The sequence below is a fragment of the Chryseobacterium sp. IT-36CA2 genome, assembly GCF_949767875.1.
Lineage (GTDB): Bacteria > Bacteroidota > Bacteroidia > Flavobacteriales > Weeksellaceae > Chryseobacterium.
The window spans coordinates 749,727-865,069 of sequence record NZ_CATKPG010000020.1 but is presented as its reverse complement, the minus strand read 5'-3'; the positions used below and the strand labels follow the sequence as shown (position 1 = coordinate 865,069).

Genomic DNA, 115,343 nt, shown 5'->3' with positions numbered 1-115,343 from the left:
TGACGGATCAAGATTTACCGCAGATATGGCCATTCACAACGTAATTGGTGACAGTTTCCGTGGAGCTACATGGGTTTCTATCCACAATGGTGGTGGAGTAGGCTGGGGAGAAGTAATCAATGGAGGTTTCGGAATGCTTCTTGACGGTAGCGATGATGCCGACAGAAGACTAAAATCCATGCTTTTCTGGGATGTGAACAACGGAATCTCAAGAAGAAGCTGGGCAAGAAACGAAGGTGCCGTTTTCGCTATTAAAAGAGCGATGGAAGCAGAACCGAATTTGAAAGTGACTCTTCCAAATCTTGTAGACGAAAATTTATTATAATCCATAAAATTCAGCATTGGCAGCCATCAACAAAAAACTGTTTTCACACCTGAACGTAGAGGATAGTGATCCTGTATGGGAGAAGTTTGCTGAGGTCGAATTTTCAAAGAAAAACATATTTACAGACAACAAAGCCTATCTTGTAGAAGATGGGCTTGTCCGTAAATACTACATCAACAGCACATCGGATATTGATACCGAAATCTGTGCAGAATTCTATTTTCCCGGTGATATTTTTACTGTGGAAGAAAAAAGCTCTGATACCGTTTACGAATCCATCAACAGAGGGCTGGCATGGGAAATCACCTTGGATGAAGTGAAAAACTTATTCGCTGTAAATCCACACTGCCGTTTTGTGCAGAACTACTATCTGAGCAGAAAGCTTAATGCTGCGATGAAAAGAGAAATGCTCCTGCTAAAAAATACTCCACAAGACCTCTATGAATATCTCTTGAAGAACAAACCTCATTATATTCAGAATATTCCTTTGAAATATCTCGCTTCTTATATTGGTATTACGCCAATCTCTTTAAGCAGAATCAGAAAAAGGATTTTGTAAATAAGCTAGAAATTTGAAGATAATAAAAGAACTTACTAAGACTATATTATCTTGCAGAGTTTTTTTAACGCAAAGTTTCAATTTTAAATCCACATTATAACTGAGCAAAGGATGAATCGATTTTCAATCGATTTGATGAAGCGTGCTCTTATCATTAGCTTAGACAACGGCTTTGCCCCTTAGAATCTGCAGTTAATAAATAAAAACTTTACGTTTATAAAGTCCTTATTGTTAATTCAAAGAAAAGACAATAGAAACTGTAGAGAAATAATCAAGTTCCATCTTCCATCCCCCAGCTCCCAACCTCGAAACATCCTCATTTATTATCTTTTGTTTATTGTCTTGCCTTCCGTAAGTCTCTTCCTTTGCTGAAAAAAGAATATGGAAATACAAAAATTAAACTGGGCAGGCATCCGCATTACTTCTCACAACAAAACGATCTTAATAGATGCTGTAGAAGATTTCTCTTACTATAAACCTGTATTGGGCGATGCTGTAGAGAATCTTATAGAATTTTTAGAGCATGTGCAGGCAGATTATATCCTCTTTACGCATATGCATCTCGATCATTTTGATAAAGGAGTTATCCGGAAATGCTTAAAGAAAGAAGGAAAATTAATCGTCTACAAAGGATTGGAATCTATTGTGAAAAAAATACTAGATGACGTAGAAATCATTGTGTTGGATCTTGATGAAACCTTCACAGAAAACAACATCACCTTCAAACCTGTATTTGCTATGGATGGAGTAGGAGAAATACAGTCTTCCTGGATCGTAGATGATGAAACGACCAAAATATTTCATGGTGGAGATACCATCTGGCACAATCAATTCTGGAAGCTTGGAAAAGAAAACCCAAACATAGATTATGCCTTCTTACCCGTAAACGGAGTAGTGGTTAACTTTGAGATCATCGGCTTACAATACAGCCCCGTTCCCGCTTCCCTTAATCTGAAAGAAGCCTTTGCAACAGCTCATCTTCTACATGCCAAAAAGCTGGTGCCCATCCATTACGGGTTGTTTGCGCATGAGAAATGCTACATCCCTCAGGTTTTTGATGAGCAGGATTTGAAAAACATTTCTGAGGAAGTAGGACAGGAGTTTATGGTTTTGAAAGATGGAGCAGTGTTGGTAGAATCTTAATTGATATTAGTAAGGGAAATTGTCATTCTGAATGAAATGTAATGGAGTGAAGAATCTCAATATTAATAGAAACGGGCTTTAGCCCGTTTTTTTGTGCGTAGTATGATTGGCTTTAGCCGAAATTTAAAATTAAGTTTTGGCTAAAGCCTTTTGTATTTATCTTTTTATATCGGGCTAAAGCCCGATGCTATTGATGAGCTCGCTGGATTTTAATACTAATTCTTTAATATTTGGTGTACTTTTGTTTCTATAATATGTGCTAATGAAGTATGTGATTTATTTAGATATATTCGCCAAAAATTTCTGACATCTTTGTTTTCCAATTAGAAGGTAAATTATCCCAATTATTATCCCATTCCAATGTTTGCTTATACGCTTTGTATGGCTTTTCGGAATTAGCTTCATAACCTAATTCTTCTTCAACACTATTTTCCATTACAACAATTCTTCCATTTCCACCTAAAGCATCTGTAATTGGTTGATTGTATTTTGCAGCATTTGGTTCACCTAAATCTAAATCATGAACTACTATTGGTTTTATTCCCATTGAAGTTAAATATTTTATTAGGCCAATTATAGCAGCTTTTCCACGAGCTTTAACAATCTCAAAGTCAGATAAAATTTTAAAATATTTAGCTTTATCCAAAAGTTTTAAAGTTTCGCGTATTAAGATATCTTCTGTATCTCCTTCTACAATTATTACATTCTTTGTAAAAAATATTCTTGATACATAGTTGTCAATTTTCATTATCATTTTTACATAGGTTTTATCAACGCTTTGGAGTTCTTTAAATTTTTCGGTAACACTAAAGGTATTACATTCTACATGATTACCGCAATTATAAAGTCTATTTAATATTTGTTTTGGTTTACGAGATAAATCAATAATATATGGTGAATGTGTTGAAGCAATTATTTGGGATGTATTAGAACTTAATTCATAAATTGCTTCTCTCATTTGATTTGCTGCGCTTGGATGTAAATATGTTTCAGGTTCTTCAAAACAGACTATTAATGAACGAGCATGATCATCTTCTTTTTTTGATAGCCATAATTGTCTGTATCTCAACATTCCAAAAACAGCAGCTCTAATCATACCAGTACCTTGATTATCAATAGACGTCTTTATATTACTTGACATTTCAACAGTAAATGCTGGTTTAAGACTAGAAGGATCACTTAAACTTGTAGATGCATATAATTTAGAATCTGGAAAAACAGTTGATAAAACTGTGTTTAGCTCATTCATCATTTTTCCGAACTCAGATTCATCATCTTGTGGGTCCAATTCCTTTGCGAGGTTATTTAGGTGAACTTGGGCATTTTTAAAATGTTCAGAATTTTCTCTAACAGTTTGAAATAGTTCTCCAAGGGTTGTACTAAGAACTCCGTTACCAGACCCTTGAATTTCATGTAATCCAACATCAACAGGAATTAATAAGAACCTCGGTAACATCTTAAGTACATTTCCAGGAATTCCACCAGGATTTTGAAACCAAGTTTCCTCTTCAGAAATCTCCCAAATCTCATCAATTAAGTCTAATTTTTCTAATACAGCTTTACCTTTTCCTATATTAGATTGCAACTCAGGAAAATACTCTTCAATAGTTTCTTGAGACAGACCATTGTCAATGTAATCTTGAGGCTTTTTACAATCAGAGTAAATATCTTTTATGTTTCTAACTTTAGATTTAAATTCAATAATTACATCTTTACCTAATTCATATGTTTTTCTATAAATTACGGATAATCCAGTTTCTTCAGAATCATCAGGTATATCATAACTAAAAATTCTACCTTTAAAACCTCTCCATGTTTTAGCTTCAGCAGGAAGATTTCTAAATTCAGCTTCAAGAGTAATTGTATTAGTGTCAACTTTTACTTCATGCGTTTCATCATCTATTATTGAATGAAAGTCAACTGTTGACAACTGCTTTTTTGCAGAAAGCAAAATATCTATGGCTTTAATTATTGAGCTTTTCCCACAATTATTTTGTCCGATTAGAAATGTTGCATCTCCAAAAATGAGATTTACTTCTTTAAGTCTCTTATAACCTGATATTTTTAATGAATAGAGTTTCATGTATGTGTTAGTTTATTTATATTATGTTATTTTCAAATATAAAAATCTAACTTCATACATAATTACGGTTTTCCGTTTTTTATACACATTCCAACCTTTTCTCTTATCAATGCATCTTTATAAGAAAAGAACCCTATGAAAATAACCATACCAAAACCTTGTCATGAAAACTGGAACGCCATGACACCTGATGAGAAAGGAAGATTTTGTGCTGTTTGTTCCCAAACAGTGAGAGACTTCAGGAAAGATTCGGATGATGATATTATAGATTTTTTCGCAAATGCCCCACAAGAGATCTGCGGAAACTTTAATCCATCCCAGCTCAACAGAGACTTGAATTATTCTTATATGAATACACTGTTGGTAAAATTTGCTGTTGGTTTTATGCTGACAACAGGAGGAATTGTTACGGTGAATGCACAGCAAAAGTTTGCTAATGACACCTTAAAAACAAACGAAATGCAAGCCATATTCTTATCTGAATTCAATAACCGGCAACATCAGAAATTGTTTGGGGCGGTTTCAGTAATACCTGCTAATACTTTATTAGACAACAAAGAAAAGGAAAGAAAAGAAATTGTATCAAAATTATCAGGAGTAGTTGGCCAGCCTCCTAAAGAAAATAATAGTATACGTATTGGCAGGGCTCCATCAAGCGGAGTAGCATACCAGCCTATGTATGTTTTAAATGGAAAAATAAGCACTTATGAAAATATAAAAGATCTGAATCCCGATCAAATAAAAACAATGAATGTTCTGAAAGGAGCTTCTGCATCTGCAAAGTACGGTGAAAAAGCTAAAGATGGAGTAATAGTAATTACGACTAAAAGAAAAAAATATAAAATAAATTAAGGTTCTTTATTCTCCCGCAGATTTCACTGATCTCACAGATCTTTTCACATTCATTTGCTTCATTTGGCGCAATGTGGAAGAGAATATTAAAGTGTAGATTCCTTGCTTTGCTCGGAATGGCAAACGGAGTGTTGAAATTTTATCGGAGATAAAATCCTCGCGCCTTAAAAAAAGTATATTTTAAATACCATTTTGCGCCTTTGCATTTTCCAACACCAATAAAAAACTCAGCTGCACGCTGAGTTTTATTATTATTTTGAACCATTAAGAATATTGAAGTTATGAAGGTAAGTTAAGAGAAACATCAGGATGTTTTTAAAAGTTGTGCTTCATCTTATAATGAAATTATTTTTTGGAAAACGCAAAGGCGCAAGGCTTTTCTAAGCCATGCCTTATTGTAAGGCGCAAGAAAATCAAAGATTTTCAGCAAGTGGAATGTTATGAATTTTATCGGAGATAAAATCTTTGCGCCTTAAAAAAGTATATTTTAAATACCATTTTGCGCCTTTGCGTTTTCCAACATCAATAAAAAACTCAGCTGCATGCTGAGTTTTGTTATTTTGAACCATTAAGAATATTGAAGTTGTGAAGATAAGTTAAGAGAAACATCAGGATGTTTTTAAGCGTTGTGCTTCATCTTATAATGAAATTATTTTTTTGGAAACACGCAAAGGCGCAAGGCTTTTCTAAGCCATGCCTTATTTTAAGGCGCAAGAAAATCAAAGATTTTCAGCAGGTGGAATGTTGTGAATTTTATCGGAGATAAAATCTTTGCACCTTAAAAAGAGTATATTTTAAATACCATTTTGCGCCTTTGCGTTTTCCAACATCAATAAAAAACTCAGCTGCACGCTGAGTTTTATTATTATTTTGAACATTAAGAATATTGAAGTTGTGAAGGTAAGTTAAGAGAAACATCAAGATGTTCTTAAAAAGCTATGCGCTTATCTTAATAATCTTATATTTTTAAATGTTCTTAATGGTTTTAATGTGATTCACTATTTCACAGCCGCAATAGCTGCTTCATAATTTGGTTCTTGAGAAATATCAGGCACCTGTTCTTCATAGATGATCTTTCCTGAAGGATCTATCACTACAACGGCCCTGCTAAGAAGGCCTTTCATGGCAGAATCTACCAGTTCCACACCATAATTCCATCCGAAATCTGAACGGAAATCTGAAAGCATTACAACGTTTTTGATTCCTTCAGCACCACAAAATCTTTTCTGTGCAAAAGGTAAATCTTTAGAAATACAAAGTACTACTGTATTGGGTAGATTCCCCGCTTCTTCATTGAAATGATGTACAGATGCAGAGCAAACACCAGTATCTACACTAGGAAAGATATTCAGGATGACATACCTTCCTTTATATGAGTCTAGTGACTGATCATTCATATTCACATCGGTAAGGGTGAATTTGGGAGCCGGTTTATTAAGAGCCGGTAATTTGGCATAAGTATGAACTTCCTTTCCACCCATTAAAACAGTATTTGTAGCTTTAGATTTTTGAGCAAAGCCCATCGCAGAGAAGAATAGCAGTGTGCCGCAAACTAATTTTGAAAACATGAAATTTATTTTTAAGCTAAATTATTCTTTTTTTAGGAGCTAAGATTAATTTTAATTCAAATAGATCAAATCTATTGTCAGATTGTTTCTTTCAAAATATTTTACCTCTACCTTTATGTTATCAAACCTTCTTACAAAGAAGGATCTTATCACATAAAAAAATAGAAAGATTTATGAGTTCAGAAAATACGGCATCATTCCATCACATTTTTAAAGGAGAAAACGAAATTCCGGAAGAGTATAAAGTTCCGGTTATTCATCAGAGAACTTATCTTCTGAATGGAGAATTGGTAGAGTGGAAGGGAGACGTTACCGAAATTTATTCTCCGGTGTGCATCCCTACAGAAAACGGATTGGAAAGAAAGCTTTTGGGAAGCATCCCTAATATTGGCCCCAACGAAGCAATGGAAGTTCTTGAAGCCTGCGTAAAAGCTTATGATACCGGGCTGGGCGAATGGCCTACCATGTCTGTAGAAGGACGTATTAAGTGCATGCAGAAATTCGTGTACCTGATGATCCAGCAAAGAGATCTGATCATTAAACTGCTGATGTGGGAAATTGGAAAAACACTGGCAGATTCTACCAAAGAATTCGACCGTACTGTAGATTATATCAACCAAACCATTGATGCCCTGAAAGATCTGGATCGGGAATCTTCCCGTTTCCAACAGGCTGAGGGAACAATTGCCCAAATCAGGAGAGCACCGCTTGGAGTTGTCCTGAGTATGGGACCTTTTAATTATCCCCTGAATGAAATCTTTACCACGTTGATCCCTGCTTTGATCATGGGAAATACCATCCTGTTTAAGCTTCCAAAGCATGGCGTATTAGCTCATTATCCTTTATTAAATGCCTTTAAAGAAGCCTTCCCGAAAGGAACAGTAAATACATTATATGGGAAAGGATCAGAGATTATCACCCCGATTATGGAAAGCGGAAAAGTGAATGTACTGGCTTTCATCGGATCAAGTAAAGTAGCGAATGGATTGAAAAAACTCCATCCAAAAGTAAATCGTCTAAGAGCTATTCTGAGTCTTGATGCTAAAAATGCAGCTATTGTTACTAAAAATGCCAATCTGGATGTAGCGGTAAGCGAATGTATTTTAGGAGCACTTTCTTTCAACGGACAACGATGTACAGCACTGAAGTTGATATTTGTTCAGAAAGAAGTGGCTTTAGAGTTTACAGAAAAACTAAGTGCTGCCGTTTCTGCTTTGAAGGCTGGTCTGCCATGGGAAAAAGATGTAAAAGTAACCCCACTTCCGGAGGTGAACAAACCTGCATATCTAAAAGAATGTATTGAAGATGCTTTACAGAAAGGGGCTGCAGTTTTGAATAAAGACGGAGGTTATACGGATGAATCTTTTGTTTTCCCGGCGGTAGTGTATCCTGTAAACAGCGATATGAAACTGTATCATGAAGAGCAGTTTGGGCCGGTGATTCCTGTTGTTCCGTTTGAAGACATAGAGGAGCCAATAGAGTATCAGGTGAATGCTTCACATGGGATGCAGGTAAGTATTTTCAGTGAAGATGCACAGGAAGTAGCCCAACTTATTGATCCGTTTGTGAATCTTGTAAGCCGCGTGAATATCAATTGCCAGGCACAGCGTGGCCCCGATGTTTTTCCTTTTACAGGAAGAAAAGACAGTGCAGAAGGAACACTTTCTGTCTTTGATGCGCTCCGTTCATTCTCTATCCGGTCTCTGGTAGCTGCAAAACTGACAGAATCCAACAAAGAATTACTCAATACCATTGTCAGAGAACATGATTCCAATTTTTTAAGCACTGATTATATTTTCTGATTCTGACTGGTCTCGTATTTAACATAAATAAAAATCCTCAATAAACTGCTTTGTTTTTTGAGGATTTTTTTAACTTAATAGCGGAAATTAGAATTTTGTGTTATAATAAGATGATATTTTATTAATATTATCTAAGGATCAGTGTGTAAATCATGTCTTCACCGCAAAAAGAATTTTTAGAGAAAATTGAAAAGCACAAAGGTGTTGTTTTCAAGATCTCTAAAATGTATATGGAAAATAAGGACGATCAGAATGACCTCTATCAGGAGATCATTTACCAGGCCTGGAAATCATACGGTGATTTTCAAAAGAGAAGCGATTTCTCCACATGGCTGTACAGAACTGCGCTGAACACAGCAATTGTTTTCCTGAGAAGTGAAAAAAAACGTAGTTTTATACAGAATCAGAATGTAGATGTGCTAAGCGCCAGGCAGGAACCTTATAATGATACGGATGATATGAATATGAAGCGGATGTATGAAGCCATCCATCAGTTGAGCCCCATAGATAAAGCCCTTATATTTTTCTTTTTAGAGGGTTTTTCGGGTAAAGAAATAGCTGTTCAGCTCGGAATTACGGAAGTGAATACACGGGTAAAGCTGAAAAGGGCAAAAGAAAAGCTGAAAGAGATCATTACCAGACAGGAGACAGGTTCGAATTAAATAGATAAAACTATGGAGTTAGAAAACTTTAAAGAAATTTGGAATAAAGATACAGGACAGGAATCCCCTGAAATTTCTCTGGAAAAACAGAAGGAAATACATTCACCTTTGCAGATGCTGAAAGTGAATATGAAGACAGAGTTCTGGCTGATGATTGTGACATTACCATTGCTTTTAACCAGTTTTCCTTTTGCTTCTAAAGATTCTAATATTAAAACCATATCATTATTCGTTACGATCCTGACGGTTGCGATTATTGTCTATTTTTACTCCCGTTTTCTGAAATTGTATAAGCTTCTTCAAAAGAACAGCATCAATACCAATTATGATCTGTTTAATCTTAAAACGCAGCTTCTGATCTCGAAAGAAATTTACATCGCCTATTATATTTCTTATATTCCGCTTGGACTTCTATTGTCTTTGATCCAGATTAATTTCCATTTTGATCAGGAATATAATCTTGCCATCTTTGGAATCAGTCTTATGATCACTCTGCTGCTGATTGCTTTTATAATCAGATATTGGATCTACTATATGTATGGAAGATATATTGATGATGTAGTGCGCCTTGTGGATGAGCTTAACGGCATTGAAGTGAGCCCAAGACCGAAAAAAAGAAAAACATGGTTTGAGCGCTCACAAAAGTTTTTCATGAATACTATGGGACTTAAAGGAAATATCCTGAATACCGTTATCTGGTTTGTATCCATGTATATTTTCATCATTGTATTTTTGACACTCGTCCTTCTGATCATTATAGTAGTAGGGGCAAAACTGAATTTTATCGATATAGGATTACTACAAAGGGCCTTAAGTGAAATGAATTAGTATCTTAATTAAAAACATGATAAGAACTATTAAGTTTTTTATTATGAGTTGTAACATTTTTGATATTATTCTACTAACTGTGAGAAAATATCAAAAAATATGAAAAAAACTACTACTATTAGGGCCATATCTTTGGCTTTAGCTATTTCGATTTTATTATCTCCTGTGGCAAAAGCCCAAAAAAGGGATAATATCGAAATTTCAGTTAAAAATTTACCTGTAATTTCAGTTTCATCGGAAATGGGAATTTTTAATGCAGATTTTAGCAAGTTGAATGTCTCACCAGATTTTTTGGTTGGGCATCTTGGGGAATGGTTAGGTACAAATGGAGACCATTCCTATAAACTCATTAAAGAGAGTAAAGATGAGCTTGGAATCAGACATTCCTTTTATGAACATTACTATAAAAATATTAAAGTAATGGATGACATGGTTCTTATCCATGATAAAGGGGGAAAAATTACCTATGTAAATGGAGAAATTATTACTGACATTGATTTGTTAACAGTTGAAAAACAACCGGATATACAAAAAATCAAATCGGTAATCATCGCTGACCTCCATCCAGAAGGTAAAATAAAGGTTTCCGATATTGAAAACGTTATTACGAAAGTAAGTGAAGGAAGAAAAGCAGTTGTATATTATACATCCAAAGTAGAAGCTCTTTCTTTTAAACCCTTAAAAGCATTTACTTATTATATTAATAATGCTACAGGTCTTGTTGTAAAGAAAAACTCAAGAGTTCACGATACAGATACACCCTCTTTAAGTGCAACGTATTATAAAGGAAATCAATCTATAACTGTTGATTCCTATAATGGGGAATTCCGTTTGAAAGATAATGTCAGAAATATTCATACAATGAATGGAACTAATCTGGATGTAGATACAATCAATGGAGGAATTATTAATGTTGAAGAATATATAAATCCTATTGCAAACTATACAGCAGATGATACAAAACCTGCAGTAGAAGTACATTGGGGAATGAAAAATGCATATGATTATTATATTACAAGGCATAACAGAAATAGTTATGATGGAAACGGTGCTAAAATAGATAATTATTATAATATTGATTTTGGTGGTTTTACAGGAGGGGCAAATGCCGCTGCTTTGGATACCCCTTTATATGGAGGAATAGTTTGTATGCTTTATGGTAATGGGAAAATTTTTGGAGGTTTACTTACATTAATGAATCCTGTCGTAGGATTAGATGTTGCTGGTCATGAATATTCTCACTTAATCATCGGAAGAAATGGATTGGGAGGATTAAACTATGTAGCAGAATCTGGCGCTATCAACGAATCCATTGCAGACATGCTAGGAACAGCTATTGAATTTTATTCAGGAGCTTCTCCTAACTGGACAATAGGTGAGGGAATTCCTACCCCCAATTTTCTGAATCCTTCTCCAAGTCCTTACATGAGAAATATGTCTGATCCGAATAATGTAAATCCCAATCCTCAGCCCGATACTTATATGGGGACAAACTGGGTGAATACAGCAGATATAAGTGAGGCGAATGATCATGGAGGAGTTCATACAAACAGTGGGGTTGGAAATTATTGGTTCTATCTTCTTTCACAAGGAGGTTCCGGAACGAATGATATAGGAAATGCATACAATGTTTCTGGTATCACAATTGAAAAAGCTGAAAAGATTATCTATAGAGCTTTGATGAATTATATGACTCCCAATACTACATATTTAGATGCTTATAATGCAACAAAGCAGGCTATAACAGATTTGTATGGAGCAGGCAGTAATGAACAGCAGCAGAATGTAAATGCATGGTATGCTGTAGGAATAGGTACAGGTACATTATCAACATTAGAAACTGCAGGTTCAGATAATGAGCAATTGAAAATCTATCCTAACCCCATAAAAAATGGAGTATTTACAATCGAAAATAATAAAAATGATGCCACTATTGAAATCTTTGATGCTTCCGGAAGATTAATTAAATCTTTACAGAAACTAAATAAAGGGGTAAATAAAATTTATATCACTGAAGCTAAAAAAGGTATTTATATTTTGAAAATTACTTCAAATGGGGTGATGGTTGCTTCCAAGAAAATGATTGTTGAGTAAAATCAAAAATATAATACAACATAAATTAATACTATTATGAGAAAATAGTAACAATTAAAAAACACATAATGAGGCCTGGCAGTATATTTCTGTCGGGTTTTTTTATTTCTTTTGTAAAAATACTGTAACAATTTTTTTAAACGAAAACTAACTCTATAGAGTAACAGCCCATGACCTCATTAGAACAAGAGTTTATAAGCCAAATTGAGCAGCATAAAGGAATCCTATTTAAGATTTCTAAAATGTATATGACCGAAAAGGATGATCGTGATGATCTTTTTCAGGAGATCACGTATCAGCTCTGGAAAGCATTTCCCGGTTTCAGAGGGGAAAGCGAATTTTCGACATGGCTATACAGAATAGCGTTGAATACGGCCATTATTTTCCTGAAATCTGAGAAAAGAAGAAGCTTTATTGCCAATGAAGATTTCTCTAACCAAATCATTGTTCAGGAAGACTACGATTACCGTAAAGAAGAGCGTCTCACTGAAATGTATAAGGCCATTCACATGCTCAATCCCATTGATAAAGCCTTTATTTTCTATTATCTTGAAGATTTTTCAGGAAAAGAAATTGCAGAACAGATGGGAATTTCAGAAGTGAATGCCAGAGTAAAAATGAACCGGGCAAAAAATAAACTTAAAGATATCTTAAGCCAAATAAAAATCAACAACCTTTAAAAATCAGTAATCCGATGAATATAGATGAATTCAAAAATACCTGGAATGAAGATATTGTGGAGGAAACTCCTGAAATAAGCCTTGAACAAAGAAATAAACTGAATCTTCCCCTTGAAAAAATACGAAAAAATATGCGTGTGGAATTCTGGTGGATGATAGCAATCTTTGTTTTCGCCTTTCTGGTGTGCTCTGTTTGCAGACCGTTCAAACTTCAGTTGTATATAACGGTTTTGATTGCTTCCATGCTTATTGTTACCGTTTTCTTTTTCAGTAAGTTCTTTAAATTGTATAATGACATCAGTAATCCTGCTCCTAAAACCTATGATTCCCTGAAAGATCTGGTCATGCAGCTGAATCTTAATAAACAATATTATCTTTCATACTATATCAGTTTTGCACCGTTTCTGGTATGCGAGATTCTTATTGTCCTCGAATTTATCCCATGGCCGAAACCTTTGAGTGAGCTTAAAATTGCAGTCGTTTTAATTGGTACAGTGACCATAGGGTTATTTTTGCTTTATGTAGTTGGAAAGTTCTGGTATCAACGTTATTATGGAAGATATATACAACATATTGAAGATCTTTTGAGAGAATTAAAAAGATGAAAAAGAGTTCGGCGGGCTGAAAGCCCGCCGAACCTATATTCATTAATGTCCTTTATTTTCCTTTTCTTTGGCGATTTCGTTTTTTATCCAGTCCAGCTGTGGATCTTTTTTATCAATAATATCCTGCAGGCTTTCGGTAACAGTCACATCAGGAACAACGCCTTTCCGTGAATCCGAAAAATTGATATTGGGCTGTACCAGAAGTAATCCGATAGGAAATCTGATTTCAGAATTAGGAAGTTTCTGGTACGAATAGAAACCTGCAACTGTTCCGTCGTTGGCTCCACCAGTCTCTTCACCCACAAGAGTTGCTCTTTTATCATTCTTAAGCTTAGCCGTAATAATAGAAGATGCAGAGAAACTTCCACCGTTGATCAGTACAAAAACTTTTCCATGAAAGGCTGCTTTATTAGGTTTTGTTGGTTTGTCAGCTTTCATTTTATAGAAAACTTTTCCATCTTTTTTATAGGTACTGAAAGTCTGTGCGAAAAAGTAACTCGGGTAGGCAATACTTTTAAGAGCATATTCTAAAGGATTACTTTTTCTGAAATAATTTGTGCGTAGAGGAACATTCCTTGACGTCAACTGGGAAGGTTTAATCAGAGTAAATGGTGCTTCGGACAAATAGGAATACAGGTTGTTGATCTCATAAAGAGAGCCACCATAGTTGTTTCGTACATCTATGATGAGGTAAAGAGACTTTGCGTCATTGATCTTGGCAAATGTCTTCTTATAAAATTCATCCGAATATTCCCTTGAGAAACTTTTTACTTTAATATAAGCAATGGTACTGTCTTTATCCAGAAACTTAAAACTTCTGTTGTAAGAGTTGCTTGCAGCTACATAATCGTTCAGCTTTTTTTCCTCAGTCTTCTTCTTCATTTCCTTATCCTTTTCCAGATCAGAATCAGACTTGATTTCTCTGGTTAAAGTGTAGGTCTTTTTTTCACCCTGATAAAGAGTTTCAAGAGTAGCTTTGCTGCCAAAACCATTTTCTGCAGTATAAAAGCTGAAGAACAGATCCTTCAGGAAATAAGGATGAAAAGTAGTGTTGTCACCATCACTGCTGATCAGGCTTCTGTATTTTTTTATATAATCTGAAACTGGAACATTGTTAATGGATAAAATTTCAGTTCCGGGCTTTATATGTTGAATAGAATCTCTGTTTTGAACAATATACATCTGATCGCCTGAAATATAATATTCAAAACGGCTGAACATTCCTTTTTGATGTTCCAGTCTTTTAATTTCCCTTTTTGTAAATTTTTTTCTGGGAATCCTCAATGAAAGATGGCCTTCACGGATTCCTGCAATGACCGGCTGAAGTTTAAAATAAAATTGAAGAGGAGTGAGTGGCTCGGTGATTGTTTGTTTAAGACTGTCAAATTTACGTTCCAATTCCTTCTTGGGAATATACCAGTATAATTGAGGGTGCATTTGCTGTAATTTTGAATACGCAAAGTCTACATCCTCTTTAAGTTGCTCCGGTGGTATACATGAGGCCCGTTGTTCGTTGTGCTTTTTTATAGAGACACAGGACGAAAGAATAACGAGAAGAAATATGACCGAATAATTTTTCAATTGATCTGAGTTTTTTTAACGTGCTAAAATAGAAAGTTTAAAATTAATCCTGACTTAAATGAATAATAAATTTTTAAAAATACATGATAAATTTAGTTAAAAAATGCAGTAGAATGGAATATTTTTCAATTTCAATACAAAAGTCAATACCTTTGATAATTATTTTTTGCAGATGATTTATTGGATTATTACGAGTGTAGTTGTTTTGACGGTTACTTTTTTTATAGTGATGAACATGAAAGCGTTTGGTGCTATTCCAAAAGGAGAAAGGTTGAAACGTATTAAACAGTCAAAGCTTTATAAGAAAAAACAGTTTCAGAATATCAGTCATACGCCATCTATTACGGAAGGCTATAAAATGTCGAAAGTAACGTATGATTTCTTTTTGGGTAAAAAAGATCCGCTTTTGAAGCCTTTAAAAGAAATTCCTTCCATTCATACCGATTTAAAAAATATAGATAAAAATCAGGACGTATTTATCTGGTTAGGGCACTCATCTTACTATCTGCAGACAGACGGTGTTTCCTTCCTGATTGATCCTGTGTTGAGTAAATATGGTTCGCCTTTTAAATACTTTAATAAAGCATTTAAAGGGTCAGATATTTTTAAGCCTGAAGATATTCCCAATATTGATTATCTCGTGATAACCCACGATCATTTTGATCATCTGGATTACCCTACTGTACAATCTATCAGAGACAGAACAGGAATGGCTATTATACCTTTGGGAGTGGGAGCACATCTGGAAAGATGGGGATATGCTGAGAATGCACTTATTGAAGAAGAATGGGGAGCGGAAATTAATCTGAAAAATGATATAAAAATTATTTTTACCCCTGCCAGACACTTTTCCGGAAGGAGAATCAGGCAGAATGATACGCTTTGGAGCTCCTACGTTCTGATAACCCCTACAAAGAAAATTTTCTTAGGAGGAGACAGCGGCTATGATTCTCATTTTAAAACAATCGGTGAGCAATATGGTCCTTTCGATTATGCTGTTCTTGAGAATGGACAGTATGGAGAAGCATGGAGATACATTCATACATTACCGGAAGATGTTATTCAGGCTGCTGTTGATCTTAAAGCAGAGCGTATATTACCAGTTCATGCGGCTAAATTTGCATTGGCACTTCATCCATGGAATGAACCCCTACAAAAGATAACAGCCCTTGGAAAAGAAAAAAAAATGAACATTCTCACTCCGATGATCGGTGAGGTTGTAGAACTGAATCAGTCAGGACAGCAATTTACAGCCTGGTGGGAAAGCTGATCAGGCATGCCAGATTTCTTTATATCTTGCGGGGTGATTTTCAAATTGCTGTCTCACAAAATCACATTCCGGATCTACAAGCAAATCTTTTTCCTCTGCATAACGCACAAGCTCATCCAGCAATAGTTTAGCATAACCTTTTCCTTCACGCTCCTCATCCAATTTCGTATAAAATACGATAAGCAGTCTTCCGTCAACCTCTATGGACATATAACCTGCCTTTTTTCCATCTATAAGCAGCTGCAATTCATCTTGATATTGAGATACCTGAAACTTTATATTTTCCATGATAATGTAAGATTTGGTTGATTAAAAATGATTGGAGAAAATTTCCTGAAAAACATTCTCTCCATTAAAATTACAAAATTAAATCATATGAAATAATAATTTTGGAGAATCTTAACGAATTTTATAACATAAATGGAGTAGTGAAAGATAAAAGATAAAAGATAAAAGATGTTGTTGATAAAATTCAATAGGGGTGGGTTTCAACCCACCTAACAATAAAATATTGATGCATTGGCTTTAGCCAAAACTTATAAATCCATCAATTTTAAAACTATTAAATTTTAATTTATTGATTATGAATATTTTGTATGGTTGCTTTTTATTGAAATTATAGGACTCTGATTATAATTTTAAAATAATTAACATTCAATGATTTTATAAAAATGAAGAAAATATTTCAAACATAATCAGTTGTTTATGGTTTTTCTTAACAAATATTAGTATTTGTGATTAAGAATTGGCACTTTAATTGACTAGGTCTTGATGTTTAATTTAAAGAGGAATGAAATGAAAAAGTTAATATTAACAGTATTTTTGATTGGAACATTCGGTTTAAGCTATGCCCAGTCAGATTATTACAATGATTATAGAAGGAGTATTTCTGATGTCAACTGGCAAAGGGTAGTTGCTGATCTGTTGTTGTCTACAACACAGGCCAACCAGATTTATGTTTTGAATGACAGATACCGTGATTATGATACCTGGAACAGGGTGTATGTGGTAGAGCCGGGAAGGTGGAGAGGTGACCGTTATTCGGAGCTTGAAAGAATCATGGGTAGAGAGAAGTATATTATCTTTAAAAAGAAATATTACAGAGGACAAAATCCGGTAATTGTATATGGCAGAAACAAAAACGATTATAAAAAATATCGTAAACAACAGGAAAAATACTATAAAAACCAGGAGAAATATTATAAAAAACAAAATAAACATCATGGTCATGATGATGATTGGGATTAGATTATTATCAACTCAATATTCACTTTTAAATGGCTGGCATCTTTGTCAGCCATTTTATTTTTTTAGTGATGATCATTATTTAATTTGTTTGAATTTTATAACTTTGATTCATGGAATCACACGAATCACTCAAAGGTTTTTATGAAAGAAATGCTCCCAATCTGGCATCACAATGTATTGGTGTGAATAAAATGGGGCACTTCAATGTATTTTCAAGAGAATATTGCTCCCCGCTTACGCCTTACAGCAGGAGAGATTATTATAAGATTTCACTCATTATAGGAAAAGGAAAGCTTCATTATGCAGATAAATGGATCAAAGTAGATCGTCCTGCATTATTGTTTTCCAATCCCATTATTCCTTATTCCTGGGAAGCGGATGATGAAGATCAGAAAGGCTGGTTCTGTCTGTTTACAGATCAGTTTCTGCATAATGGAAGCCGTATGGGAAACCTTCAGGATTCTCCGCTTTTTAAGATTGGAGGAACTCCGGTTTTCTTTGTAGATGAAGAACAGCAGAATATTCTTTCTGAGATTTATACCAAAATGATGACTGAAATTCAGTCAGAATATATTCATAAGTATGATATGCTGAGAGCTTACCTTCATCTGATGATTCATGAAACGATGAGAATGCAGCCCGCAGAAAGTTTTGAGCCTTATCAGAATGCCTCACAAAGAGTTGCTTCCTTATTTATGGAACTATTGGAAAGACAGTTTCCGATCGACAGTCCTGAAGCATTTTTGAAATTAAAAACCCCCAATGATTATGCTCAGAGTCTTTCCATTCATGTGAATTCTTTAAACCGCTCCGTAAAAGAGATTACAGGCAAAACAACCAGCCAGCAGATCACGGGAAGAATTATTCAGGAAGCCAATGCCTTACTGAAACATACAGATTGGAATGTTGCCGAAATCGCTTATGGATTGGGATTTGAAGAACCTGCCTATTTTACCAATTACTTTAAAAAACAGACCGGAGTTACTCCTAATGCCCTAAGAATGGATATTGTTTGATTTTTATAATTCTTAGTTTGAATTCTATATAGTGGCTGGTGCCCGGATGTTCTAATTTTGTCATATAAAATTAAATCATACCTATCATGAAATTTAAAAAATTAGGAAACACAGACGAACAGTTATCAGCAATCGGTTTAGGATGTATGGGAATGAGTTTTGCTTATGGTCCTACAGATGAGCAGGAAAGTATCAATACCCTGCACAGAGCATTAGATTTAGGAGTTAACTTTTGGGATACAGCAGATATGTATGCCAACGGAGAAAATGAAAAATTAATCTCAAAAGTTTTAGTACCAAACAGAGATAAGATTTTTATTGCGACTAAATTCGGATTCAGGTTTAAAGATGGTAAAGCAAGCCATAGCGGAGCTCCCGGAACTTATTTTGACGGTTCTCCGGAATGGATCAGAAAAGCAGTAGATTTAAGCCTTCAAAGATTAAAAATAGATACTATTGACTTATACTATGCACACAGAGTAGATCCGAATGTGCCTGTAGAAGAAACAGTAGGAGCTATGGCAGAGCTTGTGAAAGCTGGAAAGGTGAAATATATCGGATTATCTGAAGCTTCTGCAGAGTCTATCAGAAAAGCCAACAAAATTCATCCTATAACAGCGTTACAGTCAGAATATTCTATTCTTACGAAAGATGTTGAAAAAGAAATTTTACCAACCATCAGAGAACTGGGAATTTCTTTAGTCCCTTACTCACCATTGGCAAGAGGGCTTTTCACCAATATTTACGATGTGCAGAATCTGGGTGATGACGATTTCAGAAAATCACTGCCGCGTTATCAACAGGAGTACCTTGAAAATAACACCAAACTGGCTAACGAAATTAATGAACTGGCTGCTTCCAAAGGTGTAAAAGGAACCCAGCTGGCATTAGCATGGGTACTGAACCAGGGAGACGATATTATCCCGATTCCTGGAACAAAAAGGATTAAATATCTTGAAGAAAATATTGCAGCCGTCAATATTGAACTTTCCCAATCCGATCTGGATACCATTGATGCCATTCTGAAAAAATACCCGAATGTAGGAGAAAGATACACAGAAGGATCAATGAAGCTGGTCAACAACTAAAGACTATTCATATAAAAACTGAGTTCCTGATAATGAAAGGAACTCAGTTTTTTGTTTTTATATTTAAAATAAAAATAACTAAGCTATGAACAGAAGAGAATTATTAAAAAATGGATTATTGGCAGGAACATTAAGCATGATTCCTTTTTCTGGTGTATTGGCAGGTGTTCCCAAATTTCCTGAAAAAACAGGAGAAGATCTTTCCGGGTTTAAAAAAATAAAATTGGGAGAACTGGAACTTTTTGTGCTGACAGACGGCTATATTCATGAAGAAAATCTGAACTCATTTGCTCCCAGAGGAACCGTTTCAGAGCTGAAAGCAATCCTTAAAAATAATTTCAGGTCAGACCATTATATTGATATGGCAATGAATATTCTATTGGTTAAAACAAAGAATAAACTCATCTTATTCGATACCGGAATGGGTATTTTTGCCGATCAAAGAACCGGATTTTTATTAAAAAGTCTCCAAAAAGCAGGATTTTCTGCCAAAGATATTACAGGCGTTTTCATCTCTCATGCCCATCCGGATCACATCGGAGGAGTTGTAGATAAACAGAATCAACTTATTTTCCCCAATGCAGATATTTTTATCTCCAAAATAGAACATGATTTCTGGATGAAAGCCACCATCAAAGATTTCAGTAACAGTGCTTTGAAAACACAACCTGATTTTCTTAATCAGATTATCCCCTCAATTCAGAATATTCTTAAAACTATTCAGCCTAAACTGAAGTTTTATGACCTTAATAATCCATTGTATGATTATTTTAGTTTCCAGTTAGCTCCCGGTCATACCCCTGGTTTAACGGTTACAACCATTTCTTCAGGAAATGAAAAGTTGATCTACATTGCAGATTTGATTCATTCTGATGTTATTCTTTTCCCGCATCCTGAATGGGGCTATTTTGGTGACACCGATCTGGATATTGCAACAGTTTCAAGAAAAGAACTTCTGAAACAACTGGCAGATACTAAGACCAGAGCATTTGCCTATCACTTACCATGGCCAGGTCTTGGTTTTACGAAAACAAAAGCCGGAGCATTTGAATGGTTCCCTGAAAGTTTTATGAATTAGGGAGTAGGTGGCAGGTAGCAGGTGAGAGGTAGCAGAGATTAGGGATTAGGGATGCGCTGGCCTTGATAAGTAAATATGTGCTCAGTATTCCCCTCCTCCGGAGGGGTGGCAAAAATTCAAAGAATTTTTGACGGGGTGGTTAAAAGGAATAATCAATCATACTCATAACTCAATCAATAGAAGCCGGCTTTAGTCCGCTTTCATAAAGAACTTAGCTCAAAGATATAAAGAAACAGCTTCTCCCATTGCCTGGGAGAAGCTGTTTCAACATAAGAAAAGATTAGAGTTTTATAGTCATCAGGCCTTTCCAAAAACCAGCTCAGGAGAATAAAGCTTTCTGAACATCAGATATGTCACCATAAGCACAGAAAAAGCAATTATAGCATCTACTGTAGCCGGAAAACCAAGTACCGCAATTTTTGAGAAGAAGGCAAAAAGAATATCAAAAAACATTCCTGCAAATACCCATTCTTTCAGTCTCAATAGCTTATTGGGAAGCAGAAGAACCAGAACTCCCGAAATTTTAAAAACACCCAATATATAAATGAAATGAGGCGGATAGCCAAGCTGTTGGGTAATGTCCCAAACAACAGGATTTTTTGTCAGTTCAAAGAAACCGCTGGCCGCAAACCATAATGACATAAAAATAGCTCCAGCCCAATAGATGATTTTCGTTGTTTTTGTTTTCATTGTCGTAATTTTTAATGATTGATTGTATTAAATTTTATTTAAAAGCTGTTTTTGAAGACCCTGAGATCGTTCCTGTTTTTGTATTTTGAACAAAAGCTATAACTTCCCAGTTGTCAGGAGAAAAACCTTCCGGAAGTTTGAATGTTGTAATCCCTTCCTGTTGTTTATTCAAAGAAATTGGATTTTGTTGATGAACAATCTGCCAGTGATGCAGATGGCGTCCTTCGTTTTCACCTTTTCCCACCTGAGTAGAAGAATGTTTTTCAACCAGATTAACGAGAAGCGTATTCTTAGGATCTGAAGATGTTTTGTAATGAACATCAATTGTATTCTGAGAAACATTCGCTGATAATTCTATATTGTTTTTTTTAGAAATAAATAAGGCTTCCTGAACGGCATTTCTGATATTATTCTCATCAGAACCTACAAATTCTGTTTTTCCATTCACGACCAGCTGTGGAGTATAGACCTGTGAGTTCAAAATACGACTGTACTGCTGTTGTCGTTGAGAGTTTTCAGAACTGCTGAATCTGTCTTTCCATCCAAGGCGATTCCAGTAATCCACATGATAGGAGAGAAGATAAACGGGCTGATCTTTATATTCTTTTTCAATTTTTCCCATAAGCTCATCCGCGGGAGGACAGCTTGAACAACCTTCTGAAGTAAAAAGCTCCAACACTGCGAAACCATTGTTTTCATCAGTTGAATGCTGTATAATCTTTTGATCTTTATTTTGATAAATAAATGCTGAGGTAGCAAATAATAATGCGGTAAAAGCGCTTACTGTGATTAAGTTTTTTAGTATCATGTCTTTTAATTTGATTCAAAAGTAGATACTCTGCCAAGGCAAAAAAATGTAAAAAAGGTTCAACCGGACAAATTACAAGGTGAACCCGGAAATTGTGAGGGGAAGAATTTTTAAGGCTGGAAGCTGGAGGATAGAAGCTGGAAGTTTTTGGAGTGTGAAAAGGAATAGCGTTTTATTTTTTTAGATATAAGCAGGAAGAAGTTTAAGAAATTAATACAATCAAATAAGGAATAAAAAAGAAAACCCTGATCATATCAATCAGGGTTATAATGTATTTCAAAAGAGCTCTATATCTTAGAATGACTGAAAGTACTTCCTGCTTCGAGCATCCCACTTCCAGCCTTCTTACTCTTTATCTATCTTCCAGCCATGTAAAGAAACTATGCGTTTTTTCTTTATTAATCAAAAGCTTCTCAGGAGTTTCAATAGTGAGCTTCACCAGTATTTTGCGCTGGAAATAATGTTCCATCTCCTTAATCGCTTTAAAATTAACAAGATATTGCCGGTTAACTCTGAAGAATTGCTTGTCAGAAACCTGTTCCGCCACCTGGCCCAAAGGTTGGGTAAGAGGAAACTGCTCTTTGGCAAAGGTAACAAGATGGGTAATCTCATTATGGATATAAAAATAGGCAATATCTTCTGTAGGAATCGTTGTATATTTTTGATTTTTAAAAACTAAAAAACTGCTTTTACCCGCAGGCTGATTCATTTTTTGGATAATGGATTCCAAGTCCGGCAGATCATTTTTCTGAAAGAATTTTTTCAATTCATCAACCTTTCGTAAAGCTTCAGCAATATCTTCTTTTGAGAATGGTTTTAAAACATAATCAACACCTTTACTCTTAAAAGCATCCAGCATATACTGATCAAACGCAGTACAGAAAACCACAGGGCAGGTAATCTCCACCGATTTAAAAATTTCAAAGGAAAGCCCGTCCGAAAGATGGATATCCATAAAAATAAGATCGGGTTTGATTTCCTGTAAACCTTCAATACTTGTTTCAATACTGTCATAAACCCCCAGTATCCTGGAGTCTGGTTTTAAATCTGAAATTAAATTCTGAAGGGATTTTGCAGCCCTGAATTCGTCTTCAATAATGATGATATTCATGGATTAATGGTAGTTTTATCTGAAATGTTTTTTCGGATGAATTAATAATAATGTCTTTTTCCAACAAGTGTTTATAACGCATTTTAATGTTATCCAACCCAACTCCTAAAGAATCTTCTGGATTTACTTTTCGCTGAATAGGATTTTCAATCACAATATAATCGTCTGCAGTATAAATTGTAATATGTAAAGGTTTGCTTTGCGAAACGATATTGTGCTTGATGCAATTTTCCACCAGAAGCTGAAGTGTAAAAGGGGGAATAAGCGTAGAACCAATTTCTTTTCCAAGCTGATTGGTAAACATGATGCCGTCACCAAAACGGGCTTTTTGAAGAAAAAGATAAGCATCTACAATTTTCATTTCTTCCTGAATGCTGATCAGATCTAATTTTCTGCTTTCAAGAGTAAATCTGTAAAAATCGGAAAGTTTTACAACGAAATCTACTGTTTCATCATCACGCGTTTCTGCCATCATTTTTAAAGTATTCAGGCTGTTGAAAAGAAAGTGAGGATTAATCTGCTGCTTTAGCAATTCGTATTGAGCTCCAAGGTTATCACTTTTTACCTTTTCCAGTTCAAGCTGTACCTGCTGTCCTGTATAATTATTCTGAAGAAGGTTCAGGAACATGTAACACACCAGATTGATCAGAATTCCTCTTACCTCAATCATCAGCATAATCGGTCCGAAATTAATATGAGAAAGAATCAGCTGCTGGATCCAGGCCAGCCCAAACATAATCACCATCCCAAAAGCCAATACCACCATCAGTCTTGAATAGGAGATATGCTGTCTTCGCTTTTTCGTGCGATTCAGCATATAAATATTGATGTACCACATGATGACCGAAAATGCTGCTGTAATCCCCGAATTTACCAAGGCTTCTTTCCAGTCGAATTGATGGGAGGCAAGCTGAGGCACTGATGACAAAACGCCCAGGAAAATGGAGCTTATCCAGATAATGGCTTGTGAGATTTTTATTTTTTGCTGTTGCATGAAATCTGCTGATTTGAAAAGGTTAAATTAATGCTTTTTATTTAAAATATTATGATAAATAGTGAAGCGATAGTTTTTTATTAAGGCCTGCTTACAGGGCGGTAACTCATAAAATAGTGTACTCTTTCTTCTTTATCAGATGAGGCAGTCTGTGGCTGAGCATTTTTAATAGTATAAGAAATATTTCCAATATTGTCAGTCTGAACAGTTTCAATACTTACCAATTCTCCAGTGATGGTTCCGCCAATGTATTGAGGATTATCATGGTATTTCCAGGTAAGCAGTTTCATCACGGCTCCAGCTTCTGGTGTCTGATTTTGTTTGGATAAAGATTCCAGTGCTTTTTCATTTCCATATAAAGCGGACATTGTTTTTTTCTTAGGGTTTAAAGAATTGGAGATGAATGTAAGATTTCCCGGGTCAAAAACAACCCTTGAAAGTCCATTATCATTGTTTTCTTTGCTGCAAGCGGTAAGAGAAACAAGGCTTACTAATAAGATGAGGATTGTATTTTTCATTTTTTCTGTAAATTTTCGATTAATCTTTGGGTATTTACTTTCATTGGAACATCAAAAAGATATCCTGTTTTTTCTGCAAGCTGTCTGTGGCAGGCAATGCATGATTCTTTTGCAAAAGATGCTGTTTTTCCTGTAGGATGGAGATCATCTCCGGAGAATTTCGCAAATCCCCAGCCTTCAGTATCTTTATATTGTTTGGAATCCTTTACCATAAACTGCGCATTGATAAATTTTCCAGGTCTGATTTCGCCATTGGGCAGCTCTTGCTGCTTCCATACGGATTTTACTACAATGCTTCCGTCCGGCCAGGGATGAAAGTTTTCAGTTTCAACCGCTTTTACAGCTATGTCATTTCCGTAAATCACACGGATGGAATTGTCAAACAGCGTACTCATACTGATGACTTTCCAGTTTTTAAAATCAGGAGTGTATTGAACGCCATTGGGAGAAACCGGAAGTTTTGCTGATATCTGAATTGATGCAGCGGATGAGATTGGAGATGTTTCCAACTTTTTTTGAGTTGATGGGTTTACTGAAGATAATGAAAGCGTATATTTTCTAATGATTTCAATATCTTTTTGACTAATTTTCGCTGAAGGATGCAGAAGCGTATATTCATGAAGAGGCATTTTTCCACTTTGCATCATATTAAGAATGGCATACATTTTTCCCTGATGCTCAGCCGGAGAGTATGTTTCCCATTCTGAAAAATTCAGAACTTCTCTGGCTCTTTTAATGTCTTTATTCACAACCCAGGAAACAGGAGCAATTTGATCATACCAGCTTAGATTCTGCTGATTGGAATGACAGTTGAAACATGAGTTTTCAAGAATACTGATCACTTCCTTTGGGGCTTCAATTTTTCCTGTAACCTTTTTTCCTTCCAATGGTTGACTGAATAGCTGCAATCCTCCGAAAATTCCTAGTATAACCAGAAATATGAAGGCTATGGGATTTCTTTTTTTCTTTGTGGTGTCCATATGAGTATTGTTTTTTCTGATTCAAAAGTAGGAGAGTAGGTTACACTGTGAAACTGAAAAGAGGCTGACCCGGACAAATCAAAAGGTGAATCCGGAATTTTTTAGGCTAAAAAATACACATAAAAAATCCCGGTAATTGCGCTATCGGGATTTATTGGAATTGATTATTTATAACGTAATACCACCGTCTATCACAATTTCGGTTCCGGTGACATAACCTGAAGATTCATTATCTGATAAATAAGTAACCAGTTTTGCAACTTCTTCAGCGGTTCCCATTTTCTTCATGGGAATCTGATCTATAAGATAGCTGGAAAGATTCTTCAACGTTTCTTCATCCAGTCCGGCTTTGTTCATAATTTCGGTTTTTATGGGGCCAGGGCTTATCATATTCACTCTGATTTTCCTTGGAGCTAATTCTGCGGCTGCCGTTTTGGCAATTGAATTCAATGCAGCTTTGCTTGCCTGATATGCCGAACTATTAGGTTTATAGGTAGAAGCAACAATGGAAGATAAAAAGATAACAGAGGCTCCCTCATTCAATAAAGGAATGAACTTGCTTAAGGTAAAATAAGCTCCTCTGAAATTAATATCCATCACCTGATCAAAATTTTCCACATCCATATTTTCAATAGGTGTCAGAGTTCCTGTAATACCTGCATTGACGAACAGTATGTCTACTTTTCCAAACTGTTTCTCTACTTCCTTCTTCAATAAATCAATATCATCAAGATGAGCCTGATCTGCAATGAAAGGAATAGCTCCAAGTTCCTGAGCCGCTTTTTCTACAGCTTCTTTTCGTCTTCCGGTGATGATCACGGTTACTCCTTCTGAAATAAGTTCTTTTGCCGCAGCGAATCCGATTCCGCTGTTTCCTCCTGTCACAATAGCCAGTTTATTACTTAATTTTTTCATTGTAAATTTTTTTTGACAAAGTTATTTCAAATTGGTATACTTTTGTTATCAGTATTACAGAGTATACCAGTATAACGAATGATATCAATTAACTTTGCAACTATGGAAAGAGATCAGACAGAAGAACTTAGAGCCCTGCAGGATACCCTTTATTTCATTGGTGGGAAATGGCGAATTCCTGTTATCAACTCACTTTGTAACGGAAACAGGCGCTTCAGGGAAATTGAGCGAAGTATTCCCGGAATTACCACCAGAATGCTATCCAAAGAACTGAAAGATATGGAACTGAACAAACTGGTAAAACGCACCGTTTACCCGGAAACTCCTGTTTTAATAGAATATGAGCCCACAGAATATTGCCGCACTTTTGGAAATATCATCCAGGAAATGATCAATTGGGGTAGGGAGCATAGGAGAGTGATTGTGGAGGATAGGTGAGAGGTAGCAGATTTTAGGTTGCAGGGATTAGGAATTAGGGATTAGGGACGCACGTCGACCTATATGAGTAATTATGTGCTAAATTCCCCTCCTTTGGAGGGGTGGCAAAAATTCAAAGAATTTTTGACGGGGTGGTCTTAAATAGTATAGTATTAAAAAGACGGGGTAGTTTAGCAAAGTATTACCCACAAAAAAAGCCCCTTAGAAAAGGAGCTTTTATTTATATCAAAACGAACAATTAAATTCCGTCAATAATTTCATTTAAAACAGTGCTAGGTCTCATTGCTGCATACGTTTTGTATGTGTCAGTTTTGTAATACCCTTCAATGTTTTGAGGTTTACCCTGAGCACCAATTAATTCTGCATTGATTACCTCTTCATTTTCCTGCATTGCCTGAGCAATAGGAGCAAACTTAGCGGCCAATTCAGCATCAGCAGTCTGGTTAGCTAACGCTTCAGCCCAGTACATTGCTAAATAGAAGTGAGAACCTCTGTTGTCAATCTGACCTACTTTTCTTGCAGGAGATTTATCTGTAGCTAAGAATTTAGCATTCGCTTCATCCAATGCATCAGCTAAAACCTGAGATTTTGTATTCCCCTGAGTCTGTGCCAAGTGCTCTAAAGAAGCCTGAAGTGCCAAGAATTCACCTAGAGAATCCCATCTTAAATAACCTTCTTCTAAGAATTGCTCAACATGTTTTGGAGCAGAACCTCCGGCACCTGTTTCAAATAAACCACCACCGTTCATCAACGGAACGATAGAAAGCATTTTTGCAGAAGTACCAAGCTCAAGGATTGGGAAAAGGTCTGTTAAGTAATCTCTCAATACGTTTCCGGAAACAGAGATTGTATCTTTACCTTCTCTTGCTCTTTTCAGAGTTTCAGTCATAGCATCTTTTACATCAAGAATTCTGATGTCAAGACCTGTTGTATCATGATCTGCAAGATATTTTTCTACTTTTTTGATGATTTCTCTGTCGTGAGCTCTTCCTTTGTCTAACCAGAAGATAGCAGGAGTATCAGATAATCTTGATCTGTTTACTGCTAATTTTACCCAGTCCTGGATAGGAGCATCTTTAGTCTGGCACATTCTGAAGATATCATCTTTTTCTACTTTCTGAGAAAGAAGAATGTTTCCGGCTTCATCCTGAACTTCTACAGTTCCGTCAGCAGCTAATTGGAAAGTTTTATCGTGAGAACCATATTCTTCAGCTTTTTGAGCCATTAGACCAACGTTTGGAACAGATCCCATTGTAGTAGGGTCTAATTTTCCGTGCGCTTTCATATCGTCAATGACAGACTGATAGAAACCTGCATAAGAACGGTCTGGGATGATACAAACTGTATCTTCTTCGTTTCCGTCTTTGTTCCACATTTTACCTCCTCCTCTTACAAGAGCTGCCATAGATGCATCAACGATGATGTCAGAAGGTACGTGGAAGTTAGTAATTCCTTTGTCAGAATTTACCATTGCCACTCTAGGTCCGTTTGCCAAAGCAGTTTCAATATCAGCTTTGATATCAGCTTCCTGAGCATTTCCTTTGATTTTATCAAAAAGATCAGCAAGACCGTTATTTGGATTAATGTCTAAAGACTTGAAAGTCTCAGCATATTTTGTAAATACTTCTTTGAAGAAAGTCTCAACGATAGCCCCGAAAATGATTGGGTCAGAGATTTTCATCATGGTAGCTTTAAGGTGGGCAGAAAGAAGTACATTTCTTTTCTTAGCTTCCTCAATAGCTTCCTGAACGAATGCTTTTAATGCATTTAAATTCATTACAGAAGAATCAATAACCTCACCAGCCTGAAGACCTGCGAAATCTTTTAATACAGACTCAGAAACGTCATTTCCTTTGAAAACGATTCTGTATTTTGCAGCATTTTCTAATGTTGTAGAATTTTCTGTACCGTAGAAATCACCATTGTTCATGTGAGCTACGTCAGTTTTGCTGTCAGATGCCCAGTCACCCATTCTGTGAGGGTTTGCTTTTGCATAGTTTTTAACAGCTTTTGGAGCACGTCTGTCAGAGTTTCCTTCTCTTAATACAGGGTTTACAGCACTTCCTAATACTTTTGCATATTTAGCTTTGATTGCTTTTTCTTCGTCATTTTTAGGCTCTGCAGGATAGTTTGGAACTGCGAAACCTTTACCTTGTAGTTCAGCAATTGCAGCATCCAATTGAGGTACAGAAGCAGAAATGTTAGGTAACTTAATGATGTTAGCATCAGGTTGTGTAGCCAATTCTCCTAGTTCTGCCAAAGCATCACCAATTTTCTGGTCGTCTTTTAAAAACTCAGGGAAGTTAGCTAAAATTCTTCCTGCCAAAGAAATATCCGGAACAGCAATTTCGATATCTGCTGATTTTGTGAAAGCTTTTACAATTGGTAAAAACGAGTGAGTAGCCAGCATTGGAGCTTCATCAGTAAGAGTGTAATAGATTTTTGATTTTTCTGACATTATACTGTTATTTTTTATTTGAAATTTTAAGTCCCACAAATTTAGTAAATATCATTGTTTTATTTAAGATATTTCCAAAAAAAACAGAGGCTTTTGAATCTTTAATGGTGTATCTGTATAATTTATGCCCCGGTTCTGTTTACATTTATTTGAAAACAATTTTATAATTTTCATAGATTGAGCTTTTCTGTATAGAGATCTTCGTTTTTTCAGGGAATTAATCTGGAAAAATTTTTGTTCGGAAAACTGAATATCAGATGAATGATTTTTATTTTCACTTTAAGATTAATTTAACCATAATAAAACTGGGAAAATTTTCTTTTTTGATTAAATTTGAAAAACTTAAAAATAAATATTATGTCGACGACAATCACTTTAAAAGGAAACGAAGTACACACAATAGGAACATTGCCATCTGTAGGAACTACTGTAAAAGACTTTGCATTGGTAGACTCAGGTTTAGCAGTAAAGACTCTTGAAACTTTCGCAGGAAAGAAAAAAGTATTCAATATTTTCCCAAGCATCGATACTCCTACTTGTGCTGCTTCTTCCAGAAAATTCAATGAAGAGGCTTCAAAACTTGATAATACAGTAGTGATCAACGTTTCTAAAGACCTTCCATTCGCATTAGGAAGATTCTGTGCAGCTGAAGGATTGAATAATGTAGAAACACTTTCAGACTTCAGAAGCAGCTTTGGAGATGATTATGAAGTGACTATTACAGATTCTCCTTTGAAAGGGCTATTGAGCCGTGCAGTGATCGTTACGGACGAAAACAATCAGGTAATTTATACTGAGCAGGTTCCGGAAATTGCTAATGAGCCTAATTATGATGCTGCTCTTGCCGCATTAAAATAATAAAATAATTTTTGTAAAGAAGCCTTGTGAATCATTTTGCAAGGCTTTTTTTGAAAATAAAACCTAATCAAATCACACCAAATGACGTCAAATAATTATAAGCAATATGGAGAGCTGTTTCAGGTAGACTCAGAGCATTTTGAGGAATTCTATGCATTGCTTCACGATACAAAACTCTTAAAATCTGATTTTTTTCTGAAACAAGGAGAAAAATGCAAATATCTGGGATTCATAAAAAAAGGAACCATCAGGTCTTTTTATATCAATGATCAGGGACGAGAGATTAATTTCGGATTCTATTTTGAAAATGAATTTTTTACTGATTATGAAAGTATTCTTTGTGATACCGTATCCAATATGAATATTGAGGCTCTGGAAAATTGTGAAATTTTACTGCTGAGTAAAGATCATCTTCAGAATTTATATAAAAAAGAAGCATACTGGCAGCAATTCGGGAGAGTAATGAGTGAAAAAATTTATCTGGATGCCAAAAAACGAATTGATGATCTTCTGTGCTTTTCCCCTGAAAATAGATACCTCAATCTTGTTAAAAAACAACCTGCACTCTTTCAGAAAATAGCCCAGAAACATATCGCCAGTTACCTCGGTGTAACAGAACAGTCACTCAGCCGGATAAGAAGTCGTATTGTTAATTAACTTAAGTTAACGTCCACTGCTATTTTAAACTGTAGCTTTACCATCATCAAATTTTAACACAATCATTATGGAACAAAAAGATTTAACCATTATTTTGGTACACGGAGCATGGGGAGACGGTTCACACTGGCAGTATGTTATCCCTTCATTGACAAAAGCGGGATATAAAGTAAGAAGTGTTCAGAATCCATTAACTTCACTGCAGGACGATATTAATAAGACAAAAGATCTTATTGACGCCCAGGACGGGAAAGTGCTTTTAGTAGGGCATTCTTATGGAGGTGCAGTTATTTCAGGAGCCGGTCATCATGACAAAGTTGTAGGACTTGTTTATATTGCGGCTTTTGCACCGGATGCAGGAGACAGTCTGGGATCTCTGTTAGGAAGAAGAGAATCACCAGGTGGAGCAAGTATTTATCCTGATAACAAAGGTTTTTTATGGATTAAATATGATGAATTCAAATCTGCTTTCTGCCAGGATTTAGATGATGAAAAAGCACTGGTAATGTCATTATCACAAAAACCAATTCATGGTCAGTGTTTTGGAGATGTAGCAGGTGAACCAGCCTGGAAAACCCGCCCAAGTTGGTATCAGATCTCATTGCAGGACCGTATGATTCCTGCCGAAACAGAAAAAGAAATGGCAGAACGTCTTGAACCGAAGAAAATCATTTCTTTAGATGCAGGACACGCTTCACTGGCATCGCATCCTGAAGAAGTTACGCAACTGATTTTAGAAGCAGCCGCTTCCGTTTAATACCAGATACAGGACAATAATTTATTAAGCCTTGTGAAATTTTACGTAATTTCACAAGGCTTTTTTAATGAAAAATAGTACAAAATGGTAAAAAGAATTGTAGCCAATATTAAAACCGATGATCTTTCCAGAGCCAATCAGTTTTATCAGGATATTTTAGAACTGGATGTTTTGATGGATCATGGCTGGATAAAGACACTGGGTAACGCTGAAGAAGCAAAAATTCAGATCAGCTTTGCCGAACAGGGAGGAAATGATACCGAAGTTCCGGATCTTTCCATTGAAGTGGATAATGTAGATGAGGTCTACCACAAAATGAAAAATGCAGGTTTTGAAATCACTTACGAGCTCACTAATGAAGACTGGGGAGTCCGCCGATTTTTCGTTAAAGATCCGTTTAAGAAGTTGATCAATATATTGTCTCACCAATAAATACAAATACAATGAAAGCAGATAGAATTATTCCCGTATTAAGAATCTTCGATTATCAGAAAACAAAAGAATTTTATGTTGACTGGTTGGGGTTTGAAATCGTTTGGGAACATTATTTTGATGAAAACACTCCCGTTTACATGGAAGTGAAAAGAGAAAATATTATTTTCCATTTAAGCGAACACCACGGAGACGGAACACCCGGAACAAGGGTTGCGGTTTGGGGTGAAGGTGTTCCTGAATATCACAAAGAACTCATCGACAAAAAATACAAATACAACCGTCCCGGACTTGAAAAAACATTTTATGGAGCCGTATCTTTTACCGTAATTGATCCTTTTGGAAATAAAATTACTTTTGAAGAAGAATATAATGAAGAAAAACATAAAGATCTGCAGTTGTATTCCCACGATTGATTCTGATTAAACAACATAACAGATAGACATCACAGCACTATGTTTTCCAATATACATCAGGAATTTGAAGTTCCGGAAGAATTAAAAGATACCATCAAATGCTTTTGGTATAACAAAAGAAATTATGGAGAAGAACCGTCTGAATTTACAGTGCTTCCGGATGGTTATACAGAAATTATTTTTCATTTCGGCAGTGGATGCAGTATTTCTCATCACGGAACTTCACAGACTTTGCCTTCTCCGTTTATTATGGGACTACTCAATCAACCAGCTCTTTTTCATGCCCAAAATCAATTGGAAATTATTGGAATCAGATGTTTTCCCTGGGCTGTTTTTGATTTGCTGGGGCTTTCGTCAGAAAAAACAGAAAATGGTGTCCATACATTTGAACATCCTGTAGCAAACCTTCAAACTGTATTGAATGATCTGATTATCCAAGGAAAAATAGAGGAAGCGATTTCTAAGGTAGAGCACTATTTTATGAAATTACATGGAAGTATCAAATCAGACAGCCTTCTTTCCAAAGCCGGAGCTGCTATGAGAAAAAATAAAGGAGCCATCCCTGTCAATCAGGTGGCAGATTCAGCGCATACAACTGTCAGAACATTAGAAAGAAAATTTAAGCAGTCTTCCGGTCACACTGTAAAAGACGTCTCCGGAATTATGCGATTTGAACAGATAAGAAACCGTCTATGGAATACTCCTGAAGCTTCCATTGCTGAACTTGCACAGGAATTTGGATATACAGATCAATCCCATTTAAGCAGAGAATTTAAACGGTACAGTGGTACAACACCTGCCGTTTTTGCGCGAGAAGCCAAAAAAAGGAAGCAGACCTTAAGCAATGATTTTGTCGCATTTGTACAAGCATAAAAGAAACGCATTCCGAAATTTTGTACCATACTAAATACATTAAAAATTATGGTACTAAATCATAAAAAAGTCGCCATCATTGGCGCTGGCCCCGTTGGTTTAACAATGGCCGTTCTATTACAGCAAAAAGGTGTTGAAGTGAATGTTTATGAAAGAGATTTGAATGCCCAAACAAGAGTCTGGGGCGGTACACTGGATCTTCATAAAGAATCAGGGCAGAAAGCTATGAAAAAAGCAGGGTTACTAGATCAGTATTACGCTAGGGCTTTACCTATGGGAATCAAAATTGCTGATGAACAAGGAAATATTCTGTTTACAAAAGAAATCACACCCGAAAATCAATATGACAATCCTGAAATCAACAGAAATCATCTGAGAGAAATGCTGCTTGGCAGTTTGGCCGATGATACCGTAATCTGGGACATGAATTATATCGGAATGGAAGAGAATGATGGCCAATGGCTGCTTCACTTTAAAGATAAACCTGATGTGACAGCTGATCTTGTTATCGGTGCTAATGGAGGAATGTCCAAAGTAAGAAAATATGTAACAGATGCGGAAATAGAAGAAACCGGAACCTTTATCATTCAGGGAGATATTCCTCAGCCTGAAAAATCGTGCCCCGAATTTTTCAATTGGTGTGATGGGAAAAGACCAATGGTAGCTTTTGAAGGCAATTTGCTGGTTGTCAATCCGTATAACAATGGTGTCATGACTTACGGTGTCATATTCAAAAAGCCTGAGGAATGGGAAAATGGTTGTACTTTGGATTTTAGAAATACAGAACAGGTCCGCCAGTTTCTTTTCGAAAGATTTTCTTCATGGAGTGAGCTTTATCAACAGCTATTTAACTCAACTTCATTTTTTGTAGGGTTACCAACAAGAAAAATTCCATTAGACAAACCGTGGAAAAATAACCGTCCTTTGCCCGTAACATTGATTGGTGATGCAGCACATTTGATGCCTCCTTTTGCCGGACAGGGTGTAAATACCGGATTGCTGGATGCTTTGATTTTATCAGAAAACCTGACAGAAAGAAAATACGAAACCCTATCCGAAACCATTGAAGCTTACGAAAAAGAGATGTTTATTTATGCCAAAGAAGCTCAGCTTGAATCCTGCAAAAATGAGCTGGAAATGCGTGATGTCAACTTCTCTTTTACAAGCCTTATTCAATAATGATTGATTGAATGACAGAATTAATGATCCGGATCATTAAATAGTAAGATGAATAAACTTACCTTTACATTTTAATAATAGAATGAAACGTTCAGGAACAGCAGATTTACCCCTTCACTATGGCAAAGTACCGCCATGGCTGTATGAACGTATGTCTGTTCTGGGACTTTCCATTATTGAAGTCATTCTGATGGATTATGGTAAAGATGAAGTACTTCGCCGACTGGCAGATCCGTTCTGGTTTCAAAGCTTTGGAGCGGTGATGGGAATGGACTGGCATTCTTCAGGAATTACCACTTCCGTTATGGGTGCTTTGAAACGTTCTATTAATCCTAATTCTCAATCGCTGGGACTTTATATTTGTGGTGGAAAAGGAAAATTTTCCCGGGAAACTCCATCAGAGTTAATCAGAATTGCAGATAAAACTGGACTGAACGGAAACGATCTGGTACGAGCAAGCAAACTTTCCGCAAAAGTAGATAACACAGCGATTCAGGATGGATATCAGCTGTATTTGCACAATTTCATTCTTTCAGACAATGGAAACTGGAGCGTTATCCAGCAGGGAATGCATGAGTCTGATGGAACGGCAAGACGCTATCACTGGCATTCCGAAAATATCACCTCTTTTGTAGAAAAACCTCACACAGGAATCAATGGGATTTCAAGAGGAAAGATTCTTAACCTTACTGATACCGAAGCTTCGGAAAACAGAAGAGGAATTCTGGATATTTCCCATACCGATTCGGCAGAAGTGATGAAGGATTTTGCCAGGCTGATTCTTCCTGCTCATCATGACGTTCAGGCTTCTGACGTGGATCTGAAACGTCTGGGAGCACTTTTGTATGTTACCAGAGAACAGCAGCCTCAGAATTTCGAAGATTTACTGATGCTGGAAGGAGTAGGACCAAGAACTATGCAGTCATTAGCTTTGGTAAGCGAAGTGATTCACGGGGCGCCGTCAAGATTTGCAGATCCCGCAAGGTTTTCCTTTGCTCATGGAGGTAAAGACGGACACCCTTTCCCTGTCCCGATCAATACGTATGACGAAAGCATCAGCATTCTCAGAAAAGGAATTGAGAAGTCTAAACTGGGAAATTCTGATAAGCTGAATTCTTTGAACAAGCTTCACCAGATTGTTACTGATGCGGAGAAAGATTTTACTCCGGATTTTGATATTCAGCAGGTTATTGAAGAAGAAAGACAAAACTCATGGCGTTTTGGCGGGAAAACCGTATTTGGAGATGCCCAGAAACCTGATAAACCTCCCAAACCAATACAGCTTTCCTTATTTTAAAACAAAAATTACACAATTCTATTGCCATTAAATAAACGTTTTACCATTCCCATCCTTTGGAGGGGTGGCGAAAATTCAAAGAATTTTTGACGGGGTGGTTTTAAAAAATTATTTAGATGTGTTTGGTTTTAAAACACTTATTATTTTACTATGATATATGGTCTTTCTTAAAGATTAAATGACTTTGTTTAATGTTTTTAACATTAATTCAATTAAAAATTTTATTTTTAAAAACTTAAAAAAAATTGACCAAATGACGAACAAAGCCCTTGAAATATGTTACGATTTTCCCTTCTTTTTCCCTGAAGAGCTTGCTGAAATATTTCAGGCTCACGAAAAAAGATCCTTCCAGAAAGGAGACCTCATTCTTGAAGAAGGAAAAACTGCCAATGAATATTATATTCTTGAAAGCGGATTAGCACGTTCCTACGTTAATGATTTCAACGGTAATGAAGTAACCACCCATTTCTTCACAGAAAATGAAGTGATTATTGAAGTTTTATCGATGTTTCAGAGGGTTCCTTCTCAAGAAAATATTGTTTGTATTACAGATTGTGAATGCTGGAGGCTGGATTATGATACTTTTCAGGAGCTGTTCCATAAAATCCCCAATCTTAGAGAATGGGGCAGATCATGGATGTCTCAGGAACTTTTTGCCTACAAACAAAGATCTGTAGAAATGTTTACCCTTTCGGCAACCAAAAGATATCTCAATCTATTGGAACAGAAATCTAAAGTCATACAATTTGCTCCTCTCAAACAGATTGCTTCCTATCTGGGAGTTACAGACACTTCTTTGAGCCGTATTCGTAAGGAAATTGTTTCCCATCCTAAGAAAAATTAAATCTTGCCCTATGACAAGATGATTTTCATTACACCTTGGTAATTTTGGATAAGAAATTAACACTAAAATTACAAAAAATGAAAGTCAATCAAATTTATGTGAACCTTCCGGTAAAAGATGTACAGAAAACAAAAGACTTCTGGACAAAGTTAGGTTTTTCGATCAATGAGCAATTCTCAGATGACAGAGCTGCCTGTGTCGTTTTGAATGATACAAGTTATGTCATGTTTCTGCAGGAAGATTATTTTATGACCTTTACCAGTAAACCTGTGGCCAAAGAAAATACCAGTCAGGTAATTGTTGCAGTAGGAATGAATAGTCGTGAAGAAGTGGATAATGTAGTAAACACTGCTGTAGAAAACGGAGCGTGGCAGCATGAAGAGCCTGAAGATTACGGATGGATGTATCAGAACTCTTTCTGGGATCTGGATGGGCATGGCTGGAATATCACTTTTGCCGACATGTCTCAAATGCCGACAGAATAACGATTATCACATCAACACATCACTTATGGAAGCACAATCAAACGATATAGAAATTATAAAAAATCAGGTAGCAAGTACCTATTATGTGATTACTTCGAATATTGATGGCATAACCCATGAAGAATCTATGATTTTTCCCAATGGTGAAGCCAATTGTATGAACTGGATTCTTGGACATTTAATCTACATCAGAAATCCTTTACTGAATATTCTTGGTGAAGAATCCGTTTGGGATGGTGAGAAATTTTCATTCTACAACAGAGGAGAAATTGCTTTGGATCACAAAGATAAATTGATCAGCTTCGAGGATTTACAATCTTATCTGAAACAATCTCAGGATAAACTGGAAGCAAAACTCAATACGCTTGAAAGTTTCAAACCAGAAATGGTTAAAGATATATCCACTCTCAGTCTTCATGAAATCTATCACAGCGGGCAGTTGGGATATCTCCGCAGAATTTTAGGAAAACCGGGTGCTATAAAATAGATTCCTTGCTTTGCTCGGAATGACAAATGAACAATTGAAGTTTTCCATACTATTTTTAGAAGAGTACAATTTTATCGAAGATAAAATCCTCGCGCCTTAAAAACGTATAGTTTGTAAAATTCTTAGCGCCTTAGCGTTTCTCCAACCACTAATTTCTAACTTCTAATCTCTAATTAAAAATGGACACACCAAAATCAAAAAAAATGGAACTCGTTATTCCGGCTTACAGAATGCATTCCCAAAGTTTTATAAATGTTCTGGACGGTATTTCAGAAGAAGATGCTTTGAAAAGAATTGAAAATAAAACCAATCACATCGTATGGATGGCAGGAAACTTTGTCAACATGCGCTATGGCTTAGGCTGGGTACTTGGACTTCGGGAAGAAGATCCTTACAGCGATTTGTTTTTCCAGGGAAAAGCACTGGATGAAAGCTTTAAATATCCAACGTTGGCTGAATTGAAAGAAAACTTTCACGCAATTTCCGCCAAAGTATATGCAAAACTTTATGAAGTAACCGATGAAGAACTGGATGAAATATTTGAAATAGGAATGAACATCCCTTTCATCAAAGAAACAAAACTCAATTTTGTCGGAATGTGTATCGGCCGTGAAGACTATTTATGTGGTCAAATAGGCTTAATGCGCAGAATTCTGGACTATCCGGGAATGAAATATGATGTGGACGAAAATCTTAAATATTAATAATGAATCCAGTAGAAACAGGCTATAAAAAAGTCAATGGGATCCAATTGTATTACGAGATCTACGGATCAGGAAAGCCTTTGGTTCTGATTCATGGCGGTGGTTCTTCGATTCTATATGATTTTAAAGAGGTTATTACAAGGCTTGAGGATAAATTCCAACTTATAGGAGTTGACCTCCAAAATCACGGACGTAGCGAACATCGCGATATTCCGGAAACATTTGAACAGGACGCTGATGATGTTGCCGCTCTTTTAGCAGAGCTTAATATCAGGAAAGCTTCGTTCTGGGGATTCAGTAACGGTGGAAGTACCGTAATGCAGATTGGCCACCGTCACCCCGGAATTGTTGAAAAATTAGTGGTAGCCTCAGCATTTTATAAAAAAAATGGAATGATAGACGGCTTTTTCGAAGGAATGCAGGAAGCTACTTTTGATTCTATGCCGGAACCTTTCAAAATCAATTTTTTAAATCTTAACCCGGATTTTTCAAAACTGGAAAACCTCTTTGAGAAAGACTGCACAAGGATGCAGACGTTTGAAGATTGGGATGATGAGGTATTGTCTTCCATCAAATCTCCCACATTATTCATCTCCGGAGATCAGGATGTGATGAAACCGGAGCATACTGCAGCAATGTGGCGACTGGTAAAAGATTCACGATTAATGATACTTCCCGCTACTCATGGTACTTATATGATGCCTGATTTTGATGGAAGCATGGATGTTAACTTAATAGACTTTGCCGTCAGAGAAGTAGAAAAATTCTTAAACCATTAAGCATTTTTATTCATAGTAAATTAATTAATCCTTAATGGATCAGTAGTAGAAACTATATCTTATAATAATAACTTTAAAATTAAAAATCATGGCTAAATTAAATCCGTACCTAAATTTCGACGGAACAGCTGAAGAAGCGTTCAATTTTTACAAAACTGTTTTTGGTGGTGAATTCGTTGGAGGAATTCATAAAATGGGTAATGCTCCCGGTACTGAAAACCTTTCGGAAGAAGAAAAAAACAGAGTAATGCATATTGCTTTGCCTATTGGAGGGGATCTTTTAATGGCATCGGATATTGTACCTGGATTTGGGCAGACTCTTACCGTTGGAAACAACAATTATGTGTCTATTTTCCCTGATTCCAGAAACGAAGCAGACAGAATTTTTAAAGAACTTTCTGATGGAGGAAATGTAGAAATGCCGATTGAAGACCAATTCTGGGGAGACTATTTTGGCTGTTTTCAGGATAAATACGGTGTTCATTGGATGGTGAACTATAATGAAGAATATGCAAAATAATCTTATATTTAACTAATGATAAAAAAGAGGTGCCCATTTTTTTGGGCAGCTCTTTATTCAAACTTAAAAAAATAGAACTATGGATCCAATTAAAATAGACATTACAATTTTAGCTCCGGTTGAAAAGGTTTGGAATTATTTCAATGAGCCTAAACACATTACGAAATGGAATTTCGCCCACGAAAGCTGGCAATGTCCTAGTTCTGAAAATAACCTGAAGGTAGGAGGCAAATTCAAAAACAGAATGGAAGCCAGAGACAAAAGTTTCGGATTCGATTTTGAAGGCGTATATGATGAAATTATCCCTCATGAGATCATCAAATATCATATGGAGGACGGACGGAAAGTAGAAGTTGTTTTCGACAAAATAGATGAAAATACAACGAAAGTTATTGAAATTTTCGATCCGGAAAAACAAAATTCTGTGGAAATGCAGCGAGATGGCTGGTATGCTATCCTGAATAATTTCCACAAATATGTTGAGAATCATTAACTATATTTTTTGTAGCCATGATCAATCTAGTTATCATGTCAAAGAGTTTAAATTCTATGTATGCTTTTAATTATGACTCTGCAGAAGCATTCCTCCATGGAGTTATTGCAATGCGTGCAAGAAGAGCTTTAGAAAAAGAAAAAATAAATTCTTTGGAAAAACTTTCAGATTATTCCGAAAAAGAAATCATGCAGCTCCATGGTTTCGGTAAAAATACAATGATGAAACTGAAAAATTACATGGAAGAAAATCAGATGTGCTTTAAAGAAGCATAAAATAAATCTACAACTGGAAATTTTACAGTGTCACTGCAATAAAAGAGCAGTGTAATTTAAATGCATAGGCTTAGTATCTCTTTTGTTATTAAACCAAAAGAATCTGTGAAATTAACTTAATCTGAAACAGAAAAAATAAAATAAATCAATCCCCTGTTAAAATTTAAAATTATGAATAACGATATTTTCCCATGTCTCTGGTATGATGGAGATGCCAAACAATCTGCAGAATTTTACTGTAAAGTTTTTGGAGGTGAAATTACAGCAGATACCCCTGTTGTAATGAATGTTGACTTGTTTGGGCAAAGGCTTATGCTTCTGAATGGAGGTCCGCAGTTCAAGAAAAATGCGTCCATCTCTTTCATGGTAATCTGTGAAACTGAAGAAGAAGTGCAAAAATATTGGGACCAGTTATTGGAAGGCGGTATGGCCTTAATGGAACTGGGATCTTACTCATGGAGTCCGAAATACGGCTGGGTTCAGGATAAATATGGCGTAACGTGGCAGTTGTTCTTGGGAGAAAAAGCAAGCGAACAGAAAATAATTCCTACGTTGATGTTTATCCATCAGAATAATGGGAAAGCAAAAGAAGCAATGGAGCTTTACACAAAGACTTTCCCTAACTCAAGCATAGGAAATATACTGAACTATGGAGCAGGAAGCGAAGGTCATAACAGCCCGGAACCTGCAGAAAATGTACAGCATGCTCATTTTACGATTGACAATTACAGTCTGTTCTGCATGGATAATTCTTATGATCATCAGTTTGATTTTAATGAAGGAATTTCATTAGTTGTTATGACCGACGATCAGCAGCAGACCGATCACTACTGGAATACCTTTACAGCAGACGGGGGAAGAGAAAGTATGTGCGGCTGGCTGAAAGATAAATATGGAATGAGCTGGCAGATTGTTCCTAAAAGACTTATCCAGTTAATGAACGATGCTGATCGTGAAAAAGCTTACAAAGTAGTACAGGCAATGATGAAAATGCAGAAAATTATTATACAGGATCTGGAAGATGCTTATCATTCTTAAATATTTTCGGCGTATTGTTTGATGTTATTTAGAGAAAAGATTTGCTTATGAAAACACAGAACAAATCACAATCTAAATCAAAAGTCCCTAAAGAAGGGCTGTTTCCGGAAATTATCCGGAATGATTATCGCGGAAGCCGAAAGCTGCAGGGTAAAAAAGCGGTTATTTCTGGCGGAGACAGTGGCATAGGACAGGCCGTAGCCGTTCATTTTGCCAGAGAAGGAGCAGATGTTGCCATCATTTATAAAGAAAGCGATGATGATGCCAGAGAAACCAAAAAACTGGTTGAAAAAGAAGGGCAGAATTGCCTTCTGATCAGGGGAGATCTTACAAAAAAAGCTTTCAGAACAAAATGTGCAGATAAGATTAAAACAACTTGGAAAAAGCTTGATATTCTTGTCAATAATGCAGGAATCCATACTTCTAAAAGCAGTCTGGAAAAAATCTCTGATGAACAGATTCAGGAAACATTTGATACCAATATCATTTCTATGATTTCTTTCACCAGAAATTTTCTTCCAATGATGGGAAAAGGTGGCCGGATTATCTGCACAACCTCTGTCACAGCATATCGCGGAAGTGATCATTTAATTGATTATGCGGCAACCAAAGGAGCTGTTTTGTCCTTTATCCGCTCATTGGCTGATAATCTTGCAGAAAAAGAAATTCTGGTCAACGGAATTGCGCCGGGACCTATATGGACTCCACTTGTAAAAGAAGCTTTTGATGATCTTTCCAAGTTTGGAAAAGATACACCGCTGAAGCGTGCGGGCCAGCCATCAGAAGTAGCTCCAGCTTACGTTTTTCTTGCTTCCAAAGACGCAAGTTATATCACAGGAGAAATTATTCACATTAACGGAGGTGACTTTGTCGGAGGATAAGAAGCTGGAAGTTAGAAACTAGAAATTAGAATTTTCTCACCCTAAATCCTCAAAACACCAAGCCAGTCACCTGCAATCTATTATCTATAACCAAATACCTAAAATAAAAATGGAAAAATTATCATACGAAATAGAAATCAATGCTGAGCCAGAAAAAGTATGGAGCGTTCTTTGGGGAGATATTACCTACAGACAATGGACAACAGCATTTACAGAGGGTTCTTTTTATGAAGGAACTCTTGAAGTGAATAATATCGTCAAATTTCTTGATCCCAAAAATAATGGGATGTACAGCAGAGTGGAAAAAGTGATTCCTAATGAAGAAATAAAATTTCTACATCTCGGAGAGATTTATGATGGTATTGAAGTTCCTCAGGATTGGGGAGAAGCTACAGAAGCTTATTTTCTTGAGGAAAACGAAGAAGGAACTTTATTGAAAGCAGAGGTTCAAACTCCGGCAGAGTTCAAAGAATTCTTTGAAGAGAAATTTCCAAAAGCAATGACAATTGTGAAGCACCTTTCAGAAAATCAGCTGTAAATTATTCCACTCTAAAAAATAAAAAAATGGAAACCTTATCATACGAAACAGTAATTGATGCTCCCATGCAGAAAGTGTGGGACATCCTCTGGAATCCTGAAACATATAGTGAATGGACAAAATATTTCGGTGCAGGATCTGTCATGAAATCCGATTGGAAAGTAGGAGGGAAGACCTATTTTCTCAATGCTCATGGTGAAGGAATGGTTTCAACCATAGACAGTCTGGACGAGCCTAATCAGATCGTGTTCAAACATCTGGGAATGGTAGATAAAGAAGGTCATGAGGATACCCAGAGCAAAGAAGTTATGGAATGGAGTGGCAGCTTTGAAAAATATTTCCTGATAGATTTCGATGGGAAAACAAAGCTCCATACAGAAGTTCAGGTGGAAAAAGAATGGCAAGATCATCTCAATACAGGCTTTACGAAAGGATTAATGGTCGTAAAAAGTCTTGCAGAAGGAATAAGCCTTGGTTCAGTATAAAGAATTCAAAATTCAAAGTTTAGAACTGCTACCTGCCACCTAAAACCTAATCCCTAAAAAATGAAATTACTCGTTATACTTTTCGCAACATTTATTCTGGCTTTGCTGGGAACTTTTCTGTTTCAGGGAAAACCGGATTTTCTATTTTCAGGAAACCTGGGAATGGCTGTTTTTATCCTATTTACAGGCTTTTCTCATTTTAAGTTTCAAAAAGGAATGGCCATGATGATCCCGGATTTTATGCCTGGAAAAATGTTTTGGGTATACTTTACGGGAGTTCTGGAAATTGCAGCAGGAATTGGGCTTATGATTCCGGCTATTCGGGAACTGACAGCCATTTTCCTCATTATTTTTTATATTTTGGTTTTTATAGCCAATATCAATTCTTCCAGAAAAAAGATTAATATTTTTAAAGCCGATTACACGGGTCCGGGAATGAAATACCTTTACAATCAAAGGATTCCCATGCAGATTATCTTAATCGCCTGGACATGGTATTTTGGGATTTATTTGCATTAGATATAAAGACAGTCAATAAGACTGTCTTTTTTTATAAAATCATAAATTTTTCATTAATTGATAGAAATACTGTAACGTTTTAGGGGTATGGTATGTCTTATTATATAAATGCATTTGTTTTTTATTGTATAAAAATTAAATGCCTATATAACTTTAACCTTAAAAACAGAAGTTATGAACCTAAATCACAACATTTTTGGTACAGCTCTTATTGTACTATCTACCATTATGACCAACGCACAGAGCTCTACTGCCAAACTGCCGGGAGATCCTACTTTACCATCTTCCAAAGCCAATCTTGAGAAACTTATTTCTTATGATAAAGGGAACTTCAAATACAAAGTAGAAGATTACTTTGCAAGACCAAAAGCTTCAGCATTTAAAATTTCTCCTGACGGGAAATACCTTTCCTATAAAGAAAAAGATCAGGATAAAAAGAATCACGTATATGTAAAAGACCTTAGCACAGGGAAAATTACCAAAGCCATCGTAGAAAAAGATGACCTTGTGAGAGGCTATGGCTGGCTGAACAAAAAACGTCTTTTTTATACGCAGGATAGAGGCGGGAATGAGAATATTCATTTATACGCTACGGATATTGATGGAGGAAATCAGAAGGATCTGACCCCATTTGATGGAGTAAAAGTACAGTCAATCATTCCTATAAAAGATACAGATTTTGTTGTCGTTACCCTCAATAAAAATAATAAGCAGATTTTCGAACCTTTTAAGATCAATTATATTACGGGGGAAATGACCCAGTTATATGAAAATAAAGATGTTAATAGCCCTATTGACGACTATCTTTTTGATAAGGATGGAAATTTGAGAGGGTATAGTGTTCTCGAAAACGGATTAACTACAAAAACCTATTATAAAGACCTGCAGACAGGAAAATTCAATCTGATTAAATCTGCAGACTGGTCCGATACCTTCAGTATTATAGAATTTAATGAAAATTCTAAAAATAAGGATGAAGCTTATGTAGCAACTAATCTTGATAGTGATAAAGCAAGAATTGTACTCTATGATCTGAAGAAAAATGCAGTGATTAAAGAAGTGTATTCCAATCCTGTATATGATGTAAGTTCAATAAGCACTGCCGGTAAAAACAGAAATTATGAACTTGATTTCATCAGCTATGAAGGAGTAAAAGGAGAAACGGTTCCGGTAAGTGAATTTTATAAAGAAATTCATGACAAATTAAAATCTCAGTTTGGAGACAAAGAGTTCGGTATTGCTTCTTCTGATGATAATAATGATAAACTGTTGGTTGTTGTAGGAAGTGATAAACTCTACGGAACGTATTACGAATATGATACAAAAACCAAGCAGACCAAGCTTCTTTATAACCTGATGCCTCAGCTGAAAGAAGAAGATATGGCTGAAATGAGACCTATCGAATTTAAAAGTAGAGACGGCTTGACCATTCATGGATATATTACCTTGCCTAAAGCTGCACTGGAAGGTAAAAAAGTTCCTTTGATTGTAAATCCTCACGGAGGCCCTCAGGGAATCAGAGACCGATGGGGATTCAATCCGGAAACACAATTGTTTGCAAGTAGAGGGTATGCTACGCTTCAGGTTAACTTCAGAATTTCAGGAGGATATGGAAAATCATTCCAGAAAGCCGGCTACAAACAAATCGGAAGAAAAGCCATGGATGATGTGGAAGATGGTGTAAAATATGCCATTGAACAAGGATGGGTAGATAAAGATAAAGTTGCTATCTATGGAGGAAGCCACGGTGGATATGCAACATTGATGGGATTAATCAAAACTCCGGATCTGTATACCTGTGGAGTAGATTATGTAGGAGTTTCCAATATTTTCACCTTCTTTGCTTCCTTCCCGGAATACTGGAAGCCATACAAAGAAATGGTAAAACAGATCTGGTATGACCTGGACAATCCAGAAGAAGCTAAGATTGCTAAAGAAGTTTCTCCTGTGTTCCAGATTGACAAAATTAAGAAACCACTATTTGTGGTACAGGGAGCGAATGATCCAAGGGTAAATATCAATGAATCTGATCAGATCGTAAAAGCAATGCGTGCCAAAGGTTTTGAAGTTCCTTATCTTGTAAAATATGATGAAGGACACGGCTTTGGAAAAGAACCGAACAGAATAGAACTTTACAAGTCGATGTTAGGATTCTTTGCAGAAAATTTTAATAAGTAATTCTATCATAGAAAGCGGAAGACAAAGTCTTCCGCTTTTTTATTGGTGATAACATTGTTTAACACTGTGTAACACTATGATAACCTTTATTGAGTCTTTTATTCCAGATCTTTACCTGATGAAAAGTAAAGTTATGATCCATTTATTTTTTTCGATCCTTTTGAAAATTCTTATATTCATATTGTCATATATTGAAAACATGAGCAGTAATTTTTAAAATCTGAAATTTTGACGGAAAGCCGTCCTTCAATTCAGTAAAAACTATGTTATTATCAAACGATATCCTATGGCTCTAATATTGATGATGCTGATTCTAGGGTCATCAGCCAGCTGCTTCCGTAATTTTGATATGAAAACATCCAGACTTCTTCCGTTAAAAAAATTATCATCTCCCCAAAGATCGATAAGAGTTTCTTTTCTGGGTAGGATACCATTTTTATACGTGGCAAAACGATAAAGAATTTCTCCAGATCTGGGTGATAATTTATAAGATTGATCTTCCAGGGTTAATTCATAAGTATTAGGATTGTATAGGTAATTGCCTATAGCTACAGTATGTATAACCGGGCTGATAAGAGAAGCATCCTTTAACAATTTTTTCATTCTTACAATGAGCTCCTCCACACTGAATGGTTTTCTCATATAATCATCTGCTCCGATAGCAAACCCTTTTAAAACATCTTCTGTCAGAACGCGGGCAGAAAGTAAAATTAAAGGAATCGTATTTCCGTTCTCTCTTAAAGTCTGCAGAAAAGTATAACCGTCTAACTGAGGCATCATAATATCTGTGATCACAATATCAAAGGTTTGGCTGTTTATTGCTTCCAGACCTTCATGACCATTATTTACCCATTCCACTAAAAAACCTTCGCGAGTAAGAATATCCGTCGTGATTTCACCAAGGTCCGGATCATCCTCTAAATAGAGTACTTTAAGCTTATGATTCATATAATGGGAGATTGAGTTCTACAACAGTGCCTTCAGATTCCGGCTTTACAAAATGTATGTTTCCGTTTTGTTTTTTCAAAGAATTTTTGACGAAGCTCAGACCAAGCCCAAAACCTTTTACATCATGCAGATCTCCATTGGGAATTCTGAAATAAGCTTTGAAAACTTCCTGAAAATGCTTCTCAGGAATTCCAATTCCGTTATCTTCTATTCTTATCCTTAAACGGTTGTTAAGCTGTTTAATTGATATGATAATCACGGGCGGTTTTTCTGAATATTTTAATGAATTGTCCAGAAGATTCAGAAATACCTGTTTCATCTGGTCATAATTTCCTTTAATATGAATGCGGTTATCAACATTTTTTACGATTATTTTCGCCTCTTTTTTCAGAATAATCCCTGAAAGTATTTCTTGTACCTCTTCCAGTAAAGTTAATAAATTAACCTCCGTCAGGTCTACTTTTTCACTGCTGTTGTCAGCTCTTGCATTTTGGAGAATTGTTTCTACAAGGAAAGAAAGTTGAGTACTCGCTTTTTGAATACTTTTCGCATATTTTCTGGCTCCTTCCGGTTCATTGACAATGTTGTATTTTTCAAGCCCTTCTGCTGCAATCAGGAGTGTTGAGATGGGAATTTTCAGTTCATGGGTCATATTTCTTGTGAAAATTTCTTTGTTTATCAGCAATTTCTGATTTAAAGCCAGATTTCGGAAAAGGATAAGCATTGTTCCTAAAAAAAGAATAATATAAAATACTGAAAATATGATAAACCAAAGCATTTTGTGGACAATGATGATGCGGGATAAATGCTCAATATGTATACTGTAAGTACTTTTGTTATCTAATAATGCTACCGGTTCAGTTGTATCATTCTTTAGAACTGCACGGCCGATAGGATAAGTTCTTATAAGCTTTTTATTTTCATGAAAATAAACTGTTATATTCTCATTGGCAAGCTCAGGAATAGCAGATTTTATCTCTGTGTATAGGATATAATCCATTTTGTTTTTATAAGTAGCATCTACTTCTTTTTTATGAAATATAAGGCTGTCATTCTTTGTATTTGTTTTAGTTTTTGCCTTTACAGTTTGGGTTGTAGTAGTAAATATTCGGGTATTATTGATAGACCGGATTTCTTCATAATATCTTTTTTCTGATCCAAATATCGAATCTTTTTTCTTTGAAGAAAGAGGAAGGCTTTGAACAAGCCGGTTGACCAGTATCTGTGTCATTTCAAACTTTGTCTGATCCAGATATTCTTTCTTTTTATTCTTAAAATTATTCCATAGCCAGTATCCCTGAAATGTAACAACTACAATACTGGTCATTATAAATAATGCTTTCCCATATTGGGCAAATAATTTTTTCATAGGATTATTTAACAGATCGAAATTAAGATATTATGGAACATGAAAACATGATGATAACATTATTTAACACTATGTAACAGTCTGATAACCCATATCTGAATTTTTTAGGAAGAAATTTGCACTAATAAATTGAGTAATAAAGAATTGTTTAATAATAAAAATACAAATGATGATTATAAAATCTAAAATACTGACAGCTTTTCAGATCATATTCTGTGTAATAGCTATCAAAGCGCAAAACCAGGCAAAATTACCCGGAGATAACACTCTTCCGTCTTCCAGAGAGGAACTTGAAAAACTTATTTCTTTTGATAAAGGAAATTTTAAGTACAAAGTGGAAGATTACTTTGCAAGACCGAAAGCATCGGCATTTCAGCTTTCTCCAGACGGTCAGTATCTTTCTTATATGGAAAAGGATCAAACCAGTAAAAACCATGTCTATGTAAAAGATTTGAAAACAGGAAAAATTACAAAAGCAATTGTGGAAAAAGATGAACTTATTTTAGTTTATGGCTGGCTTAATAAAAACCGCCTTTTCTACGTTCAGGATAAGGCTGGTAATGAAAATCTTCACTTGTACGCTGTGGATACAGATGGAAATAATCTAAAAGATCTTACACCATTCGAGGGAGTTAAGATTGGTGGATCTGTCACAATAATAAAAGATACGGATTTTGTTATTGTTACCATGAATAAGAATAATAAACAAATTTATGAACCTTTTAGAATCAATTGCAAAACGGGAGAAATGACTCAACTATTTGAGAATAAAGATCCTAAAAATCCTATCAATGATTATATTTTTGATAAAAATGGTAACTTGAGAGGATATACTGTTCTTGAAAACGGGCTGACGACAAAAATCTATTATAAAAACCTGCAAACAGGTAAATTCAATCTTCTTAAATCAACAGATTGGAAAGATACTTTTGATATTATAAAGTTTAATAGTCATTCTAAAAATAAGGATGAAGCTTATGTAGCTATGGATTTAGATAGTGATAAATCAAGAATTGTTTTATTTGATCTGAAGAAAAATGCAGTAATCAAAGAAATTTATTCAAACCCTACCTTTGATGTAAGCTCAATACGTGTCGCTAGAAAAAACAGGAATTACGAATTAGATTATATCAGTTACAATGGAATTAAAGATGAAACAATTCCGGTAAGTGAATTTTATAAAGAAGTTTATGTTAGATTAAAATCTGAGTTTGGAGATAAGCAGTTCTCTGTGGTATCTTCCGATGATAATGAAGATAAGCTTCTTATTGAAGTTAGCAGCGATAGGTTATTTGGTAAGTATTATGAATATGACACTAAAACAAAAAAGATAAAGCTTCTTTATGATCTTATGCCTCAACTGAGAGAAGAAGATATGGCAGAGATGCGGCCAATCGAGTTCAAAAGCAGAGATGGTTTGACCATTTATGGTTATATTACTTTGCCAAAAGTCGGCTTGGAAGGCAAAAAAGTTCCTTTGATTGCTAATCCTCACGGTGGCCCTCAGGGAATCAGAGATAGCTGGGGATTCAGTCCCGAAGACCAGCTTTTTGCAAGTAGGGGATATGCCACACTTCATGTGAATTTCAGGATTTCCGGAGGATATGGAAAAGAATTTCAGAAATCAGGATATAAGCAAATCGGCAGACAGGTAATGGATGATATGGAAGACGGAGTAAAATATGCTATTGAACAAGGGTGGGTAGATAAAGATAAAGTCGCCATTTATGGAGCCAGTCATGGTGGTTATGCAACACTGATGGGACTTATCAAAACTCCAGATCTTTATGCCTGCGGTGTAGATTACGTAGGAGTATCCAATATTTTCACCTTCTTCAATTCATTTCCAGAATACTGGAAACCTTACAAAGAACAGGTGAAGCAAATCTGGTACGATCTGGATAATCCCGAAGAAGCTAAAATTGCAAAAGAAGTTTCTCCTGTTTTCCAGATTGATAAAATAAAGAAGCCATTGTTTGTAGTACAAGGAGCCAATGATCCGAGAGTCAATATTAATGAATCCGACCAAATAGTAAAGGCAATGCGTGCCAAAGGATTTGAAACACCTTATATGGTAAAATATGATGAAGGGCATGGATTTAGAAAAGAACAAAACAATATAGAACTGTATAAATATATGTTAGGATTCTTTGCTGAAAATTTTAATAAATAAACTATTAATCTTATAACGATGGAAACGGAGGGCAGAAGCCTTCCGTTTTTTTATTTGAGCCAATCCCGACAACACTATTTAATACTATTGTATATTGAAATGTCTCTTAGGTCAATACTTTCACCGTTTATCACTCATCACTCATCATTTATCAATTATCATTCATGACATAAAAAAACATTGATGGATAAAAGAAAAATTGAATTATGGGAAAAATATTTTAAATTTATTAAAGTAAAACTAAAAGATCAGCCGTCATAGCAATATGGAGGTTGTCGAAAAAATAACAATGCCACAGAAAGAGAAAGAAAGTATCATCTCGCAGACCGTTTCCAACTACGGAGGGAAGCTGATGTCTTATATCCGTCCGAAAGTGAAAAATACGGAGGATGCGGAAGATATTCTTCAGGAAGTGTGGTATCAGTTCAGTAGCCTTACGAATATTTCGGAGATCGTAAATGTTGGTGGGTGGCTATACCGAGTAACGGCGAATAAAATTACAGACCGTTACCGTAAAAAGAAAACAGAAAATCTTGAAGATTTTGTGTATGAAGATGAAGACGGCAGTTTTTCTATCAAGGATATTCTTTTGCTGGATGAGAGTGCAGGCCCTGAAGTGAAGATGTTTCAGGATGAGATCTGGAAAAAACTGTTTGAAGCATTGGATGAACTTCCCGAAAAACAAAGGCTGGTCTACGTAGAAAATGAACTGAACGACAAAACACTCCAGGAGATTGCTGATGAACAGGGAGAAAACATCAAAACGATCATCAGTAGAAAAAACTATGCTGTGAAGCACTTGAGAAACAGGCTGAGAAAGTTATACGAAGATTTAAAAAGTTAGAAAAAGAAATTATGAATCATAAACACAAAAAAGGTTGGATTTTTTTATTGTTATGTCCGCCATTAATTTTAGCCGCAGTTACATGGATTGTAATGCTGCTTTGGAATTGCCTTCTTCCGGAGATTTTAGGAGTGAAAACGATTAGTTTCTGGCAGGCAATGGGAATACTGATCCTAAGCAAAATTCTTTTTGGAGGTTTCCATTTTGGAAAAGGAATGAAAGACTTCAAAGAAAGAAAAATGAGAGAGAAAATGGAAAGCTGGTCACCGGAGGAAAGAGAAAAATTCAAAGAAGTATGGAGAAATAAATGCTCAGGGGGATTCTTCAACAGAAACAACGAATAATTTGAAATTTTTAAAGAAGTAGTAAAGTAAAATTAGAATTCATTCGTCTCTATAAAAAACAAGAAGTAGTAAAATTTAAAATTTTGAAAAAATGAAAAATTCAGCATTAAAAGGAGCTCTTGGAGCACTAGCCGTAGTAGGTGTAGCCTTAATCGCTAAAAAAGCAATACAAAGAAAAAGATTTATCAAAGGTATTTTTGATGAATATGGAATCAAAGAAAAGTCACCTTTCGGACTGGCAGATAAGATCAGAGACATGAATGATGAGGATTATCAGGAACTGAAAGGAAAATTCAAAAAAGAATTCCATTCAAGATGCTGCAAAAAGGATAATACCTGCGAAGCATAAGAAAAGTAAAAACTAAATTGAAATTGTTACATTCCGGCTCGGGAAGCTTTGCTTCCCGAGCCGGAATTTTTATTTAAAAATAAATGTCATCTGAAAAGACATTTATTTTTTTTCTTGTAGGCTGAGATTCCTTGCTTTGCCTGGAATGACAAGTATATATTGAGATTGCTTCATATTTGATTCGCTATGACTTTCACACCTGTTTTCCAGCTAAATTTTTGTAATAAATATCAGACACAAAGAAAAATAAATCCTTATTTTTGTAATGCTCAATGAAAGATTACTACTATTTTCTCGGTATTTCCCAGGATGCTTCTGAAGAAGACGTCAAAAAAGCGTATCGAAAACTGTCTTTAAAATATCACCCTGATAAAAATGACAATGACGATTTTTTTGCAGACCGTTTCCGTGAGATTCAGGAAGCTTATGAAACATTGAGTGATTCTGTCAGAAGACGTGCTTATGATCAAAATCTGGAAAATCATCAGCGAAGTTTCAGGTATAATATTCCACCTGCAATCAAAACTTTTACAGCGAATAAAATTCATGCGAAAAAAGGAGAGGAGATTATCATCAACTGGCAGACGAGTAATGCCGATGTGGTGAAAATATTGCCTTTCGGATTAGAAAAGCCTTATGGGGAGAGGATCTTTAAGATCACAGAATTTAAAGAAGGAAAATTCCAGCTTCTGCTTCATGTAACCAATTCACTTTTGCACAAAACCGTAGTTCAGGGAATTACTATTACAGAAGTTTTTGAAAATGATTCTGAAAAATTCAAAAATGCGGTGGAGGAAATGTTTAAACCACAACCGACAACAAGAATCAATAAAACAGGTCAGCCTAAAATAATGATGCTGATCTGGGGAATTATCATTATAGCAATTGCTATTTATATGCTGATCAGAAATTTCAGCTGATTATGCCATTTTCTTTCTTCCAGGGCACTTTTTACATCTTTTTCCTTTCTTGAACTTTTTGCAGCAAGACTTCTTTTCACAGAACATCTCTTCGTTATTGAATGAGTAAGGCGCCAAAGGCGGAACTTTAAATGGGACAATCATATTCATGCTGCAAATATATTAATTTAGAATAAATATAATTAATAATTTTTCATAAAAAATTGCAGGTCTGAAAATTAGACCTGCAATTGGGACATTATTTAAATGAAAATGAAGTTGAAAATTGCAACCTGAAGGCATTAGCTTTTATATCTCCAAAATTTTCAGTCATTGCATAATTTCCTTCCATACCCATTCTCAGATTTTTATAAGGCTTATAAATAAGATTGATTGCCGCATTCTGAAAACGTTTCGTCATGCTATTGGTAACCATCGAATTGGAACCTACCTGCGAATAACTATAATAAACGACTGAACTCCATTTAGGAGACCACCAATGTTCATAAATTCCTACTATATTGAAAAGGCTTAACGTTTCTGCTGTATTGCTCTGTGGATCTAAAACAGCATCATAACCTTCTCCGCTCAAAACAAGATTGTTCCTTGCAAATCCTTTTCCGTATGAAGTCTGAAATCTGAAATTATCAAAACTATTTACATATTTTCTAAGTGAAATAATTCCTCCAAATCCTATTTTCGTATACCCTTTTTCCTGATTCTCATAATTAACAGGAGATAGTGTACCTCCTAACTTTACATAATCTTTGGTATTTCCATAACGATACATACTCGTTACAATTGGGATCATGCTTTTTTTCTTCCATTCAGGATGATTACCTGGTATTGTCATACTTACTTTTCCCGGATCTTCCAATGAGAAAGATAAAGTCTCTTTATCAGAAAGTTTTTCAGTGTAACGAACTTGCATGGAACGGTTAAGTATTGCTCCGTTGGCTCCGTTGAAATCAAATATGTTGGGGAAAATCTCTGCATCACTGAAATTACTCCATGTTTGGCCTATTAACCATTTTTTCCATTGAACATATGCATGTCTTAATCTTGGAGAAGTAGTTCCGTTAGATCCGTATAAATCAACTTCTACATAAGCAGAAATCGGTGACCCTCCATCTTTATCTGTCTGTTTAAAACCTAGCCCCACTTGTGATTGTCTTATACTAAAATAGCTGGACATTGAATTGTGCTGGGGAATTACAATAGAAGGAGCAACTATACCGTCTTTAGCTCCCACTTGCTGAAAATCCAGCATAGCATCTGCCTGTACAAATCCTTTTAGATAAACTGACCATTTTCTTCCCGAAGAATCTGGTTCTGTATTTACTATAGCTATTTGGGCATTTGCCTTTGCCTGAAATAAAATCAAAACAATAGTGATCATTGCGGGCATGGTATGCCTGCTCATTTTTTTTTTCATCATCTGCGTAATCTATTGGTATGGTATATAAATTATGTTCTCATGTGAAATTGAATTTTTCAGTGATTAATTTTTAAATTTTCATAGTTTAAAACAATTTTTTCTCACCTTGCTGTGATTGTTTGAGCGAATGTACAAATGCTGCTGGAAATGGCTTAAGCGAAAATTTTAATGTTTTTAAGGGGTATTTAGAAGATAGAAACCAGAAAAATAGATAGAAAATAAAATGAATATTCTTTAAAAATTAATTTTTCTGAAATGAAATTCATCAAACAGTGATATAGTTATTTTTATTTTTTAACATTTAAAAAGACTTTATCCCAAAATTTTAAGAGTTTTTAAGAAAATATCTGACTTTTTTCTATGTTGTGAAATCGCTTAAAAAATCGTAATTTTACGAATCTTTTTTACAAACAAAATCTAATAAATAAAAATGAATACAGAACAGTTTGTGAGCCGTCACATTTCCCTTAATGAAGCCGATAAGCAGGCGATGTTGGAAAAACTTGGCGTTTCTAGTATTGAAGAGTTAATTTCTCAAACCATCCCATCTTCTATCCGTTTAGAGAAAGATCTTGAGATCTCGGAACCACTTTCTGAATACGAAATGTTGAACCATTCAAAAGAATTGGCATCAAAAAATACAGATTATACGAGTTATATCGGTTTTGGATACCATAATACACTTTTGCCTTCAGCAATCCAAAGAAATATTTTTGAAAATCCTAGCTGGTATACTGCTTATACACCTTATCAGGCAGAAATTGCACAGGGTAGACTTGAAGCTCTTCTTAATTTCCAGACTGTAGTATGCGATCTTACAGGTTTTGCATTAGCCAATGCATCACTTTTGGATGAATCTACTGCTGCAGCTGAAGCAATGCATATGTTCTTCAACAACAGAACGAAAGATCAGAAGAAAGCAGGAGCTAACAAATTCTTTATTTCTGACCTTGTACTTCCTCAAACAGTTTCTGTTTTAAAAACAAAAGCTGAAGGTTTAGAAATAGAAATCGTAGTAGGAGATCACAAAACACACCAGTTTGATGGATCTTATTATGGAGTTTTATTACAATATCCTGGTAAAAATGGAATCGTTCTGGATTATACTGAAGATATCGTAGAATACAAAAAACTTGATCTTCAGGTAGCAGTTGCTTGTGATCCAATGGCTTTGGTTAAACTAAAGTCTCCTGCAGAAATGGGAGCTGACTGTGCGGTAGGAACTAGCCAAAGATTTGGTATTCCATTAGGATACGGAGGTCCTCACGCAGCTTTCTTTGCTTGTAGAGAAGATTATAAAAGAGATATTCCTGGAAGAATTATCGGGGTTTCTCAGGATATGTACGGAAGACGTGCATTAAGAATGGCATTACAGACCAGAGAGCAGCACATCAAAAGAGAAAAAGCTACTTCAAATATCTGTACAGCTCAGGTTCTATTAGCTGTAATGGCAGGTATGTATGCTGTTTACCATGGTCCAAAAGGATTGAACTATATCGCAGATCAGATCCACTTTAAGGCAAATGCTTTGAAAAATGGTCTTAAAGCATTAGGATATCAGGTAGTAGAAGAGCCTATCTTCGATACAGTAAAGATCACGATGCCTGAAGAGGAGAAAGCAAAATTGGTAAGATTGATGCTTGATCACAGACTAAACCTTAACTATTTCACAGAAGGGGTAGTAAGTATTGCGATCAACGAAAGTACAACATTAGAGAAATTAAATTATCTGATGGCCTCTTTCGCTCAGTTTAAAGATAAGCAGACCTTCAAATTAGAAATCAAAGAAGGATACAGTATTCCTGAAGAAAACTTAAGAAAAGACGAAATTCTTACAGAATCTGTATTCAACAAATACCATACGGAAACAGAATTGATGCGTTATATCAAGCGTCTTGAGAGAAAAGATTTATCATTGACTCATTCAATGATTTCTTTAGGATCTTGTACGATGAAACTGAACGCAGCAACTCAAATGTTACCACTTTCATGGGAAAACTGGGGTGCAGTTCACCCATTTGTACCTGTAAACCAGGCTGAAGGATATCAGGAAATGATCCGAGAATTAGAAAAAGACTTAGCAGAAATTACAGGTTTTGCAGGAACTTCTCTTCAGCCAAATTCTGGAGCTCAGGGTGAATATGCAGGATTAATGGTAATCAGAGAATACCATATTTCAAGAGGAGACCACCACAGAAATGTAGTATTGATTCCTCAGTCTGCTCACGGAACAAATCCAGCTTCTGCCGCAATGGCAGGAATGAAAATCGTAGTCGTGAAAAACCTTGAAAACGGGGAAATCGACTTCGAAGATCTTAAAGCTAAAACAGAACTTCATTCAGCAAACTTATCAGCTGTAATGATCACTTATCCTTCTACTTACGGATTCTTTGATGCTAACATTAAAGAAATTACCAACCTTATCCACGAACACGGAGGACAAGTATATATGGATGGTGCAAACATGAACGCTCAGGTAGGATTTACAAGTCCTGGAAACATCGGAGCAGACGTTTGTCACCTTAACCTTCACAAGACTTTTGCAATTCCTCACGGAGGAGGAGGTCCTGGAGTAGGTCCAATCTGTGTTGCTAAACACTTAGTACCTTTCCTTCCTTCTAACGCAAATATCAGAATAGGGTCTAAAGAAGCTATCGAAGGTATTTCTGCTGCACCATACGGTTCAGGATTGATTCTTAACATTTCTTATTCTTATATTAAAATGTTAGGAACTGAAGGTCTTAAAAAAGCTACAGGACACGCAATCATGAATGCTAACTACCTGAAAGAAATTTTAGCAGAGCATTTCCCAATCTTATATTCAAACGAAAACGGAAGAGTAGCTCACGAATGTATCGTAGATTTCCGTCAGTTCAAATCTTTAGGAATTGAAGTGGCTGATGTGGCTAAGAGATTAATGGATTATGGTTTCCATGCTCCTACCGTTTCTTTCCCGGTTGCAGGTACATTGATGATTGAGCCTACAGAATCTGAAAGCAAGTCTGAAATTGACCGTTTTGCAGAAGCATTGATCTCTATCAAAAAAGAAATCGATGAAATTGCTAATGGAGAGGCAGATGCTGCAAACAACGTATTGAAAAACGCTCCTCATACAGAACAACTGGTAATCTCTGATTCTTGGGATAAACCATACAGCAGAGAAAAGGCAGCTTATCCGCTGGAGTGGGTAAGAGACCACAAATTCTTCGCTTCTGTATCAAGAGTAGATGAAGCTTACGGAGACAGAAACTTAGTATGTACTTGTGAGCCTATTGAAGCTTATATGTAATTCTTAGTTTTTTAGCTATAAAAAATCCCTTTCAGCAATGAGAGGGATTTTTGTTTTTTATAGTCATGCGAGCAAAAACTGTGGGTTTTTGAACGTAGCTCATGAAGCAATTTCAAATTATTTCCAATAATTATTGGCGGCAGCAATAGTAGCAAATTCAGTAGCAACAGTTTGTCCAATCGCAATCAGCATGGAGGCGTCTTCTGCATATACGGGGCGTAGTTTTTCACGAACCGCTGCATCGGGTTGTGTTGCTTTAATAATTAATCTGGCCATTTTTACGGCTAATTGTCGTCCCTCTTCAGGTGTTTTGGTTAGTAAAGAATTGTTTGGGACTAGTTGAACTGGTTCACTCATTGTATTATTTTTAATGTTTCTATTAGATTTGATTTTTATTCTATACCACAAATATAAAAGTCATCATTTTCAATATGAGTATCAAAAGTCACTGATCAGTAATTTTATTTTTCTATTCTCCTGTATTAATTTTTTATCCAGCTCAATTTTTTTCATCAGCCTTGATATTACTTCCCTTGTTGTACCAAGATCATCGGCAATACTTTGATGGGATAGGGCGAGTTCAGAAGTTCCGGAAATTTTTGCTTTTGTTTTTAAATAATCCCAAAGCCTGTCTTCAAGTTTGTAACAGATAATCTGTTTAGTGGTATGGAGCAGGTCATTGTAATGCTTTTGAAATTCAGCAATAATTAAATTGTTGAAGGATGGATAGCGGACGAGCCATTCTTTCGCCTTATCAATAGGAATAAGCAGAATGGTTGATTTACCTTCCGGAATAGCAGAAAAATCAATAGGATTTTGATTGAATAGATGGACAAAACTAAAAATACAGGACGATCCCGGCTGAATAAAATACAGCAAAAACTGTGTGCCGTCTTCTTCACTATATGCTTTTACATTCCCTTCCAAAACAATGGGCAAATAGCGGATCAACTGCCCTTGTTTTACGATAAAATCATCAGTGGAAAATGTTTTGATGATTCCGAATTTTTCAATTTCTGCAATCAGTTCTTTTCCAAAATCGGGCAGGCATTTTTCAAGGATATTGGTATGGGTCATAAATTGGGAAGCATTTTATATGTTGAATATAACAAATCCCTCTCAATATCGAGACTGAATTTTATTTTTTTATTGTCATTGCGAGCAAAAACTTAGGGTTTTCGAACGTAGTTCATGAAGCAATCTCTAGCTGGGGGCAATCAATTATATTCTTGTTTTTAAAATAAAAATCACCTCCCAAAAATTGAGAGGTGTCTTAGTATTTAAATTCCAGTTTGTTATCTTCTTTTAAAGCTATAAGCCAGCAAAATGGCTACGCCCAGGGTAACGCAGGTTATAATTGAAGTAGTTTCAATTGAAATTCCACTTTTTATCTGTGGGTTTTCTTTTTCACATGAAAAAAAGAATAATAATGTCATCAATAGACATACCGATAGTAATTTTTTATTCATAAATGCATTTGTTTGGTTATGAAATGTTTATATCAAAAAGTATACCGGATTTGTAGACTATAAAACGAAACTGTTTTACACCTTAATTCTCATTTAAGCTTTTGGAAATTTTATCCATTACTGAAAGATAATGGCAATAATTCATAATGATATTAATAAAGAAAAATAGAGAGGCAATAACGATTTCAATAACCTGATGTTGTACCAGAAAGTGTAGAATGAGAAAAAGTACAGTGGAATAGATCAAGGAAGACAGAATGGGATATAATGCTTCAATTTTGTAAGTAAGAATTCTTGTATTTTCGTTGTAGTTGAAGAATTCTTTACCTGGCGAGAAGATTAATGGTGATTTGCTTGAAAAATCAAGTTTAAAAAGTCTGTCTTTACCTATAATAATATTGTCAGCAAGGATAGTGTCCTCCAATTCTCTTTCCATTAATGAATTGCGTACTGCATCAGTAACATTTTTCAATGTTTTACCTTCTTTTATTTCTCTTTCAAAAGTATAAGTAAATTGAAGCATACAATTTTAAGCTTAGTTATTTGTTTTTCCTTCATCCCAATAATAGCTGTCCGGGTAGATTCTCGCTCCAAAAACAGCAGTTCCCACCCGTACAATGGTAGCACCTTCTTCAATAGCTGTTTCCAGATCGCCGCTCATTCCCATAGAAAGCTCTTTCATTTCTATGTTGGGAATATTTTCCTGGATAATGTCTTGCTGAAGATTTTTCAGTATCTTAAAACATCTTCTTACTTTCTCGTTCTCGGCACTGAATAAACCGATTGTCATTAGTCCTTTTATCTTCAAAGTAGAGTAGTGGGAGACTTTTCTGATAAGTTCAATGGCTTCACTGGGATCAACTCCGAATTTACTTTCTTCATTGGAAGTATTCACCTGAATTAAAACATCCATCGTTTTGTTTTCAGTTAAAAGCCTTTGATGAAGTTTCTCAGCCAGCTCAAGACGATCTAAAGACTGAACGCATGTAACATTATACTTTAGAATATCTTTGATCTTATTAGTCTGAAGATGGCCTATAAAATGATTTTCATGAGGAATATTCATCAGATCATCATATTTCTCCTTCAATTCCTGTACTTTGTTTTCAGCGATTAAGGTATGCCCATGTTCAAGTACGATTTTTATACGCTCTGCGGAGACGGTTTTTGTTGCCAGTAATAATTTTACTTCATCAGTGTTCCTTCCGGACTTTACACAGGCATTTTTTATCCGTTCGTGGATGACAGCGAGATTGTGGAGAATATCTTCTTTCATGATGGAATGATTTCCTTGGCTTCCAGTTTGTTAATTAAAGCAGCTTTCACAGCCGTTAAAGCATAATCTTTAGCTTCGGCAAAAGAAATAGAATATTTTCTTTCAACCGTTCTCATCTCTTCAGGAAACTTTGCCAGCAATTGATCGTAGAACGTATCCAGAATTTCGTCAGAAGGCATTTCGTAATTGATTTTCAACTGGAAACGTCTTAAAAGGGCTGTGTCAATAATCTCAGGATGGTTGGTAGCACAAAGCAAAAGTGAATGTTCAGGATAATAATCAATCAGTTGAATCAGAGTATTCACCAGTCTTCTCATTTCGCCCACATCCTTATCATCACTGCCTCTTGCTTTCCCAATCTGATCCAATTCATCAAGAAAAAGTACAGACCTTTCACGTCCTGCTTTGTCAAAGATCATTTTGATGTTTTGAGATGTTTCGCCGATTCGTGATGAAACAATATTGCTCAGATCCAGGATCATGATGTTTTTTCCTAAAGCGTTAGCAATAGCTTTTGCAGTCATTGTTTTTCCACATCCTGAACTTCCCTGTAATAAAATCTTATTATTAACCGGAAGACCGTATTCCTGCAGTTCTTTGATGTAGCTATGTTCCTTGATAAGCTGTACAAGCTGATCCCTGTTGTTTGTATTGAGAAATACCTCGTTAAGGCTTACCTGTTCTTTATCCTGAATAATGAGGTTGTACAGATTCATAATGACGTTTAAAAGGATTATTGAATAAGCAAAGATAAAGCTTTATTGAATGCCGGAGGAAATCCTGAATAATAATAAACATCTGGTCCAGCGGAAAGTGAATTATAAATGATGAATGAGAGATAGATGTTAATATTAGAAAACATCTGTGAAAATCTATGATCAAAACAATAAACTCTTTCAGAAAATACCCGATAAAAAAAGAAAAGCCAGACTTGCGACCGGCTTTTCTCATTTGGATATTAAAATTTGTTATGAAACTAAGATCTTTCTGCTTATGTTTTTGGGCTCTTTTACCCGATGGTAAAAGAGCAATCTGATCTCTCAGACTAAAAACATAAAACAATATAATTAGTATAGATATTCTATAGGCTTATTTATTTTAAAATTAGTTTCTTTCTCTTCTTACTGTCATGAAATAGGAAGCGATTACTACTAAACCTGTTGCGATACCGATATAAATTACCATTTTATATTATTTTTAATTATTTGACTTTTTTTTATCAATCTTTCAATTGCAATATTACTACTTTCAAATCACGTGCCAAAGTAAATAGTTATGATGTATATCAGTGTATTACGATGGTGGTTGTTCATTTATTGGTGAATTTTTATTTACATTAAATTAATACATTATTGAAAATTTATTAATACTTTTATTATTCTCTCTATAAAATTTTATTAAAACGTTAACCGTTTCTCGACTTCTATATTGGAGTTGATAAAACAAATAATAAATAATGCTTAGCATAATATTGCTGTAAAGTGTATTTTGTGAACTTTAATTTTAACCTGAAATGGATTTTTATGTTAAGAAAACTTATTTTTCATCCTGATTTTTACCTGGGAATTTTTGTCAGATGTCACATTTCATGACATGGGGAAATAGTGATTTTATGTCATGACAGAAAAATAAGTTGATACAAAGACCTGTTTTTTGGCACGCTTAAATGATCAATATAGTTGAAAATGAAGTGCTTAAATTATTCTAAGCACCTGTGTATAATAAAATCAGATTATTGAGATTAAAAAAAAGGTTTTTCACAAAGCATTAGAAAGGAGAGAAATTTCTGAATTCTTGAGAATAAAGAAACGATCATATTCGGTTCCTTTTTGGAAGTACCAATGTGCTTTCGTTACTTTTGTAGAAAGAATAAATTTATGGGACGCAGTTACATTTTTCTTGCTTTGGCTATCGTATTTGAGATCATCGCTACCACTTTCCTGAAGAAATCTGAGGAATTCTCCAAACTGTGGCCATCTGTAGTAACCGTCATCGGATATGTTTGTGCCTTTTATTTTCTGAGTCTTACCCTTCGCCAGATTCCGGTAGGAATTACCTATGCCATCTGGTCGGGAGTAGGCATTGTCTTTATAACGATGATTGGGGTAATAGCATTCAAACAGGTTCCTGATTTGCCTGCCATTATTGGTATTGCTTTGATTATTATCGGAGTGATTATTATTAATGTATTTTCAAAAATGGGTACTCATTAAAAAATAATCTCCTGATGTTTTTCCATCTTTTTCCAATGTTGAGACCTTGTTTTGTATAAAAAAAACTTTCCCAGTTTATATTTAAACTTCAAGAATCCACGAAATTCAATACCATTAAATAATCTAAAGGGAATTGCAGGATTTTCCTCTAATGACTGTCTGATTCCATTGCTAAATACAGTAGGACCTGTTGTAGCATGTATATTATGGGGATAGCGGTGGCTGTTTATATTATCCATCATCAATTCTAATGTTTTCTTGAGAAAAGGATGATTTTTACTGAAAATAAGTGCCCATTGAACATACAGATTTTCGTGTCTTTCTGCACTGATTACAGCTTCATCATTATCCTTAATCAATTGTCTGAACGGTCTGATAATACTGCTGTCAATATCCAGATATACACCTCCTTTCTTATATAAAACAGCATATCTGAAAAAATCAGCTTTTGAAGCACCGATTCTCAGTTTACGATACGTCTCAATATATTCGGGTGGAAATTCTTCTGTGAGAAACTTTTCTATATCCTGATCGTCATAAAAGTAATACTTGTATTCCGGATTCTTTCTTTTCATATTCCAGATATGATAACGCGTAATCAGAGGAAGTTTTTTCGTTATAAAAGTCTGAAATATCTGTTTAGGTACTGCCATATTCAATTTTATTCAATTCTTAGAGGGAAATCTCGAAATCATTTTCATAAGCCATCTTCATAAGTGGTAATAGATTCTTCATGAATGAGAATATTCTTAATTTATGTTTTCTGGGGTTTTGATTGTATTTTGGATGAATGGTTAAATCCCGATAGATAGAAATTTTTATTTTTTTTTAATATTTTTTTTCAGATCCTGATAATGAGTTAGAAAACTTTTAAATTGACTGACTGATTGATCTTATTTTACTCTTCGTCTTTCAAAAGGATTATAAGAAATCCCGACATTGAAATAGAAGGAAGGTTTATAAGTTCCTTTCCATATATAATCATTAAAGGATTCCTGCTTGTTAAAAGCCCTTGAATTAATATTGGCTCTGAGCCCAGTTTTAAAAGTCCCTATGAAATTCCCTCCAAGATTGTGCTCATAGATAACCCCTGAATTAAGAGCGACCTGCCGGAATTCATACGTATTATTATTTCGGTACGTATAAAAAGAAGTATTATCCATCTCCGTTCCCAAAGATATCCTTCCGTTTGCAGCAATATCTTTTCTTACCAAAACTTTTTTCGGAAGCAGGATATCCAGTACCCATCCGTTATTGAACCTGTTTTCATAAGTGAAAATAGGCAATATCGGAATTTGAGAGCTTGGGTCAATAATACCAGCCAGTCCGATACTCATTTTTGTTTTTGGAGTTGCTTTTAAAATCAATGAAGCCGTAACCAATCCTCTGATACGTTCAAAATGCTGATCACTTCCATCCGTAGAAATACTTGCTGAGTAAATAGCAGTCTTTTTAAACAATCTTGAAAAATAACTCAGGTTGATGGCTTCTGAATGATAATGGAAGTTTTCTTCACCTGCAGTTCCAGGGATGACTGAATTTTCATTTCTGATTGAAGTGTAGCGATAGCTCAAGGCTGTGCTCAAAAGCCAGCTTCTGTTCTTGATAAAGTAAACATTGGCATCTGCTTTCACTTGCTGAAAACTTTTCATCTTGTTATCCGGCAGATTCTTTCCCTGAAGTTGTGAAGAGAAAGAGGATGGAGTAACGAATGTATATTCAAGATTGAAATTTCGCGCCTGTGGAATTTTATCCGCAAAAAAAGCACGGACTTTCAACGGAATGCTGTCCTTTTTCTGGGCATAAATAATGTTTTTAAAAGGAAGGATTGCCAGCGGTACAAGCATTCTTCTCAATGTTTTCATGGGCAGTTTATTTTAAAGGTTGAATTACAGATTGGAAAAAACTGAATGTAAAAATCCTGTCATAGAAGATGTCCAGGCTGTTTTCAATAATAGCATCCGTATAGCCGGAAGTATCTGCTACAAAAGTTTCTTCTACAAAAACAAACCAGAGCTCTGAAAGGTTGTATCTTCTTCTGAACTCCTCAGAAGCATTGCTGTCAGGTACAGCAGAATGCTTGAGATCACAAAACAGAATTCCTTTTTTATCTCCGTTCTGCTCCACAATATTAATAGGATGATGGAGGTAGCTGAGAATTTTCATTCTCGGATCAAAACATTCTACGAAATGATGTAAATCAATGAGCTGTATTACTTTTTCTTCCTGTTGAGATTCTGTCATAAAAAAGCATTCTAGTGATATTTCCTGAGTCAGTTCGTGAAAAGCTGTTAATTCCATATGGGTTCATTTTACAGTACAAAGGAATAGAGAAAAGCAGCATGTGAATTTGTTTTTATACGAAACGGCTGGTATTTTATACAAAATCCGGGAAGCTGATAATTGGTATAAAAAAATGCAGGTTTTGTATAATAAAATAGTTGTAATTTACGTTATTGTCTATTTTTGTTAATCATAAAATGAGTCTATCACATGAAATACAGCCCGTGGAAATTTGAAGAAACCTTTGTAATGGATTTTCTGGTGGAAGCGAAGTATGGATTCCGAAGACATTTGCTGTTTCTGATCTTCTTTTTCGTCTTAATCTATAGTGCGAGGTTCTGGCATTGGTATGCAGGGATCTATCAGTATTATGTTTTATTCTTTGTATACACGGTTCTGATTACAATGGTTTACATTAATATATATGTATTGGTTCCGCGGTTTTTCTTTAAAACAAAATATGTCACCTATCTTGCTTTGCTTGTTCTGATGGGAATAATGGGGCTCAATTTTATCGGATATGGTTTTAAACTTTTCTTTGAAGAATTCAGAGTGAAGAATATTCTTAGAGAAAATGAAAAAGGGGGAATTTATGAAGGAGTTCTGATGTGTATTCCGATTATCATGACTACTACCACTATAAAACTGTTACAGAAATGGATCAGTGACAATAAAAGGATCAATGAACTGAGCAATCTTACGATGAGCATGGAACTAAATGAACTGAGAAACCAGATCAACCCTCATTTTTTGTTCAATATGCTCAATAATGTCAAAGCATTGATAAGAACAGATCCGGCAAAAGCTTCAGTAGTCATTGTAAAGCTTTCTGAATTTCTCAGATACCAGCTCTATGAAAACAGTGAAGAAAAAACGTTACTAACTTCAGAAATTGATTTTCTGTCCAACTTTTTAAACCTTGAAAAAATAAGACGTGATAATTTCTCTTTTGATATTCATGCAGATGTCGATAAAAGAATAATCAACAGTACTTTTGTTCCTCCCAATCTGTTTACCACTTTCGTGGAAAATGCGGTGAAGCACAGTGTAGATCTCAGTGGAGGAGAGTCTTATGTGAAAATAGAAATCAACATTGAAAACAAACAGCTTTATTTCAGATGTGTAAATTCCAGAAGTGCTGACTATATTGTTTCGGACAAGAAAAACAGCGGATTGGGACTTGCCAATATCACCAGAAGACTGGAACTTCTTTATAGTGATACTTTTGAGCTGAAGATAGAATCTGATGATAAAGAATATAGTGTAAATTTAAAAATTCCCGTTTGATGAATTGTATTATAATAGATGATGAACCTTTGGCAAGATCCGAAATGAGGTCGCTGATCGTTGAAATTTCCAGTATTGATATCCTTGGCGAATTTTCCAATGCGCCGTCTGCTCTCGAGTTTCTTAAAGATAATGATGTAGATCTTATTTTCCTTGATATAGAAATGCCAATGGTGACTGGTCTTGAGTTTGCAGAAATGCTTCCGAAAAAATCTCTGATTATTTTTACAACTGCCTATTCTCAATATGCATTGAAAAGCTATGAACTGGAAGCTGTTGATTATCTTCTGAAGCCTATTGATCCCCAAAGACTTGAAAAAGCAATTGAAAAGGCAGTACTTTACACCGAACTATTGTCTAAAGATACCGTGAAAAATACAGTAGAATCTAATACAGCGGACTTTTTATTCATTAAAGCAGAACGAAGATTCTATAAGATCAGTTTTTCAGATATTAAGTTTATAGAAGGACTTAAAGACTATGTGGTGATTCATACAAAGCAGCAGAAGCTGATCACGGCAATGAATTTAAAAACCATTCACCAGAAGATATCTGGTGAAACCTTTCTCAGAGTCAGTAAATCTTACGTTGTAAATATGAATTTTATAGATTCATTTGACAATCATAATATATACATTGAAGACTCCGAGATTCCTCTTGGAGAAGTATACAGAGCTGAGTTCTTTACAAAATTTGCCGGAGGACTCCTGAATTCGGATTGATTTATGAGTAATAATAAATATCACTCAATTGATCAAAAAAACTGTGAAAATCTGTGTAATGAGTGGGTGAAAATACAATATTATGATTCAATAGAAATGGGCTTCAGCCCGTTTAAATAAAATCTTTCAACGGCTTTAGCCCAAACTTAAAAATTATGCCTGCTTTTCTCCCACAAAACGAATCACAGAACCCGTTCCGTTGTGAAATAATCCCTCATTCAGCTCAATTTCTGTTTCTTCTAATTCAATAATGTGATAATCCGGAAAATCAGTCTTGATCTCTTCGATAGAAAATAATGATTCAATATCCTTTGGACCACCCACTTTTTCGTTCTTTGCAATATATTCAAGATGATTTTTACTGAAAGCTTCGAAAATAACAAAACCTCCTTTACGAAGATATTGATTCAGCATCTGATGAATAGAAGATTTGATAGCACCCGGAAAATGTGCATAGATAAGAGCAATGGCATCGAACTGCTCTTTCTGATAATTCAAAGCAGAAAGTTCTCCCACCTGATAATCAATGGTCGTTTGTTGTTGCTCAGCCAGCTGTAACGCTTTGCTTCTTCCATTAGCACTGATATCGAAAGCAGAAACCTGCCATCCCTTTGTTGCTGCAAAAACGGCATTTCGGCCTTCTCCTTCTGCAGGGAAAAGTATTTTTCCGGGATTTAATCGGGAGAGTTGTTCTTTCAGATAATTGTTGGGTTCTGTTCCATACGCAAACTCTTCGCTGCTGTACCTTTCGTCCCATCTGTTGAGCCATGTATTGTCTGTCATAGTTATAAAGATTTTAAAATTTGGAAGAAGAATCAAAAATATTCTTCAATGGTATTAGTTGTATCAAAAGTAGAATATTTACTCAAGCTTTCCGATCCCTAAAAAGCGTTTATTATAATAGATTTTTTGAATGACAGATCTGTTTAATAAAAATCTAAATACTATTCCATACAATTAAAATTTGGAGTAATTTTGAAAAATGATGAATTTAAACCAGATTTTCACCAATCAACGTACAGGAAACAATCCACAGACAAAGGCTTCACGAACTGATTTTCAAAGAGATTTCGACAGAATTATCTTCTCTTCTGCTTTCAGAAGACTGCAGAACAAAACGCAGGTTTTTCCTCTTCCCGGAAGTGTTTTTGTACACAACAGACTTACACATTCTTTGGAAGTATCATCCGTAGGAAGAAGTTTAGGAAGTATTATCGGTGAATTTATTGCTGAAGATTTTAAAAACGAACTGACTGAAGATTCAAAGAATTTTTATCTCTATAATTTAGGAAATGTAATTGCTGCAGCATGTTTGTGTCATGATGTGGGAAATCCTGCATTCGGACATTCTGGTGAAGATGCCATTGCAAGCTATTTTGAAAGAAATGAAAAAGATCTGAAATCAAAGTTCAATGAAAAAGAGTGGGCGGATCTGGTTAACTTTGAAGGAAATGCCAACGCCATCAGAGTATTGGCTCAACAGCAGCAAGGGAAAGACGCAGGAGGTATTCAGCTGACGTTCTCCACGTTGGCAAGTATTGCAAAATATCCGTGTGAAGCGGTAGCAAAGAAAAAAGGAATTATTCACAGAAAGAAATTCGGGTTTTTCCAGAATGAAAAAGATATATTCCTGGAAATTGCCAAAGGAACCCAGCTTATTTCTGAAAGTGAAGAACCTCATATTTTCAAAAGACATCCTTTTGTATGGCTGGTGGAAGCGGCTGACGATATCTGCTACAACATCATTGATATGGAAGATGCCCACAGATTGGGTATTGTTTCAACGGCCGACTGTAAAAACTTATTTTTTGAGCTGGTAAAATCTGAAACAGATGATGTTCAAAGAATTGAGACAAAACTAAGCTCTATCTCCAATGAAAACGAGCAGATCTCTTATTTAAGAGCAAAAGTAATCAATGCCTTAATCAATAAATCGATTGCGATGTACAAGCATAACTTCGAAACGATTCTTGAAGGAAATCTTGGCAACGGCTTACTTGATATTTATAAAAAAGAAAATAAAGCATTACAGGATATTGAAAGTTTCTCAGTAGAAAAAATTTACAATCATAAAGCTGTTGTTGAAATTGAAAATGCAGGCTATAACGTAATGTATGAATTGCTGGACCATTTTATTCCTTCTATTCTGAAGCCTGATGACCAAAGAAAATCCTATGATGAAAAAGCTTTGAAATTAATTCCAAAGCAATTTATTTATAAGGACGGAACTGATTATCAGAAAGTGCTGGGAGTCATTGATTTCGTTTCGGGAATGACTGATAATTACGCTACCGATTTGTATAGAAAAATTAAAGGAATAGACATCGGAATGACCGTGTAAATTCTATTTATTGTAATAAATCAGAAGCCTCTTCTATTAATGATTTCATTAAAGTGGAGGCTTTTTTATTCCAGATCTTACATTTATTTTTCCTATATTTAAGCAAACACGAATAAAAATGTTTTTAACAAAACAGGAATTATAACGACACATTAAAAAAATTAAAACTATGGGTATATATTTAGCGCCCGTTATTTTCTTCGGGCTTATTATTTTATTCGCTTCGTTTTTTGTGGTTAAACAGGAAACAGCAGCTATTATTGAACGCTTTGGGAAATTTCAGGCTGTAAAACATTCAGGTCTTCATCTTAAACTGCCAATCATAGATCAGATTGCAAAAAGATTGAATTTGAGAATTCAGCAGCTGGATGTAATGATTGATACGAAAACATTGGACAATGTTTTTATCAAAATGAAAATTTCAGTTCAGTATCAGGTCATCAGAAGTCAGGTTGGAGATGCTTATTATCGTTTGGAAAACCCTGAAAATCAAATCACTTCATTTGTTTTTGATGTGGTAAGAGCAGAAGTTCCAAAATTGAAGCTGGATGATGTATTTGTAAGAAAAGATGATGTGGCAATTGCTGTAAAAGGTGAGCTTCAGGAAGCTATGAACAGTTATGGTTATGATATTATCAAAGCTTTGGTAACAGATATTGATCCGGATGAGCAGGTAAAACATGCCATGAACAGAATTAATGCTGCAGAAAGAGAAAAAACAGCTGCAGAATATGAATCCGAAGCACAAAGAATCCGTATTGTAGCCGTTGCAAAAGCAGAAGCAGAATCTAAAAAATTGCAAGGACAGGGGATTGCTGATCAAAGGAGAGAAATTGCAAAAGGACTTGAAGAGTCTGTAAGAATGCTGAACAATGTGGATATCAACTCCCATGAAGCATCAGCACTTATTGTAGTGACCCAGCATTATGATACTTTACATTCGGTAGGAGCAAGCAGCAGAAGTAATCTTGTACTTCTTCCTAATTCACCTACTGCAGCAAGCGGAATGCTGAATGATCTTGTAGTCGCTATGACAACAGCAAATACGGTAGGAGAGGCTACAAAAGGGAAATATCCTGATCCTCCTCAAAAAGAAGCCGGATTTTAAGCCGAGAGAAGGTGTAAGTAAGAGTGAAATAAAAGCGTAAAAGAGAATCATTTGTTGGCTTTTCCCAGTTGACCAAAAGTAACTTCGAGCTTCATTCTTCCTGCTTCCATTCTAAATAATAAAAAGAGCTCCTGAAATTTCAGGAGCTCTTTTTATTATTTCTTCGTTTTAGAAACTTGTTTGATTAATGTATATTTTATGGAAGAGGCATCAGCCGGTGGATTCGCGATTTTTTCTGTTTTTACTTTTAAAACATATTCGTAACCCGGTTCATAAGTAAAGCCTTCAATATGGCTGTAGAAATTCGTCCAGTCTGCAGAAGCACTTTCTTTTACCTGCATGCATTGCATACGGCCTGCTCCAGCAGAACACTCTACGGTTTGTGGCCCTACGATAACTGTCTTTTCATTGGCTGCCAGTTCTTTCTTTTTTGTCTTAGAAACCTGTTTTACCAAGGTGTATTTTATGGAAGATGCATCGGCTGGTGGGTTGGCAATTTTTTCCGTTTTTACCTTTAAAACATATTCATATCCCGGTTCATAAGTAAATCCTTCGATATTGCTGTAGAAATTCGTCCAGTTTCCTGCAACATTTTCTTTTACCTGCAGACATTTCATAGGAGCTACGCCTGTACAATCTGCTGTCTGTGGTCCTACGATGAATGTTTTTTCATCACTTGCGGATGCATTGGCTGTGGTTGTACATTGCGTCATTGCGAATAATGCTAATGCGGGTGCTGCCCCTTTTAGAATTGTTGCTATACTTTTCATAAAACTTGATTTTTTCCCCATACCTCGCAATTACCATGCCGAAATTGTCTTATGAATTTGTAGTACTTCTGCTATTGCTTTTTATTTTTTTAATCATTTAATTTGAATTTCTTAAAAACTAACTACAAAATATAATTCTTATAATAAATATGGAAAATCAAATGCAAGTTGAAAATTACAGGATTCAAAAACCTGAAATGTGGGCAGGAAATATTGGAGATGAGGAGATAAAAAACCTGATCAAAGATTCCGAATTTGCCAAAAGACAAATAGATGAAGGCCGCGATTACTGCTACTTTTTAGATAAAAAATACTATACAAGCAATACCGAAAATAGTGAATATGTCTGCATGGCCTATACGCTGAACGAACCCGGAAACCTGGAAAGAGCTTCTGTGTCTGATGTCATTGTAGAGGAGAATGAGGTCTATCAGATTCATAGGATCAGCGTATTGAGAGATGGGGTACTGATTGATAAAATTCCTGATACGAAAATTAAGGTTCTTGATAGTGAAAACCAAAGCAGCGGAGGTGTTTTGAGCAGCAATAAGAAAATCAATATTACGATTAAAGATCTCAGGCTGTATGATGTTCTGATCCTGGAAGATTCAAGAATAAAAGAATTTACAGACCGGGATTTTTTAAGAAAAGAATTCTCAAAATATGTCTGGGTAAGTCCGGATAACTATTGGGCTTATGGTAGTTTTAAATTTACTTTTATCAACGAACGGGAGCAAACTATTGCCTACAAAAAAACATTTTTCAGAGATGAACATGGCAGTGTTCTTGAGCCTGAAATCAATCATCTTAAAAAAGGGGAAAAGTTCGTGATTGAAGAACAAAATTATATCAATCCTGTAGATTCCGGACGTGAAATTTTCCCTTATATAGATTTTGCTACAGAAAGTAACTGGAAAGACCTTTCCAATTACATCGTACCTCTCTATGATGAGATTTTCAATAAATCTTCTTTACAGGATTTCGCTCCGAATCTGATTGAAAAACTGGATGCTATTGCGGATCTGGACGAAAAGCTCCAATTTGCGATAGAATATGTTCAGAATCACATTTACTATGTCTTCAATGCTGATGAAATGAATGGGCATAAGCCACAGGAGCCCTCTGTAACTTATGAAAACAAGCAGGGAGATTGTAAGGCAAAATCAGTTTTGCTAAAAGTTATCCTTGATTATATAGGGGTAGATGCTTCTGTAGTACTGGTGAATTTTAATACAGATTATTATATTAAATATTATCTGCCTTCATTATTGAACTTCAACCATGTAGTGGTAAAAATAAATTATAAAGGTGAACAATATTTCATTGATGCTACCATTCGTGATGAATTCGGACTGATTGAAAACAGAGGGTTTATGTATTTTATGCATTATCTGGAAGTGAAAAAAGATCAGGAACTTCAGGTAAGAAAAGCTTATAAATATCCTTATTTCTGTATCGATGAAAAAGTAGATTTGAATGCAAAGGGCAATACCGGAAAACTTATTTTGTCAACGACTTATAAAGGAAATAGAGCTAATGCCATGAGAAGGTATTTTAAAAGTACCAATAAAAGAGAAATCATAGACAGCTGGAATGGTTTCCTTTTCTATGCCCTTAATTATTCAGGTGACAGGAATGGAACGGATGTCCGAAACGTATTCAAAGATGCTGTAATTGATGTAGTAAGTGATGATAAAAGATTGAACGAAGTGAAGATTCAGTATACCGCTATTGTTGAAAATCCTTATTTTGTAGATCCACAGAAAAACCGTTTCCTGATGTATTTTGACCGAAATGTTATCAAAGCAAGTGCTAGAGATTTCATCCATAAAGATTTGCCGTTCTGGCATAATTTCGATAGTGAGAAATACGAAATCAATCTGAATACGGATCAGAAAATTGATACTGAAGAAAAGTATACCATTCAGGAGAGCACCATAGCTAATCCATATTTTGACTATAAAAGCCGTAAAAAAATAAACAAGAATGGGGCAAGTGTGTCTATTGAATACAATCCTTTGGTAAATCTTGAAATTCCGCAAAGTGAGTTTGAACAGTTCAGAACAGATCATCATACCGTTGCAGACAGTAATTTCGGACTTGGAATTGATATCATTGAACCAGGATTGATGAATATGCTTAAATTTAGTTTTAAGAAAAAATTTAAATAGAATCTGGGTTTTAAATTTAAAGTTTAAAGTTTAAGGTTTAAGGTTTAGGGTTTCGGCGGGCGGCGAAGCCGCCCGCCGAAACTCTATATTATAATAATTATTCGTTTACCAACAGAAATAATGGTAAACAGTAAAATTTTTGAAGTATGAATTATGTAACGGTAATCTATCTCCTGAATATTGTTTTGTATGTCATGTATTTCTTTGGGAGAACTGGAGGTGAAACAGATATTTCCGGTGTAGACTTTTTTGTTTCAGGAGTTTTATCTCTTCTTCTTATTTTTGGAGGATATCTGAATGCAAAAAAAGGAATGATCTACAGAACTATTCTGTGGATATTTTTTGTGAATGTATTTTTATTTGCTTGTTCCGGTTTGTTTGATCAGTTTGGAGGTCATTTAAATATTCTTTCTACAAGTAATAGTGACAGTTTTCTTTTTTCATTGGCACTTCTTGTTTATAATGGATATCTTTTTCCTTTAACGATTATTCTTGACGGTTCTGGCTTGGCATTGGTGGTTCCTGTTGTATTGTCGTTTATTCTGCCTTCATTGGGATATCTGATAGGAAAGAAGCTTCATCAGAATAAACAGAACTCTACAACCATATAGTCATTGCGAACCGAAGGTGAAGCAATCTCAAATAGATGTAAGAATTTAAAAATTTAAAATATTCAAATAGGAAATTTTGGAAAACGCAAAGTGTCAAAAATTTTATTTCAAATAAAATTGTATACTAACAAACTTAATAAACACATTACTTGCTGAAAATCTTCGATTTTCCTGCGCCTTAAAATATAAGTGATGCATGAAACACTTGCGTCTTTGCGTTTCCCAACACTAAATAGTTTTGAACAAACAAAGAAAACTCAAAGGCTATTCCTGCTTCTGAGGTTGATTATTAGATGTAAAGAATTTCTGTTTACCGATCAAAAGTTCAAAAAACAATCTAAAATCTGAAATCAGAGACCATAGAGGATATTTAAAAGTAGCCGGTTTATTTCTTTCAATCACAGCATGACTGAACCATGCAAATCCATAGCCTACAATTGGGATATACCAAAGAAATCTTTCTTTTCCGGAGCTGATGACATACCATATAACGAAAAATACGAGAAATGTTCCGATAAAATGGAATATACGGGTTCCTGTTTTACTGTGTTCGGTAAGATAGAACTGATAAAACTCTCTATATGTTTTGATTCTTTCGGCCATGGTGATCTAGTTTATTGATTCTATTGAAGTTAAAGCAATAATTCTGCCGATTTTCATAAATGGGTAAAAAAGCAAAAAGGCAAAATAGCCAATCAGTCTTTCCATCAGGTTTAACCTCTTTGCTATTTTGCCTTTCCGCAATTTTATTGAGCGCTTATTCAGCTATTCTTTAATTCTTTTCCCAACTTACTGTTTTTGTATCCGTAGCAGAAGTAAATTACCATTCCAATCAGGAACCACATTCCGAACCAGAACCAGTTTTCATGGCTCATTCCTGTAAGAAGATACAGACATGAACTTAATCCAACCAATGGAATTAATGATAAATTTTTAACAAAAGCTACAACGCATAGGATAAGGTTGATGATAATAAAGAAGAAAATAGAAGCTCTGAATTCTCCCTCTTTAGGATCTGACCAGTTCATCAGATTGTCAAAAAACTCTGGCTGCCATTTGTAGAAAACCAGCAGACTGCCAATGAAAACAACAGGGAAAATGATTTTACCATTCACATAAGGAAGGTGAAATCTGCCTTTAATTTTTTCTTTAGCGGGAAGCATAAGCACTCCAGCACATACCAATACAAAGGCAAAAATAGTTCCGATACTTGTAAAATCAAGGATGAAAGTTTTATCTGTAAATAGAATAGGAATACCTACCACAATCCCCGTAATAATGGTTGCATAAGAAGGTGTTTTGTATTTAGGATGTACCTTTTGAAACCTTGCAGGCATCAGTCCGTCGCGGCTCATAGCGTACCAGATTCTCGGCTGCCCCATCTGGAAAACCAATAATACGGTAGTAATGGCAACAATAGCAACGAAGGAAACTACAAGCTCCATCCAGGCTACATTGGCATTTGTTTTTTCGAATATGAAGGAAAGCGGATCTCCTACACCATCAAATTTCTTGTAATCTACCATTCCAGTTAATACCAATGTCAAAGCAATATAGATCACTGTACACAATACAAGAGAGATAATCATTCCCTTTGGCAAGGTCTTCTGTGGATCTTTAGTTTCTTCAGAAAGTACACTTAAGGCATCAAATCCGATATAGGCAAAGAATACTCCGGATACAGCGCTCATTACCCCTGCAAAACCATTGGGCATGAAGGATGGCGTCCCCGTTGTAGGGCTTACAGGAGTCCAGTTTTCAGTATTGATATAAGCAAAACCAACAAGAATAACCAATATAATTACTCCAAGCTTTAAAATAACCAGAGAGTTGTTAAAGTTTTTACTTTCTTTTACTCCTACATAACAAAGCCATGTAATTAAGCCATTGATAACCAATGCCGGAATATCTACAATGAATTTCAAACTTCCGATTAACGGAGCGGTTTTCCATGCATTTAATAATTCTTGGTTTTCAGAACCATATTTAATGGCTTTTCTTGCTTCAGTATAGCTGCAGGTCAAATAATCTGGGATATGCATTCCGAGACGTCCTAAGAAACTGGTGAAGTAGTCTGACCAGGAAAAGGCTACGTAAATATTCCCGAAAGAATATTCCATGATCAGAGCCCATCCGATTACCCATGCAATCAATTCTCCAAAACTGGCATAGGCATACGTGTAAGCAGAACCTGCAGTAGGAATTCTGCTGGCAAATTCAGCATAACATAAAGCTGTAAATCCACAGGCAAAACCGCAAATCAAATATAGTAGAATAACACCGGGACCACCTCTGAAAACGGCTTCTCCCAAACTGCTGAAACTTCCGGCTCCAATAATGGCCGCAATACCAAAAAATACAATGTCCCATACACCTAAGACTCTCAAAAGTCCCGTTGAAGTATCTGTATCTGAATAGATTTTTCTTCTAAAAAGTTGACTCATTCAATAACTATATTTGATTTGAAAAAAAGCAAATGTAATGATTTTTTATTTTGATGTTAACAGTTGTTAAGAACATTTGGGTAAAAATGCTCAAACAAAAGTCTTTACTCCTTATAAACAGGGATTTCTACGTAGCTGTCGTTGTACCATTTTATCTCCAGAGGTTCCCCGGAATCTTTAATCGTTTCATCACTTACATCTTTGCCTGAACCATAATTGACCTGCCAGTTTTTATTTTTATTAACTCCTACCAATAATACCAGTTTGCTTCCCTTTTCTATTTTTTTGCTCATAAAAAATGAATTTGTGATAGGGATCTGCTCCTTGCTGCCAGGCTTAAGAAGTTGGCGTTTGGAATTGTCTTTTGCATAGCTGGCTCTTGTAAGATGTGTAGATAGTAAAAATGTCTTACCATCCGGTTGTACCTGATATAATGAAGTACTAGGGTCAAAATCTTTCTTATTAATAGAAACGTTGAATACTCCGGATAAATTTCCGCTTAGTATAATATCTCTGTCCAGAACTTCACTTTCAAAATGAACAGAATTGGTTACATATACACTGTCCTGTTTGCTTACTTTATGATAAAGATATTTTGGATTTCTGTCTTTAAAATCAATGGTCTGTTGGGTAAATTGTTCAGTTTTGGGTTTCTCAAAAACGGAAGAACCGTCTTTGCGATCCTGAAGATAAAATTTCAGAGTAGAAGAGTGCATTTTATCAAGGCTTGGAACATGTTTCCAAGTATTGCTGCTCATGATCTGAAAATTAACTTTATCCTTTAGAAGTTCCGGTTTTTTGCCATCTTTCAGAATATAATCGAACCATGAAAAAGCAAGCTCATCAATGCTTATCCTGGCTACAGGATCTATGAGGGTACTCCCGGTACCATAGACATAATTATATCCATAGCTTTGAGCTCCTGCGTGATCATAAGGACCTATTACTAAATAATGATTAGGGTTTTTGTTGTATTTGTGATGTTGTTTATAATAATACATAGCACCGATCTGATCAGCATCATAATAGCCGGTAGTCGTTAAAACCGGAATGTTGATTTTAGAAAAATCCTCTTTATATGGAACCATTTTCTGCCAGTATTTGTCATAACCAGGATGATCCAGCCATCTTTGAAAAATTTTATTAGGCTTTCCGCTGATGGAATCCAGAGCTCTGAATGACCTGCCACTTTTATACCATGCTGTATTGATAGAATCCCATTTTGGGTAATTGGTGAAGGTTGCTTCGTCGGTCAGCTTATTATTAGTGACATAGCGGATCCATTGCATCATATAGCTCATGAATACATTGTTTTGAGCAGGATAATCTATCCCGATTCCTACAGATACCTGAGGTACAATAGTCTTTAATGCCGGGTGCAGTTTTTTGACAGCTGCCCACTGGCTGAATCCTAAATAGCTTCCACCTATCATTCCTACTTTACCATTGCTCCACGGTTGTTTGCTTACCCAGTCTATCACTTCATAAAGATCCTGTGCTTCGTCTTCAAATGGATTATTGGGATCATTACTGTCCCTTTTTCCACGGGTGTTAACTACAGCTCCTACATAATTGTAGACGGCTGCTCTTTTCCCCATTCCTGCATCTACTAGTTCTCCGGCATAAATATTATTGGTAAGAATAACGGGCAGGGGAGATGTGTTTTCTTTTTTTCGTACAATAGTAATGGTAAGTTTTGTTCCGTTTTTTAAGGTAATGTTCTTGGTTTCGATGATGAATTTTTCCTGCTCCTTTACTTTGAACAGCTGCATAACCTGAGGCTTGATACTGGAATAGGTCTTATAATTGACATAATTTTTACATAAAGCCAGCGCGGAAGCATAATCTATAGTGTCCTTATCTTTTTGCTTGTCAAGAGCTGTTTTCAGAGATTTTTTATATTCCCTTACATCACCATCCAGAATGGTGCCTATCTTGGCTGTTAGTGGATCTGAGAAACTTTCATATTTTGTGGTAAAGGCTGTTTGAAGAGCATTGGAAAAAGAAGTTTTTTTATCCTTTTCCATCAGTTTGGCCATGCTGTAGATTTCATAAGCAAGAGATTTGTTCCCTGCCATATTATGATCTGCGTATTCTTTACGATAATCATTTAAGCTTGTAATAGAACTTTTGTAGTCTTTTGCGGCGAGCTGTAAACGAAACAGGTTGTCTAAAAATGTGACGGTAGATTTCGGTTTGTTTTTAGGTGACTGATGTTCAGTAATTACTTTTAGAGCGAGTTCCGGAATTTGTTTTTCCAAAATTACAGAATCTGTTGTTGCTGTTTTCGGAAAGTAAAACTTCTGAGCCTGCATTAGATTAACAAAAACTAATGCTACGAGTATTTTAAATTTCATTAATGGTGTGTTTTGAGCTGCTGATGAAAAAGTATCACATCAGAATGTGTTGTTGATCATTCATTACTCGGTTGGTTATCTTTTTTAGCCGACTAATTTAAGAATTTTTATCATTAAAGAATGAATGCTTTCATTGTTATTTTATCGTATAAAGTATGCTGAAAATTGTTTAAACAAAAGGTTTTATTCTTTATAAACAGGGATTTCCACGTAGCTGTCATTATACCATTTTATTTCCAGTGGTTTCCCGGAATCCTTTATGGTTTCATCACTTACATCTTTGCCAGAACCATAATTGATCTGCCAGTTAGGATTTTTATTAACTCCTACCAATAAAAGAAGTTTGCTTCCTTTTTCTATCTTTTTGCTCATAACATAAGAATTGTTAATTGGAATTTGCTCCATCTTATTAGGTTCCAGCAGCTGTCGTTTTTCATTGTTTTTTGCATAGCTGGCTCTCACAATATGAGTTGATAGTAACGAAGACTTTCCATCCGGCTGAATCTGATACAAATAAGTATCCGTATCAAAGTCCTTTTTATTAATGGAAACATTGAAAACTCCCGACAGATTTCCACTCATGATCATATCCTTATCAAGCTCCTCACTTTCAAAGGCAATAGAATTGGTTGTTTTTATACTATCTTTTTTGCTGACTTTGTAGTAGGTATCTTTCTGATCTCTGTTTTTTAAATCTACGATTTGAGTTGTAAAACTTTTAGTTTGGGGTTGATTAAATACAGACGATGTGTTTTTCTTGTCCTGAAGGTAAAATTTCAGGGTTGATGTATGCATTTTGTCAAGATCAGCCACATGTTTCCAGGTATTGGTGTTCATCACCTGGAAATTGATTCTGTCTTTTAAAATTTCCGGTTTTTTGCCTCCTTTAAGAATATAATCAAACCATGAGAAAGCAAGGTCATCAATACTTATTCTTGCCACAGGATCAATAGGATTTCCATTCACGTAAGTAAATCCGAAACTTTGCGCTCCTCCATGATTATAAGGACCTATTACCAGATAATGATTTGCATTTTTATTGTATAAATGATGTTGTTTAAAATAATACAGCGCGCCAATCTGATCATCATCATAATATCCCGTTGTAGTTAGAATAGGAATGTTGATTTTAGAAAAATCTTCTTTATAAGGAACCATTTTCTGCCAGTACTGATCATATCCCGGATGGTCCAGCCATCGTTGAAATATTTTGCTTGGCTTCCCGCTTATCGTGTCCAAAGATCTGAATGCTTTTCCGCTTTTGTACCATTTTGTATAAATAGAATCCCATTTTACAGCATTGGCAAAATCTGCTTCATCTGTTAATTTATTATTGGTCACGTATTGTATCCATTGCAGCATATAGCTCATGAAGATGTTATTCTGAGCAGGATAATCAATCCCGATGCCTACTGCAACCTGAGGAACGATGGTTTTTAATGCTGGATGAATTTTTTTTACAGCTGCCCACTGGCTGAAACCTAAATAACTTCCACCAATCATTCCTACTTTTCCATCGCACCAAGGCTGTTTGCTTACCCAGTCGATTACTTCATAAATATCTTCCGATTCATGTTCAAAAGGATTATTTACATTGTTACTGTTTCTCTTACCTCTGGTATTGACAACAACTCCTACATAATTATAAGTAGCCGCTCTTTTTCCGAAGAATTCATCAAATGAACCTGCATAAATATTGCTGGTAAGAATAACAGGAAGTGGTGACGTATTCTTCTTTTTCCGAACAATAGTGATCGTTAAGGTAGCTCCGTTTTTTATGGTAAGATCTTTGGTTTCAATAATGAATCTTTCCTTGTCTTTTGAAGCCAGAAGCTGCATCACCTGAGGTTTTATACCGGAATAGGTTTTATAACTTAAATAGCTTTTACATAGAGCAAGAGCTGTTCTGTAATCAATACTGTCTTTGCTTTTTTGTTTTTCCAGTACTTTGTTCAGCTGCTTTCTGGATTCTTTTACATCCCCGTCAAGAGCAAGCCTAAGTCTGGGAATCAATTTTTCCGGAAGATTTTCATATTTTTGATTAAACACTTTCTGAAGTGCATTGGAAAATGAAGTGTTGCTTTCTTTTTGTGCCATTTTCGAAAGGGCATACAGTTCAAATCCGATATACCTGTAGTCTCCCATATTGTTATCAGCGAACAGATTACGGTTTTCAGAAAGAGAAACCAGTGAATTTTTATAATCCTGGGCCACCATCTGTAAACGGAAAAGATTGTCCATAAGGTCAACAGTGTTTTCCGGTTTGTACTTTGCAGACTGAAGATGGGGAATCACTTGTTTTGCAAGTCCTGAAATCTGTTTTTCCAATATAACAGAGTCAGCTACAGCTGTCTTCGGAAAGTAAAATTTTTGTGCCTGCAGGAGGTTTACAAAAATTAATGCTAAAAGAATCTTAAATTTCATGGAATGGTGTGTTTATGGTATGTTTTTAGCTGTTGTTGAAAAAGTATCCAATTTAAATACGTTTTTGATAACAGTTAATTAAAATTGTTTACATTTTATTAGACGAAAGTAGTAAATTTTATCATTGTATAGTGAGAAAATTTTCATGGTTATGAAATAAGAATTAACATCCATTAACGCTGTTAAAACTTGCTTAAACAATAAGTTTTTAATATTTTCGTTAACTTATTTAGACTAATTTTCTTATATCAAGAAGAATGAAATCAAAAAAAATACTTTTAGCGGCTGCAGTAATTTATTTCGGAATCTCCGATGCTCAACAGTCCCAATATTTTACCCAGAAAGAAAATTACAGGTTCAATCTAGCCGAAAATCTTTATCAGACTAAAATTTACAACGCTTCACAATACGAATACGCAAGACAATACTTCTACAATCAGAATTTGTCACGTTCGAAGAAGGAAGCGGCGCAGTTTTTTGATAATGTAATTGGTGTGATTCTTCAGAAAAATCATGCTGAAGAAGGGTTAACAGCTTTCATGAAAGAATATCCAAATTCTGCTTATTTTGCCCAGGCTAATCTTCCGCTGGCAGATTACTATTTGGCAAAAAAAGACTTTGATAAAGCGCTGGAAACTTTGAAGAAGGTGAACCAGTATCAGCTTTCAAAAGAGGAGAATACCCAGTATATTCTGAAGCTTGGATATGCAAAATTCATGACGGGTGACTCCAAAGGAGCGATTGATGCACTGGAAGAAGCTTACAAAACAGCAGATCAGTCTCAAAAAGGAGATATTGCTTATATGCTGGGGCATTTATATTACAGCAACAGACAGAATGATAAAGCTTTCCAGTATTTTGATTCAATAAAAGATCAGGATAAATTTTCCAAGCTTGTACGTCCTTATTATGTACAGATGTATTACAACGATAAGAACTACGATCAGGCAATTACGGAAGGAAATGCTCTGTTAAAAGAAAATATTTCAGATTCTTATAAGGCAGAAGTTCATAAGATCATCGGTGAAAGTTATTTCATGAAGAATGATTACAGTTCTGCTTACCCACATTTAAAAGATTATCTGAGTGTACAGCAAAATCCATCTGAAAATGACTTGTATGAGATAGGATTTGTAGCTGCTCAGCTTAAAAAATACGATGAAGCGGTTTCTTATTACAATCAGCTTCTTAACAGCAATTCAGCTTTAGCACAAAATGCTTACTATCAGTTAGGGAATGCTTATCTGGCAGTAGATAAAAAGCAGGAAGCTCTATCTGCATTCCGTTCTTCTTATCAGATGGATTATGATGCGAAAGTGAAGAAATTGGCTCATGAGCAGTATGCTAAATTAAGCTACGATATCGGTAACCCGTTTGAAAGCCCTTCGGCGGTGATTCAAAGTTATATCAACGAAAATCAGAATGGAGCCAATGCCACAGAAATGAGATCTTTATTGGTGAAATCCTATCTGTATTCCGGAAACTATAAAGAAACGCTGAATGCAATTGATAGATTACAAAGTTCTACTCCTGACATCAACAAAGTAGACCAGGAGGTTTCTTATTTATTGGGAACTGAAGAATTCAACAAAGGAAACTACGACGAAGCTGAGAAATATTTCTTAAGAAGTCTTGGTTTCAATATCAATAAAGAATTCAACAGCAGAGCTTTATATTGGCTGGCACAGGTGTATTACCAAAAAGGAAATTATCCGTCTGCCATTGTTCGTTATGAAAAGCTTCTTAATGAAAACTTCCCTGAAAAGCAGCAGCTGCCATATGATTTAGGATATGCTTATTTTAAATCCAAGAAATTTGATCAGGCTGCTACTTATTTCAAACAATACCTTACCAATCCGAAACCGGAATTTAAAAATGATGCAGAACTTCGTCTTGCAGATATTCATTATGCAAACAATGACCTGAACGAAGCCATCGCTATTTATGATAAAAATGAAGATGCTACGGATTATACCTTGTACCAAAAAGCAATGGCTTTAGGATTCAAAGGAGATACACAGGCGAAGATTATCAACCTTAAAAACCTTTTATCAAAATATCCGGATTCCGAATATTATGATGATGCTCAATACGAAATCGGAACAGCGTATGCAGCTCAGGATGATTTTGCCAATTCCAATGATTATTTTGGAAAAGTAATTAAAGGATCTTCTGACAAAGATCTGATTGCTAATGCATCTATTTACAGAGCACAGAATTACATAGACCAAAATCAGAATGATAAAGCGCTTTCTGAACTGAAATCTCTGGGTGAGCAGTATAAAAATACAGCCTATGCTCAGAAAGTGGTGCAGGCAGCAAAACCTATCTTCACGAAAAACGGGGATGTTTCAGGATATGAAAATTTCGCAAGAAATATTGGTGTGAATGTAGATAATGCTGAAATAGATGAAATCAACCTTTCAACAGCTAAACAGTTCTTCGCGAAGAAAGATTATAAGAATGCAATTTCTTACTACGAAAAGTATCTGACACAGAACCCAACAGGTGAAGGACTGTACCAGGCGAAGTATGAATTGGGAGAAAGTTACTATCAAACTAATAATTCAACTAAAGCTTTACTTGTTCTTCAGGAAGTAGCTGGAATTCAGAATGATTACCAGGATGATGCACAAACTCGTTTAGCTCAAATCTTTATTGCACAAGGGAATACAGCGGAAGCGAAAAAGTACCTTGAAGGCATTAAAAATTCTTCAGATATTGGTATTAAAAATTATGCGAATGTGGAGCTGATGAAACTGTATGCAGAAGAAAATAATTTCTCTGAAGCTGAAAAATTAGCCAATGCAGTAATTGCTAATTCTAAAAACTCTGCAGCCGTTATTGAAACAGCGAAAGTGATCAAAGCAAGAAGTCTTATGAATTCAGGAAAGGATAAAGAGGCACAGGCTGCTTATGTTTCCCTTGAAAAATCATCCAATACTTCGGTAGCTGCGGAAGCTTTGTATGCTAAAGCATATTATCAGAACAAAGGAAAAGCTTTCAAATCTTCTAACGAAACGATTTTCAAGCTTGCCAATAATTATGCATCTGAAGAATTCTGGGGAGCAAAAGCGTTGGTATTGATGGCGAAAAACTATATCGGTCTGAAAGACAACTACCAGGCAAGTTATACATGTGATCAGATCATTGCGAACTACAAAGATTTCCCTGAGATCGTAGCTGAAGCTAAAGAAGTTAAAAAGCAGATTAAGAAATAGGAAATGAGGGTGTTTAAAATTGCCATATATTCTTTTTTAATCTCCGCTTCTCTCTGGAGCTGCATTCCTTCGTACAGTGCTTATCCAAGAGAGTATAACCATGCAAAAGCTGATTTCAAAAAGCAAAAAGCTTTTGTGGTGAATAAGGATCTTGAAAAAGAATTTAAAATTTTAAAACACTCTAATATTTATGAAATTGTAGAAGACAGTACCAATGCGGCTAAGATAACATTACATCCGATGTTGACACGTACTCCTTCTTGCGGAAACCCAATGATTGGAAGTATGCTTACAGTTGGTCTATTGCCTTCGGGATTTCCGTATGATATTTCTTACAGCTATGATGTAGCAGAGAACAGTGCAACGAAAAATTATCAATACAAATTACAAGTTTATCAAAGCCTTTGGCTGTTTAACATATTCAGACTAGGGAGAACTTTTTCAAAACAGTCAGGGAAAGCTTTATTAGGCAGCTATATGGCTTCCAATAAATAAAAACCCGTTATATATTTTTTTCAAATAAAGAAAATATGAACAAGAAGATTCAAATATTATCCATATTATTTTTAGGGGTTTCGTCGGTGGCGTTTTCCCAGATCAAGGAGGAAAAACTGGTTCTTAACAAAAAAAGAGAGCCGGAAGTGAAGAAGATCGAGAAGAAGAAAACTTCTGTGGAAACCATCAAGAATTATCCGCCGGAAGAGAAATCGCAGACTCCTGTGAAATATACCATCACAGATGTTCCTGCTGTTTCGGATTTCAAAACTTCAACCATTCAGGGAGAGGACGTAGCTCCAAAATTTGACGGAACTGCTCAGAATAACTATTTCCAGTTTGGAATGGGTAATTACGGAAAAGTTCTGGTAGACGGAAATGTTTCAAAAACCCTTGAAAATAAGCTTGAAGTAGGAGCAGATGTTCATGTTCTTTCCACAAATGGTCTTAAAAAAGATTACGACTGGAAATCCGGACAGACTTCAGCCAATGTTGGCGCTTTCTTAAACTCTTATGGTGAAAAAGGGAAGTTCAACCTTAATGCTGAATATGGTTTAGACAGCTATAATTATTACGGAATCTATGCCATGCAGCCTACGGGAGAGCTTGATCTGAAACAAAAAGTAAATCAGTTTAAAGTAAATGGGTACTACGATTTTTATTCCAATGAAATCTTAAATGATGTAAGGGTAAAATCATCATTCCTGAAAGATCATTTTGATGCTTCGGAGAACCAGGTTTCAATTTTGGCTAATTTCTCTAAACATGCTGTTGAATTAGGAAAATCAGGAATCAACCTGAATGCAGACCTTGGAGTAGGATTAGACGCGGTGAAGACAGATTTTGCGATCAGAGATAAAAACTCTTCCAATTTCTTCAATACCAGCCTGACTCCGAAAGTGACATTTAGAAAGGGAGACTCTTATTTGATGTTGGGATCTTCATTCTCATTCCTGAATGCTAAAAACTCCAATGATCAGTTAGAGCAACAAAAAAATAATAAAACCTATTGGTTCCCGCAGGCAGAGTTTCAGTTTGCTGCAGCTAAAGAATTTAAATTCTACGGAGGAGTAGATGGCGGCCTGAAGCTGAACACTTACGGAGATATGTTGCAGACGAATCCATTCATCCTTTCTGACCAGTTTTTAAAGCCAACAGAGACGAAATATCATTTTTATGTAGGATTGAGAGGAGATATCGATGAAACGCTGAAATACGACTTCTCTGCGGGTTATGGAAAGATGAGAGATATAATGTTCTTTAAGGCCAATGGTCTTTTTGATAACAACTCTGTTAGCCGTTCTGCCTATAATTTTGCGAATACATTCTCAGCAGTCTATGATGACGGGAATGTAAGTGATATCAAAGGTAGTGTACAGTATTTCCCATTAGCAAACCTTATTATTGATGGAGAATTGAGGTTTACGAAATATGATCTGAAGAACTACGACAATATTTATAACGTTCCTTTATTCAATGCGAGCATCGGGGCAAAATATACCATGCTTGATAAGAAGCTATTGCTAGGATTCAAAGGAATCTTTGCAAGTGACAGAACTACAAACTCTTATGCGATCGAAGGGATGGGAGCTCCGAATGTAATCTATCAGTCTACAGAGAACACCAACGATAAAGTAGGTGGTTATGCAGATTTAAATCTTTCAGCAGAGTATAAAATTCACAAAAATTTCAGTATTTTCGCACTCGGAAATAATCTTCTGAGCTCAAAATACCAGACATACAAAGGATATAAAGTCCTGGGTGCACAGATTCTGGGAGGGGTGAAAATTACTTTCTAAAAGTAGATTTGGAATAAAGTAAAAAGGCTCAGCAACTATTACCTGATTCCTGTCATCTGCTACCTGAAATAGGCTGCATAGTTTAATGGATAGAACTTCGGATTTCGGCTCCGACAGTGAGGGTTCGAATCCTTCTGCGGTCACAAATCGCCCCTGTTTTAGGGGCTTTTTTTATTTTACCCCCAAAAATACCCCCAAATGAAAGAGCTTAATTTATTTTACGAACCAAATAAAAAGTAATACTTTGTTTTATATCGTTCTCCAGGGGTTGATCTCCTCTTTAGAGTGGATAACCTAAATCCAACAATGCTAACTTGTGTGCTTGAAGTTGCTTGGTTTAAATCAAATCATGAACGTGCAAAAGTAATTGAGGAAATGGAAGCTTTTGCAAGAAAAGAAATAGAAAGCTTGAATAATAATTACTAAAAAATGCACCTAAAAAAATTTTAACTTTTAGGTGCATTTCATTATAAGGGGTCTAATTGGCTACGCAATTACTGTTTTGTTAGAATAATTTCTTTAGGAAGTGGCTCTGGTCTTTGATCTGCTGGTTTGCCACGATAAAAACATTCTGAATCTAAAAGCTGACTTCCTTCCATAAATTTGAACTTCATTTCTGTTTTAGCTGAATTTGTAAAACTTATTTTTATAAAGCCTGATTTAAGACATAAATCTGGATCTAAATAAGTTAACAGATATGCTCCATTAGAGTACATCTTACCTCCTTTGATTTTAGCCTCACTATCAGAAATTGTGAGGTTATCAAAGAGAATATTTCCTGATGAATCTTTTACTTGAAATTTTCCTACTAATTGATCATTATATATTTTTAGAACATTATTATATTGATTAGTCATTTTTTTAAAATTAATAAGGAAAGTTTTGCCATTCCATATTCCCTTCCAATTCCCTTCAAATACAGGTAATTCGTTATTGATATCTTTTCTGTAGGAATTTTCCGGCAACTCCGTTTCTGTTAAAGGGTAAGTCTGTGATTTACAGAATACTCCTATAAAGAATGTAGTCATTAAAAATAAATTTTTCATTGTTTTCTTTCTTTATTTGATTAATTATTTAGGACAAGGGTTAAAATCTGATTTTTTAGTGCCGGGATTATAATTCATTTTAGCGGCTGTATTTTCTGTTACTTTGAACACTTCTAAACCAGACTTATTTACAATATCTTTTAAGAATCTGTTAAATACATCCTCTACTTTATTCTGAGGAAAATCTCCATCCTCATTTATTATTTCTGACATTTTATCGTAATACCATTTATCCCAAGTTTGTGCTGTATAATAGTCTACTCCTCCTGGATGTGTTGCCCCTGTAAATTTGAGAGTATAGCTTCCCTGAGAGGTTACTACCGTAGAATAAGCGTTAGCATATCCACCACCATAAGTTCCTGCATTTTTTAAAATAGTATTAATAAACGTTCTTACATCGGTTGGAGAGAATATTTTAATACTTCCTTCAGTATTATTATGGGAGTGGAAGAGCCCCGATATTCCTGTTGTATTATCAGGAAGGTCTAAGCCTGTAGATCCAGGAGGTCCGTCAATTTGTACAAAACCAGCTTCAGCATTTACTCCAGCTGGAGGTTGTTTTTCATAATACCCCCTTTCTTTATCCATTTTAAAAATTTCTTCTCTATTAAGGGCATCAAATTTTTCTGCATATTTTGTGTTTTTCTGTTTTTCTGCAATCTTAGCACAGGGATCGGTATTCTGTGGATTTTCAGGTTGATTGGGTTTTGGAGGGATAATTACAACCCCTGGAATCGGAATAGTTGGAACTCCAGGATTAGGATCAAATGGTTTAGGACCTCCTCCCGGTGCTGGGATGTCAATATTATCAATTTGTCCATGGCATGGCTTACAAGCGGGAGAACTCATTGGCCCTGATCCACCTCTTGCCACTTCATCAATAAATGCGCCTTTTACAATTTTCTTTTCATACCTTATAGATCCCTCCAAAGAAACATAAGAAACTGTACCTGTCATTTTCTCCATAATTTGGTGAGCGGCAAGATTGTAATCTTCAGAACTAAAATCTTTATTGGATTGAAATTTCCAAAGATGCCCTGATACCATATTCTTATCTACTCTAAAAGAAAGTTCTTCAATGATATTGGAATTCTCATTTTTTATAGGAACGGTAATAAAGATAATATCTCCTTCATGTTTATACTCTCTTACTTTGTTCCATTCTATAATCTTTCCGGTTAGCATATCCTTTCCCCTCATGTAATCATTTTTAATAAATGAAATAGGGTTTTGCTGAGCATTAGTAATTTCCGTTTCCAGGCTCTCATGCATACAGGATTGAATAGTTGAAAAAAGAAAAAGCCCACCAGCAAAGGCGGATATGAAATGATTTTTTTTCATAAATACATTAAAAGTTGTTTTTTGTGATTACAAAAATAATATTTTATTTAAATTCCCTACTATGGGAATTTTTATTTGCTTAATTTTTTTATTATATAGAATACATGCTAGATGAAACAATGTTTTTGATTCGCTTTTCAACGTAACTTAAACTGTTAGGTTGAAAACCATTTTTTTTAACCGTTCAGATATTTCATACTGATTTAATCCTTCTTGAAGGTAATTAATAATCAATTTTTCTATTTCATTCATAAAGTAAAATTATATGATAATAATTTTTTCTCCTTACGGAATTCCTTACAAATTAATAAAGACTATTTTATAGTTTTACTTTTTAAATAGAGATGATCAACAAACTTGTATAGCATTACTGAAGGAAGAAAATAAGAGGCTAAAAAAAGAATCCCGAAACTAATCCTGAATAGAAAAAACTTCTCATTTTTTTAGTGGTCGAATTCGATCACGTTAGTTGGTTAATAATGCTTCGAACAATTTAGCATATCCGGCAATCAGATCCTTTCGATCTTCACCATTAATGCAACGTCTTGCTGCAACATAATTTTTAATTTCTTCAACTGTTTTTTTATCTGTATAGATATAATCTGAAATCTTTTTTCCGATAAAGGCTCCGGTTTTAAAACCATCTACTAAGATTTTGAATGCATATTTTGGGATCATTACGGGATTCGGATTCTTTTCAAAATTTTCTTCCAAAAGTAAAGTCTACCCTGATGTACTCAAGGTAGACCTTTATTATTGAGATAAGTGGATTTATTATTTTGGATATACTCCAGCAATGAATTGTTTGTCCGTAGATGATAACACTGTATTATTACCTACACTGAATCCATTTGTTGTCAGAGTTGAACTTATACTATAATGCATAATGGATTGTGTATCGTAGGCGCTATATTGTGTTTGTGAGGTTGAATATTTTGCAAAAAGGTTGTTATCTACCTGAGTTTGAGTCCAGTAATTAGGATATCCTGCATAATATGCATATACCTTTGGCTTATCCCACGGAATTGCAGCTAATGGATGTTGATGCTCATGAATCATACCAAGTGCATGACCGAATTCATGAATGGCAGTTCTACTGAATTCTGTATCACTTGTTGTATCATCAAACCAACCGAAGTTCATTGTTTCTTTATTAGCAGCTATACCTAGAGCATCTGTTCCTATATAAGAATAGGATCCGGCACCGGAGGTAAATGTAACACGGATCTGAGCCGTGCCGCTAGTAATGAAATTAAAGGTGATGTTGGCGTATTTAGACCATTCTTTAGCGTATTGCATTACTTTGTTTTGAACTTTGGTAGTGCCTCCATAAAGGCGTACAGTAATAACACTGCCATTTGGCCATTTTTTACTAGTAATGACAGATCCCTTTGATGTAGTTCCAGGAACTTTATCCTCTCCCGGGAGATATACATCTTTACACATTTGTGTTTTTTCAAAACCTGCTGGAATATCTCCTTTTGGTACAGATTGCAAATCCGAGAACGATTGTTGTTCTTGTGTTATTTTTTCTTCTACATTATCATTAGTAGTATTACATGATACCATAGCGATTGAAATAAATGATCCTAATAAGATCTTCTCGTGTAATTTCATAATATAATATTTGGTGTTTATGTTGATTAATGTTTTTATACTATAGAAGAAAATAAATTATCCATCCTGTGGGAATTAAAACTATAATAAAAAATATTATGCTCTCACCTTTTCTTTTGTAAATTAAAATCAAATCACGTCTACACGTATACTACATTTAACAGAACCTGTTTTAATAAAGGGATATAATTGATATGAAAATATGTGATTTAACATTTTAGTACATCATATAAGTATCTTTATTGGGTAGATTAAGCTGAATTGAGAGTTTTATTTTATGAAATTTTATTTAAATAAAGTCTTTCAATTGAATTTTTTTAAAAAAAACCAAAATTTATTGAGTTAAGTGTGTGGTTGTGATGTTATTTTTAATGTATTGTAAAAATGTAATACTTATGTCATGGGCTAAATTTTGGAAAGAAAAAAATATCTTATAATGAAATATTGCATATCGAATTTTATGGTCATTAATCAATGATATAAGACCATTTATAATAATGTAATACTTATGTCATATGTGAAATTTTGAAAAGAAAATATTTTATGATGTAGTTTTGCACACTAGATTTTTTGACAATGATATGACATCGCTATTAATCAATCTATAATTTTATAAAACACACAAGATGAAAAAATTATTATTTCCAGCAGCATTAGCTGCTTCTTTAAACATGTACTGTCAAGTAGGTATTAATACTCCATCACCCGCATCTACTTTTGACATCAAAGCAAAAAATGCAACAGGAACTTCAACCAATGTAGATGGGCTTATAATCCCAAGAGTAGATCGACAAAGAGCTCAAAGTATGACAAGTATTCCTAACTCTACACTGATTTATATAAATGACATTGCTACAGGATCACAAACCGGGAATGCTATTAATATAGATACTGTGGGATATTATTATTTTGATGCCACCAATGTATGGACGAAGCTGAATCCAGGCAGCAACCCAAAAAATATTTACAATGCAGATGGAGCACTTACAGGAAACAGAACTGTAAAGCAAAATGCTAATACATTGAGCTTTACCGGAACTGCAGTAAATGCTTTTTCAGTAGATGATGGATCCCTTTCTGTGGATGCTGCCAACAACAGGGTAGGAATAGCAACTATTGCCCCAACTAATCCACTGGACGTAAACGGAACGGCAAGAGTAAGAACTATAAATAGGGAGCCAGCAGGCTTGGGAGCTAGCATTATATCTCCTGTGTATGCACGGCCTGACGGAGTTCTGGTGAAACCATCTACTAATGACCATTTTGGGGAACTTAGATCTAATAGTGCTTATATAAAATCCAATACAGATGCAACTATGTTTATAGATATTGCTGGTGGAGGAATCTATAAAGTTATTATTACATCAGTTGATGGTTGTGGTGGTGGAATTGTAGCAGAATATTATTATTCTAATTTTGGGGGTAATAACTTTATTGCTATTAACGGTTTGGGAGGAATGACACATGCTGGTAGTGGGACACAAAAATCTCCTACATTTATCAATCCTTCAAGAGATGTTGTCCAAACTTCCTGGACGGGTATAGCTGGTTGTAGTGTAGGGGGTAATTCTACTTCTTTTAATTATACTTTAACAGCTGATGCAACTTCGTTGAATCTCAAGAACACAGGAAATGTCACACAAGAATTTTATATAACGCTTATTAGGATGTTCTAAAAAGTAATCTAAATGTTTTTTTATTATAAATGATTTGTACAAGGAAATAAATTGATTAAAAAACTTACTTAATACAGATCAATATATTATTTAGCAATAACTAAGAAAGGTGATTCAAATGAATTGCCTTTCTTAGTTATTTTTTTAGGTCGTGTTTTGTGGGTAGTATGTTTTTCAATTTTTCTTTTTTCATAATTTTTTATGCAAACAAAATCAATTTATCTATGAGATAATTATGGGATTCCGTAATCAGACAAAAAAATAGAAAACACGAAGACAAAAGCTGATTTGCAGATATTGAAAATAGAATCTTAAATTAGAGCCTAAAATAATAAGCCAATGAGAAAAATAGCATTTCTTATCACTACTTTGATAAGCGTGACGCTCACAAAAGCCCAAACCATAGAATCCAGCAGCCGCAGTACCATTGGCTATATAAAAAGTGACGGAACAATCGAAAATAGCAGCCGTTCAACGGTAGGATATATCAAGAGCGATGGTACTATTGAAAATAGTAGTCGATCAACCATTGGTTATATTAAAAGTGACGGGACTATTGAAAACAGCAGTCGTTCTACAGTAGGTTATGTGAAAAAAGACGGAACGGTAGAAAATAGCAGCCGTTCTACTTTAGGCTATATTAAAGATGATGGAACCGTTGAAAATGCAAGCCGCAGTACGATAGGCTATGCCAGAGGTATTCAAAAAGAATGGGCAGCAGTGGTTTATTTCTTTTTTAAGCTGTAGATGGAATTTTTATAAATCAAAGCCATTTTTTAGCTATGATTTTACTCTAAAGATTAAAATAACAAATAAAATAAGCTTTACATAGAAAATTTTCCTAAATGTGGTACGCCTTAAAGCCCTATTGGCGCATAAATTGATACTACAAACTGAATTGAATTTTGATGACTAATGACTAGAACGACTGTAACTCTGATTTTCTTTTTAAGTGGTTTTTCTTTTTTAAATGCGCAGGAAAAGAAAGACTCGCTGTATTACAAAATAGAAGAATTTTCGGATAAAAGGAAAGTAACCAAATTCATTCACCGCTTTATATTTCGTAGAGAGCCGGATTCCACTTCTGTCAGTTCCAGAACGGAGAAATTGTCGCAGGAGACTTACAACAAAAAACATATCAGAAATATCAAGATAGAAACCATCGACCCCTTTGGATATAACTCTAAAGACAGTAAAGAAAGGTCCAGATGGTATGATTGGGTAGCAGATCATCTTCACGCCAATACAAGAAATTCTACTGTTGATAATTATTTGCTTTTTAAGGAAGGGGAAGAATATAATGCTCAGAAATTGTATGAATCTGAGCGTTTACTGAGAACCATGCCTTTTGTAAACAGAGTGAATATAAGTGTTTCAGACAGTACTTCCAGCAAAGATTCTATTGATGTAGTAGTAAAAGTTCTTGATTCCTGGAGTTTGAAGCCGAGAATCAGTTATTCCGGAAGCAAGATCGGTTTGGGGGTTACCGAAGAAAATGTATTGGGATTAGGCCATACCTTTGATTTCCTTTATAGAAATGATTCCAAAGAACATCAGAACTATCTTATGGGAAGCTACACTTCTTATAACCTTTTTGGTACTTATATCAGTGCTCAGCTTCTCGGGGAAAGGGACTTTTCTAAAAATGAAAGAATCAATTTTAGTTTGAGAAGAGACTTTTTCTCTCCTTTGACGAAATGGGCAGGTGGCTTTACTTTCGAATATTTTATGCGGCATGTTTTACTTCCGGTAGAAACCAGCACTACTTTTCCGGAAGTTCAGATCAAAGTGTACAGCCAGGATGTATGGGGAGGATATCAAATTCCTGTTTCATCCGATCCAAGCGAAAAAGTATCCAGTAATATTGCTATCATAGGGAGGTTTCAGAACTACCAATACAAAGACAGCCCCGGAATTGATCAGTATAAATATTTCAGTTCTTACAACAGCTTTCTGATGTCTGTGGGCTATATCCAGAGAAACTTTTCTGTTCAAAGAAATATTTTCCAGTATGATCTTCCTGAAGATATAGCTTATGGTAATTCCGTGAACGTTATTGCAGGAGGACTGTCCAGAAATAAAGCAGTGAATCCTTATGTAGGAATTTCCGCATCGTATGGTACTTTTACAAAGTTGGGCTATTTTACTGTGAAAGGACAGTTTGGAAGATTTTTTAATGAAGATAACCAGAACAGAGAATCTTTCCGCTTTGATGCAACTTATTTTACGAATCTTATGGACTGGAAATTTGCCAAAGCAAGACATTTCTTTTCACCTACTTTAGCATTGGGAAATCCACAGCATAATTACTCTTATAAAGACAGAATCAATCTTTCTTCTGCAGATGAGTTTCCTGTGTATAATTCTGATTATATCGGGACTAAGAAATTGGTTTTAAGATATCAGCTTCAGCTGTTTGTGAACAAAACCTGGAAGAATTTCCATTTCAGCCCTTATCTAACTGCTGCAATGGGATGGCTGGGTATGCCAGACGATAAATTGTTTAAAACAAAAGCTAATACAAAAATTGGAATCGGAGTATTAATTAATAATCCATACCTGGTGTTCAACAGGATCCAAATTTCGTTTACTTATTATCCGCGTGTTCCTTTTGATAATAATTCGGTTTTTGATTTTAACAGTAACAGGAACAATCTTTTACCAATGAATAACTTCGCAACAGATGTTCCGCATTTTGTGAACTTTGGAAATTAATAATGGGAGCATTTTAAATAGCTCCCATTACAAACATATTTTCCATAGTAGGCACTTTGCTTCCGCCTTCTTTTTCGAGCGTAATGGCAAAAGCCTGAGCATTTGATATATTGGCCAAAGCAATACTGCTGTCTTTATCCTCGGTGTACATTCCTGCACTCACAGGTTTGCCATCTTCAATAGCCCAAAGCTGATACTGCATTCCTTCAGGAGCTTTTGGCAGTTTTTCAGCATTCAGATACACTTCTTTTGTTTTTTTATCCCAGAAAACCATTGCTTTTGCATCTGTATGCTTTTCTACGCCTTTTAGCATTACCATCTGCATATCAGGATTAGAGAACATATCAAGCTTCTGATTCATTCTTTTCATTTGCTGATTTTGCTGCTTTGTCTCTGCAGCCAATAGTGCCATTTGCTTTTTATCAGATGATTGCGTATTCATCATGAATAAATTTCCGGCAACACTGATCAGGAACAACACAGAAGCTGCTATTGCATAAGGTTTCCAGGAGGTATTTCCTTTAATCGTCTCTCTTTCGGTAACTTCTCTATGATCTTTTCTTTCAGGAATATCTGTAGAAAGAGCAGGTTTTATCTCTTCAACAATCTGCTCCTGCTGAATTTTATTCCAGATCTTAGATCTCAAATCACTTGGAGGTGTTACAGCCTGAGCTGTAGCTAGATGTTCCAAAGTATTTTGTGCTTCTTCAAAAGCCGCTTTTACTTCAGCATTATTTTTCATCACACACTCCAAAATCCCTGCTTCCTCAGGAGAAGCATGGCCAAGAATATAAGATTCTATAATTCCGGATGATATGTATTCTTTAGTGTTCAATTTATTTTATTGATAATCTTTTAGCAAATCTTTTAATTTCATCAGTGCGTTCCGCATTTTCGTTTTTACCGTTCCCAGCGGTATCTTCAGTTTTTCGGATATTTCATTTTGGGTATATCCCTGATAATAAGCAAGATCTATGAGTTCTTGCTTGTCTGTCTCCAAACCTTTCAGCACGTTATTAAATCCGATATAATCGGAAGAATTATTAGTGGTTGAAAGCTCTTTGGAATTATATACGAAATCTGGAAGTGATTGGTTTTTAAGTTCGTTCTGAAATCCTTTCGATTTTAAATAATCAATAGCGGTATTTCTTGCAATATTGATCATCCATGTATAAAATCTCCCTTTAGAAGCATCGTATTGATGAATAGAATTCCAGATTTTAACAAAGACATCCTGAATAACTTCTTCAGTATATTCTTTAGATTGAACGATTCGGAGAATAATTCCGTACAGCGCACCAGAATAGTGGTCATACAGATAATGAAAACCGTTTTCGTTTTTTTCTTTTAATAAAACGATAAGTTCTTCTTCCGAATAGGTTGTTTTAATAGCATTTATTTTTCTATCCAAATGTAGCAAAATAAAACATATTCCCAAAAAAATCTATATCAACTTTTATTTCGTACATGATTTTAAAGAAATAATTAAAAAATATTCAATATGAAAACATTAGCTTCAAAAACCATACTTGCTTTTTGCATTACACTATCTTTCGGAGCTTATAAAGCACAAAGCTCACTTTTTAAAAGTAAAAATCCTTATTACTCTCACACTGCAGAAAACACATTGAAAGTAAGCAATGCTGAATGGAAAAAGATTTTAAAACCGGAACTCTATCAGGTTGCCAGAGAAGGAGCTACAGAAACTGCTTTTACCGGAAAGTACTATGAATTTGATGAAAAAGGAACCTATTATTGCGCAGTATGTGGTAATCCACTTTTCATCTCAACCTCAAAATTTGCAACTACCTGCGGATGGCCGTCATTTTATCAACCTATTCGTAAAAACAGTGTCAGATACAGAAAAGATACCTCATATCACATGGAACGAACAGAAGTACTATGTGGAAGATGTGATTCTCATCTGGGACATGTTTTTGATGATGGTCCCAAACCGACAGGAAAACGGTTCTGTATGAATTCTATCTGTCTTGAATTTGTTCCGGAAAAAAATAATTACCTAAAAATCAATTAGTTGTGATAAATTTTATTTTTTTTCAATCTAAAATAAAACCAACCTCGTAAATGACATTAAAAGCACAATTAACTATAATTAATTAAAAGAATCAACACAATGAACACACAATCAAAAATCACAGTTTTAGCAATGGTAGCTTTATCATTTGCTTTCAGCGGGAAGGTAACTGCACAAACGATGAAAGAAAAAACAGTAATGGTAGGAGGAGCACCGATGTATCCATCCAAAAACATTGTTGAAAACGCAGTCAATTCAAAAGATCACAAAACCCTTGTTGCAGCAGTGAAAGCAGCTGGCTTGGTAGAAACTTTACAGAGTGCAGGACCATTTACTGTATTGGCACCTACAGATGCTGCCTTTGCAAAACTTCCGAAAGGAACAGTTGAGAACCTTGTAAAACCTGAAAATAAAGCAACGCTTACGAGCATATTGACTTATCATGTTCTACCAGGAAAATACAGTGCTAAAGAAATTTGGGCTGCTGTAAAAACCGGAAACGGAAAAAGTATGATGAAAACAGTACAAGGAGAGGATCTTACTTTCTGGACCAAAGGAAAAGACCTTTACATTAAAGATGCTAAAGGAAATAGTGCGAAAGTGACTATTGCAGATGTGAACCAGTCTAACGGAGTGATTCATGTAATAGATACGGTTTTAATGCCATAACAAATTATAAGATTTCAAACAGCATATTTCAGTATGCTGTTTTTCTTCTTTTATCCTAACACTAAAAAAATAATAATATGAAAAAGACAATTCAGGTTTCTAATCAGGGAGCAACCCTTGATACCAGCAGAAGAAACTTTTTAAAATTAGGTGGAGTAGGATTGGCTATTGCAGGCCTTACCATCATTGGGTGTAATGATGATGATGATTTCCAGATCATGGAAGAATCCAAATATGATTTGGGGACAGGAGATGTAGGCGTATTAAATTATGCCTATGCACTGGAACAGCTGGAAGCAGATTTCTATACTAAAGTAGTCAACAATTTTTATTCGGGGATTTCCAGTATTGAGAAAGAAGTTTTTACAGACCTCTATCATCATGAAGTGATTCACCGGGATTTCTTTAAAGCAGCGATCAGCGGTGCTACAGATCATGTACTTCCTAAACTTGAGTTTCAGTATCCTAATGTGAATTTTAATGATCGTAATTCCGTATTAGCCACAGCAAAAGCGTTGGAAGATACGGGTGTCGCAGCTTATAACGGAGCAGGAAAATACATTTCTAACCCTGCTTATCTTGTGATTGCCGGAAAAATAGTTTCTGTGGAAGCCAGACATGCCTCTGCAATCAGAAATTTGATCAATCCAGGATCTGCTGATTTTTCAGGAGATGATGTGATAGATGCTAACGGACTTGATCTTGCAAAAGAGCCTAAAGATATTGTAATGGCTGCCGGAGCATTCATCAAAACACCTTTTACCTGGAAAGAAAGAGGTATTAATTAATCATTCACCTTAAAAAATTGCATTATGAATATTCTTAGATTACTGGATAAGCTTTCCCATGATAAATTTTTCACCACGGAAGCTTCAAGACTGGAAACCATTACGAATATGTCATTATTCGGAAAAAAAGCAGCTACAGCGGCGGTACCTCTTGGATTGGGAGCTCTGATGGTGACTCCTGCCAAAGCAGAAACTACAGAAATGAAATTTACAGGTGCTGCCTTAAAAAGTACTTTGACAGATGCTCTACAGCTGGCACTCGTACTGGAATATCTTGAAAATGAATATTACAGCATTGGATTATCCACACCAGGATTGATTCCCAACGGAGACAGAACAGTTTTTATGCAGATCTCAAAACATGAATCAGCACACGTCGGCTTTCTGAAAAGTACACTTACTTCTTTAGGAACAACTCCTGGTAATAAACCTACATTCGACTTTACAGCCAGTGGAAACTTTATGCCTTTTACAGATTATAACCAATTTCTTGTTCTCGCTCAGGCATTTGAAGATACCGGAGTAAGAGCTTATAAAGGACAGGCCGGAAATGTAATGTCTAATAAAGTTGTGCTTCAGGCAGCATTACAGATTCACTCTGTAGAGGCCAGACATGCCTCACAGGTAAGAAGAATGAGAGCCAATAAAGGGTGGATTGAGCTTGCCAACGGAGGAAATATGCCTTCCCCAACCAATCCTGTTTACGCCGGAGAAGACAATGTCAATCAGGCAGGATATAACACAGGAACTTTATTTGGTGCAGCAGCTGGTTCTGCTGCGTATGACGAAATTTTAAGTGGCAGCGATGCTCAAGCTATTGCTTCATTGTTCATAGTTTAGTTGTGATTTGGATGATGATCAAGTGGTGCGCCCATTTTCGGAAAACCCGGAAATGGGCTTTTTATTGGCATCCAATTGACAAATAATCAGATTGTATTTGAATCTTTTGAGTATACAGAATTGATTTCTATAACTTTATTAAATGAAATTGAAGTAAATAAAAAAATCCCCAGTGGTCCTGGGGATAAAAACTAATAACCATGAAACTCAAATTAATGAGATAATCAAGCCGCAAATGTATTGAAAAAGATTCAAAATCCCATTAATTTGAATTATATTTTTTTGATTTTTCTACAAAATTTTTGCTTTTGTTACTTGGGAAATAGTAGGTAAGATTGAATTGTAATTTTATTTAAAGAATGAAAACCTCCCTCACCAAAGAGGCAAAGAAGGTTCTTAATCAAAATGTATAATCACATTTTGATAACTACACAACCACATCTATTTTCACATTAATATTCCCACGCATCGCTTTTGAATAAGGACATGTTGCATGTGCCATTTCCACAACTTTTTTCGCATCGTCTATTGACAAACCCGGTAAATGAATTTCCAAGTGAACCTGAAGAAAATATTCCCCATCATGAGTTCCCAGATCTACAGAGGTATTGACAAACAACTCTGTAGGAAGGGAGATTTTCATTTTAGACGCCCCTAATTGCATCGCTCCGATAAAACAAGCTGACCAACCTGCGGCCATTAATTGTTCGGGATTTGTTCCGTTTCCTTTTGCTCCGGGAGAAGTCAGTTCAATATCAAGCTTTTCGTCATTGCTTTTAGCTTTTCCGTCACGTCCCCCTGTTACTACAACTTTCCCGGAATAAAGTACTTTACTGATGTTTACTATAGACGTATTTTCTATCTCCTGAATGGTATTTGATTCCATAATTTTTTATTATTTAGGTTAAATGATATTTGTTGATATATTGTGTTAAAGCTTTTTTCTTATATCCTTGAATGCTGCTCTAAGTTCTTCCGTAAAGATTTGTGGTTGTTCCCAAGCCGCAAAATGTCCGCCTTTCGGAGCTTTATGATAATAATATAAAGTAGGGTAGGCTTGTTTAGACCAGCTTTCCGGAGCCTGATAGATCTCGTGAGGAAATACTGAAATGGCTACAGGGACTTTAATATCTTTTGTTTTCTGTGCTTCGGAACTGAAATTATTCTTGTTATTTTCCCAATAGAAACGAGAGGAAGACGCTCCTGTATTTGTAAGCCAGTAAAGTGTAATATCATCAAGAATGGCATCACGGCCAATTATATTTTCAGGATGAAAGTCGCTTTCACTCCACTCAGCAATTTTCTCATAAAGGAAAGCAGCTAAGGCACTTGGAGAATCTGACAGTAAATATCCTGTTGTCTGGGGACGCGTTACCATCATTCCTCCATAAGCTGCATTTCTGCCAAAAAAAGTACTCATGGCATTATAAGCCTTTGCTTCAGAGGCAGAAAGTCCGGATGGAGCAGGATCTCCTGCATTAATTGGCTTTACAAGCTCAGCTGGGATAGTGGCCGGCATCGTTAAATGAATTCCCAGAAGTCCTGAAGGAGCCTGTTTGGCCAAAGCATCAGAAATCACAGAACCATGGTCCCCGCCTTCAGAAACATATTTCTTGTAGCCAAGCCTTTTCATCAGTACATCCCAGGCATGGGCAACGCGGTCAGGGTTCCAGCCCAGTTCAGTTGGCACTTCTGAAAAGCCATAGCCTGGAATTGCTGGTATAATGAGATCAAAGGCATCACTTGCTTTCCCTCCGTATTTTACAGGATTTGTCAGAGGATCTATGGCATTAATAAACTCCAGCGGAGAACCTGGCCAGCCATGGGTAAGGATCACAGGTAATGCGTTAGACTCTTTTGAACGAACATGGATAAACTGAATATCAATGCCATCAATTTTTGTTACATACTGTGGAAGTGCATTCAGCTGAGTTTCTACTTTTCTCCAGTCATATCCATTGCCCCAATAAGTGATTAGTTCTTTTAGCTGAGCCAGTTGAATTCCCTGAGAAGCATTTTTTACCGTTTCTTTATCTGGAAAGCGGGTCTCGGAGATACGTCTTTTAAGCTCATCCAGCTGAGATTGTGGAATATTGATGTGGAAAGGACGGATACTGGTGTCAGAATTTACGGATATAGTATTAGTCCGATTAGTTTGAGCTTTAGAAATAGCTGGAATATTCAGTGTAAAAGCTGCTGCTAAAAATAAGGTTGAAATTGTTGTTTTCATTGCTTTGTTGTATTAGATTTTTGATCTGTTTTCTTTTTTGATGAGACAAAAGTATGTTCAGAAAAGCAACTGTTAAATGGGTATTTTGCTCAAGTAGTCATATTCATGAGTGAAGTAGACATTGCCGAGGATAAACAGGAAATTTGATAATTATGAAATAAATGCAGCGAAAAACAAACGATGATTCAGATTAAAAAACCACAAAAAAGCTCCGTTCTTTTTAAAAATGGAGCTTTTTTTGTGGTATATGGGTTTAAATATTATCCGTGAGCTTCTACGGATACATCATTCCATTCTTCCCAGACTTTTAGTCGCTGTTCGTAACTTTGTTTTACAAATGGAAGAGCTACTTTACCAAGCAATAAGCGTAAAGGAGGATTTTCAGTTTCTGCAAGTTTGATCAGTGCCGGTGCTGTAGCTTCTACCTCTCCGAAAGAAGTTTCAGATTCTGAAAAGGCCTTTTTAATATCATCATAAGCCGGATTACTTTGGGTATTAATTCCTGTATGCCAGATATTGGAGGCATAGCCATTAGGTTCTACCAAAGTAACATGAATACCAAATCCTTTCACTTCCGTAGCTAATGTTTCGCTTAGCCCTTCCAGAGCAAATTTAGAAGCATTATAAAGCCCCATAGTAGGCAAAGTTGCCAATCCTAAAATAGAAGAAACCTGAATGATATGACCGCTTTTCTGATTCCTCATAATAGGAAGTACAGCCTGTGAAAGCCACAGCGTTCCAAAGAAATTCGTTTCAAATTGTGCTCTTGCTTCCTGTTCGTTTGTTTCTTCAATTGCCCCTGTTAAAGCATAGCCTGCATTATTGATTAAAATATCAATACTGCCAAAATGCTGATGAACTTTCTGAACCACCGCTAGAGATTCTTCTCTTTTATCGACATCTAAAGTTAAAGTCAATACAGAATTTCCATATTTTTCTTTTAAATCATTTAGGGTTTCTACATTTCTGGCTGTTGCCGCTACTTTGTATCCTTTTGCTAAAAATGCTTCTGCCCAAGCTTTTCCGAAACCTTTTGATGCACCTGTAATTAAAACTGTTTTTGACATTGTTTTGTTTTTTAAATTGATTGTTATGATTATACTTTTTAAGAAATCTTATTTTAAAATTAAAATGACCGATCGGTCATATTTTGAATAAAAAAAATTAAACACGATTTTCCTCTATTATTTTTTTTAGATTGTTAACAATAACTTCCATTCTATCATTGTTACCCGACATTCTAGCCATCAGATGACCACCTTCAAGCATTGCAAACAAAACAGTTGCAAAATCTGACGGATTCCAGTCTGCTCTGAATTCTTTATTGGAAATTCCTTTTTCAATAATGCCGGAAAGCAACTCCTGGCCTTGTTTAATGGCACGGTTCACTTTTTCTTTTACAATAGGATTCGTATCATCAGCTTCTGTTCCAAAATTTAATAATGGACAGCCACCAGCAACCGGTGGATGATTAGGATCACTAAAGAAATCAATATAAGCGAATAATTGTTCTTTCGAAGTTTTGTATGGCATCAAAACTCTTTGAAGTTTCTCACTTAATATTTTCATATTGTGTTCCACAGCAGCACATGCAAGAACCTCCTTGTTTTCAAAATGAACGTACAGACTGCCTTTAGACAACCTGGTAGCCTCCATAATGTCACTCATAGAAGTAGCTGCAATCCCTTTCGTATTAAAAATAGGGGCTGCTTTTTCTATAATGAAATGTCTGGTTTCTTCTCCTTTTGCCATGATAATGCTAAATAGTGATGCAAATATATGACCGATTGGTCATAAAAACAAAAATTTATTTGCTTTTTTTGAATTTAAAATTTCAAATAATTGTAAATTAGGTAGTTATAATTAACTTTAATAATGTGAAAGCCTCTAATATAGAGGCTTTTTGTGTAAGAAAGTGTAAAAAAATCCCCAACTAAAAAAAATCAATTTCACTTGAGAACTTGAGGGACAAATTCATAAAAAAGAGTTGGGGATAAGAATAGAAAAGTGTTATTAAACTATCTATACATAAAATTTAGTGATTGTTTTGTGTCATATAAAGAACAAATCCTTTATTTATCATCCATTTAATAAATCAATTATTTTCATTGTGTTTATAGAATCGTAAGCTTATGAAAAAAGTGAAAAGGATAACATATATTTAGCAGAGGGAAATAAAACATATGCAACTCATTACTATTTTTTAATGTATGAAATATAGTCTTTGATCAGTATTTTTTAATCCATTTGTATAAAGTGGTTTTGGGAATTCTGTATTCTTCTATTATTTGTTTTTTTGTTTTTTCATTAGATTTTAAAAGGCTTAAAATAAATGTAATCATTTCTACAGTATAGATATTTTTTCTGAACTCAGGAAGCTGTGTTTTTTTCTCTTTTGTTTTTTGGTAATACTCTGAAGATGAAGGGGGTGAGTAAAGTACAAGATGCTGAGAATAGATTCTGAAAAAATCATAAGCCAGCAGCTTACTCCATTTAAGAAGAGTTTCCGCATCCAAAGATTTGCTTTTGTACATCTGTCTAAGTTCTTCATGACTACATTGCATAAAGTTCATAATTCTGTCTGAAGAAAAACCAGTTTCCTCTACTCGTTTTTGTATCAATTCGCCAGTATGGATATCTTTAAAAAGCATAATAAAAATGATTTTAATGAAAGCATCTTTTACAATATGACAAAAGATGCTTTTTGAAAATATTGATAATTTGTGTTTTTGTAGTTTGAGGTTAAAGCCAATATCCGTCCTAATATTCCTGCTAAACCTATTCTAGTAGTGTTCCTGCCTATCTTTAAAGAGCCATTGATATGTAAAGTTTTTTTGGTGGTCGTTGTGTTAATGCCAACCTGTGAGTACACATGTAAAAAAACTAGTAAAGTATCAGGCAATAATAATTTTTTCATTGATTTAAAGATTTTTTAATTATTCTTTGTCTTTTGTGTTATGTCACATCCATTGAATACTAATCTAAATATCAGATATCTTGTAAATCAATGGACATTTTGTTGATGCAATAATACATTCCAAGCTTTATATTATGCAAAAATTTGCATATTACATATCTATGACAGGATTTTAATTATCTGATAATCAGTATTTTAATTTTTTAAGAATTAAATTAAATCAAACGAAATGATTATGTTTAAAATATTCACATTTATGTGATGCTTGTGAAAATTAATTAATTTTTATCTTCTGGGTATAGGGGGGGGCTAATCTGAAAAAAAGAACTTAGATTTTATATTATAAGTTGGGTTTAGCCGGTAAGTAGAACCTTATTTTTAAGCGGTGAGAATTATGATTTGAAATATCATGAGCTGTTTTTTTGATTTGAATAATAATGAGGTAAAATTCCTGAAAATAACCTAAAAACATCAAAAATCTTCAATGTCATATGTGTGTCATACTTGTGCAGGGGGATTTTGTCTTCTAAATATTTTATCATTGCCCGCTGAAAGTAAGATTGGATATTTCTATTCGGATGTTTTGGAGATTAACTTTTTTATTATGAATATTTTTTTGAAACTTTATTTTTAAATTTAATATGAATAATTTTTTATACTTATTACATTCCTAAATGCTATACATATATTTAGTACATGATGAAATTTATTTTTTTGTTTTTTCCATTATTGCTGTTGGCACAATCTAAAATTACGACAGCCACTATTGATAAAAGGTTGGAGAAGTCTAATGCCTTACTGGTTGATGGTCAGACAGATGCTATGATTGAATTGAATCTTTCGATACTTGATGATGCTAAATATATTAATTATGCTGAAGGTAAACTATCTGCATGTTATAATTTGGCACTTGCTTTTTCTCTGCAGTACAAATATAATAAGAGCAATTACTATTTAAAGATGATGGAAACTGAATTTAAGAATTCAAATGCGGAGGATCAGGAAATATCCATGAATATATTATACAGCATTAATTACAGGGGAATTAAAATGTATGATGAAGCATTGAAAAAGCTAAAGAAGAATCTGGTGATGGCGGATGATTTAAAAAATGATTCTACAAGACATGCCATAAAGGGAATGCTTCTGGTACAGATAGGGAAAAATTATGCTGAGAAAAGAAACTATGACTCTGTTACCTATTATGGAAAGAGAATTGTTGATGAACTGAAGAAATCCAAAAAAATGGATGCAGGTATGAATACAAGTTTAAAAGTAGCATTGCTGCTTTTATCTGAAGCAAAGCTCAACCAAAATAAAATTGATTCTGCTGAGTTTTACATAAAAGCAGCCCGCGCTGTGCCCGTCAATTGGGGAAATAATGATTTTGCTACATTTAAGCTTTTAGGACAAATTTGTGATGCGAGAAAACAATATGATTCCGCTATTGTAGATTATGAAAAAGCAGTAGTGCTTGCCACAAAAGCTAGGAATTTCAAAAAATTATTAGAGCTGTACGGATTACTATCTCAATCATATGAAAAGACCGGGCAGATCGACCATAGAAATAAATATGAATTTGAATATAATAAACTTGAAGATAGTTTAAAGAAAATAGATAATGATAATCTGAAAGATACTGTGGGCATTCTTGTAGAAGAAAAACAAAAAAATCTGAAAGATGAAAATCACTTTTTACTCTACATTATCATTACAGGAATTGTTATTTCTGTTATTATTGTGTTTTTTATCAATAAAAGATTAAGAAATAAAAATAAGATATTAAATGTAAAAGAAGTTGAAACTAAGGAGCTTAGTCAAAAACTGAATATGGTTTTTGAAGAAGTAATACAATTGGCGAAAAATAATGATGTGGAATTTCTTGCCCGTTTTCAGGAAGTATATCCGGAATTTGTTCCGAAATTATTAAAAATTGAACCCCAACTATTGAACACAGAATTAAAATTTTGCGCTCTGCTATTTCTTAACTTTTCAACCAAAGATATTGCAACATATACTTTTGTTCAGCCACAATCTATACAAACCAGAAAAAACAGGCTGAGAAAAAGATTAAATATTCCTTCAGATGAGGATATTTATGTATGGATGAAGAATATATGATTTCTTTTCTGATAATCCATACTCTTATAAAACAAGAGGAACGTTATTTTGAAATATCGTTCTCCTTGTTTTATATTGATAATTACTTTATTGACTATCAAATAGTTAATATTTGGGTTTCTGTTTTATGAGATACTGGAATTTTGACTATTAAATAGTTTTTAAGTTATTATTATAAATCTTTATTTGTGTTAATAGAACCGAAAATTTATACTAAAATGAGTTAAGAGCATACACTCAATGGAGGGAAATTGAATGTATGCAGTAAAATGAAATTTTTAAATCATCATTATAAATCTTTTATTTGTGTTTATAGAACCGAAATTTATATAAAAATGAACTGAGCAGCATATACTCGATGGAGGGAAATTGAATATATGCAGCAAATTAGAATTTTTAATTTTGGGTATTGAAAAATGCAGATTAATATTTTCTAATCCATTTATATAAAGTAGTTTTGGGGATTCTGTATTCTTCTATTATTTGTTGTTTTGTTTTTTCATTTGTTTTTATAAGGTCCAAAATAAAATTAATCATTTCAATAGTATAGATATTTTTCCTGAACTCCGGAAGTTGTAGTTTTTTTTCTTTTGTCTTATTGTAATACTCTGATGATGAGGGTGGTGAGTATAACATAAGATGTTGAGAATAAATTCTGAAAAAATCATAAGTAAGGAGTTTGCTCCATTTAAGAAGAGTTTCTGTATCCAAAGACTTACTTTGGTATATATGTGCAAGTTCCTGATCACTGCATTTCATGGAGCTCATGAGTCTATCAGAAGAAAAATCGGTTTCCTGTACCCGTTTCTGTATCAGTTCACCAATATGGATATTTTTAAAAAGCATAATAAACGGTTTTTATAATTTGAAGATAAATTAATCTATAGACCAAAACAGGAAATTTTTAGGTACCATAATATACAATACTCAAAGAAGCTGTAGTTAATCTGTGAGGTCTTGTGTAGTTAGCTCTACAACTTATTTTGTCACCAACATTAAAATACGATGTTACTCCCATTGTATTTGTTCTTAAGGAGACATTATCAGTTAATCTATTCCTGTAACAATTCCTATATTAGATGGTATGATATATGATACATTTTCTATTTTAGTCGTTTGACAGTCATTTGAGTAATAGGTCCACTTCCAGTAGATCCAGAACTCTCAGCTTTGATGGTGGTACTAGCGGTATTACTAACTCTAAATGAATAGGTACGCCCAGCATACATCTGAACAGCGGAAATTAAGGTGTAAGTTTGTAAATCGGTGGCCGCTTTATCATTTACTCTTGCAATCCACTGGCCATTAGGATTAGTAGGAAGATCAGGTGTATTATCCCAAATCCCCACTACAGGGGAAGTGCCAACAGTAGTAGCAAGTTGGGTATTGATAATCACTTGGTACAGACCATCAGCAGAAACAGTAAATGAGTTCGATGTAGAAGTTCCTGTATAACGACTTTCATTATCTAAAATTTCATTATCCAGATTACCTATAGAAACTAATGTCGATGTAGTAAAGTCAGCTGACATTTGTACGTTAATTTCTTGAGCAACAACAAGTTGTCCATTTACGGCTATAACGGAACCATTAGAGCCAGGGACTACATTTGTACTTGATTGCCATGTAGGGGTTGCTCCGGGGCCATTAGAAGTAAGAACCTGTCCTGATGTGCCTGCATTTCCAGAAGTGGTAGCGTTACCTCCTAGATTGATCTCATTAGTTACTTGCAAGCTACCATTCACATGTAATGTCTTTTGTGGAGTTGGAGTATTAATTCCAACCTGCGAATTCGCATTGAAGAAAGCTAGCAAAAGAATTGGTAATAATAATTTTTTCATAACGTTAAAGATTTTTATTTTATTGTTTGATATTAAGTTATATATGTATAGAGTACATTTTCTATTTCAACAGTTGCACTGCCATTTAAGAAATACTCTCATCATTATTATTTTTACGGATGACAAATTAGAACGATGCTGTTATCAGGATATAATTTTATTTTTGTATCTCTAACAGGATAGTTACACCCTGTTAGAGATATTATTATACTAAGGAGCAGTATATGATATAACAACAGAGTTCACCATTGTTCTGTCATAGTTAATATTTTCAACATCCAAGGTATTGACAGTAGGGTCAATAAATCTTGTTAGAAATATTACTTTTTGACCAGCCACTAAATTAAGAGTTCCTGATGAAAATAGAGTAACAGGAGTAGAAGCATCTACTGTTACATAAGGCTGTGACAAAAATGCAAAAGAAGCATTTCCATTATAGGCAAAAGTCCCAGTATATGGTTTGGATACTCCCACCCTCGGGGTTCCTGTCATAGCCCCTTTTATTACAAAATTGATATTAAATGTAAAAAAACCGGACTTTAATATAGTTAATTCACCTGTTGCAGTGTTATAGGTAGCATAGCCTGAAGTTGTTATTATATTATCATAGTTAATTTTTCTGATACTTGCTCCTAAATCTGTCCCTAAAAAGCTTGTGTCATTTCCTGTTTTTTTGAATCCAAAAATATTTGACATTCCTACAGCTCCTGGAATAGGTGTATTTTCATCTAATAGCTTTTCCCACTTGCCTATTTTAGAATTAAATTTATAAAGGTTATCTGCTGTGACATTATTAGGAGAAACGCCCGCATCATTTAGGTTATAAATCATTAAAGAGTGTGTCGGATTGGGGATAGTCGTAATATCTGTTTTTCCGGTAAGTGCAACTCTGGGAATTAGAAGTCCTTTGTTTGAAGATTTAATATCCAGTACTGCAGATTGATCGGGTGCACTTGTATTAATCCCTACCTGAGAATATACATTTAATGAGGTTAATAAAAGAATGGGAAATAATAATTTTTTCATAAGTGTTTATTTTTTGCTATGTTTTTTAATCTTGAATATTGATTAGTAATTTGTGTTTGTTTTAACTTGGGATGCTATCTTGTTGTTGTAATATTAGATTCCAAACTCTAAATCTATAATGTTCTTGAGCAAGTATAATTTTAATCCCAACTTGTGAAAGTTAGGTAGTGATAATTTTTTCATAAGTGTTTATTTTTTTGTTATGTTTTTTAATCTTGAATATTGATTAGTAATTTGTGTTTGTTTTAACTTGGGATGCTATCTTGTTGTTGTAATATTAGATTCCAAACTTTACATCTATAATGTTTTTGAGCAAGTATAATTTTAATCCCAACTTGTGAACATTAGTCAGGAAGCTAACAGAAAGTTAGGTAATGTTAATTTTTCATTAGTGTTTAATTTTTCTTGATACTGATCTATAATACTTATAAAATTCAGATACTCATTTTTGTTGATGCAATATTACATTCCGGACTTTATTTTATACAAATTTTCACCTATGATTTAGCTATGAATTAATTGTAACTTACTGATAATTAGTATTTGTTTTTAGTATTTGAAAATAAAATTTATAACATATTCATTGTTTTATTCTTTATTATGGTGTTAGGCTTAATGCTATTTTTAATCTAAAGAAGGTTGAATAGCCTTGAAGAAAGTGGTCATATTTTATACTTTGCAGAAATATTGATTTATAAGTTAGAGTAAAAATAATGGCTATGAATAATAGTGATGTTGTGTTTCTTAAAATTAACTGAAAGGCTTAAAATCAGTTGTTTATTATATGTGTAGTATATAAGTAGTATTTAAATTTAGTCTGGTTCATATCTGAATCATATTTGAGGACTTTTGATATTTAGTGTATATTTTATTAAATATTATATCATTGCCAGAAAAATAGATAAAAAATTTATATGGATTGTTGATTCGTTGTTGATTTTTAATTATTGTTGTTGATTCTTAGAATTAATTTTTCTTATAGATATTTTTCTAACATTTATTTGCTATTATATTTGTTACATTTATAAATATTTTACACAAATTTTACACAATATGAAATTTTTATTTTTGTTTTTTCCATTTTTACTGTTAGCTCAGGATAAAATTACACCAAAAACTATTCAAAAAAGGCTTGATAAATCTAATAATCTCCTTATTAATGGTAAAACAGATGAGATGATCGCACTGAATCTTTCGATACTTGAAGATGCGAAGCATATTAATTATGCAGAAGGTAAACTATGTGTTTATTATAATTTAGCTCTTGCTTTTTCCTCGCAGTATAAGTATAATAAAAGTAATTATTATTTAAGGATGATGGAGCCTGAATTTAAAAACTCGGATGCTGAGGATCAGGAGATTTCCATGAATATATTATACAGTATTAATTACAGAGGAATTAAAATGTATGATGAAGCACTGAAAAAATTAAAGAAAAATTTAGTTGTTGCGAGTAAATTAAAAAATGATTCAATGAGACGTGCTTTAAAAGGTATGATCTTCATTCAGATAGGAAAAAATTATCTTGATAAAAAGCAGTATGACTCTGTTAGTTATTATGGAAAAAGAGTTGTTGAGGAACTGAAGGAGTCCAAAAAAATGGACTCAGGTATGAATACAAGTTTAAAAGCCGCCATGTTGCTTTTAACTGAAGCTAAAATCAATGAAAATAATATTGATTCCGCAAAGTTTTATATGAAATTAGCCCAATCTGTGCCTGTAGACTGGGGTAATAATGAGTTTGCTACATTTAAACTTGTAGGACAGATCTATGATGCGAGAAAACAACAAGATTCTGCTATTGTAAACTATCAAAAAGCAATTGTGCTTGCCACAAAGGTAAAGAATTTTAGAAAATTAGCTGAGTTATATGAACTCATTACCAATTCATATGAAAAAACCGGTCAAATAGATGATGAAAAGAAGTATAATCTTAAATATAATCGTCTTAACGATAGTTTAAAAAAAATTGATGAAGAAAATTTGAAAGATACCGTAGGTCTTCTTGTAGATGAAAAACAGGTGCCATTGAAACATAAAGCTAATCTTTTTTTATATATTATATTTATAATAGTTATAAGTACAGCTATTATTATCCTTTTTATATATAAGAAAATAAAAAACCAAAATCAGATTTTACATATAAAAGAAAAGGAAACCCATAAGCTTAATCAGAAATTGAATTTTGCTTTTGAAGAAGTTATAATGTTGGCAAAAGAAAATGATCCACAATTCCTTGCACGTTTTCAGGAAGTTTATCCTGAATTTACACCAAAGCTATTAAAAATTGAACCGCAACTGCTCAATTCGGAATTGAAGTTTTGCGCTCTGCTGTTTCTTAATTTTTCAACAAAAGAAATTGCCAATTATAGTTTTGTACAGCCACAATCTATACAAGCCCGGAAAAACAAACTGAGAAAAAGATTGAATATTCCTTCAGATGAGGATATTTATGTATGGATGAAGAATATGTGATTTATGTTCTTAATTGATTAACAAAACCAACAGACATGGCAAACTTCAATCTGCTATATCTGTTGTTTTTTTATAAGATTTGAGTTACCTGTATATATTGAAAACCTATGAGGTATAAGATGTTTTATAAAAGTATCATCATTTAAAATGTAATATCCTGTAAATTATGAATAATATTCGAAAATATAATGCACATAAATGAGTCATACCTAAGTCATATCTGTTTTTTTGGAGAATAATATAAAAAAACAAGATTTTTGAACCGGAATTTTAAAACACATATGAATTTGGAAAGAATTATTACCAGATTTTAGATCTGCGCTTATAGACCTATCAATAAAATTTACAAGTGAAATTAATATAATTCAGTCTATGAAAGGTTTTATATTGAAGAAAGTATCCATCTAAGCGAATGATATTTCTATTCATATTGCAACTTTAAAAATGGAAAAATTATACAATTGAAATTAATTCGGAAACAAAGTCTACTCATTCTTCGTACGCAATTTATAACCAATTTTTCACGTCCTGAAAATAAAATTTGAACCGTTTTATTTGAAGAAGAGAAACTATTAAAAGTGGAAATAAAGTTATATACACATTCAACATTAACAACAATTTTAACAGAATATGAGAATGAAGACTTTGATTTTCGAAATATCTTAATATGAACTTGTTGAGAAAGTTACAGGTTCAAAGTGAAGTTTTGTTCAAGTTTAAAATTTAAAAAAATTTATATGCAAAACCCTAATTATAAGAAAATATATGAAGATATTTTATTAAAGCATCCTGCTAAGAAAAAACAATGTGAGGCGATATTGTCTAAAACTACTTTTTCTGTGAAAGATGTTATTACCATTAATAATATTATTTTCCCAAAAGCTAATCAGGAAACCGAGTCTGCTAATCAGAGGCACCGTTCTTATGATAAGACATCCATTATAGAAATTTTGGATTATCAGAAAAAGAATAAACTGAATAATTCCGAATTGGCAAGGTATTATAAACTGAGTAGAAATACAGTTGCTAAGTGGAAAAAACAATTTTTAATTTAGTATGTTATCAGGCTGTTTCGATTTTGAAACAGCCTGATTTTTTTTAATTATTTGTGAATAACCTTAATATATTCCTTACGGTTGTTTTCATAAAGAATATTGATTATATAAGCTCCTTTACTGTAAGAAGAAAGATCTATTTCTGTATCATAAGCATGAAGATTTTTCCAATCAGCAAGTTGTCTTAGTGTCATATCGTAAAGGATGATGTTTTTTATTTTTTCTTTACTTTTTATATAACAGATTTCAGCAACAGGATTAGGATAAAATGTAAGTTCAGGTTGTACATTAAGATCTGTAGTTCCTAATGATCCGATATTAATTATTTTGGTAAATGTTTCTGAGCAGGCGTTCTTATTAACGGTAAGTGAAACTGTGTAATTTCCTGAAGCAGTATACTGATGAACCGGATTCAAAGAAGAATTTGTAATACCATCTCCAAAGTTCCATAATATGGAGGTGAAATTGGCAGAATGATTGGTGAAGTTTACTGTCATTCCATTGATTCCTGCAACAAAATCAGCATGGAGATGAAATACATTATTGTTCCACTGGGGAGGATTATTAAAAAAGACCAGGTCTGCAATATTTTGAAAATTTTCAGCAATATTCTGTGGCAGTCCATTATAAAAAGTGGACGGAAATACATGGTCCTGAAATATAGTTGAATACATCGATGCCGCCACAAGATAACTCCCTTTAGGCCCCGGATGAATGTCATTATAAGATCCGTGGAGAGCAAGATCCTGAGAGGTGTTATAATATTGTCTTGCAGATTCTCCAGCAGGAACTATTTCTACCTGCATTAGATTAGACATCTTAGTTATGGAATCCTTTATTTTTTGCTGAAAAGTAAAATAGGTGTTATATTCATTGGCAGATGGTACTCCATAGGGGATTTCGTAAAGAAATATTTTAGAGCACGGGCTGTATTTCCGAATAGAATCCCTGATTTTACGGCCACGCTCAGCTGTTAACGAAACAGGATAAGAATGACCCGCAGATTCCGCAGTACCAGGTTGCAGAATAACATATTTGTAGTTTTTAGATCTTATCTTTTGATACAGTGAAGGATCGTCTACATGGTTAACAAATCCGGTTCCTCCCGGAGTATGCGTTGTTATTGAAACGTTTTTTCCTTTTGAAGCTGCTATATTTTTAAAAATTTCTGGCATATCATTAAAATATGTCACACTATTTCCAATAAATAGAACCTCATCAGATTGACAAAAGGATAACACTGAAAAACCAGTACATAGAAGAAAAAGTAGTTTTTTTAGCATATAGTTTTTTTAGATTGTTATGTTAAAAAAGGTACCTGCAAAAAAACACTTATACTGCAGGTACTCTACTAGAATGATTAAAAACACATATAATGAGTGATTGTGGTCTTTATTTAATAAGGCTTAAAAAAGTACCTGTAGGGAGTATTATTTCTCCTACAGGTACACGGTACACTAATGATTAACTCTTTTTACTATTACAGTGAGTTGATGATAGTTTTTTTCAGTATTTCAAAAGTAATTGCTAATTTTTTAATTTTAATAATGTTTGATTGCTGTTTTGATATATGTAGTATGTAATATGTAGGTGTTTTACATGGTTTTAGGTAGATGTAGTAGTAATGTAGTATTTGTATTGTGTTTGGATTTTAGAGAATTTGTGATGAAAACCGGAATGTTTTTTTTATGTGATTGCTCAATCCATACAATATTAAGAAAGGAATTGAATACTCATCAAATAAAAAAGAGACTATTTCATTTCGAAATAGTCTCTGCTTTTAAATTAATATCCGTCAAACAGGATATTAATTTCTTATGGTTGAAATATGGATGTTTTTCTGACCGTTAGTATCAATAATTTCAATATTGCTAATCATTTCATTATAGACGAGGGTAGTTGTATCATTAAACTGATATCCTTCAATAAATACAGATCTGTCTTTTGGAAGATTATTTTGCTCATTCAACGTTTCCAGAGATAAGCTGTCAGGGTAACCTGCATTTTTCTTAAATCTGGTTTCTATTAAACCATTGTCAGCCAGATACTCAAACTTCTTTAAATGAGTAGGAAGACTGGTTTTGGTTTTAAAAACAGTCATCTTTTCAATGCTGTTTTTGTAAAGATCAAACATTGTGGCAGTTCCGATTGCATTATTGTAGACTGCAAACGTTACGTGGGTGTTCTTTTGAGCAAAAAGTACTCCTGAAAAAAACAC

The 115,343-nt window shown here is 34.8% G+C and carries 110 protein-coding genes and 1 tRNA gene (2 of these 111 cut by a window edge); 65 read left to right on the top strand and 46 right to left on the bottom strand.

The window, feature by feature from the left end:
* The 3 genes from ACM6F9_RS11335 to ACM6F9_RS11325 form a co-directional block, all read left to right on the top strand.
* A protein-coding gene (locus ACM6F9_RS11335) for a urocanate hydratase (protein ID WP_414845831.1) crosses the window boundary here: on the top strand, positions 1-325 show its final stretch. 1,661 nt of this gene lie to the left of the window's left edge; the window shows 325 of its 1,986 coding nt (coding positions 1,662-1,986); its start codon lies beyond the left edge, outside the window; its stop codon occupies positions 323-325.
* A gap of 16 nt (positions 326-341) precedes the next feature.
* On the top strand, positions 342-884 hold the full coding sequence (locus tag ACM6F9_RS11330; RefSeq protein WP_414845830.1) for a Crp/Fnr family transcriptional regulator: 543 nt from the start codon (positions 342-344) through the stop codon (positions 882-884).
* A 381-nt stretch (positions 885-1,265) separates the two neighbouring features.
* On the top strand, positions 1,266-2,027 hold the full coding sequence (locus tag ACM6F9_RS11325) for an MBL fold metallo-hydrolase (protein WP_414845829.1): 762 nt from the start codon (positions 1,266-1,268) through the stop codon (positions 2,025-2,027).
* Between the two features lie 280 nt (positions 2,028-2,307).
* Here the strand turns inward: ACM6F9_RS11325 and ACM6F9_RS11320 are convergent, their stop codons facing one another.
* Positions 2,308-4,110 carry an ATP-dependent nuclease gene (locus ACM6F9_RS11320; protein ID WP_414845828.1) on the bottom strand — a complete coding sequence of 601 codons (1,803 nt, stop codon included), beginning with the start codon at positions 4,108-4,110 and terminating at the stop codon, positions 2,308-2,310.
* Positions 4,111-4,245: 135 nt separating this feature from the next.
* Between ACM6F9_RS11320 and ACM6F9_RS11315 the strand changes: the two genes are divergently transcribed.
* Positions 4,246-4,962, top strand: a complete 717-nt coding sequence (locus ACM6F9_RS11315) for a TonB-dependent receptor plug domain-containing protein (protein WP_414845827.1) — start codon at positions 4,246-4,248, stop codon at positions 4,960-4,962.
* A gap of 998 nt (positions 4,963-5,960) precedes the next feature.
* On the opposite strand, the gene tpx (ACM6F9_RS11310) is transcribed toward ACM6F9_RS11315, so the two are convergent.
* Positions 5,961-6,530: a thiol peroxidase gene (tpx, locus tag ACM6F9_RS11310; RefSeq protein ID WP_414845826.1), complete on the bottom strand. Its 570-nt coding sequence runs from the start codon at positions 6,528-6,530 to the stop codon at positions 5,961-5,963.
* Positions 6,531-6,703: 173 nt separating this feature from the next.
* On the opposite strand from tpx (ACM6F9_RS11310), the gene ACM6F9_RS11305 reads away from it, so the two are divergent.
* The 6 genes from ACM6F9_RS11305 to ACM6F9_RS11280 all read left to right on the top strand — a co-directional run bounded on the left by ACM6F9_RS11305 (position 6,704) and on the right by ACM6F9_RS11280 (position 13,201).
* Positions 6,704-8,332 (top strand): NADP-dependent glyceraldehyde-3-phosphate dehydrogenase, encoded by a 1,629-nt coding sequence (locus ACM6F9_RS11305; RefSeq protein WP_414845825.1) that lies wholly within the window; start codon positions 6,704-6,706, stop codon positions 8,330-8,332.
* A 152-nt stretch (positions 8,333-8,484) separates the two neighbouring features.
* Positions 8,485-8,994, top strand: coding sequence for an RNA polymerase sigma factor (locus ACM6F9_RS11300; RefSeq protein ID WP_414845824.1), 510 nt, complete (start codon positions 8,485-8,487; stop codon positions 8,992-8,994).
* Positions 8,995-9,006: 12 nt separating this feature from the next.
* Positions 9,007-9,822, top strand: a complete 816-nt coding sequence (locus tag ACM6F9_RS11295; RefSeq protein ID WP_414845823.1) for a hypothetical protein — start codon at positions 9,007-9,009, stop codon at positions 9,820-9,822.
* Positions 9,823-9,921: 99 nt separating this feature from the next.
* On the top strand, positions 9,922-11,916 hold the full coding sequence (locus ACM6F9_RS11290) for a M4 family metallopeptidase (protein ID WP_414845822.1): 1,995 nt from the start codon (positions 9,922-9,924) through the stop codon (positions 11,914-11,916).
* A gap of 170 nt (positions 11,917-12,086) precedes the next feature.
* Positions 12,087-12,596, top strand: a complete 510-nt coding sequence (locus tag ACM6F9_RS11285) for an RNA polymerase sigma factor (RefSeq protein WP_414845821.1) — start codon at positions 12,087-12,089, stop codon at positions 12,594-12,596.
* 14 nt (positions 12,597-12,610) lie between these two features.
* Positions 12,611-13,201, top strand: coding sequence for a hypothetical protein (locus ACM6F9_RS11280; RefSeq protein WP_414845820.1), 591 nt, complete (start codon positions 12,611-12,613; stop codon positions 13,199-13,201).
* Positions 13,202-13,243: 42 nt separating this feature from the next.
* Here ACM6F9_RS11280 and ACM6F9_RS11275 read toward each other — a convergent pair whose 3' ends face one another.
* Positions 13,244-14,638, bottom strand: a complete 1,395-nt coding sequence (locus ACM6F9_RS11275; protein WP_414845818.1) for a S41 family peptidase — start codon at positions 14,636-14,638, stop codon at positions 13,244-13,246.
* 316 nt (positions 14,639-14,954) lie between these two features.
* Between ACM6F9_RS11275 and ACM6F9_RS11270 the strand changes: the two genes are divergently transcribed.
* Positions 14,955-16,052: an MBL fold metallo-hydrolase gene (locus tag ACM6F9_RS11270; protein WP_414845817.1), complete on the top strand. Its 1,098-nt coding sequence runs from the start codon at positions 14,955-14,957 to the stop codon at positions 16,050-16,052.
* Here the strand turns inward: ACM6F9_RS11270 and ACM6F9_RS11265 are convergent, their stop codons facing one another.
* A complete protein-coding gene (locus ACM6F9_RS11265) occupies positions 16,053-16,340 on the bottom strand; it encodes a GNAT family N-acetyltransferase (RefSeq protein WP_047433564.1) in 288 nt (95 codons plus the stop codon).
* Between the two features lie 507 nt (positions 16,341-16,847).
* On the opposite strand from ACM6F9_RS11265, the gene ACM6F9_RS11260 reads away from it, so the two are divergent.
* The 4 genes from ACM6F9_RS11260 (at position 16,848) to ACM6F9_RS11245 (ending at position 20,482) form a co-directional block, all read left to right on the top strand.
* Positions 16,848-17,300, top strand: coding sequence for a hypothetical protein (locus tag ACM6F9_RS11260; protein WP_414845816.1), 453 nt, complete (start codon positions 16,848-16,850; stop codon positions 17,298-17,300).
* A gap of 110 nt (positions 17,301-17,410) precedes the next feature.
* Positions 17,411-18,316: a helix-turn-helix domain-containing protein gene (locus tag ACM6F9_RS11255; protein ID WP_414845815.1), complete on the top strand. Its 906-nt coding sequence runs from the start codon at positions 17,411-17,413 to the stop codon at positions 18,314-18,316.
* Positions 18,317-18,402: 86 nt separating this feature from the next.
* On the top strand, positions 18,403-19,404 hold the full coding sequence (locus ACM6F9_RS11250; RefSeq protein ID WP_414845814.1) for an aldo/keto reductase: 1,002 nt from the start codon (positions 18,403-18,405) through the stop codon (positions 19,402-19,404).
* Positions 19,405-19,489: 85 nt separating this feature from the next.
* Positions 19,490-20,482: an MBL fold metallo-hydrolase gene (locus ACM6F9_RS11245; protein ID WP_414845813.1), complete on the top strand. Its 993-nt coding sequence runs from the start codon at positions 19,490-19,492 to the stop codon at positions 20,480-20,482.
* Positions 20,483-20,779: 297 nt separating this feature from the next.
* On the opposite strand, the gene ACM6F9_RS11240 is transcribed toward ACM6F9_RS11245, so the two are convergent.
* The 7 genes from ACM6F9_RS11240 to ACM6F9_RS11210 all read right to left on the bottom strand — a co-directional run bounded on the left by ACM6F9_RS11240 (position 20,780) and on the right by ACM6F9_RS11210 (position 26,498).
* Entirely contained in the window at positions 20,780-21,172 is a 393-nt protein-coding gene (locus ACM6F9_RS11240; protein ID WP_414845812.1) for a DoxX family protein, read from the bottom strand.
* A 34-nt stretch (positions 21,173-21,206) separates the two neighbouring features.
* A complete protein-coding gene (locus ACM6F9_RS11235; RefSeq protein ID WP_414845811.1) occupies positions 21,207-21,980 on the bottom strand; it encodes a DUF1223 domain-containing protein in 774 nt (257 codons plus the stop codon).
* A gap of 352 nt (positions 21,981-22,332) precedes the next feature.
* Positions 22,333-23,091, bottom strand: coding sequence for a LytR/AlgR family response regulator transcription factor (locus tag ACM6F9_RS11230; protein WP_414845810.1), 759 nt, complete (start codon positions 23,089-23,091; stop codon positions 22,333-22,335).
* A complete protein-coding gene (locus ACM6F9_RS11225; RefSeq protein ID WP_414845809.1) occupies positions 23,072-24,085 on the bottom strand; it encodes a sensor histidine kinase in 1,014 nt (337 codons plus the stop codon). The genes ACM6F9_RS11230 and ACM6F9_RS11225 overlap by 20 nt, the downstream gene beginning before the upstream one ends.
* 80 nt (positions 24,086-24,165) lie before the next feature.
* Positions 24,166-24,603: a hypothetical protein gene (locus ACM6F9_RS11220; RefSeq protein WP_414845808.1), complete on the bottom strand. Its 438-nt coding sequence runs from the start codon at positions 24,601-24,603 to the stop codon at positions 24,166-24,168.
* The gene (locus tag ACM6F9_RS11215) at positions 24,600-25,583 is read right to left on the bottom strand and encodes a heme-binding domain-containing protein (RefSeq protein WP_414845807.1); all 984 of its coding nucleotides are present in this window, start codon (positions 25,581-25,583) and stop codon (positions 24,600-24,602) included. Before ACM6F9_RS11215 ends, ACM6F9_RS11220 begins: the two co-directional genes overlap by 4 nt.
* Positions 25,584-25,751: 168 nt before the next feature.
* A complete protein-coding gene (locus tag ACM6F9_RS11210) occupies positions 25,752-26,498 on the bottom strand; it encodes an SDR family oxidoreductase (protein WP_414845806.1) in 747 nt (248 codons plus the stop codon).
* Positions 26,499-26,600: 102 nt separating this feature from the next.
* Between ACM6F9_RS11210 and ACM6F9_RS11205 the strand changes: the two genes are divergently transcribed.
* Positions 26,601-26,936, top strand: a complete 336-nt coding sequence (locus tag ACM6F9_RS11205) for a winged helix-turn-helix transcriptional regulator (protein WP_105700908.1) — start codon at positions 26,601-26,603, stop codon at positions 26,934-26,936.
* A 238-nt stretch (positions 26,937-27,174) separates the two neighbouring features.
* On the opposite strand, the gene ACM6F9_RS11200 is transcribed toward ACM6F9_RS11205, so the two are convergent.
* A complete protein-coding gene (locus ACM6F9_RS11200; protein ID WP_414845805.1) occupies positions 27,175-29,394 on the bottom strand; it encodes an NADP-dependent isocitrate dehydrogenase in 2,220 nt (739 codons plus the stop codon).
* Between the two features lie 357 nt (positions 29,395-29,751).
* On the opposite strand from ACM6F9_RS11200, the gene tpx (ACM6F9_RS11195) reads away from it, so the two are divergent.
* From tpx (ACM6F9_RS11195) to ACM6F9_RS11090, 22 genes are all read left to right on the top strand, one after another.
* Positions 29,752-30,252, top strand: a complete 501-nt coding sequence (gene tpx / locus ACM6F9_RS11195; RefSeq protein WP_414845804.1) for a thiol peroxidase — start codon at positions 29,752-29,754, stop codon at positions 30,250-30,252.
* Between the two features lie 81 nt (positions 30,253-30,333).
* A complete protein-coding gene (locus ACM6F9_RS11190) occupies positions 30,334-30,909 on the top strand; it encodes a Crp/Fnr family transcriptional regulator (RefSeq protein WP_414845803.1) in 576 nt (191 codons plus the stop codon).
* A 67-nt stretch (positions 30,910-30,976) separates the two neighbouring features.
* Positions 30,977-31,666: an alpha/beta hydrolase gene (locus tag ACM6F9_RS11185; protein ID WP_414845802.1), complete on the top strand. Its 690-nt coding sequence runs from the start codon at positions 30,977-30,979 to the stop codon at positions 31,664-31,666.
* Between the two features lie 84 nt (positions 31,667-31,750).
* Positions 31,751-32,098: a VOC family protein gene (locus tag ACM6F9_RS11180; RefSeq protein WP_414845801.1), complete on the top strand. Its 348-nt coding sequence runs from the start codon at positions 31,751-31,753 to the stop codon at positions 32,096-32,098.
* An 11-nt stretch (positions 32,099-32,109) separates the two neighbouring features.
* Positions 32,110-32,514, top strand: coding sequence for a glyoxalase superfamily protein (locus ACM6F9_RS11175; protein WP_414845800.1), 405 nt, complete (start codon positions 32,110-32,112; stop codon positions 32,512-32,514).
* A gap of 39 nt (positions 32,515-32,553) precedes the next feature.
* On the top strand, positions 32,554-33,387 hold the full coding sequence (locus ACM6F9_RS11170; protein ID WP_414845799.1) for a helix-turn-helix domain-containing protein: 834 nt from the start codon (positions 32,554-32,556) through the stop codon (positions 33,385-33,387).
* Positions 33,388-33,435: 48 nt separating this feature from the next.
* Positions 33,436-34,566, top strand: a complete 1,131-nt coding sequence (locus ACM6F9_RS11165) for an FAD-dependent oxidoreductase (RefSeq protein ID WP_414845798.1) — start codon at positions 33,436-33,438, stop codon at positions 34,564-34,566.
* An 82-nt stretch (positions 34,567-34,648) separates the two neighbouring features.
* Complete coding sequence (locus ACM6F9_RS11160) at positions 34,649-35,863, top strand: DUF763 domain-containing protein (RefSeq protein ID WP_414845797.1); 1,215 nt, start codon at positions 34,649-34,651, stop codon at positions 35,861-35,863.
* Between the two features lie 253 nt (positions 35,864-36,116).
* On the top strand, positions 36,117-36,707 hold the full coding sequence (locus ACM6F9_RS11155; RefSeq protein ID WP_414845796.1) for a Crp/Fnr family transcriptional regulator: 591 nt from the start codon (positions 36,117-36,119) through the stop codon (positions 36,705-36,707).
* A gap of 77 nt (positions 36,708-36,784) precedes the next feature.
* Positions 36,785-37,192, top strand: a complete 408-nt coding sequence (locus ACM6F9_RS11150) for a VOC family protein (RefSeq protein ID WP_414845795.1) — start codon at positions 36,785-36,787, stop codon at positions 37,190-37,192.
* Positions 37,193-37,217: 25 nt separating this feature from the next.
* Entirely contained in the window at positions 37,218-37,679 is a 462-nt protein-coding gene (locus ACM6F9_RS11145) for a hypothetical protein (RefSeq protein ID WP_414845794.1), read from the top strand.
* Positions 37,680-37,882: 203 nt separating this feature from the next.
* Positions 37,883-38,383, top strand: a complete 501-nt coding sequence (locus ACM6F9_RS11140) for a DinB family protein (RefSeq protein ID WP_414845793.1) — start codon at positions 37,883-37,885, stop codon at positions 38,381-38,383.
* 2 nt (positions 38,384-38,385) lie between these two features.
* Positions 38,386-39,162, top strand: a complete 777-nt coding sequence (locus tag ACM6F9_RS11135) for an alpha/beta fold hydrolase (protein ID WP_414845792.1) — start codon at positions 38,386-38,388, stop codon at positions 39,160-39,162.
* An 88-nt stretch (positions 39,163-39,250) separates the two neighbouring features.
* Positions 39,251-39,682: a VOC family protein gene (locus ACM6F9_RS11130; protein ID WP_414845791.1), complete on the top strand. Its 432-nt coding sequence runs from the start codon at positions 39,251-39,253 to the stop codon at positions 39,680-39,682.
* Between the two features lie 79 nt (positions 39,683-39,761).
* Positions 39,762-40,175 (top strand): SRPBCC family protein, encoded by a 414-nt coding sequence (locus ACM6F9_RS11125; protein WP_414845790.1) that lies wholly within the window; start codon positions 39,762-39,764, stop codon positions 40,173-40,175.
* Positions 40,176-40,210: 35 nt separating this feature from the next.
* The gene (locus tag ACM6F9_RS11120; protein ID WP_228406990.1) at positions 40,211-40,450 is read left to right on the top strand and encodes a DNA-directed RNA polymerase subunit alpha C-terminal domain-containing protein; all 240 of its coding nucleotides are present in this window, start codon (positions 40,211-40,213) and stop codon (positions 40,448-40,450) included.
* 171 nt (positions 40,451-40,621) lie between these two features.
* Complete coding sequence (locus tag ACM6F9_RS11115) at positions 40,622-41,488, top strand: VOC family protein (RefSeq protein ID WP_414845789.1); 867 nt, start codon at positions 40,622-40,624, stop codon at positions 41,486-41,488.
* 47 nt (positions 41,489-41,535) lie between these two features.
* Complete coding sequence (locus tag ACM6F9_RS11110) at positions 41,536-42,369, top strand: SDR family oxidoreductase (protein WP_414845788.1); 834 nt, start codon at positions 41,536-41,538, stop codon at positions 42,367-42,369.
* 109 nt (positions 42,370-42,478) lie between these two features.
* Complete coding sequence (locus ACM6F9_RS11105) at positions 42,479-42,907, top strand: SRPBCC domain-containing protein (protein WP_414845787.1); 429 nt, start codon at positions 42,479-42,481, stop codon at positions 42,905-42,907.
* A gap of 26 nt (positions 42,908-42,933) precedes the next feature.
* On the top strand, positions 42,934-43,392 hold the full coding sequence (locus ACM6F9_RS11100; RefSeq protein WP_414845786.1) for an SRPBCC family protein: 459 nt from the start codon (positions 42,934-42,936) through the stop codon (positions 43,390-43,392).
* A 60-nt stretch (positions 43,393-43,452) separates the two neighbouring features.
* A complete protein-coding gene (locus tag ACM6F9_RS11095) occupies positions 43,453-43,911 on the top strand; it encodes a DoxX family protein (protein WP_414845785.1) in 459 nt (152 codons plus the stop codon).
* 174 nt (positions 43,912-44,085) lie between these two features.
* On the top strand, positions 44,086-46,089 hold the full coding sequence (locus ACM6F9_RS11090; RefSeq protein WP_414845784.1) for a S9 family peptidase: 2,004 nt from the start codon (positions 44,086-44,088) through the stop codon (positions 46,087-46,089).
* Between the two features lie 261 nt (positions 46,090-46,350).
* Here the strand turns inward: ACM6F9_RS11090 and ACM6F9_RS11085 are convergent, their stop codons facing one another.
* Positions 46,351-47,037, bottom strand: a complete 687-nt coding sequence (locus ACM6F9_RS11085) for a response regulator transcription factor (RefSeq protein WP_414845783.1) — start codon at positions 47,035-47,037, stop codon at positions 46,351-46,353.
* Entirely contained in the window at positions 47,027-48,406 is a 1,380-nt protein-coding gene (locus tag ACM6F9_RS11080; protein ID WP_414845782.1) for a sensor histidine kinase, read from the bottom strand. Before ACM6F9_RS11080 ends, ACM6F9_RS11085 begins: the two co-directional genes overlap by 11 nt.
* Before the next feature lie 169 nt (positions 48,407-48,575).
* Between ACM6F9_RS11080 and ACM6F9_RS11075 the strand changes: the two genes are divergently transcribed.
* From ACM6F9_RS11075 to ACM6F9_RS11055, 5 genes are all read left to right on the top strand, one after another.
* The gene (locus ACM6F9_RS11075) at positions 48,576-50,579 is read left to right on the top strand and encodes a prolyl oligopeptidase family serine peptidase (protein WP_414845863.1); all 2,004 of its coding nucleotides are present in this window, start codon (positions 48,576-48,578) and stop codon (positions 50,577-50,579) included.
* A gap of 289 nt (positions 50,580-50,868) precedes the next feature.
* A complete protein-coding gene (locus tag ACM6F9_RS11070) occupies positions 50,869-51,423 on the top strand; it encodes an RNA polymerase sigma factor (RefSeq protein WP_174774444.1) in 555 nt (184 codons plus the stop codon).
* 11 nt (positions 51,424-51,434) lie between these two features.
* Positions 51,435-51,767, top strand: coding sequence for a hypothetical protein (locus ACM6F9_RS11065; RefSeq protein ID WP_129041409.1), 333 nt, complete (start codon positions 51,435-51,437; stop codon positions 51,765-51,767).
* 91 nt (positions 51,768-51,858) lie between these two features.
* Complete coding sequence (locus ACM6F9_RS11060; protein ID WP_414845781.1) at positions 51,859-52,116, top strand: hypothetical protein; 258 nt, start codon at positions 51,859-51,861, stop codon at positions 52,114-52,116.
* A 272-nt stretch (positions 52,117-52,388) separates the two neighbouring features.
* Positions 52,389-53,036 (top strand): J domain-containing protein, encoded by a 648-nt coding sequence (locus ACM6F9_RS11055; RefSeq protein WP_414845780.1) that lies wholly within the window; start codon positions 52,389-52,391, stop codon positions 53,034-53,036.
* A gap of 238 nt (positions 53,037-53,274) precedes the next feature.
* Here the strand turns inward: ACM6F9_RS11055 and ACM6F9_RS11050 are convergent, their stop codons facing one another.
* Positions 53,275-54,453 carry a DcaP family trimeric outer membrane transporter gene (locus ACM6F9_RS11050; RefSeq protein WP_414845779.1) on the bottom strand — a complete coding sequence of 393 codons (1,179 nt, stop codon included), beginning with the start codon at positions 54,451-54,453 and terminating at the stop codon, positions 53,275-53,277.
* Positions 54,454-54,883: 430 nt separating this feature from the next.
* On the opposite strand from ACM6F9_RS11050, the gene gcvP reads away from it, so the two are divergent.
* Positions 54,884-57,742 (top strand): aminomethyl-transferring glycine dehydrogenase, encoded by a 2,859-nt coding sequence (gcvP, locus tag ACM6F9_RS11045; protein WP_414845778.1) that lies wholly within the window; start codon positions 54,884-54,886, stop codon positions 57,740-57,742.
* Positions 57,743-57,859: 117 nt separating this feature from the next.
* On the opposite strand, the gene ACM6F9_RS11040 is transcribed toward gcvP, so the two are convergent.
* The 5 genes from ACM6F9_RS11040 to ACM6F9_RS11020 all read right to left on the bottom strand — a co-directional run bounded on the left by ACM6F9_RS11040 (position 57,860) and on the right by ACM6F9_RS11020 (position 61,203).
* On the bottom strand, positions 57,860-58,099 hold the full coding sequence (locus ACM6F9_RS11040; RefSeq protein WP_414845777.1) for a hexameric tyrosine-coordinated heme protein: 240 nt from the start codon (positions 58,097-58,099) through the stop codon (positions 57,860-57,862).
* An 81-nt stretch (positions 58,100-58,180) separates the two neighbouring features.
* Complete coding sequence (locus tag ACM6F9_RS11035; protein ID WP_414845776.1) at positions 58,181-58,819, bottom strand: Crp/Fnr family transcriptional regulator; 639 nt, start codon at positions 58,817-58,819, stop codon at positions 58,181-58,183.
* A gap of 474 nt (positions 58,820-59,293) precedes the next feature.
* Positions 59,294-59,734, bottom strand: a complete 441-nt coding sequence (locus ACM6F9_RS11030; protein ID WP_414845775.1) for a hypothetical protein — start codon at positions 59,732-59,734, stop codon at positions 59,294-59,296.
* A gap of 12 nt (positions 59,735-59,746) precedes the next feature.
* Positions 59,747-60,487: a YggS family pyridoxal phosphate-dependent enzyme gene (locus tag ACM6F9_RS11025; RefSeq protein ID WP_414845774.1), complete on the bottom strand. Its 741-nt coding sequence runs from the start codon at positions 60,485-60,487 to the stop codon at positions 59,747-59,749.
* Positions 60,484-61,203 carry an AAA family ATPase gene (locus ACM6F9_RS11020; RefSeq protein ID WP_414845773.1) on the bottom strand — a complete coding sequence of 240 codons (720 nt, stop codon included), beginning with the start codon at positions 61,201-61,203 and terminating at the stop codon, positions 60,484-60,486. Before ACM6F9_RS11020 ends, ACM6F9_RS11025 begins: the two co-directional genes overlap by 4 nt.
* Before the next feature lie 1,161 nt (positions 61,204-62,364).
* Between ACM6F9_RS11020 and ACM6F9_RS11015 the strand changes: the two genes are divergently transcribed.
* The gene (locus ACM6F9_RS11015; RefSeq protein WP_414845772.1) at positions 62,365-62,700 is read left to right on the top strand and encodes a DMT family transporter; all 336 of its coding nucleotides are present in this window, start codon (positions 62,365-62,367) and stop codon (positions 62,698-62,700) included.
* On the opposite strand, the gene ACM6F9_RS11010 is transcribed toward ACM6F9_RS11015, so the two are convergent.
* The 3 genes from ACM6F9_RS11010 to ACM6F9_RS11000 form a co-directional block, all read right to left on the bottom strand.
* Positions 62,697-63,353: a glycosyltransferase family 32 protein gene (locus ACM6F9_RS11010; protein ID WP_414845771.1), complete on the bottom strand. Its 657-nt coding sequence runs from the start codon at positions 63,351-63,353 to the stop codon at positions 62,697-62,699. The genes ACM6F9_RS11015 and ACM6F9_RS11010 overlap by 4 nt on opposite strands.
* A gap of 240 nt (positions 63,354-63,593) precedes the next feature.
* The gene (locus ACM6F9_RS11005) at positions 63,594-64,565 is read right to left on the bottom strand and encodes a DUF6268 family outer membrane beta-barrel protein (protein ID WP_414845770.1); all 972 of its coding nucleotides are present in this window, start codon (positions 64,563-64,565) and stop codon (positions 63,594-63,596) included.
* Positions 64,566-64,572: 7 nt separating this feature from the next.
* Positions 64,573-65,001, bottom strand: a complete 429-nt coding sequence (locus ACM6F9_RS11000; RefSeq protein WP_414845769.1) for a hypothetical protein — start codon at positions 64,999-65,001, stop codon at positions 64,573-64,575.
* A 192-nt stretch (positions 65,002-65,193) separates the two neighbouring features.
* Here ACM6F9_RS11000 and ACM6F9_RS10995 point away from each other — a divergent pair, with 192 nt between their 5' ends.
* Together ACM6F9_RS10995 and ACM6F9_RS10990 are read left to right on the top strand one after the other, a co-directional pair.
* The gene (locus ACM6F9_RS10995; protein ID WP_414845768.1) at positions 65,194-66,270 is read left to right on the top strand and encodes a sensor histidine kinase; all 1,077 of its coding nucleotides are present in this window, start codon (positions 65,194-65,196) and stop codon (positions 66,268-66,270) included.
* Positions 66,270-66,992: a LytR/AlgR family response regulator transcription factor gene (locus tag ACM6F9_RS10990; protein ID WP_414845767.1), complete on the top strand. Its 723-nt coding sequence runs from the start codon at positions 66,270-66,272 to the stop codon at positions 66,990-66,992. Before ACM6F9_RS10995 ends, ACM6F9_RS10990 begins: the two co-directional genes overlap by 1 nt.
* A 153-nt stretch (positions 66,993-67,145) precedes the next feature.
* On the opposite strand, the gene ACM6F9_RS10985 is transcribed toward ACM6F9_RS10990, so the two are convergent.
* Positions 67,146-67,775 carry a class I SAM-dependent methyltransferase gene (locus ACM6F9_RS10985; protein WP_414845766.1) on the bottom strand — a complete coding sequence of 210 codons (630 nt, stop codon included), beginning with the start codon at positions 67,773-67,775 and terminating at the stop codon, positions 67,146-67,148.
* Positions 67,776-67,977: 202 nt separating this feature from the next.
* On the opposite strand from ACM6F9_RS10985, the gene ACM6F9_RS10980 reads away from it, so the two are divergent.
* Positions 67,978-69,333 (top strand): deoxyguanosinetriphosphate triphosphohydrolase, encoded by a 1,356-nt coding sequence (locus ACM6F9_RS10980; RefSeq protein WP_414845862.1) that lies wholly within the window; start codon positions 67,978-67,980, stop codon positions 69,331-69,333.
* A gap of 169 nt (positions 69,334-69,502) precedes the next feature.
* Entirely contained in the window at positions 69,503-70,441 is a 939-nt protein-coding gene (locus tag ACM6F9_RS10975) for an SPFH domain-containing protein (protein ID WP_414845765.1), read from the top strand.
* Positions 70,442-70,596: 155 nt separating this feature from the next.
* On the opposite strand, the gene ACM6F9_RS10970 is transcribed toward ACM6F9_RS10975, so the two are convergent.
* Positions 70,597-71,211: a DUF4377 domain-containing protein gene (locus tag ACM6F9_RS10970; protein ID WP_414845764.1), complete on the bottom strand. Its 615-nt coding sequence runs from the start codon at positions 71,209-71,211 to the stop codon at positions 70,597-70,599.
* Positions 71,212-71,360: 149 nt separating this feature from the next.
* Here ACM6F9_RS10970 and ACM6F9_RS10965 point away from each other — a divergent pair, with 149 nt between their 5' ends.
* The gene (locus ACM6F9_RS10965; protein WP_414845763.1) at positions 71,361-73,382 is read left to right on the top strand and encodes a hypothetical protein; all 2,022 of its coding nucleotides are present in this window, start codon (positions 71,361-71,363) and stop codon (positions 73,380-73,382) included.
* A gap of 146 nt (positions 73,383-73,528) precedes the next feature.
* On the top strand, positions 73,529-73,993 hold the full coding sequence (locus ACM6F9_RS10960) for a hypothetical protein (protein ID WP_414845762.1): 465 nt from the start codon (positions 73,529-73,531) through the stop codon (positions 73,991-73,993).
* Positions 73,994-74,257: 264 nt separating this feature from the next.
* Here ACM6F9_RS10960 and ACM6F9_RS10955 read toward each other — a convergent pair whose 3' ends face one another.
* The 4 genes from ACM6F9_RS10955 to ACM6F9_RS10940 form a co-directional block, all read right to left on the bottom strand.
* Positions 74,258-74,596, bottom strand: coding sequence for a DUF962 domain-containing protein (locus ACM6F9_RS10955; protein WP_121488170.1), 339 nt, complete (start codon positions 74,594-74,596; stop codon positions 74,258-74,260).
* A 158-nt stretch (positions 74,597-74,754) separates the two neighbouring features.
* Positions 74,755-76,437, bottom strand: a complete 1,683-nt coding sequence (locus ACM6F9_RS10950; RefSeq protein WP_414845761.1) for an APC family permease — start codon at positions 76,435-76,437, stop codon at positions 74,755-74,757.
* A 104-nt stretch (positions 76,438-76,541) separates the two neighbouring features.
* A complete protein-coding gene (locus tag ACM6F9_RS10945; protein ID WP_414845760.1) occupies positions 76,542-78,794 on the bottom strand; it encodes a CocE/NonD family hydrolase in 2,253 nt (750 codons plus the stop codon).
* Between the two features lie 183 nt (positions 78,795-78,977).
* Entirely contained in the window at positions 78,978-81,218 is a 2,241-nt protein-coding gene (locus ACM6F9_RS10940) for a CocE/NonD family hydrolase (RefSeq protein ID WP_414845759.1), read from the bottom strand.
* A 257-nt stretch (positions 81,219-81,475) separates the two neighbouring features.
* On the opposite strand from ACM6F9_RS10940, the gene ACM6F9_RS10935 reads away from it, so the two are divergent.
* From ACM6F9_RS10935 to ACM6F9_RS10920, 4 genes are all read left to right on the top strand, one after another.
* Complete coding sequence (locus ACM6F9_RS10935) at positions 81,476-84,439, top strand: tetratricopeptide repeat protein (protein WP_414845758.1); 2,964 nt, start codon at positions 81,476-81,478, stop codon at positions 84,437-84,439.
* Positions 84,440-84,442: 3 nt separating this feature from the next.
* Positions 84,443-84,934 (top strand): hypothetical protein, encoded by a 492-nt coding sequence (locus ACM6F9_RS10930; RefSeq protein ID WP_414845757.1) that lies wholly within the window; start codon positions 84,443-84,445, stop codon positions 84,932-84,934.
* 35 nt (positions 84,935-84,969) lie between these two features.
* Complete coding sequence (locus ACM6F9_RS10925; RefSeq protein ID WP_414845756.1) at positions 84,970-86,733, top strand: TonB-dependent receptor; 1,764 nt, start codon at positions 84,970-84,972, stop codon at positions 86,731-86,733.
* A gap of 71 nt (positions 86,734-86,804) precedes the next feature.
* Positions 86,805-86,876: transfer RNA gene (locus ACM6F9_RS10920), tRNA-Arg, on the top strand.
* Positions 86,877-87,227: 351 nt separating this feature from the next.
* Here the strand turns inward: ACM6F9_RS10920 and ACM6F9_RS10915 are convergent.
* From ACM6F9_RS10915 to ACM6F9_RS10900, 4 genes are all read right to left on the bottom strand, one after another.
* Entirely contained in the window at positions 87,228-87,779 is a 552-nt protein-coding gene (locus tag ACM6F9_RS10915; RefSeq protein WP_414845755.1) for a DUF6705 family protein, read from the bottom strand.
* Between the two features lie 24 nt (positions 87,780-87,803).
* On the bottom strand, positions 87,804-88,979 hold the full coding sequence (locus tag ACM6F9_RS10910; protein WP_414845754.1) for a hypothetical protein: 1,176 nt from the start codon (positions 88,977-88,979) through the stop codon (positions 87,804-87,806).
* A 606-nt stretch (positions 88,980-89,585) separates the two neighbouring features.
* Positions 89,586-89,834: a hypothetical protein gene (locus ACM6F9_RS10905; protein WP_414845753.1), complete on the bottom strand. Its 249-nt coding sequence runs from the start codon at positions 89,832-89,834 to the stop codon at positions 89,586-89,588.
* Between the two features lie 60 nt (positions 89,835-89,894).
* On the bottom strand, positions 89,895-90,737 hold the full coding sequence (locus tag ACM6F9_RS10900; RefSeq protein WP_414845752.1) for a M12 family metallopeptidase: 843 nt from the start codon (positions 90,735-90,737) through the stop codon (positions 89,895-89,897).
* A 626-nt stretch (positions 90,738-91,363) separates the two neighbouring features.
* Here ACM6F9_RS10900 and ACM6F9_RS10895 point away from each other — a divergent pair.
* From ACM6F9_RS10895 to ACM6F9_RS10885, 3 genes are all read left to right on the top strand, one after another.
* Positions 91,364-92,413: a hypothetical protein gene (locus ACM6F9_RS10895; RefSeq protein ID WP_414845751.1), complete on the top strand. Its 1,050-nt coding sequence runs from the start codon at positions 91,364-91,366 to the stop codon at positions 92,411-92,413.
* A 339-nt stretch (positions 92,414-92,752) separates the two neighbouring features.
* Positions 92,753-93,160 carry a 5-fold beta-flower protein gene (locus tag ACM6F9_RS10890; RefSeq protein WP_414845750.1) on the top strand — a complete coding sequence of 136 codons (408 nt, stop codon included), beginning with the start codon at positions 92,753-92,755 and terminating at the stop codon, positions 93,158-93,160.
* A 168-nt stretch (positions 93,161-93,328) separates the two neighbouring features.
* Positions 93,329-95,128 carry a hypothetical protein gene (locus ACM6F9_RS10885; RefSeq protein ID WP_414845749.1) on the top strand — a complete coding sequence of 600 codons (1,800 nt, stop codon included), beginning with the start codon at positions 93,329-93,331 and terminating at the stop codon, positions 95,126-95,128.
* 13 nt (positions 95,129-95,141) lie between these two features.
* On the opposite strand, the gene ACM6F9_RS10880 is transcribed toward ACM6F9_RS10885, so the two are convergent.
* Together ACM6F9_RS10880 and ACM6F9_RS10875 are read right to left on the bottom strand one after the other, a co-directional pair.
* Complete coding sequence (locus ACM6F9_RS10880; protein WP_414845748.1) at positions 95,142-95,963, bottom strand: anti-sigma factor domain-containing protein; 822 nt, start codon at positions 95,961-95,963, stop codon at positions 95,142-95,144.
* 6 nt (positions 95,964-95,969) lie between these two features.
* Positions 95,970-96,539 (bottom strand): RNA polymerase sigma factor, encoded by a 570-nt coding sequence (locus ACM6F9_RS10875; protein WP_228406987.1) that lies wholly within the window; start codon positions 96,537-96,539, stop codon positions 95,970-95,972.
* A gap of 90 nt (positions 96,540-96,629) precedes the next feature.
* Between ACM6F9_RS10875 and msrB the strand changes: the two genes are divergently transcribed.
* The 4 genes from msrB (at position 96,630) to ACM6F9_RS10855 (ending at position 99,460) form a co-directional block, all read left to right on the top strand.
* On the top strand, positions 96,630-97,163 hold the full coding sequence (msrB, locus tag ACM6F9_RS10870) for a peptide-methionine (R)-S-oxide reductase MsrB (protein WP_414845747.1): 534 nt from the start codon (positions 96,630-96,632) through the stop codon (positions 97,161-97,163).
* Positions 97,164-97,262: 99 nt separating this feature from the next.
* Positions 97,263-97,832 (top strand): fasciclin domain-containing protein, encoded by a 570-nt coding sequence (locus ACM6F9_RS10865; protein ID WP_414845746.1) that lies wholly within the window; start codon positions 97,263-97,265, stop codon positions 97,830-97,832.
* A gap of 77 nt (positions 97,833-97,909) precedes the next feature.
* On the top strand, positions 97,910-98,620 hold the full coding sequence (locus ACM6F9_RS10860; protein ID WP_105703559.1) for a ferritin-like domain-containing protein: 711 nt from the start codon (positions 97,910-97,912) through the stop codon (positions 98,618-98,620).
* Positions 98,621-98,644: 24 nt separating this feature from the next.
* Complete coding sequence (locus ACM6F9_RS10855; RefSeq protein WP_414845745.1) at positions 98,645-99,460, top strand: ferritin-like domain-containing protein; 816 nt, start codon at positions 98,645-98,647, stop codon at positions 99,458-99,460.
* 427 nt (positions 99,461-99,887) lie between these two features.
* On the opposite strand, the gene ACM6F9_RS10850 is transcribed toward ACM6F9_RS10855, so the two are convergent.
* The 6 genes from ACM6F9_RS10850 to ACM6F9_RS10825 form a co-directional block, all read right to left on the bottom strand.
* Positions 99,888-100,346 (bottom strand): organic hydroperoxide resistance protein, encoded by a 459-nt coding sequence (locus ACM6F9_RS10850; RefSeq protein WP_414845744.1) that lies wholly within the window; start codon positions 100,344-100,346, stop codon positions 99,888-99,890.
* Positions 100,347-100,391: 45 nt separating this feature from the next.
* Entirely contained in the window at positions 100,392-101,690 is a 1,299-nt protein-coding gene (locus tag ACM6F9_RS10845; protein WP_414845743.1) for an epoxide hydrolase family protein, read from the bottom strand.
* 260 nt (positions 101,691-101,950) lie between these two features.
* Entirely contained in the window at positions 101,951-102,757 is an 807-nt protein-coding gene (locus tag ACM6F9_RS10840) for an SDR family NAD(P)-dependent oxidoreductase (protein ID WP_414845742.1), read from the bottom strand.
* A 97-nt stretch (positions 102,758-102,854) separates the two neighbouring features.
* Positions 102,855-103,442: a TetR/AcrR family transcriptional regulator gene (locus tag ACM6F9_RS10835; protein ID WP_414845741.1), complete on the bottom strand. Its 588-nt coding sequence runs from the start codon at positions 103,440-103,442 to the stop codon at positions 102,855-102,857.
* 476 nt (positions 103,443-103,918) lie between these two features.
* Positions 103,919-104,341 (bottom strand): transposase, encoded by a 423-nt coding sequence (locus ACM6F9_RS10830; protein ID WP_414845740.1) that lies wholly within the window; start codon positions 104,339-104,341, stop codon positions 103,919-103,921.
* 29 nt (positions 104,342-104,370) lie between these two features.
* The gene (locus ACM6F9_RS10825) at positions 104,371-104,607 is read right to left on the bottom strand and encodes a hypothetical protein (RefSeq protein WP_414845739.1); all 237 of its coding nucleotides are present in this window, start codon (positions 104,605-104,607) and stop codon (positions 104,371-104,373) included.
* Positions 104,608-105,303: 696 nt separating this feature from the next.
* Between ACM6F9_RS10825 and ACM6F9_RS10820 the strand changes: the two genes are divergently transcribed.
* On the top strand, positions 105,304-106,728 hold the full coding sequence (locus tag ACM6F9_RS10820) for a tetratricopeptide repeat protein (protein WP_414845738.1): 1,425 nt from the start codon (positions 105,304-105,306) through the stop codon (positions 106,726-106,728).
* A gap of 423 nt (positions 106,729-107,151) precedes the next feature.
* Here the strand turns inward: ACM6F9_RS10820 and ACM6F9_RS10815 are convergent, their stop codons facing one another.
* The 3 genes from ACM6F9_RS10815 to ACM6F9_RS10805 all read right to left on the bottom strand — a co-directional run bounded on the left by ACM6F9_RS10815 (position 107,152) and on the right by ACM6F9_RS10805 (position 109,595).
* Positions 107,152-107,574, bottom strand: coding sequence for a transposase (locus ACM6F9_RS10815; RefSeq protein ID WP_414845737.1), 423 nt, complete (start codon positions 107,572-107,574; stop codon positions 107,152-107,154).
* A gap of 257 nt (positions 107,575-107,831) precedes the next feature.
* Complete coding sequence (locus ACM6F9_RS10810) at positions 107,832-108,569, bottom strand: hypothetical protein (RefSeq protein ID WP_414845736.1); 738 nt, start codon at positions 108,567-108,569, stop codon at positions 107,832-107,834.
* A 210-nt stretch (positions 108,570-108,779) separates the two neighbouring features.
* Positions 108,780-109,595 carry a hypothetical protein gene (locus ACM6F9_RS10805; RefSeq protein WP_414845735.1) on the bottom strand — a complete coding sequence of 272 codons (816 nt, stop codon included), beginning with the start codon at positions 109,593-109,595 and terminating at the stop codon, positions 108,780-108,782.
* 1,053 nt (positions 109,596-110,648) lie between these two features.
* Between ACM6F9_RS10805 and ACM6F9_RS10800 the strand changes: the two genes are divergently transcribed.
* On the top strand, positions 110,649-112,070 hold the full coding sequence (locus ACM6F9_RS10800; RefSeq protein ID WP_414845734.1) for a hypothetical protein: 1,422 nt from the start codon (positions 110,649-110,651) through the stop codon (positions 112,068-112,070).
* Between the two features lie 737 nt (positions 112,071-112,807).
* Positions 112,808-113,125, top strand: a complete 318-nt coding sequence (locus tag ACM6F9_RS10795) for a helix-turn-helix domain-containing protein (RefSeq protein ID WP_414845733.1) — start codon at positions 112,808-112,810, stop codon at positions 113,123-113,125.
* A 47-nt stretch (positions 113,126-113,172) separates the two neighbouring features.
* Here the strand turns inward: ACM6F9_RS10795 and ACM6F9_RS10790 are convergent, their stop codons facing one another.
* Together ACM6F9_RS10790 and ACM6F9_RS10785 are read right to left on the bottom strand one after the other, a co-directional pair.
* On the bottom strand, positions 113,173-114,300 hold the full coding sequence (locus ACM6F9_RS10790) for a PKD domain-containing protein (protein WP_414845732.1): 1,128 nt from the start codon (positions 114,298-114,300) through the stop codon (positions 113,173-113,175).
* Positions 114,301-114,932: 632 nt separating this feature from the next.
* Positions 114,933-115,343 carry the 3' portion of a hypothetical protein gene (locus tag ACM6F9_RS10785; protein WP_414845731.1) on the bottom strand. It continues 27 nt past the right edge of the window, so the window shows 411 of its 438 coding nt (coding positions 28-438); its start codon lies beyond the right edge, outside the window — the gene reads right to left on this strand; the stop codon is at positions 114,933-114,935.

Bases quoted from the DNA above. Each gene is read 5' to 3' on its own strand.
- ACM6F9_RS11325 (WP_414845829.1), top strand. From the start codon at position 1,266: ATGGAAATACAAAAATTAAACTGGGCAGGCATCCGCATTACTTCTCAC.
- ACM6F9_RS11320 (WP_414845828.1), bottom strand. From the start codon at position 4,110: ATGAAACTCTATTCATTAAAAATATCAGGTTATAAGAGACTTAAAGAA.
- ACM6F9_RS11315 (WP_414845827.1), top strand. From the start codon at position 4,246: ATGAAAATAACCATACCAAAACCTTGTCATGAAAACTGGAACGCCATG.
- tpx (WP_414845826.1), bottom strand. From the start codon at position 6,530: ATGTTTTCAAAATTAGTTTGCGGCACACTGCTATTCTTCTCTGCGATG.
- ACM6F9_RS11305 (WP_414845825.1), top strand. From the start codon at position 6,704: ATGAGTTCAGAAAATACGGCATCATTCCATCACATTTTTAAAGGAGAA.
- ACM6F9_RS11300 (WP_414845824.1), top strand. From the start codon at position 8,485: ATGTCTTCACCGCAAAAAGAATTTTTAGAGAAAATTGAAAAGCACAAA.
- ACM6F9_RS11295 (WP_414845823.1), top strand. From the start codon at position 9,007: ATGGAGTTAGAAAACTTTAAAGAAATTTGGAATAAAGATACAGGACAG.
- ACM6F9_RS11290 (WP_414845822.1), top strand. From the start codon at position 9,922: ATGAAAAAAACTACTACTATTAGGGCCATATCTTTGGCTTTAGCTATT.
- ACM6F9_RS11285 (WP_414845821.1), top strand. From the start codon at position 12,087: ATGACCTCATTAGAACAAGAGTTTATAAGCCAAATTGAGCAGCATAAA.
- ACM6F9_RS11280 (WP_414845820.1), top strand. From the start codon at position 12,611: ATGAATATAGATGAATTCAAAAATACCTGGAATGAAGATATTGTGGAG.
- ACM6F9_RS11275 (WP_414845818.1), bottom strand. From the start codon at position 14,638: ATGCACCCTCAATTATACTGGTATATTCCCAAGAAGGAATTGGAACGT.
- ACM6F9_RS11270 (WP_414845817.1), top strand. From the start codon at position 14,955: ATGATTTATTGGATTATTACGAGTGTAGTTGTTTTGACGGTTACTTTT.
- ACM6F9_RS11265 (WP_047433564.1), bottom strand. From the start codon at position 16,340: ATGGAAAATATAAAGTTTCAGGTATCTCAATATCAAGATGAATTGCAG.
- ACM6F9_RS11260 (WP_414845816.1), top strand. From the start codon at position 16,848: ATGAAAAAGTTAATATTAACAGTATTTTTGATTGGAACATTCGGTTTA.
- ACM6F9_RS11255 (WP_414845815.1), top strand. From the start codon at position 17,411: ATGGAATCACACGAATCACTCAAAGGTTTTTATGAAAGAAATGCTCCC.
- ACM6F9_RS11250 (WP_414845814.1), top strand. From the start codon at position 18,403: ATGAAATTTAAAAAATTAGGAAACACAGACGAACAGTTATCAGCAATC.
- ACM6F9_RS11245 (WP_414845813.1), top strand. From the start codon at position 19,490: ATGAACAGAAGAGAATTATTAAAAAATGGATTATTGGCAGGAACATTA.
- ACM6F9_RS11240 (WP_414845812.1), bottom strand. From the start codon at position 21,172: ATGAAAACAAAAACAACGAAAATCATCTATTGGGCTGGAGCTATTTTT.
- ACM6F9_RS11235 (WP_414845811.1), bottom strand. From the start codon at position 21,980: ATGATACTAAAAAACTTAATCACAGTAAGCGCTTTTACCGCATTATTA.
- ACM6F9_RS11230 (WP_414845810.1), bottom strand. From the start codon at position 23,091: ATGAATATCATCATTATTGAAGACGAATTCAGGGCTGCAAAATCCCTT.
- ACM6F9_RS11225 (WP_414845809.1), bottom strand. From the start codon at position 24,085: ATGCAACAGCAAAAAATAAAAATCTCACAAGCCATTATCTGGATAAGC.
- ACM6F9_RS11220 (WP_414845808.1), bottom strand. From the start codon at position 24,603: ATGAAAAATACAATCCTCATCTTATTAGTAAGCCTTGTTTCTCTTACC.
- ACM6F9_RS11215 (WP_414845807.1), bottom strand. From the start codon at position 25,583: ATGGACACCACAAAGAAAAAAAGAAATCCCATAGCCTTCATATTTCTG.
- ACM6F9_RS11210 (WP_414845806.1), bottom strand. From the start codon at position 26,498: ATGAAAAAATTAAGTAATAAACTGGCTATTGTGACAGGAGGAAACAGC.
- ACM6F9_RS11205 (WP_105700908.1), top strand. From the start codon at position 26,601: ATGGAAAGAGATCAGACAGAAGAACTTAGAGCCCTGCAGGATACCCTT.
- ACM6F9_RS11200 (WP_414845805.1), bottom strand. From the start codon at position 29,394: ATGTCAGAAAAATCAAAAATCTATTACACTCTTACTGATGAAGCTCCA.
- tpx (WP_414845804.1), top strand. From the start codon at position 29,752: ATGTCGACGACAATCACTTTAAAAGGAAACGAAGTACACACAATAGGA.
- ACM6F9_RS11190 (WP_414845803.1), top strand. From the start codon at position 30,334: ATGACGTCAAATAATTATAAGCAATATGGAGAGCTGTTTCAGGTAGAC.
- ACM6F9_RS11185 (WP_414845802.1), top strand. From the start codon at position 30,977: ATGGAACAAAAAGATTTAACCATTATTTTGGTACACGGAGCATGGGGA.
- ACM6F9_RS11180 (WP_414845801.1), top strand. From the start codon at position 31,751: ATGGTAAAAAGAATTGTAGCCAATATTAAAACCGATGATCTTTCCAGA.
- ACM6F9_RS11175 (WP_414845800.1), top strand. From the start codon at position 32,110: ATGAAAGCAGATAGAATTATTCCCGTATTAAGAATCTTCGATTATCAG.
- ACM6F9_RS11170 (WP_414845799.1), top strand. From the start codon at position 32,554: ATGTTTTCCAATATACATCAGGAATTTGAAGTTCCGGAAGAATTAAAA.
- ACM6F9_RS11165 (WP_414845798.1), top strand. From the start codon at position 33,436: ATGGTACTAAATCATAAAAAAGTCGCCATCATTGGCGCTGGCCCCGTT.
- ACM6F9_RS11160 (WP_414845797.1), top strand. From the start codon at position 34,649: ATGAAACGTTCAGGAACAGCAGATTTACCCCTTCACTATGGCAAAGTA.
- ACM6F9_RS11155 (WP_414845796.1), top strand. From the start codon at position 36,117: ATGACGAACAAAGCCCTTGAAATATGTTACGATTTTCCCTTCTTTTTC.
- ACM6F9_RS11150 (WP_414845795.1), top strand. From the start codon at position 36,785: ATGAAAGTCAATCAAATTTATGTGAACCTTCCGGTAAAAGATGTACAG.
- ACM6F9_RS11145 (WP_414845794.1), top strand. From the start codon at position 37,218: ATGGAAGCACAATCAAACGATATAGAAATTATAAAAAATCAGGTAGCA.
- ACM6F9_RS11140 (WP_414845793.1), top strand. From the start codon at position 37,883: ATGGAACTCGTTATTCCGGCTTACAGAATGCATTCCCAAAGTTTTATA.
- ACM6F9_RS11135 (WP_414845792.1), top strand. From the start codon at position 38,386: ATGAATCCAGTAGAAACAGGCTATAAAAAAGTCAATGGGATCCAATTG.
- ACM6F9_RS11130 (WP_414845791.1), top strand. From the start codon at position 39,251: ATGGCTAAATTAAATCCGTACCTAAATTTCGACGGAACAGCTGAAGAA.
- ACM6F9_RS11125 (WP_414845790.1), top strand. From the start codon at position 39,762: ATGGATCCAATTAAAATAGACATTACAATTTTAGCTCCGGTTGAAAAG.
- ACM6F9_RS11120 (WP_228406990.1), top strand. From the start codon at position 40,211: ATGTCAAAGAGTTTAAATTCTATGTATGCTTTTAATTATGACTCTGCA.
- ACM6F9_RS11115 (WP_414845789.1), top strand. From the start codon at position 40,622: ATGAATAACGATATTTTCCCATGTCTCTGGTATGATGGAGATGCCAAA.
- ACM6F9_RS11110 (WP_414845788.1), top strand. From the start codon at position 41,536: ATGAAAACACAGAACAAATCACAATCTAAATCAAAAGTCCCTAAAGAA.
- ACM6F9_RS11105 (WP_414845787.1), top strand. From the start codon at position 42,479: ATGGAAAAATTATCATACGAAATAGAAATCAATGCTGAGCCAGAAAAA.
- ACM6F9_RS11100 (WP_414845786.1), top strand. From the start codon at position 42,934: ATGGAAACCTTATCATACGAAACAGTAATTGATGCTCCCATGCAGAAA.
- ACM6F9_RS11095 (WP_414845785.1), top strand. From the start codon at position 43,453: ATGAAATTACTCGTTATACTTTTCGCAACATTTATTCTGGCTTTGCTG.
- ACM6F9_RS11090 (WP_414845784.1), top strand. From the start codon at position 44,086: ATGAACCTAAATCACAACATTTTTGGTACAGCTCTTATTGTACTATCT.
- ACM6F9_RS11085 (WP_414845783.1), bottom strand. From the start codon at position 47,037: ATGAATCATAAGCTTAAAGTACTCTATTTAGAGGATGATCCGGACCTT.
- ACM6F9_RS11080 (WP_414845782.1), bottom strand. From the start codon at position 48,406: ATGAAAAAATTATTTGCCCAATATGGGAAAGCATTATTTATAATGACC.
- ACM6F9_RS11075 (WP_414845863.1), top strand. From the start codon at position 48,576: ATGATTATAAAATCTAAAATACTGACAGCTTTTCAGATCATATTCTGT.
- ACM6F9_RS11070 (WP_174774444.1), top strand. From the start codon at position 50,869: ATGCCACAGAAAGAGAAAGAAAGTATCATCTCGCAGACCGTTTCCAAC.
- ACM6F9_RS11065 (WP_129041409.1), top strand. From the start codon at position 51,435: ATGAATCATAAACACAAAAAAGGTTGGATTTTTTTATTGTTATGTCCG.
- ACM6F9_RS11060 (WP_414845781.1), top strand. From the start codon at position 51,859: ATGAAAAATTCAGCATTAAAAGGAGCTCTTGGAGCACTAGCCGTAGTA.
- ACM6F9_RS11055 (WP_414845780.1), top strand. From the start codon at position 52,389: ATGAAAGATTACTACTATTTTCTCGGTATTTCCCAGGATGCTTCTGAA.
- ACM6F9_RS11050 (WP_414845779.1), bottom strand. From the start codon at position 54,453: ATGATGAAAAAAAAAATGAGCAGGCATACCATGCCCGCAATGATCACT.
- gcvP (WP_414845778.1), top strand. From the start codon at position 54,884: ATGAATACAGAACAGTTTGTGAGCCGTCACATTTCCCTTAATGAAGCC.
- ACM6F9_RS11040 (WP_414845777.1), bottom strand. From the start codon at position 58,099: ATGAGTGAACCAGTTCAACTAGTCCCAAACAATTCTTTACTAACCAAA.
- ACM6F9_RS11035 (WP_414845776.1), bottom strand. From the start codon at position 58,819: ATGACCCATACCAATATCCTTGAAAAATGCCTGCCCGATTTTGGAAAA.
- ACM6F9_RS11030 (WP_414845775.1), bottom strand. From the start codon at position 59,734: ATGCTTCAATTTACTTATACTTTTGAAAGAGAAATAAAAGAAGGTAAA.
- ACM6F9_RS11025 (WP_414845774.1), bottom strand. From the start codon at position 60,487: ATGAAAGAAGATATTCTCCACAATCTCGCTGTCATCCACGAACGGATA.
- ACM6F9_RS11020 (WP_414845773.1), bottom strand. From the start codon at position 61,203: ATGAATCTGTACAACCTCATTATTCAGGATAAAGAACAGGTAAGCCTT.
- ACM6F9_RS11015 (WP_414845772.1), top strand. From the start codon at position 62,365: ATGGGACGCAGTTACATTTTTCTTGCTTTGGCTATCGTATTTGAGATC.
- ACM6F9_RS11010 (WP_414845771.1), bottom strand. From the start codon at position 63,353: ATGGCAGTACCTAAACAGATATTTCAGACTTTTATAACGAAAAAACTT.
- ACM6F9_RS11005 (WP_414845770.1), bottom strand. From the start codon at position 64,565: ATGAAAACATTGAGAAGAATGCTTGTACCGCTGGCAATCCTTCCTTTT.
- ACM6F9_RS11000 (WP_414845769.1), bottom strand. From the start codon at position 65,001: ATGGAATTAACAGCTTTTCACGAACTGACTCAGGAAATATCACTAGAA.
- ACM6F9_RS10995 (WP_414845768.1), top strand. From the start codon at position 65,194: ATGAAATACAGCCCGTGGAAATTTGAAGAAACCTTTGTAATGGATTTT.
- ACM6F9_RS10990 (WP_414845767.1), top strand. From the start codon at position 66,270: ATGAATTGTATTATAATAGATGATGAACCTTTGGCAAGATCCGAAATG.
- ACM6F9_RS10985 (WP_414845766.1), bottom strand. From the start codon at position 67,775: ATGACAGACAATACATGGCTCAACAGATGGGACGAAAGGTACAGCAGC.
- ACM6F9_RS10980 (WP_414845862.1), top strand. From the start codon at position 67,978: ATGAATTTAAACCAGATTTTCACCAATCAACGTACAGGAAACAATCCA.
- ACM6F9_RS10975 (WP_414845765.1), top strand. From the start codon at position 69,503: ATGGGTATATATTTAGCGCCCGTTATTTTCTTCGGGCTTATTATTTTA.
- ACM6F9_RS10970 (WP_414845764.1), bottom strand. From the start codon at position 71,211: ATGAAAAGTATAGCAACAATTCTAAAAGGGGCAGCACCCGCATTAGCA.
- ACM6F9_RS10965 (WP_414845763.1), top strand. From the start codon at position 71,361: ATGGAAAATCAAATGCAAGTTGAAAATTACAGGATTCAAAAACCTGAA.
- ACM6F9_RS10960 (WP_414845762.1), top strand. From the start codon at position 73,529: ATGAATTATGTAACGGTAATCTATCTCCTGAATATTGTTTTGTATGTC.
- ACM6F9_RS10955 (WP_121488170.1), bottom strand. From the start codon at position 74,596: ATGGCCGAAAGAATCAAAACATATAGAGAGTTTTATCAGTTCTATCTT.
- ACM6F9_RS10950 (WP_414845761.1), bottom strand. From the start codon at position 76,437: ATGAGTCAACTTTTTAGAAGAAAAATCTATTCAGATACAGATACTTCA.
- ACM6F9_RS10945 (WP_414845760.1), bottom strand. From the start codon at position 78,794: ATGAAATTTAAAATACTCGTAGCATTAGTTTTTGTTAATCTAATGCAG.
- ACM6F9_RS10940 (WP_414845759.1), bottom strand. From the start codon at position 81,218: ATGAAATTTAAGATTCTTTTAGCATTAATTTTTGTAAACCTCCTGCAG.
- ACM6F9_RS10935 (WP_414845758.1), top strand. From the start codon at position 81,476: ATGAAATCAAAAAAAATACTTTTAGCGGCTGCAGTAATTTATTTCGGA.
- ACM6F9_RS10930 (WP_414845757.1), top strand. From the start codon at position 84,443: ATGAGGGTGTTTAAAATTGCCATATATTCTTTTTTAATCTCCGCTTCT.
- ACM6F9_RS10925 (WP_414845756.1), top strand. From the start codon at position 84,970: ATGAACAAGAAGATTCAAATATTATCCATATTATTTTTAGGGGTTTCG.
- ACM6F9_RS10915 (WP_414845755.1), bottom strand. From the start codon at position 87,779: ATGAAAAATTTATTTTTAATGACTACATTCTTTATAGGAGTATTCTGT.
- ACM6F9_RS10910 (WP_414845754.1), bottom strand. From the start codon at position 88,979: ATGAGGGGAAAGGATATGCTAACCGGAAAGATTATAGAATGGAACAAA.
- ACM6F9_RS10900 (WP_414845752.1), bottom strand. From the start codon at position 90,737: ATGAAATTACACGAGAAGATCTTATTAGGATCATTTATTTCAATCGCT.
- ACM6F9_RS10895 (WP_414845751.1), top strand. From the start codon at position 91,364: ATGAAAAAATTATTATTTCCAGCAGCATTAGCTGCTTCTTTAAACATG.
- ACM6F9_RS10890 (WP_414845750.1), top strand. From the start codon at position 92,753: ATGAGAAAAATAGCATTTCTTATCACTACTTTGATAAGCGTGACGCTC.
- ACM6F9_RS10885 (WP_414845749.1), top strand. From the start codon at position 93,329: ATGACTAGAACGACTGTAACTCTGATTTTCTTTTTAAGTGGTTTTTCT.
- msrB (WP_414845747.1), top strand. From the start codon at position 96,630: ATGAAAACATTAGCTTCAAAAACCATACTTGCTTTTTGCATTACACTA.
- ACM6F9_RS10865 (WP_414845746.1), top strand. From the start codon at position 97,263: ATGAACACACAATCAAAAATCACAGTTTTAGCAATGGTAGCTTTATCA.
- ACM6F9_RS10860 (WP_105703559.1), top strand. From the start codon at position 97,910: ATGAAAAAGACAATTCAGGTTTCTAATCAGGGAGCAACCCTTGATACC.
- ACM6F9_RS10855 (WP_414845745.1), top strand. From the start codon at position 98,645: ATGAATATTCTTAGATTACTGGATAAGCTTTCCCATGATAAATTTTTC.
- ACM6F9_RS10850 (WP_414845744.1), bottom strand. From the start codon at position 100,346: ATGGAATCAAATACCATTCAGGAGATAGAAAATACGTCTATAGTAAAC.
- ACM6F9_RS10845 (WP_414845743.1), bottom strand. From the start codon at position 101,690: ATGAAAACAACAATTTCAACCTTATTTTTAGCAGCAGCTTTTACACTG.
- ACM6F9_RS10840 (WP_414845742.1), bottom strand. From the start codon at position 102,757: ATGTCAAAAACAGTTTTAATTACAGGTGCATCAAAAGGTTTCGGAAAA.
- ACM6F9_RS10835 (WP_414845741.1), bottom strand. From the start codon at position 103,442: ATGGCAAAAGGAGAAGAAACCAGACATTTCATTATAGAAAAAGCAGCC.
- ACM6F9_RS10830 (WP_414845740.1), bottom strand. From the start codon at position 104,341: ATGCTTTTTAAAGATATCCATACTGGCGAATTGATACAAAAACGAGTA.
- ACM6F9_RS10825 (WP_414845739.1), bottom strand. From the start codon at position 104,607: ATGAAAAAATTATTATTGCCTGATACTTTACTAGTTTTTTTACATGTG.
- ACM6F9_RS10820 (WP_414845738.1), top strand. From the start codon at position 105,304: ATGATGAAATTTATTTTTTTGTTTTTTCCATTATTGCTGTTGGCACAA.
- ACM6F9_RS10815 (WP_414845737.1), bottom strand. From the start codon at position 107,574: ATGCTTTTTAAAAATATCCATATTGGTGAACTGATACAGAAACGGGTA.
- ACM6F9_RS10810 (WP_414845736.1), bottom strand. From the start codon at position 108,569: ATGAAAAAATTATTATTACCAATTCTTTTGCTAGCTTTCTTCAATGCG.
- ACM6F9_RS10805 (WP_414845735.1), bottom strand. From the start codon at position 109,595: ATGAAAAAATTATTATTTCCCATTCTTTTATTAACCTCATTAAATGTA.
- ACM6F9_RS10800 (WP_414845734.1), top strand. From the start codon at position 110,649: ATGAAATTTTTATTTTTGTTTTTTCCATTTTTACTGTTAGCTCAGGAT.
- ACM6F9_RS10795 (WP_414845733.1), top strand. From the start codon at position 112,808: ATGCAAAACCCTAATTATAAGAAAATATATGAAGATATTTTATTAAAG.
- ACM6F9_RS10790 (WP_414845732.1), bottom strand. From the start codon at position 114,300: ATGCCAGAAATTTTTAAAAATATAGCAGCTTCAAAAGGAAAAAACGTT.